The organism is Methylobacterium sp. SD274, assembly GCF_017355285.1.
GTDB lineage: Bacteria > Pseudomonadota > Alphaproteobacteria > Rhizobiales > Beijerinckiaceae > Methylobacterium.
This window is the reverse complement of sequence record NZ_JADIJP010000006.1, coordinates 1-111,643: the sequence shown is the minus strand read 5'-3', so window position 1 is coordinate 111,643 and position 111,643 is coordinate 1. Positions and strand designations below refer to the sequence as shown.

At 65.8% G+C, this 111,643-nt stretch carries 105 protein-coding genes and 2 tRNA genes; 43 read left to right on the top strand and 64 right to left on the bottom strand.

Annotated features, from left to right (window positions below; all coding sequences use genetic code 11):
• Positions 1-94: 94 nt before the first annotated feature.
• From IPV08_RS24525 to atzF, 5 genes are all read left to right on the top strand, one after another.
• Positions 95-355, top strand: a complete 261-nt coding sequence (locus tag IPV08_RS24525; RefSeq protein ID WP_348646099.1) for a cupin domain-containing protein — start codon at positions 95-97, stop codon at positions 353-355.
• A 96-nt stretch (positions 356-451) separates the two neighbouring features.
• On the top strand, positions 452-1,261 hold the full coding sequence (locus tag IPV08_RS07750) for an urea amidolyase associated protein UAAP1 (protein ID WP_207411412.1): 810 nt from the start codon (positions 452-454) through the stop codon (positions 1,259-1,261).
• 15 nt (positions 1,262-1,276) lie between these two features.
• Positions 1,277-1,915 (top strand): urea amidolyase associated protein UAAP2, encoded by a 639-nt coding sequence (locus IPV08_RS07745; RefSeq protein ID WP_207411411.1) that lies wholly within the window; start codon positions 1,277-1,279, stop codon positions 1,913-1,915.
• On the top strand, positions 1,915-5,577 hold the full coding sequence (gene uca, locus IPV08_RS07740; protein ID WP_207411410.1) for an urea carboxylase: 3,663 nt from the start codon (positions 1,915-1,917) through the stop codon (positions 5,575-5,577). Before IPV08_RS07745 ends, uca begins: the two co-directional genes overlap by 1 nt.
• A 22-nt stretch (positions 5,578-5,599) precedes the next feature.
• Entirely contained in the window at positions 5,600-7,399 is a 1,800-nt protein-coding gene (gene atzF, locus IPV08_RS07735) for an allophanate hydrolase (protein WP_207411489.1), read from the top strand.
• Positions 7,400-7,635: 236 nt separating this feature from the next.
• On the opposite strand, the gene IPV08_RS07730 is transcribed toward atzF, so the two are convergent.
• Complete coding sequence (locus tag IPV08_RS07730) at positions 7,636-8,709, bottom strand: GNAT family N-acetyltransferase (RefSeq protein WP_207411409.1); 1,074 nt, start codon at positions 8,707-8,709, stop codon at positions 7,636-7,638.
• A 540-nt stretch (positions 8,710-9,249) separates the two neighbouring features.
• Between IPV08_RS07730 and IPV08_RS07725 the strand changes: the two genes are divergently transcribed.
• Positions 9,250-9,792 carry a sigma-70 family RNA polymerase sigma factor gene (locus tag IPV08_RS07725; protein WP_207411408.1) on the top strand — a complete coding sequence of 181 codons (543 nt, stop codon included), beginning with the start codon at positions 9,250-9,252 and terminating at the stop codon, positions 9,790-9,792.
• A 232-nt stretch (positions 9,793-10,024) separates the two neighbouring features.
• On the opposite strand, the gene IPV08_RS07720 is transcribed toward IPV08_RS07725, so the two are convergent.
• Positions 10,025-10,100, bottom strand: a tRNA-Ala gene (locus tag IPV08_RS07720).
• 111 nt (positions 10,101-10,211) lie between these two features.
• On the opposite strand from IPV08_RS07720, the gene IPV08_RS07715 reads away from it, so the two are divergent.
• Both IPV08_RS07715 and IPV08_RS07710 read left to right on the top strand, forming a co-directional pair.
• On the top strand, positions 10,212-10,514 hold the full coding sequence (locus IPV08_RS07715; protein WP_056433481.1) for a YggT family protein: 303 nt from the start codon (positions 10,212-10,214) through the stop codon (positions 10,512-10,514).
• Between the two features lie 51 nt (positions 10,515-10,565).
• Positions 10,566-11,612 (top strand): MaoC family dehydratase, encoded by a 1,047-nt coding sequence (locus IPV08_RS07710; protein WP_207411407.1) that lies wholly within the window; start codon positions 10,566-10,568, stop codon positions 11,610-11,612.
• A 7-nt stretch (positions 11,613-11,619) separates the two neighbouring features.
• Here the strand turns inward: IPV08_RS07710 and IPV08_RS07705 are convergent, their stop codons facing one another.
• Together IPV08_RS07705 and IPV08_RS07700 are read right to left on the bottom strand one after the other, a co-directional pair.
• Positions 11,620-12,423 (bottom strand): TSUP family transporter, encoded by an 804-nt coding sequence (locus tag IPV08_RS07705; RefSeq protein WP_056452796.1) that lies wholly within the window; start codon positions 12,421-12,423, stop codon positions 11,620-11,622.
• Between the two features lie 61 nt (positions 12,424-12,484).
• Entirely contained in the window at positions 12,485-13,015 is a 531-nt protein-coding gene (locus IPV08_RS07700; protein WP_156467931.1) for a L,D-transpeptidase, read from the bottom strand.
• 1,074 nt (positions 13,016-14,089) lie between these two features.
• Here IPV08_RS07700 and IPV08_RS07695 point away from each other — a divergent pair.
• Both IPV08_RS07695 and IPV08_RS07690 read left to right on the top strand, forming a co-directional pair.
• The gene (locus tag IPV08_RS07695) at positions 14,090-15,274 is read left to right on the top strand and encodes an efflux RND transporter periplasmic adaptor subunit (protein WP_156467932.1); all 1,185 of its coding nucleotides are present in this window, start codon (positions 14,090-14,092) and stop codon (positions 15,272-15,274) included.
• 3 nt (positions 15,275-15,277) lie between these two features.
• The gene (locus tag IPV08_RS07690) at positions 15,278-18,439 is read left to right on the top strand and encodes a multidrug efflux RND transporter permease subunit (RefSeq protein WP_056433500.1); all 3,162 of its coding nucleotides are present in this window, start codon (positions 15,278-15,280) and stop codon (positions 18,437-18,439) included.
• 149 nt (positions 18,440-18,588) lie between these two features.
• Here the strand turns inward: IPV08_RS07690 and IPV08_RS07685 are convergent, their stop codons facing one another.
• Both IPV08_RS07685 and IPV08_RS07680 read right to left on the bottom strand, forming a co-directional pair.
• A complete protein-coding gene (locus IPV08_RS07685) occupies positions 18,589-20,271 on the bottom strand; it encodes an acyl-CoA dehydrogenase family protein (protein ID WP_056433503.1) in 1,683 nt (560 codons plus the stop codon).
• A gap of 190 nt (positions 20,272-20,461) precedes the next feature.
• Positions 20,462-21,361 (bottom strand): DMT family transporter, encoded by a 900-nt coding sequence (locus IPV08_RS07680; protein ID WP_207411406.1) that lies wholly within the window; start codon positions 21,359-21,361, stop codon positions 20,462-20,464.
• 167 nt (positions 21,362-21,528) lie between these two features.
• Here IPV08_RS07680 and IPV08_RS07675 point away from each other — a divergent pair, with 167 nt between their 5' ends.
• Entirely contained in the window at positions 21,529-22,413 is an 885-nt protein-coding gene (locus tag IPV08_RS07675; protein ID WP_056433509.1) for a YihY/virulence factor BrkB family protein, read from the top strand.
• A gap of 123 nt (positions 22,414-22,536) precedes the next feature.
• Entirely contained in the window at positions 22,537-23,364 is an 828-nt protein-coding gene (locus IPV08_RS07670; RefSeq protein WP_056433514.1) for a transglutaminase family protein, read from the top strand.
• A 152-nt stretch (positions 23,365-23,516) separates the two neighbouring features.
• Here IPV08_RS07670 and IPV08_RS07665 read toward each other — a convergent pair whose 3' ends face one another.
• Positions 23,517-25,298: a glucan ABC transporter ATP-binding protein/ permease gene (locus IPV08_RS07665; protein ID WP_207411405.1), complete on the bottom strand. Its 1,782-nt coding sequence runs from the start codon at positions 25,296-25,298 to the stop codon at positions 23,517-23,519.
• A 278-nt stretch (positions 25,299-25,576) separates the two neighbouring features.
• Between IPV08_RS07665 and IPV08_RS07660 the strand changes: the two genes are divergently transcribed.
• On the top strand, positions 25,577-26,350 hold the full coding sequence (locus IPV08_RS07660) for a MotA/TolQ/ExbB proton channel family protein (protein WP_018043049.1): 774 nt from the start codon (positions 25,577-25,579) through the stop codon (positions 26,348-26,350).
• Positions 26,351-26,370: 20 nt separating this feature from the next.
• On the top strand, positions 26,371-27,201 hold the full coding sequence (locus IPV08_RS07655) for a flagellar motor protein MotB (protein ID WP_207411404.1): 831 nt from the start codon (positions 26,371-26,373) through the stop codon (positions 27,199-27,201).
• Positions 27,202-27,210: 9 nt separating this feature from the next.
• Here IPV08_RS07655 and IPV08_RS07650 read toward each other — a convergent pair whose 3' ends face one another.
• Entirely contained in the window at positions 27,211-27,708 is a 498-nt protein-coding gene (locus tag IPV08_RS07650; protein WP_207411403.1) for a CAP domain-containing protein, read from the bottom strand.
• Positions 27,709-27,744: 36 nt separating this feature from the next.
• Complete coding sequence (locus tag IPV08_RS07645; RefSeq protein WP_246747851.1) at positions 27,745-30,417, bottom strand: DUF3772 domain-containing protein; 2,673 nt, start codon at positions 30,415-30,417, stop codon at positions 27,745-27,747.
• A gap of 644 nt (positions 30,418-31,061) precedes the next feature.
• Between IPV08_RS07645 and IPV08_RS07640 the strand changes: the two genes are divergently transcribed.
• Positions 31,062-31,610: an HNH endonuclease gene (locus tag IPV08_RS07640; RefSeq protein ID WP_018043045.1), complete on the top strand. Its 549-nt coding sequence runs from the start codon at positions 31,062-31,064 to the stop codon at positions 31,608-31,610.
• A gap of 6 nt (positions 31,611-31,616) precedes the next feature.
• On the opposite strand, the gene IPV08_RS07635 is transcribed toward IPV08_RS07640, so the two are convergent.
• The 4 genes from IPV08_RS07635 to IPV08_RS07620 form a co-directional block, all read right to left on the bottom strand.
• Positions 31,617-31,910: a hypothetical protein gene (locus IPV08_RS07635; RefSeq protein ID WP_207411402.1), complete on the bottom strand. Its 294-nt coding sequence runs from the start codon at positions 31,908-31,910 to the stop codon at positions 31,617-31,619.
• An 85-nt stretch (positions 31,911-31,995) separates the two neighbouring features.
• Complete coding sequence (locus IPV08_RS07630) at positions 31,996-32,907, bottom strand: outer membrane beta-barrel protein (RefSeq protein ID WP_207411401.1); 912 nt, start codon at positions 32,905-32,907, stop codon at positions 31,996-31,998.
• Between the two features lie 215 nt (positions 32,908-33,122).
• Positions 33,123-33,974 carry an outer membrane beta-barrel protein gene (locus tag IPV08_RS07625; protein WP_246747850.1) on the bottom strand — a complete coding sequence of 284 codons (852 nt, stop codon included), beginning with the start codon at positions 33,972-33,974 and terminating at the stop codon, positions 33,123-33,125.
• Between the two features lie 230 nt (positions 33,975-34,204).
• Positions 34,205-35,056, bottom strand: a complete 852-nt coding sequence (locus IPV08_RS07620; protein WP_207411487.1) for an outer membrane beta-barrel protein — start codon at positions 35,054-35,056, stop codon at positions 34,205-34,207.
• Positions 35,057-35,285: 229 nt separating this feature from the next.
• On the opposite strand from IPV08_RS07620, the gene IPV08_RS07615 reads away from it, so the two are divergent.
• Positions 35,286-35,609: an MmcQ/YjbR family DNA-binding protein gene (locus tag IPV08_RS07615; RefSeq protein ID WP_207411399.1), complete on the top strand. Its 324-nt coding sequence runs from the start codon at positions 35,286-35,288 to the stop codon at positions 35,607-35,609.
• Here the strand turns inward: IPV08_RS07615 and glmM are convergent.
• The 7 genes from glmM to IPV08_RS07580 all read right to left on the bottom strand — a co-directional run bounded on the left by glmM (position 35,606) and on the right by IPV08_RS07580 (position 42,773).
• Complete coding sequence (gene glmM / locus IPV08_RS07610; protein ID WP_056433774.1) at positions 35,606-36,946, bottom strand: phosphoglucosamine mutase; 1,341 nt, start codon at positions 36,944-36,946, stop codon at positions 35,606-35,608. The genes IPV08_RS07615 and glmM overlap by 4 nt on opposite strands.
• A 117-nt stretch (positions 36,947-37,063) precedes the next feature.
• Complete coding sequence (locus IPV08_RS07605; protein WP_207411398.1) at positions 37,064-37,297, bottom strand: hypothetical protein; 234 nt, start codon at positions 37,295-37,297, stop codon at positions 37,064-37,066.
• A 129-nt stretch (positions 37,298-37,426) separates the two neighbouring features.
• Complete coding sequence (gene ftsH, locus IPV08_RS07600) at positions 37,427-39,346, bottom strand: ATP-dependent zinc metalloprotease FtsH (protein WP_027174054.1); 1,920 nt, start codon at positions 39,344-39,346, stop codon at positions 37,427-37,429.
• Between the two features lie 145 nt (positions 39,347-39,491).
• Complete coding sequence (gene tilS, locus IPV08_RS07595) at positions 39,492-40,499, bottom strand: tRNA lysidine(34) synthetase TilS (RefSeq protein ID WP_246747849.1); 1,008 nt, start codon at positions 40,497-40,499, stop codon at positions 39,492-39,494.
• On the bottom strand, positions 40,496-41,464 hold the full coding sequence (gene ybgF / locus IPV08_RS07590; RefSeq protein ID WP_207411397.1) for a tol-pal system protein YbgF: 969 nt from the start codon (positions 41,462-41,464) through the stop codon (positions 40,496-40,498). Before ybgF ends, tilS begins: the two co-directional genes overlap by 4 nt.
• 117 nt (positions 41,465-41,581) lie before the next feature.
• Entirely contained in the window at positions 41,582-42,082 is a 501-nt protein-coding gene (gene pal / locus IPV08_RS07585) for a peptidoglycan-associated lipoprotein Pal (RefSeq protein WP_018043035.1), read from the bottom strand.
• A gap of 325 nt (positions 42,083-42,407) precedes the next feature.
• Positions 42,408-42,773 carry an Hpt domain-containing protein gene (locus tag IPV08_RS07580; RefSeq protein WP_210348272.1) on the bottom strand — a complete coding sequence of 122 codons (366 nt, stop codon included), beginning with the start codon at positions 42,771-42,773 and terminating at the stop codon, positions 42,408-42,410.
• Positions 42,774-42,899: 126 nt separating this feature from the next.
• Between IPV08_RS07580 and IPV08_RS07575 the strand changes: the two genes are divergently transcribed.
• Positions 42,900-43,307: a response regulator gene (locus IPV08_RS07575; RefSeq protein ID WP_207411485.1), complete on the top strand. Its 408-nt coding sequence runs from the start codon at positions 42,900-42,902 to the stop codon at positions 43,305-43,307.
• A 5-nt stretch (positions 43,308-43,312) separates the two neighbouring features.
• Here IPV08_RS07575 and IPV08_RS07570 read toward each other — a convergent pair whose 3' ends face one another.
• The 4 genes from IPV08_RS07570 to IPV08_RS07555 form a co-directional block, all read right to left on the bottom strand.
• Positions 43,313-44,359, bottom strand: coding sequence for a diguanylate cyclase (locus tag IPV08_RS07570; RefSeq protein WP_207411395.1), 1,047 nt, complete (start codon positions 44,357-44,359; stop codon positions 43,313-43,315).
• Between the two features lie 143 nt (positions 44,360-44,502).
• Positions 44,503-45,426, bottom strand: coding sequence for a hydroxymethylbilane synthase (gene hemC / locus IPV08_RS07565; RefSeq protein ID WP_207411394.1), 924 nt, complete (start codon positions 45,424-45,426; stop codon positions 44,503-44,505).
• A 349-nt stretch (positions 45,427-45,775) separates the two neighbouring features.
• On the bottom strand, positions 45,776-46,075 hold the full coding sequence (locus IPV08_RS07560; protein ID WP_207411393.1) for an antibiotic biosynthesis monooxygenase family protein: 300 nt from the start codon (positions 46,073-46,075) through the stop codon (positions 45,776-45,778).
• Positions 46,076-46,113: 38 nt separating this feature from the next.
• Positions 46,114-46,980 carry a Kdo hydroxylase family protein gene (locus IPV08_RS07555; RefSeq protein ID WP_207411392.1) on the bottom strand — a complete coding sequence of 289 codons (867 nt, stop codon included), beginning with the start codon at positions 46,978-46,980 and terminating at the stop codon, positions 46,114-46,116.
• Positions 46,981-47,331: 351 nt separating this feature from the next.
• Here IPV08_RS07555 and IPV08_RS07550 point away from each other — a divergent pair, with 351 nt between their 5' ends.
• Together IPV08_RS07550 and IPV08_RS07545 are read left to right on the top strand one after the other, a co-directional pair.
• A complete protein-coding gene (locus IPV08_RS07550; protein ID WP_207411391.1) occupies positions 47,332-47,775 on the top strand; it encodes an RNA polymerase subunit sigma-70 in 444 nt (147 codons plus the stop codon).
• A gap of 115 nt (positions 47,776-47,890) precedes the next feature.
• The gene (locus IPV08_RS07545; protein ID WP_056433780.1) at positions 47,891-48,169 is read left to right on the top strand and encodes a hypothetical protein; all 279 of its coding nucleotides are present in this window, start codon (positions 47,891-47,893) and stop codon (positions 48,167-48,169) included.
• A gap of 56 nt (positions 48,170-48,225) precedes the next feature.
• Here IPV08_RS07545 and IPV08_RS07540 read toward each other — a convergent pair whose 3' ends face one another.
• Entirely contained in the window at positions 48,226-48,699 is a 474-nt protein-coding gene (locus IPV08_RS07540; protein WP_207411390.1) for an Hsp20 family protein, read from the bottom strand.
• 179 nt (positions 48,700-48,878) lie between these two features.
• Here IPV08_RS07540 and IPV08_RS07535 point away from each other — a divergent pair, with 179 nt between their 5' ends.
• Entirely contained in the window at positions 48,879-49,886 is a 1,008-nt protein-coding gene (locus IPV08_RS07535; protein WP_207411389.1) for an alpha/beta hydrolase, read from the top strand.
• Between the two features lie 20 nt (positions 49,887-49,906).
• Here IPV08_RS07535 and hisN read toward each other — a convergent pair whose 3' ends face one another.
• The 4 genes from hisN to IPV08_RS07515 all read right to left on the bottom strand — a co-directional run bounded on the left by hisN (position 49,907) and on the right by IPV08_RS07515 (position 54,024).
• A complete protein-coding gene (hisN, locus tag IPV08_RS07530; protein ID WP_207411388.1) occupies positions 49,907-50,695 on the bottom strand; it encodes a histidinol-phosphatase in 789 nt (262 codons plus the stop codon).
• Positions 50,696-50,843: 148 nt separating this feature from the next.
• On the bottom strand, positions 50,844-52,766 hold the full coding sequence (locus IPV08_RS07525; protein WP_207411484.1) for an AI-2E family transporter: 1,923 nt from the start codon (positions 52,764-52,766) through the stop codon (positions 50,844-50,846).
• A 248-nt stretch (positions 52,767-53,014) separates the two neighbouring features.
• Positions 53,015-53,782 carry a 5-oxoprolinase subunit PxpA gene (locus tag IPV08_RS07520; RefSeq protein ID WP_207411387.1) on the bottom strand — a complete coding sequence of 256 codons (768 nt, stop codon included), beginning with the start codon at positions 53,780-53,782 and terminating at the stop codon, positions 53,015-53,017.
• Entirely contained in the window at positions 53,779-54,024 is a 246-nt protein-coding gene (locus IPV08_RS07515; RefSeq protein ID WP_207411386.1) for a helix-turn-helix domain-containing protein, read from the bottom strand. The genes IPV08_RS07520 and IPV08_RS07515 overlap by 4 nt, the downstream gene beginning before the upstream one ends.
• A 972-nt stretch (positions 54,025-54,996) precedes the next feature.
• Between IPV08_RS07515 and IPV08_RS07510 the strand changes: the two genes are divergently transcribed.
• A complete protein-coding gene (locus IPV08_RS07510; protein ID WP_207411385.1) occupies positions 54,997-56,610 on the top strand; it encodes a TROVE domain-containing protein in 1,614 nt (537 codons plus the stop codon).
• Positions 56,611-56,676: 66 nt separating this feature from the next.
• Here IPV08_RS07510 and pncB read toward each other — a convergent pair whose 3' ends face one another.
• Positions 56,677-57,969: a nicotinate phosphoribosyltransferase gene (gene pncB, locus IPV08_RS07505; RefSeq protein ID WP_207411384.1), complete on the bottom strand. Its 1,293-nt coding sequence runs from the start codon at positions 57,967-57,969 to the stop codon at positions 56,677-56,679.
• A gap of 415 nt (positions 57,970-58,384) precedes the next feature.
• Entirely contained in the window at positions 58,385-58,888 is a 504-nt protein-coding gene (locus IPV08_RS07500; protein WP_056433585.1) for a pyridoxamine 5'-phosphate oxidase family protein, read from the bottom strand.
• Between the two features lie 130 nt (positions 58,889-59,018).
• On the opposite strand from IPV08_RS07500, the gene IPV08_RS07495 reads away from it, so the two are divergent.
• The 3 genes from IPV08_RS07495 (at position 59,019) to mobA (ending at position 61,206) form a co-directional block, all read left to right on the top strand.
• Positions 59,019-59,324, top strand: a complete 306-nt coding sequence (locus IPV08_RS07495) for a hypothetical protein (protein WP_207411383.1) — start codon at positions 59,019-59,021, stop codon at positions 59,322-59,324.
• Positions 59,325-59,448: 124 nt separating this feature from the next.
• Positions 59,449-60,585 (top strand): Mrp/NBP35 family ATP-binding protein, encoded by a 1,137-nt coding sequence (locus IPV08_RS07490; RefSeq protein WP_207411382.1) that lies wholly within the window; start codon positions 59,449-59,451, stop codon positions 60,583-60,585.
• 6 nt (positions 60,586-60,591) lie between these two features.
• A complete protein-coding gene (gene mobA / locus IPV08_RS07485; RefSeq protein WP_207411381.1) occupies positions 60,592-61,206 on the top strand; it encodes a molybdenum cofactor guanylyltransferase MobA in 615 nt (204 codons plus the stop codon).
• Positions 61,207-61,209: 3 nt separating this feature from the next.
• On the opposite strand, the gene IPV08_RS07480 is transcribed toward mobA, so the two are convergent.
• From IPV08_RS07480 to IPV08_RS07450, 7 genes are all read right to left on the bottom strand, one after another.
• On the bottom strand, positions 61,210-62,298 hold the full coding sequence (locus IPV08_RS07480; protein ID WP_207411380.1) for a GSU2403 family nucleotidyltransferase fold protein: 1,089 nt from the start codon (positions 62,296-62,298) through the stop codon (positions 61,210-61,212).
• 126 nt (positions 62,299-62,424) lie between these two features.
• Positions 62,425-62,883 carry a peptidylprolyl isomerase gene (locus IPV08_RS07475; RefSeq protein ID WP_018043013.1) on the bottom strand — a complete coding sequence of 153 codons (459 nt, stop codon included), beginning with the start codon at positions 62,881-62,883 and terminating at the stop codon, positions 62,425-62,427.
• Positions 62,884-62,887: 4 nt separating this feature from the next.
• A complete protein-coding gene (locus tag IPV08_RS07470) occupies positions 62,888-63,388 on the bottom strand; it encodes a hypothetical protein (RefSeq protein ID WP_207411379.1) in 501 nt (166 codons plus the stop codon).
• On the bottom strand, positions 63,385-63,951 hold the full coding sequence (locus IPV08_RS07465) for a peptidylprolyl isomerase (RefSeq protein WP_018043011.1): 567 nt from the start codon (positions 63,949-63,951) through the stop codon (positions 63,385-63,387). Before IPV08_RS07465 ends, IPV08_RS07470 begins: the two co-directional genes overlap by 4 nt.
• Positions 63,952-63,995: 44 nt before the next feature.
• Positions 63,996-64,496 carry a pantetheine-phosphate adenylyltransferase gene (gene coaD, locus IPV08_RS07460; RefSeq protein WP_056433597.1) on the bottom strand — a complete coding sequence of 167 codons (501 nt, stop codon included), beginning with the start codon at positions 64,494-64,496 and terminating at the stop codon, positions 63,996-63,998.
• 446 nt (positions 64,497-64,942) lie between these two features.
• Entirely contained in the window at positions 64,943-67,699 is a 2,757-nt protein-coding gene (gyrA, locus tag IPV08_RS07455; protein WP_056433600.1) for a DNA gyrase subunit A, read from the bottom strand.
• A 359-nt stretch (positions 67,700-68,058) separates the two neighbouring features.
• Positions 68,059-68,433, bottom strand: coding sequence for a YciI family protein (locus tag IPV08_RS07450; protein ID WP_207411378.1), 375 nt, complete (start codon positions 68,431-68,433; stop codon positions 68,059-68,061).
• Between the two features lie 127 nt (positions 68,434-68,560).
• Here IPV08_RS07450 and IPV08_RS07445 point away from each other — a divergent pair, with 127 nt between their 5' ends.
• The gene (locus tag IPV08_RS07445) at positions 68,561-69,253 is read left to right on the top strand and encodes an HAD-IA family hydrolase (RefSeq protein WP_207411377.1); all 693 of its coding nucleotides are present in this window, start codon (positions 68,561-68,563) and stop codon (positions 69,251-69,253) included.
• Positions 69,254-69,576: 323 nt separating this feature from the next.
• On the opposite strand, the gene ssb is transcribed toward IPV08_RS07445, so the two are convergent.
• Positions 69,577-70,143, bottom strand: coding sequence for a single-stranded DNA-binding protein (ssb, locus tag IPV08_RS07440; RefSeq protein WP_207411376.1), 567 nt, complete (start codon positions 70,141-70,143; stop codon positions 69,577-69,579).
• A 180-nt stretch (positions 70,144-70,323) separates the two neighbouring features.
• Positions 70,324-71,340, bottom strand: coding sequence for an NADP-dependent oxidoreductase (locus tag IPV08_RS07435; RefSeq protein WP_207411375.1), 1,017 nt, complete (start codon positions 71,338-71,340; stop codon positions 70,324-70,326).
• A gap of 177 nt (positions 71,341-71,517) precedes the next feature.
• On the opposite strand from IPV08_RS07435, the gene IPV08_RS07430 reads away from it, so the two are divergent.
• On the top strand, positions 71,518-71,922 hold the full coding sequence (locus IPV08_RS07430) for a DUF4174 domain-containing protein (protein WP_056433613.1): 405 nt from the start codon (positions 71,518-71,520) through the stop codon (positions 71,920-71,922).
• Positions 71,923-72,006: 84 nt separating this feature from the next.
• On the opposite strand, the gene IPV08_RS07425 is transcribed toward IPV08_RS07430, so the two are convergent.
• Positions 72,007-72,528: a hypothetical protein gene (locus IPV08_RS07425; protein WP_056433616.1), complete on the bottom strand. Its 522-nt coding sequence runs from the start codon at positions 72,526-72,528 to the stop codon at positions 72,007-72,009.
• Positions 72,529-72,809: 281 nt separating this feature from the next.
• On the opposite strand from IPV08_RS07425, the gene IPV08_RS07420 reads away from it, so the two are divergent.
• Positions 72,810-73,538 carry a phosphodiester glycosidase family protein gene (locus tag IPV08_RS07420; RefSeq protein WP_207411483.1) on the top strand — a complete coding sequence of 243 codons (729 nt, stop codon included), beginning with the start codon at positions 72,810-72,812 and terminating at the stop codon, positions 73,536-73,538.
• 10 nt (positions 73,539-73,548) lie between these two features.
• Here the strand turns inward: IPV08_RS07420 and IPV08_RS07415 are convergent, their stop codons facing one another.
• The 4 genes from IPV08_RS07415 to IPV08_RS07400 form a co-directional block, all read right to left on the bottom strand.
• The gene (locus IPV08_RS07415) at positions 73,549-73,905 is read right to left on the bottom strand and encodes a hypothetical protein (protein ID WP_018043001.1); all 357 of its coding nucleotides are present in this window, start codon (positions 73,903-73,905) and stop codon (positions 73,549-73,551) included.
• 20 nt (positions 73,906-73,925) lie between these two features.
• Positions 73,926-75,044 carry an NADH:flavin oxidoreductase/NADH oxidase gene (locus IPV08_RS07410; protein ID WP_207411374.1) on the bottom strand — a complete coding sequence of 373 codons (1,119 nt, stop codon included), beginning with the start codon at positions 75,042-75,044 and terminating at the stop codon, positions 73,926-73,928.
• Between the two features lie 590 nt (positions 75,045-75,634).
• Positions 75,635-77,578: a propionyl-CoA synthetase gene (locus IPV08_RS07405; RefSeq protein ID WP_207411373.1), complete on the bottom strand. Its 1,944-nt coding sequence runs from the start codon at positions 77,576-77,578 to the stop codon at positions 75,635-75,637.
• A gap of 166 nt (positions 77,579-77,744) precedes the next feature.
• A complete protein-coding gene (locus tag IPV08_RS07400) occupies positions 77,745-77,927 on the bottom strand; it encodes a DUF465 domain-containing protein (protein ID WP_056433631.1) in 183 nt (60 codons plus the stop codon).
• 221 nt (positions 77,928-78,148) lie between these two features.
• Here IPV08_RS07400 and IPV08_RS07395 point away from each other — a divergent pair, with 221 nt between their 5' ends.
• The 3 genes from IPV08_RS07395 to IPV08_RS07385 all read left to right on the top strand — a co-directional run bounded on the left by IPV08_RS07395 (position 78,149) and on the right by IPV08_RS07385 (position 80,251).
• Positions 78,149-78,367, top strand: a complete 219-nt coding sequence (locus IPV08_RS07395; RefSeq protein ID WP_056433634.1) for a DUF465 domain-containing protein — start codon at positions 78,149-78,151, stop codon at positions 78,365-78,367.
• A gap of 286 nt (positions 78,368-78,653) precedes the next feature.
• Entirely contained in the window at positions 78,654-79,151 is a 498-nt protein-coding gene (gene purE / locus IPV08_RS07390; RefSeq protein WP_207411372.1) for a 5-(carboxyamino)imidazole ribonucleotide mutase, read from the top strand.
• Positions 79,148-80,251: a 5-(carboxyamino)imidazole ribonucleotide synthase gene (locus IPV08_RS07385; protein WP_348646098.1), complete on the top strand. Its 1,104-nt coding sequence runs from the start codon at positions 79,148-79,150 to the stop codon at positions 80,249-80,251. The genes purE and IPV08_RS07385 overlap by 4 nt, the downstream gene beginning before the upstream one ends.
• 104 nt (positions 80,252-80,355) lie before the next feature.
• Here IPV08_RS07385 and IPV08_RS25050 read toward each other — a convergent pair whose 3' ends face one another.
• On the bottom strand, positions 80,356-81,342 hold the full coding sequence (locus IPV08_RS25050; RefSeq protein ID WP_207411371.1) for a helix-turn-helix domain-containing protein: 987 nt from the start codon (positions 81,340-81,342) through the stop codon (positions 80,356-80,358).
• A gap of 1,394 nt (positions 81,343-82,736) precedes the next feature.
• Here IPV08_RS25050 and IPV08_RS07375 point away from each other — a divergent pair.
• The 4 genes from IPV08_RS07375 to IPV08_RS07360 all read left to right on the top strand — a co-directional run bounded on the left by IPV08_RS07375 (position 82,737) and on the right by IPV08_RS07360 (position 86,033).
• Complete coding sequence (locus IPV08_RS07375; RefSeq protein ID WP_210348270.1) at positions 82,737-82,928, top strand: hypothetical protein; 192 nt, start codon at positions 82,737-82,739, stop codon at positions 82,926-82,928.
• A 690-nt stretch (positions 82,929-83,618) separates the two neighbouring features.
• Positions 83,619-84,491 carry a tetratricopeptide repeat protein gene (locus IPV08_RS07370; protein ID WP_056433639.1) on the top strand — a complete coding sequence of 291 codons (873 nt, stop codon included), beginning with the start codon at positions 83,619-83,621 and terminating at the stop codon, positions 84,489-84,491.
• A 10-nt stretch (positions 84,492-84,501) separates the two neighbouring features.
• On the top strand, positions 84,502-85,011 hold the full coding sequence (locus tag IPV08_RS07365; RefSeq protein WP_207411370.1) for a lysozyme inhibitor LprI family protein: 510 nt from the start codon (positions 84,502-84,504) through the stop codon (positions 85,009-85,011).
• A gap of 254 nt (positions 85,012-85,265) precedes the next feature.
• Complete coding sequence (locus IPV08_RS07360) at positions 85,266-86,033, top strand: glyoxalase superfamily protein (RefSeq protein WP_207411369.1); 768 nt, start codon at positions 85,266-85,268, stop codon at positions 86,031-86,033.
• Between the two features lie 136 nt (positions 86,034-86,169).
• Here IPV08_RS07360 and IPV08_RS07355 read toward each other — a convergent pair whose 3' ends face one another.
• The 4 genes from IPV08_RS07355 to IPV08_RS07340 form a co-directional block, all read right to left on the bottom strand.
• Complete coding sequence (locus tag IPV08_RS07355) at positions 86,170-86,625, bottom strand: GNAT family N-acetyltransferase (RefSeq protein WP_207411481.1); 456 nt, start codon at positions 86,623-86,625, stop codon at positions 86,170-86,172.
• Between the two features lie 5 nt (positions 86,626-86,630).
• Positions 86,631-87,626, bottom strand: a complete 996-nt coding sequence (gene glpX, locus IPV08_RS07350) for a class II fructose-bisphosphatase (protein WP_056433649.1) — start codon at positions 87,624-87,626, stop codon at positions 86,631-86,633.
• 46 nt (positions 87,627-87,672) lie between these two features.
• The gene (locus IPV08_RS07345) at positions 87,673-88,995 is read right to left on the bottom strand and encodes a homoserine dehydrogenase (RefSeq protein WP_207411368.1); all 1,323 of its coding nucleotides are present in this window, start codon (positions 88,993-88,995) and stop codon (positions 87,673-87,675) included.
• 187 nt (positions 88,996-89,182) lie between these two features.
• Positions 89,183-89,905: a ceramidase domain-containing protein gene (locus IPV08_RS07340; RefSeq protein WP_207411367.1), complete on the bottom strand. Its 723-nt coding sequence runs from the start codon at positions 89,903-89,905 to the stop codon at positions 89,183-89,185.
• A gap of 86 nt (positions 89,906-89,991) precedes the next feature.
• On the opposite strand from IPV08_RS07340, the gene xth reads away from it, so the two are divergent.
• The 4 genes from xth (at position 89,992) to IPV08_RS07320 (ending at position 93,552) form a co-directional block, all read left to right on the top strand.
• Positions 89,992-90,786 carry an exodeoxyribonuclease III gene (xth, locus tag IPV08_RS07335; protein ID WP_207411366.1) on the top strand — a complete coding sequence of 265 codons (795 nt, stop codon included), beginning with the start codon at positions 89,992-89,994 and terminating at the stop codon, positions 90,784-90,786.
• Between the two features lie 174 nt (positions 90,787-90,960).
• A complete protein-coding gene (locus IPV08_RS07330) occupies positions 90,961-92,208 on the top strand; it encodes a DUF3419 family protein (RefSeq protein WP_207411365.1) in 1,248 nt (415 codons plus the stop codon).
• The gene (locus IPV08_RS07325; protein ID WP_246747848.1) at positions 92,205-92,861 is read left to right on the top strand and encodes a class I SAM-dependent methyltransferase; all 657 of its coding nucleotides are present in this window, start codon (positions 92,205-92,207) and stop codon (positions 92,859-92,861) included. The genes IPV08_RS07330 and IPV08_RS07325 overlap by 4 nt, the downstream gene beginning before the upstream one ends.
• Positions 92,862-92,928: 67 nt before the next feature.
• Entirely contained in the window at positions 92,929-93,552 is a 624-nt protein-coding gene (locus IPV08_RS07320) for a glutathione S-transferase family protein (RefSeq protein WP_207411364.1), read from the top strand.
• 141 nt (positions 93,553-93,693) lie between these two features.
• Here the strand turns inward: IPV08_RS07320 and IPV08_RS07315 are convergent, their stop codons facing one another.
• From IPV08_RS07315 to IPV08_RS07280, 8 genes are all read right to left on the bottom strand, one after another.
• The gene (locus IPV08_RS07315) at positions 93,694-94,593 is read right to left on the bottom strand and encodes a tetratricopeptide repeat protein (RefSeq protein ID WP_056433677.1); all 900 of its coding nucleotides are present in this window, start codon (positions 94,591-94,593) and stop codon (positions 93,694-93,696) included.
• Positions 94,580-96,310: a dihydroxy-acid dehydratase gene (ilvD, locus tag IPV08_RS07310; protein ID WP_207411363.1), complete on the bottom strand. Its 1,731-nt coding sequence runs from the start codon at positions 96,308-96,310 to the stop codon at positions 94,580-94,582. Before ilvD ends, IPV08_RS07315 begins: the two co-directional genes overlap by 14 nt.
• 589 nt (positions 96,311-96,899) lie before the next feature.
• Entirely contained in the window at positions 96,900-97,709 is an 810-nt protein-coding gene (eutC, locus tag IPV08_RS07305) for an ethanolamine ammonia-lyase subunit EutC (RefSeq protein WP_207411362.1), read from the bottom strand.
• A complete protein-coding gene (locus IPV08_RS07300) occupies positions 97,706-99,106 on the bottom strand; it encodes an ethanolamine ammonia-lyase subunit EutB (RefSeq protein WP_207411361.1) in 1,401 nt (466 codons plus the stop codon). The genes eutC and IPV08_RS07300 overlap by 4 nt, the downstream gene beginning before the upstream one ends.
• Positions 99,107-99,159: 53 nt before the next feature.
• Positions 99,160-99,918: a hypothetical protein gene (locus IPV08_RS07295; protein WP_207411360.1), complete on the bottom strand. Its 759-nt coding sequence runs from the start codon at positions 99,916-99,918 to the stop codon at positions 99,160-99,162.
• Positions 99,919-100,169: 251 nt separating this feature from the next.
• A complete protein-coding gene (locus IPV08_RS07290; protein WP_056433694.1) occupies positions 100,170-101,030 on the bottom strand; it encodes a transglutaminase family protein in 861 nt (286 codons plus the stop codon).
• Positions 101,031-101,223: 193 nt separating this feature from the next.
• Positions 101,224-102,984 carry a ubiquinone-dependent pyruvate dehydrogenase gene (gene poxB, locus IPV08_RS07285; RefSeq protein ID WP_207411359.1) on the bottom strand — a complete coding sequence of 587 codons (1,761 nt, stop codon included), beginning with the start codon at positions 102,982-102,984 and terminating at the stop codon, positions 101,224-101,226.
• An 80-nt stretch (positions 102,985-103,064) separates the two neighbouring features.
• On the bottom strand, positions 103,065-103,664 hold the full coding sequence (locus IPV08_RS07280; RefSeq protein WP_207411358.1) for a cysteine hydrolase family protein: 600 nt from the start codon (positions 103,662-103,664) through the stop codon (positions 103,065-103,067).
• 283 nt (positions 103,665-103,947) lie between these two features.
• Here IPV08_RS07280 and IPV08_RS07275 point away from each other — a divergent pair, with 283 nt between their 5' ends.
• Positions 103,948-104,244, top strand: a complete 297-nt coding sequence (locus IPV08_RS07275; protein ID WP_207411357.1) for a hypothetical protein — start codon at positions 103,948-103,950, stop codon at positions 104,242-104,244.
• A gap of 117 nt (positions 104,245-104,361) precedes the next feature.
• Here IPV08_RS07275 and IPV08_RS07270 read toward each other — a convergent pair whose 3' ends face one another.
• A complete protein-coding gene (locus IPV08_RS07270) occupies positions 104,362-104,637 on the bottom strand; it encodes a hypothetical protein (RefSeq protein WP_082470521.1) in 276 nt (91 codons plus the stop codon).
• Between the two features lie 381 nt (positions 104,638-105,018).
• Between IPV08_RS07270 and IPV08_RS24925 the strand changes: the two genes are divergently transcribed.
• Positions 105,019-105,144 carry a hypothetical protein gene (locus IPV08_RS24925; RefSeq protein WP_281435330.1) on the top strand — a complete coding sequence of 42 codons (126 nt, stop codon included), beginning with the start codon at positions 105,019-105,021 and terminating at the stop codon, positions 105,142-105,144.
• A gap of 349 nt (positions 105,145-105,493) precedes the next feature.
• Here the strand turns inward: IPV08_RS24925 and IPV08_RS07260 are convergent.
• Positions 105,494-105,570 (bottom strand) — tRNA-Arg (locus tag IPV08_RS07260).
• 219 nt (positions 105,571-105,789) lie between these two features.
• Between IPV08_RS07260 and IPV08_RS07255 the strand changes: the two genes are divergently transcribed.
• On the top strand, positions 105,790-107,391 hold the full coding sequence (locus IPV08_RS07255) for an integrase family protein (protein ID WP_207411355.1): 1,602 nt from the start codon (positions 105,790-105,792) through the stop codon (positions 107,389-107,391).
• Here IPV08_RS07255 and IPV08_RS07250 read toward each other — a convergent pair.
• Complete coding sequence (locus IPV08_RS07250) at positions 107,373-107,573, bottom strand: hypothetical protein (protein WP_246747860.1); 201 nt, start codon at positions 107,571-107,573, stop codon at positions 107,373-107,375. The genes IPV08_RS07255 and IPV08_RS07250 overlap by 19 nt on opposite strands.
• Positions 107,574-107,830: 257 nt before the next feature.
• Here IPV08_RS07250 and IPV08_RS07245 point away from each other — a divergent pair, with 257 nt between their 5' ends.
• A complete protein-coding gene (locus tag IPV08_RS07245) occupies positions 107,831-108,379 on the top strand; it encodes a metallophosphoesterase family protein (RefSeq protein WP_207411479.1) in 549 nt (182 codons plus the stop codon).
• Between the two features lie 50 nt (positions 108,380-108,429).
• Here the strand turns inward: IPV08_RS07245 and IPV08_RS07240 are convergent, their stop codons facing one another.
• From IPV08_RS07240 to IPV08_RS24515, 3 genes are all read right to left on the bottom strand, one after another.
• Positions 108,430-108,933, bottom strand: a complete 504-nt coding sequence (locus IPV08_RS07240; RefSeq protein ID WP_207411353.1) for a hypothetical protein — start codon at positions 108,931-108,933, stop codon at positions 108,430-108,432.
• Between the two features lie 78 nt (positions 108,934-109,011).
• Positions 109,012-109,425 (bottom strand): hypothetical protein, encoded by a 414-nt coding sequence (locus IPV08_RS07235; protein WP_207411352.1) that lies wholly within the window; start codon positions 109,423-109,425, stop codon positions 109,012-109,014.
• Positions 109,425-109,580 (bottom strand): hypothetical protein, encoded by a 156-nt coding sequence (locus tag IPV08_RS24515; RefSeq protein ID WP_246747847.1) that lies wholly within the window; start codon positions 109,578-109,580, stop codon positions 109,425-109,427. The genes IPV08_RS07235 and IPV08_RS24515 overlap by 1 nt, the downstream gene beginning before the upstream one ends.
• A gap of 865 nt (positions 109,581-110,445) precedes the next feature.
• Here IPV08_RS24515 and IPV08_RS07225 point away from each other — a divergent pair.
• Positions 110,446-111,216, top strand: coding sequence for a hypothetical protein (locus IPV08_RS07225; protein WP_246747846.1), 771 nt, complete (start codon positions 110,446-110,448; stop codon positions 111,214-111,216).
• The last annotated feature ends 427 nt before the right edge of the window (positions 111,217-111,643 follow it).

The window sequence follows — 111,643 nt, the reverse complement described above, 5'->3', positions numbered from 1 at the left end:
CAGAAAGACCATCGATTTCGCCCCCGCTCAGTAGCAATCGAAGCTCTGCCGGCCGGAGCGGGAGCGTATCGTCTCGGGCGACCCCGCCCAGACGGTGAGATTCGTCTACCACAGCGAGGACAGTCTCTTCTCGGCCGGAACCTGGACCTGCCAGCCGGGCAAGTGGCACATCGAATTCGCGCAGGACGGGTTCGTCCACATCCTGGAAGGGGTGGCGTCGGTCACCGACGGGGACGGGCCCGCCAAGACCTACCGCGCGGGGGACACCTTCGTCTCCCCCTCCGGTTTTGCCGGCACCTGGGACGTACGGGAGCCGGTCCGCAAATCTTTCACACTCGGCGGTCCCCCGGGTTAAGCAGCACCGCGATCGACGCATGCCCGCCGGGACGACCCGGCCGCGACAGGGCTGTTTTTCCGGGACGACCCGGAGAACAGACTTGAGGAGACGGGCATGACCGACACAGCCAGCATCATCGCCGAGAATCGGCGTCGCTACGAGGAACTGAAGGCCCAGGGCCAGGGGCATGCCCCTCGCGCCCTGCCGCCGCCCTCGTCGCGGGGATTGCCCCTCGACGAAGCGGCGATCCTCCACACCGAGACCATCCCGGGCGGCTGGTACTGCACCTTCGAGCTGAATGCCGGCGAGGCCCTGCGGATCAGCCTCGACCATGGTCCCTCCAGCGTCGCCCTCGTCGCCTGGAACGCCGCCGAGACCTCCGAGCGTCTCAACTACGCCGACACCGTGAAGGTGCAGTGGACCACCGCCCTCCAGCGCGGCCGGGTGCTGTTCTCCGACATGGGCCGGGTAATGCTCTCGCTCATCGAGGATTCCTGCGGCGCGCACGATGCGCTGGTGGGCGGCTCCAACGCCGCCTCCAACGCCGCGCGCTACGCGGGCGGCCCCCATCGCAACACCCGCGACAACCTCGTCCTCGCCGCCCTCAAGGCCGGGCTCGACCGGCGCGACATCCCCGCCTGCGTCACGCTGTTCGCCCCCGTCTCCGTGGGTGCGGAGGGGCGCTTCGCCTGGAACGAGGCGGGTCGCCGCGCGGGCGACTTCGTCGATCTCCGCGCCGAGCTCGACCTTCTCGTCACCCTCTCGAACTGTCCCCACCCCCTCGACCCGAACCCGGATTACGCGCCGAACCCCGTGGTGGTGACCCGTTTCCGGGCGCCCGTCCCCGCGGCCGACGATCTCTGCCGCACGGCCACGATCGAGGCCGTCCGCGGCTTCGAGAACAACGCCGCCATCGGCTTCTGACGGGAGGGACGCATCATGACCAACGACACCCAGCTTCTCCTCGAAGAGGTCGTGCCGGCTCAGGCGCCCTGGTCCGGCCTCGTGCGCAAGGGCCAGATTCTTCGCATCACCGACACCGACGGCTGCCAGGCGGTGGACACCCTGTTCTACCGCGCCGGCGACATGGGCGAGCGCTATTCCTCGCAGGACACCCTGCGCGTCCAGGGCTCGGCCTACGTGACGACGGGCACGCGGCTCGTCTCCAACGAGGGCCGGGTGATGGCGACCGTCACCGCCGATTCCTGCGGTCGTCACGATACCTCGGCTGGCGCCTGCTCCTGCGAGGCGAACACCGTGCGCTTCGGTCAGGCCACCAAGTATCTCCATGCTTGCCGCGAGAACTTCGCCCTTGAGGTCGCGAAATACGGGCTCTCGAAGCGCGACATCCCACCCAACATCAACTTCTTCATGAACGTGCCCATCGAGCAGAACGGCGAGCTCGCCATCGTCGACGGCGTCTCCTCGCCGGGCGACTACGTCGAGGTCACGGCGGAGATGGACGTGATCTGCGTGATCTCGAACTGCCCGCAAATCAACAACCCCTGCAACGGCTTCAACCCCACGCCGATTCACGTCTCTATCCGGGACCAAGCCTCGACCGGGGATCTGCGCTGATGTTCGGCAAGATCGTCATCGCCAATCGCGGCGAGATCGCCCGGCGGATCGCCCGCACCTGCCGGCGCATGGGTGTCGCGTCCGTGGCCGTCTACTCGGATGCCGACCGGTTCACCCGCGGCGTGCTGGAGGCGGACGAGGCTGTCCGGCTCGGACCCGCACCGGCGGCGGAAAGCTACCTGAACGTCGAGGCCGTGATCGCCGCCTGCAAGGCGACGGGAGCGCAAGCCGTCCATCCCGGCTACGGCTTCCTGTCGGAGAACGTGGCCTTCGCCGAGCGTCTGGCGGCGGAGGGCATCGTCTTCATCGGCCCGAAACCCGAGCACCTGCGCGCCTTCGGCCTCAAGCACACCGCGCGCGACCTCGCCCGCGCCAGCGGCGTGCCCCTCCTGCCCGGCACCGGCCTGCTGCCGGATCTGGACGCAGCCCTCGCGGCGGCCGAGACCATCGGCTATCCGGTGATGCTCAAGAGCACCGCCGGTGGCGGCGGCATCGGCATGCGCCTCTGCGCCTCTGCCGAGGAGTTGCGCGAGCACTACGCAACCGTCGAGCGCACGGCCCGCGCCAGCTTCGGCGATGCCCGCGTCTATCTCGAACGCTTCGTCGGCGAGGCGCGCCACGTGGAGGTGCAGATCTTCGGCGATGGTGCCGGCCGCGTGGTGGCGCTCGGCGAGCGCGACTGCTCGCTTCAGCGCCGCAACCAGAAGGTCATCGAGGAGACCCCCGCGCCGGGCCTGTCGGATGCGGTGCGTGCACGCCTCCACGCGGCCTCGGTGGCTTTGGGGACGAGCGTTTCCTACGCCTCGGCGGGAACGGTGGAGTACATCTACGATCCCGTCCGCGAGGATTTCTCCTTCCTCGAAGTGAACACCCGGCTTCAGGTCGAGCACCCGGTCACCGAGGCGGTGCTCGGCATCGATCTTGTCGAATGGATGATCCGTCAGGCGGCCGGCGAGGACGTGATCGGTGCCGCCGGCCCCCTGGTCCCGCAGGGTGCCGCCATGGAAGCGCGGCTCTATGCCGAGATCCCGCACGCCAATTTCGCCCCGAGCGCCGGCCTCCTCACCGAAGTGCGGTTCCCTGCCGAGGCCCGCATCGACGGTTGGATCGAGACCGGCACCGAGGTCACCACGAACTACGACCCGATGCTCGCCAAGATCATCGTGACCGGCGAGGACCGCCCTGCGGCGCTCGCCGCTTTGCGCCAGGCCCTCGACGACAGCGCGGTCTCGGGGATCAAGACCAATCTCGATTATCTGCGCGCCATCGCCGGTTCCGAGCTCTTCGCCTCGGGCCGGGTCGCCACTACGGCGTTGCGCGACTTTCCCTATGCGCCGCGCAGCATCGAGGTGCTGGTTCCCGGCGCGCAATCGAGCCTGCAGGAACTACCCGGCCGCATTGGCCTCTGGCATGTGGGCGTGCCACCGAGCGGGCCGATGGATGCGCGCTCGTTCCGCGACGCCAACGCCCTCGTCGGCAACCCGCCCGATACCTGCGCCCTCGAACTCACCGTGTCGGGGCCGACCCTGCGGTTCCACGCCGCCGCCACCGTGGCGCTCGCCGGAGCCGCGATGACCGCGCGCCTCGACGGGGTCGAGCAGCACCATGGCCGCGCCTTCACCGTCGAACCCGGACAGACCGTGAGCATCGGCGCGATCTCCGGCCCCGGCCAGCGCAGCTACCTCGCCCTGCGCGGTGGTTTCGCCGCGCCCGTTATCCTCGGCTCGCGGGCGACCTTCGCGCTCGGCGCTTTCGGCGGCCATGCCACCGGTGTCCTGAAGGCCGGGGACGTGCTGCATCTCGGCGATGCGCCCGAGGTCGAGGCCTTGATGCCCGAGCCTGCGCCCCTCACCCATGCCTGGGAGATCGGCGTGGTCTACGGGCCGCACGGTGCGCCGGACTTCTTCCGGGACGAGGACATTTCAGATTTGTTCTCAGCTTCTTACGAGGTTCACTTCAACTCGGCCCGCACCGGCGTGCGCCTCGTCGGCCCGACCCCGCTCTGGGCACGGAGCGACGGCGGCGAGGCCGGACTGCACCCTTCGAACCTCCACGACAACGCCTACGCCATCGGCTCCATCGACTTCACCGGCGACATGCCGATCCTCCTGGGGCCGGACGGCCCGAGTCTCGGCGGCTTCGTCTGCCCGGCGGTGATCGCCCGCGACGAGCAGTGGAAGATGGGCCAGCTGCGGCCGGGGGATACGGTGCGGTTCATGGCGGTGGAGCGGGCGGGGGACGATGCCTTCGTCCTGTCCCAACCACATCCTCATCCTGAGGCGCCGGAGCGTAGCGGAGGCCTCGAAGGAGGGCTCCAGAGAACGCCGCGCCCCCTGGAGGCCTCCTTCGAGGCCGCTTGCGCGGCACCTCAGGATGAGGTCGTTGGATTGGGGGGAGGGAAAGATCGCGCCGGCTCGCCCATCCTCGCCACCGACTCCTCCGGCCCCGTGACCGTGGTCTACCGCCGCCAGGGCGACGACAACCTGCTGGTCGAATACGGCCCGATGGCCCTCGATATCGGCATCCGCCTGCGGGTCCACCTCCTGGCAGAGGCCGTGGCCGAGGCGCGGTTGCCGGGGCTCATCGACCTGACGCCGGGCATCCGCTCACTCCAGATCCATTACGACGGCACGACGCTGCCGCGCTCACGCCTCCTCGGGCAGTTGCGCGAGATCGAGGCCGCCCTGCCCGCCGTCGAGGACGTGACGGTGCCGAGCCGCGTGGTCCATCTGCCCCTGTCCTGGAACGACCCGCAGGCCGAACTCGCCATGCGCAAGTACCAGGAACTGGTCCGCCCCAACGCGCCCTGGTGCCCGTCGAACATCGAGTTCATCCGCCGCATCAACGGCTTGGAGTCGGAAGCTGACGTAAAACGCATCATCTTCGATGCGAGCTATCTCGTGATGGGGCTGGGCGACGTCTATCTCGGCGCGCCGGTGGCGACACCGGTGGACCCGCGCCACCGCTTGGTCACCACCAAGTACAACCCCGCCCGCACCTGGACGCCGGAGAACGCGGTGGGCATCGGCGGCGCCTATATGTGCATCTACGGCATGGAGGGGCCGGGCGGGTACCAGCTCTTCGGCCGCACCATCCAGATCTGGAACACCTGGCGGATGACGAAGGAATTCGTCCCCGGCCATCCCTGGCTGCTGCGCCCGTTCGACCGCATCCGCTTCTTCCCCGTGAGCCATGACGAGCTGATGGAGGCGCGCGCCGCGTTCCCGCACGGGGCCTACCCGCTGAGGATCGAGGAGGGCACGTTCTCCTATGCCGAGCATCGGGACGAGCTCGCCCGCAACGCCGTCGAGATCACGGCCGCGAAACTGCGCCAGCAGACCGCCTTCGAGGCCGAGCGGCAGCGCTGGCAGGACGAGGGGCTCGACAGTTTCGTCGCCGACGAGGGCGCGCCTCTGGGCGAAGAGGATGCGGTGCCCGACGGCCATGTGGGCGTGCCGACCACGGTGCCGGGCAATGTCTGGAAGGTGCTGGTCGAGGAAGGCCAGAGCGTCGCGTCCGGCGAGACGGTGGCGATCCTCGAATCGATGAAGATGGAGATCGCCGTTTCCGCCCCGGTGGCGGGAATCGTGCGTGAGGTCCGGGTGAAGCCGGGCCGCACCCTGCGCGGCGGCGATCTCGTCGCCATCCTGGAAGAGATCTGAGCAGGTGAGAGAGCCGACCGACATGCTGCCGACCATCCTCGACCTGTCGACCCTGCGCGCCCTCTACGCGGCGGGGCGTGTCACCCCCGTCACCGTCGCCGAAGCCGTCGCCGAAAGGATGGAGGCGTCCACGGACCCCGCCATCTTCATCACCGCCCTCGACCGGGAGGCCTTGGTGAGTGCGGCGCGGGACCTGATGGCGCGCCACCCCGAGCCGAACTCCCTGCCGCTCTGGGGCGTGCCCTTCGCGGTGAAGGACAATATCGACGTCGCCGGCCTGCCGACGACGGCGGCCTGCCCGGCCTTCGCCTACACGGCGGAGGCGGATGCCGAGGTGGTGACGCGCCTCAAGGCGGCGGGTGCGTTCTGCACGGGCAAGACCAATCTCGACCAGTTCGCCACCGGCCTCAACGGCACCCGCTCGCCCTACGGCGCGCCGCGCAGCGTGTTCAGCGCCGCCCATGTCTCGGGCGGGTCGAGTTCCGGTTCGGCCGTCGCCGTGGCGGCGGGGCTCGCGAGCTTTTCGCTGGGCACCGACACGGCCGGTTCCGGCCGCGTGCCGGCGATGTTTAACAACCTCGTGGGGATCAAGCCGACGCCGGGCCTGTTCAGCACGACGGGCCTCGTCCCCGCCTGCCGCAGCCTCGACTGCATCAGCATCTTCACGGCCACCGTGGGCGACGGTCTCGCGATCCGCCGCATCGCGGAGGGGTTCGACGCCGCCGATCCGTTCTCGCGGCGGGCGGTACCACATTCGCTCCCCGCTCAGGGCCTGCGCTTCGGCGTCCTGACCCCGGCCGAGCGCGAGTTCTACGGAGATGCCGAGCGCGAGGCGCTCTACGATGCGGCCATCGCCCGCCTCGAAGCGCTGGGCACCGTGGCGGTGCCCTTCGATTACGCGCCGTTCCGCGAGATCGCGACGTTGCTCTATAACGGGCCGTGGGTGGCTGAGCGCCTGGCCGCCATCGCCGGGTTCTTCGCCGGGAATGCCGACGCCCTCGACCCGAGCGTGAGGAGCATCGTCGACTCCGCCAAGGGCTACAGCGCCGTCGATGCGTTCGAGGGCCACTACGCGTTCGAGGCCCTGCGGCGGCGCACCGAGGCGACCTGGGTGGAGGTCGACATCCTGCTCCTGCCGACCTCCCCCACCACCTACACGGTTGAGGAGATGCAGGCCGACCCGATTCGCCTCAACAGCCATTTCGGCCATTACACCAACTTCGCCAATCTCCTCGGCCTCGCCGCGATCGCGGTGCCGGGAGGCTTCGGTGCCGATGGATTGCCCGGCGGCGTGACGCTCGTCGGCCCCGGCTTCAGCGACGAGGCTTTGGGCCCCTGGGCCGACGCGCTCCACCGCGCGGCGGCGAGCGGAATGGGGATCGCGCGCGACGCGGTTCTGCCCGAGGCGAGCCGGGTCTCGGCCACCGAGACGGACGAGATCGCCATCGCGGTGGTGGGCGCCCATCTCACGGGGCTCCCGCTCAACCACCAGCTCACCGATCTCGGCGGCAGGAAGGTGCGGGCGGCGCGGACCTCGGGCGCGTACCGCCTCTACGCCCTGCCCGGCACTCACCCGGCCAAGCCCGGTCTGGTCCACGAGCCGGGCTTTGCCGGCGGCGGGTTGGAGGTGGAGATCTGGGCACTGCCCCCGGCCGGTTTCGGCCGCTTCACCGCCGCGATCCCCGCCCCCCTCGGCATCGGCAAGCTCACCCTGGAGGACGGTTCAAACGTCTCCGGGTTCCTGTGCGAGGCCCATGCGGTGGCAGGCGCCGAGGACATCACAATCCATGGCGGCTGGCGCGCCTACCTCGCCTCCCGCTGAGGCAGGGCAATCGCAGATGCCGATTCACGCGTCCAAAATCCAATCGTAGCACCCCGTCATCCCGGGGCCGCGCAGCGGAGCCCGGGATCCAGAAACACAGGTGCTGCAGGACTTTGCACCGTTGGCGGCTCTGGATTGCACGCCTCTGGCGCGGCCCTCCGGGTCCGGGCTCGCCTCTGGCGACCCGGAATGACGGCGTGGTGCCATGTTCAGTCGCCCTGCGCTGACGCGTCCCGTCAGGACGCCGGCGGCGAGACGGTCTCCGGCGAGGCGGGGATGCCCCCCGCCGGCGACCACAGCCTTTCGCAAAAGAAGCGCTCGCGCAGGAGCATCACCAGGGCCGCGCGCTTGTGCGGAAAATCGAAGGTCTTGATCCGCGCGAAGCCCGACCGCTCCAGGTTGCGCAATTGCTGGACATGGTCCGCCTTGGGCTCGCCGACGACTCGCTCCGTGCGCGGGTCGTCGAGGAAGAGCGCGTGCATCAGCGAGGGCAGCCAGGCCGAGATGTAGGCCTTGCCGCGAAACCGGCTCTCGCCGATCAGGACATGCCAGCCGCGATCGTAATCCTGCACGTCGTAGAACGGGGCGAGGCGGTTCTCCTTGGCCCAGTAGATCTCGAAATAGCCGAACGGTTCGCCGCCGATCGTCCCGATCAGCGGGATCATGTGCGGATCGGCGATGATACCGGCGAGATAGGCCGCGTGCTTGTCGCGTTCGCCGGCCTCGCCCCAGGCGGCATCGACCACCGGATCGTTGAACCAGCGATGCAGGGTATCGACGTCGTCGATTGTGGCGGCGCGGAACGCCACGGCCTGTCCGAGCCAGGGGATGAAGCGGGAATAGATCACGCCCTTGGGCTTCGGCGGCCGCTGCGGATGGCGCTTGCCGCCGCTCATCACCGGCCGCGCCGGAAAATCGCGCGCGGCGAGGTTGGCGAGCCAGGGTTCGGGGCGCTGCCACAGCATCGTCGGATCGACGGAAAGCGCGTCGCCTTCCCGGACGACGAGGCCACGTTCCGCCAGGGAGGCGACGAGACCCGCGAAGCTGGCACCGTCGAGGCCGATCCGTTCGGCATCTGGATGTGTCGCCGAGACCATCTCGAATGCCGCCGTGATGTTCGTCAGGACCTCGCTCGGGTCGGGTCTCACGGGCTCCTCCAGGGACAGATGCGGCCTGCTCCCCTGCTGAAGGCGCAGGCGTAGACCGACCCGGCCCTCCGCCACGACGCTGAGCCGGTCGCCGTCCAGGTAGACCTCGACGGTACGGCCCGTCGCCTCGCCGCATCGAAAAGGAACTGTTGTCGAAAGCATCGCGTCTCGTCGTTGGCTGGTACCGGCATCCGCGACCGGGATGCCCTCTGGGACAGGACGCTCCGGCACTCCGGAAATTTAGGGGCAACCGGGAAACTCGTGGCGCCCACAGCGGCATGACGAGGCGAGCACTCCGCTGCCGTCACGCCTTTCGATCCTGGGCAGCCGGGTCCTACTCGCGCAATAACTGTATCTTTTCTTAACGCAACCGTTCACAATCCGAAGATGTGGTCGTTCATGCAGCAGATGGCCTGTGGCCATGCGACAGAACATTTTGGCCAAATTTCATGTAGCTTCATAGCATAAACCCTTCGAGGAAAGCCTGAATATCGTCTGACCCATTCGATGTAACCGGCGATTCTACATTTAGAATATTTCTAATTCAAACATCTCCCTATAAAATCACTCTTGTATGTCTGTGGAATTTATCTCTTTAGCCTCCATATCCGAGTTGGATCGTGGAAATGACCCGGCGACGTGGCGCGGCTGGGCAGTTTCGCGCGTTTTCGTACTGACCTACGCATCCGAAGAAGGTCGTCCATGTCACAGTCTCATTCGCCTGGAAGGCGGAGCGACATCGCAGCTCCGCTGCTCGCTGCTCTCATCGCCGAACAGTCGGGCCTCGTGGCCTACGCGACGCAGATCCTGCGTGATCGCTCGGCGGCGGAGGACGTGGTGCAGGAGGTGGTGCTCAAGCTCTGCGAGGAGCCGGCCGCCGATCTGCGTCCTGGTCGCCGCGTCGAGGCGCCGCTGCATTACCTGCGGCGGATGGTTCGGAACGCCGCCATCGATTGGGCGCGGCGCACGATCCGCGAGCGCTGCCGCTTCGTGCCGGATGAGCAGGCCGAGGCCATTCCCGCTCCCTGTACCTGTCCTCAGGACCGCCTCGAGCAATGCCAGGCGCTGAAGGCAGCACTGGCCGCGCTGGAAACGACCTCGGAGCGAACCCGCCGGGTGTTTCTCGCCCATCGGATCGACGGCATTCCGCAGACCGTCCTGGCACGCGAGAACGGCGTCTCGCCGACGCTGGTGAATTTCATGATCCGTGACGGCACGGCCCTGTGCCGGTCGGCCGCGGCCTAGGCATTTCGCGCTCAGGACGCGTCGCGCTCATGTGCGGGTCATGGACGCCGCGCGGCCTTCCTGCGCAGGAGGCCGTTAGCGGGTAACATGTTGCGCTGTCACATTGGTCACCAGCGACGAAACACCGTCGCAGCCCGGCACGCTACCAAGCTGGCTGATCCTGTCTCCCGGCGCCGGAAAAGCTACGCGTTCACGACAAGATCGTTGATTCACCAGGGACTTGAAAGAAACCTGGTGGAGCTGAGCGGGATCGAACCGCTGACCTCCGCAGTGCGATTGCGGCGCTCTCCCATCTGAGCTACAGCCCCGTTCCGAGGTGGCCGCTTTGTAAGCGCGCGTGCCTCGGGCTGTCAATTCAGGAAATCCCGCCGTTGACCCGCGCCGGTGAGGCGGGGCGAACGAGGACATCAGAACCGCGCATGTACGCTCTTCTCTGGCTCTTCGACACCGTCGTCCAGCTCTTCATCTACGTGCTGATCGCCAGCGCCGTGCTGAGCTGGCTCGTGGCCTTCAACGTGGTCAACGTGCGCAACCCGATCGTGTCGCAGATCGGTGAGGTGCTCTACCGGCTGACCGAGCCGGTTCTTCGCCCGATCCGCAGCGTCCTGCCCAATCTCGGTGGGATCGACCTGTCGCCGATCGTCCTGGTGCTGCTGCTTCTCTTCATCAGCCGCCTCCTGCACGAGGTCATTCCGCCCCAGACCGTGGTCTATGGCGGCTGAGGCCGCACTGGACAAAGGGCCAAGAAAATCACGTCGAGGGACGACCAAGAGATGAAGACCAATCCCGGCCGCTTCTTCGAGGATTATCGCCTCGGTGAGACCATCCGCCATGCCACGCCGCGCACGGTGACGGGCGGCGACGTCGCGCTCTACACCTCCCTCTACGGCCCGCGCTTCGCCGTTCAGTCCTCCGATGCCTTCGCCAAGGCCATCGGCTACCCGCAGAGCCCGCTGGACGACCTGCTCACCTTCCACGTGGTCTTCGGCAAGACGGTCCCGGACATCTCCCTGAATGCGCTCGCCAATCTCGGCTATGCCGAGGGCGGTTTCCGCCGGCCGGTCTATCCGGGCGAGACCCTCTCCACGGTCTCCGAAGTGATCGGCCTCAAGGAGAGCTCGAACCGCCAGACCGGCGTGGTCTACGTCCGCTCCACCGGGTCCGACGCCAACGGCGAGACGGTTCTGAGCTATTGCCGCTGGGTGCTGGTGAAGAAGCGGGACCCGGAAGCGAAGATTGAGCAGGAACATGTCCCGACCTTCGCCAAGGTGGTCGACCCGGCCGACCTGGCCGGCGCCCTGCCGCCGCTTAACGTCGGCGCCTACGATCTCGACCTCGCCGGCAGCCCGCACCGGTTCGGCGACTACGTGGTCGGCGAGAAGATCGACCATGTCGACGGCATGACCGTCGAGGAGGCCGAGCACCAGATCGCCACGCGCCTCTACCAGAATACCGCCAAGGTGCATTTCGACGGCTTCGCCGCGAAGGACACACGGTTCGGCCGGCGCCTGATCTATGGCGGTGTCGTCATTTCTCTCGCCCGTGCGCTCAGCTTCAACGGTCTCGGCAACGCCTTCGCGCTCGCCGGCATCAATGCCGGGCGCCACGTGGCGCCGCTTTTCGCGGGTGACACGGTCTATGCCTGGAGCGAAGTGCTCGAAGCCGCCGAGCTTCCCGGCCGCACGGATATCGGCGCTCTTCGCCTGCGCACGGTCGCCACGAAGAACCAGCCCTGCGGCAACCATCCGGACAAGGTCGGTGACGGCTACGACCCGGCCGTGATCCTGGACCTGGATTACTGGGCCTTCATGCCGCGCTGACGCGCGCTTAGTTCCCGGCGAACAGGCCCATCACGGCCTGCCGCAGTGGGTTTTCGGGGTTCGAGAGCAACCGGATCGCCATCGCGCAGGCGATGGTGACGAGAAGCGGCCGGATCAGCTTCGCGCCGAGGCGGATCGCCAGGATCGAGCCGATCTGGGCCCCGATGAAAGCCCCGAAGGCCATGGCGATGCCGATGGTCCAGACCACGTGGCCCGAGGCTGCGAACAGGGCAAGGCTGCCGAGGTTGCTGGCGGCATTGGCGAGCTTGGTATGGGCGGTCGCACGCACCACGCCGAGCCCGAGCAGCGTCACGAACCCGATCATGTAGAAGGCCCCGGCGCCGGGGCCGAACACACCGTCGTAGAAGCCGACGGCGGGAGCCCAGGTGAGCGCGAACAGGCCGGGGCGCATCCGTGCCGCCGCGTCTTCGCTGCTCATCCGCCGCGCGAAAGCGAAATAGAACGCGATCCCGATCAGCAGGACGGGTACGGCCGCGTCGAGGACGGGGCGCGGCAATAGGCTGACGCAGAGCGCACCACCGATCGAGGCGAGACCGGCGCTGAGGGCGATCTTCCAGGCCGCCGGCCAATGGATGTGACCGCGGCGCGCGAAGGCGATGGTCGATGAGATCGCGCCGGCGCTGCCCTGGAGCTTGTTGGTGGCGATGGCGCTCACCGGATCGAGCCCGGACAGGAGCAGTGCCGGCACCGTGATGAGGCCGCCCCCGCCCGCGATGGCATCGACGCAGCCAGCCGCCACGGCCACGGCGAACAGGCCCGCGACGAGGCTGATGTCGACACCGAAGATCATTCCGCTCTCTCCTCCGTTCGGTCGCGACCGACCGGATGCCGGCGGGAGGCGGATGGGGTCTTCAGTTGCGCACGATCACCTTCGTGCCGACCTTCACCCGGTCGTAGAGGTCGACCACATCCTTGTTGGTCATGCGGATGCAGCCCGACGAGACGGCGGCACCCATGGTTTCCGGCTCGTTGGAGCCGTGGATACGGTAGAGCGAGGAGCCGAGATACATCGCCCGCGCGCCGAGGGGGTTGTCCTGGCCGCCGGCCATGTAGCGCGGCAGGTCGGGCCGCCGCGCCAGCATCTGCGCCGGCGGACGCCAAGCCGGCCATTCCTTCTTCATCGTCACCGACTTCTCGCCCGACCAGGAGAAGCCCTGACGCCCGACGCCGACGCCGTAGCGGACAGCCGCTCCGCCGCCGAGGACATAGTAGAGCCGGCGCTGGCTCGTGGAGACGACCACGGTTCCGGGTTTCTCTGAGCCCTTCCACGCGACTGTCTCGCGCGGGATCGCCTGTTCCTTGAAGATATTGAGGAAATCCGCGATCGGACCGCTGTCGAACGGGTTACCGGCGCTGGCACCGACGCTTGTGGCAAGGCCCATGCCCAACGCGAGAGCCGAGGCGGCGAGGAGAGAGCGAATGCCCATTTTAATCGTCTCCGGCCGGATCTGGACAAGCCGGTGCGCAGGCACCCCGTCTCCCATTCCGGCGAGGTCCAGGCTCTGCGAGCCGGACGTCAGATGATTGGATCGGCAGACTTGGCCGGATGGTTAAGGGCGGTCAACCCGCTGCGATGTGAACGGAATATACTGTGGGATTGGCGCAACGGCGGTGATCCCCGCTCTCGCCCGCCCGCTTGACAGAATGTCGCAGGTTATTGCGCTGCGGGAACTTTCGCACCACCCTCAGTTTCGTGACTTCAGAGACGACCAGATCTGCCGTTGCCTCCGTCGAGGCAGGATGCCTCGCTTCGAACGCCCCGCAAGCGCATGCGGTCGTTCGTCCTCGCTCGGCTCTGTCGACCCTGCTGGTGTTGCTTTCCCTCCTTGTGATGGTTCTGCCGAGTTTCCCGCAGGAGCTGTGGGGCGCCGGTATCGGTGCGCCCGTCAGCAGCCGGGGGCACGACGGTCTCGTGAGCCAGGGTGAGGTTCCGTCGACCGGTTCCGCCGCGCGTCTGGAGGTCGACGACGCGATGACCCCGCCCTCGCTTTCGGGATCTCGTGTGCTCGGTGCAGCCTCGGCACCGACGTTGCGTGGTCGTTCGGCCTTGTCTCTCGGGATCAGCGCGGACGCACCACTCCACCGCCCTCCCAGGATCGCCACCTGAGAGCTTGGCCGCGGCGTTTTAACCAAACCGCGTCGAAGGCTCTCCTTTTTCCGGCTTGCGTCGCGTGATCGCCAAGATTGTGAGCGATTGCTGAAGCCGTGATGTGTGTGGTTGGCCCCGGTCCGGCCGCCACACGCCCAATGACGCCATGGCCGCCCTGCGTGGCCCAGCGATTGCCAAGGTGCTGAAGTCGCTTCGCGGATCTTCGCCCAGGACTTGAGTGTCAGTGCCGCCAATCCCCTGCCGGATTGCGGTCGACCGCGTATCGCATAGGAGCTAAATCATCGTGACGACCACTTCTCACCGCGTCCGACGTGTCTGGCCGGCCTCTCTGGCTGCTGCCTCCGTCATGGTCGCCCTGTCTGCCTGCAACCAGAAGCAACAGGCCGCGGCGCCGGTGCCGACCCAGCCGCCGGAAGTCAGTGTCGTCACCGTCCGCGAACAGCCTATTCCCTATGTGCGCGATCTTCCGGGTCGCGTTGCGCCCCTGCGCATCGCCGAAGTGCGCTCCCGCGTGTCCGGCCTCGTGGTCAAGCGCACGTTCGAGCAGGGCAGCTTGGTCAAGGAAGGCGACATTCTCTACAAGATCGACCCGGCTCCGTTCGAGGCCGAGCTCGCCAGTGCCGAGGCGGCCCTCGCCCGCACCGAGGCCGCCCAGGTCCTGGCCGGCCAGCAAGCCGACCGTCTCGAGCAGCTGCTTTCGCGCCAGACCGCCAGCCAGGCGCAGTACGACAGCGCCTATGCCAGCCTGAAACAGGCCCAGGCGGAGGTGGCCGGCGCCAAGGCCACGCGCGATAGGGCCAAGCTGAACCTCAACTACACCGACGTGCGCGCCCCGATCTCCGGCCGCATCGGCCGTGCGCTTCTCACCGAGGGTACGCTGGTCGAACAGGGTGCGACTGCGATCCTCGCCACGATCCAGCAGCTCGATCCGATCTACGTGGACATCACCCAGTCGGTCGGTGAGTTGAACAAGCTGCGCCGCGATCTGGCCAGCGGCGAGCTATCGCGACTTTCCAAGGACACCGCCAACGCGCATCTCATCATGGATGACGGCTCACTCTACGGGTCGGCCGGCAAGGTCCTCTTCTCGGACGTCACCGCCGATCCGAGCACCGGACAGGTCACCCTGCGCGTGCTGTTCCCAAACCCGCATGATGAGCTGTTTCCGGGCATGTATGTCCGCGCCCGCATCAAGCAGGGCATCGACGCTGATGCCATTGCGGTGCCACAACAGGCGATCCAGCGCACCAATGACGGCAAGGCCGAGGTCTGGATCGTCGGCAAAGACGACAAGGTCATGCTCCAGCCGGTGGAGGTTGGCCCGGTCGTCGATTCGAACTGGATCATCCGCGACGGCCTGAAGACCGGGGATCGCGTCGTGGTCGAGGGAGTCCAGAAGATCTCTGTGGGGTCGGCCGTGAAGACCGTCGAGCTCAAGGTCGCCTCCGCTCACGCCGAACTGAAACCGATCGATACCGACCTCGATGACCGGGCACCCAGCCCGCAGCCCGCCTCGGCGCAGGTGCGCTGAGCCATGGCCCGTTTCTTTATCGATCGCCCGATCTTCGCTTGGGTCGTCGCGCTATTCATCTGCCTGGGCGGAATTCTGTCGATCCCCAGCCTGCCGGTCGCCCAGTATCCGGTCATCGCGCCACCTTCTATCGCGCTGTCGACGGCCTATCCCGGCGCGTCGGTGGAGAACCTCTATACCGGCACCACCCGCCTCATCGAGGATGAGCTCAACGGTGCGGCCAACATCCTGAGCTTCGAATCCGCCAGCGACGCGTTCGGTGTCGTCGAGATCACGGCCCAGTTCCAGCCCGGCACCGATTCGAGCCTCGCCGGCGTCGAAGTGCAGAACCGCCTCAAGCGCGTGGAAGCCCGTCTTCCGGCGGAAGTGCGCCAGCAGGGGACGCTGGTCGAGGAGGCCTCCGCCGCCACCCTCAACATCATCACGCTGATCTCGCCCGATAAATCGATGGACGAGATTGCGCTCGGCGACTTCCTCATTCGCAACGTCATCAACGAGATTCGTCGTATCCCCGGCGTGGGTCGCGCGACGCTCTATTCGACCGAGCGCAGCCTTCGCATCTGGATCGATTCCGACAAGCTGCGCGGCCTATCGCTGAACGCGTCCGACGTCTCGAAGGCGATCACCAACCAGAACGTCCAGATCGCATCGGGCGCCGTCGGCGCCATGCCGAGCCCGGCCTCGAACACCGTCAACTTCCCCATCATCGTGAAGGGACAGATGACGGCGCCGGAAGAGTTCGGAGCCATCGTGCTGCGTGCCAATCCGGACGGCTCGAACGTGCGCCTGCGCGACATCGCCCGGATCGAGCTCGGCGGCGAGGACTACAAGTTCACCACCCGCCTGAACGGCGGTGAGGCGGCGGGCATCTCGGTGACCCTGGCGCCCGACGGCAACGCCCTCGAGACCGCCTCCGCCATTCGCGCGAAGATGGAAGAGCTGTCGCAGTTCTTCCCCTCCAACGTGCAGTGGGACATCCCCTACGACATCACGCCCGCCGTCGAAGCCTCGATCAAGAAGGTGCTGATGACGCTGGTGGAGGCCGTCATCCTCGTCTTCGTGGTGATGTTCCTCTTCCTCCAGAACATCCGCTACACCCTGATCCCCACCATCGTCGTGCCGATCGCCCTCATGGGCACCTGCACGGTGATGCTGCTCGCCGGGTTCTCGGTGAACGTGCTCACCATGTTCGGCATGGTGCTGGCCATCGGCATCCTCGTCGACGACGCCATCGTGGTCGTGGAGAATGTCGAGCGCATCATGAACGAGGAAGGGCTGTCTCCGAAGGAGGCGACCCGCAAGGCGATGAGCCAGATCACTGGCGCCATCATCGGCATCACCCTGGTGCTCATCGCGGTCTTCATCCCGATGGCGTTCTTCCCGGGCTCGGTGGGCATCATCTACCGTCAGTTCTCCATCGCGATGGTGACGTCCATCGGCTTCTCGGCGCTGCTCGCGCTGACGCTGACGCCCGCTCTCTGCGCCACCCTCCTCAAGCCTATCGAGAAGGGACACGGCCATTCCAAGGGCGGCGTGTTTGGCTGGTTCAACCGGGTCGTCGACCGGGAGACCGCGCGCTACGGGCGCGGCGTCGCGGGGATGATCAAGCGGTCCGGCCGGGTGATGATGGTCTATCTCGCCCTCGTCATCGGCCTCGGCTTCGCCTTCGTGCGGATGCCGGAAGGCTTCCTGCCGGTGGAGGACCAGGGCTTCTTCACCGTGGATATCCAGACACCGCCCGGCTCGTCGTTCAACCGCACGCTGAAAGCGGTGAAGGCGGTGGAAGAGCATCTCCTTGCGCAGCCCGGCGTCGCCACGGTGACGATCGTCAACGGCTTCTCGTTCTCCGGCCAGGGCCAGGTGACCAGCCAGGCCTTCGTGACCTTGAAGCCATGGGGTGAGCGCGACGCCGCGAACTCGGCGGCTGCCCTCGTGGAGGGCACCAACAAGGCGCTGTCCAGCTACAAGGACGCGGTGATTCAGGCTCTGGAGCCGCCGCCCATCGACAATCTCGGCAACGCCTCGGGCTTCAGCTTCCGCCTGCAGGACCGTGCCCAGAAAGGCTATTCGGCCCTGATGGCGGCCCAGGAGCAGTTGCTCTCCCTCGCCAAGAAAAGCCCGATCCTGCAGAAGGTCTATGTCGAGGGTCTGCCGCCCGCGCCTCAGGCGGAACTCGTCATCGACCGTGAGAAGGCGGCGGCACTGGGTGTCGATTTCGAGGAGATCAACAACACGATCCAGGTCAATCTCGGTTCGGTCTACACCAACGACTTCCCGAACCGGGGCAAGATGCAGCGCGTCATCGTGCAGGCGGAGGACAGCCAGCGCCTGAAGGCAGCCGATTTGCTGAATTACGGCGTCAAGAACAGCCAGGGCACCATGGTGCCGATGTCGTCCTTCGCAGACCTCAAATGGAGCGTCGGCCCAGCCCAGATCATCGGCTTCAACGGCTATCAGTCGGTGCGCATCACCGGTGAACCGGCACCTGGCTATACGTCCGGCGACACCATCGCCGAGATGGAGCGCCTGATGCAGCAATTGCCGAAGGGCTTCGGCTATGTCTGGACCGGTCAGTCGCTGCAGGAGAAACAGGCGGGAAGCCAGGCGACCCTGCTCCTCGCCCTGTCGATCCTGATCGTGTTCCTATGCCTCGCGGCGCTTTACGAAAGCTGGTCGATCCCGTTCTCGGTGCTGCTGGTCATCCCGCTCGGCGTCATCGGCTCGGTGGCGGCCGTCTACCTCCGCGGGCTGCCCAACGACGTGTATTTCAAGATCGGCCTCATCACGATCATCGGTCTCTCGGCCAAGAACGCGATCCTGATCGTGGAATTCGCCAAGGATCTCTGGAAGCCGGGTAAATCGCTCGTCGATGCGACCATCGAGGCATCGACGCTCCGCTTCCGACCGATCGTCATGACCTCGCTGGCCTTCATCTTCGGCGTGGTGCCCCTGGCCATCGCCTCGGGCGCAGCGTCGAAGAGCCAGCAGGCCATCGGTACCGGCGTGCTCGGCGGCATGATCTCTGCCACGATCCTGGCGGTTCTGTTCGTGCCGGTCTTCTTCGTCTTCATCATGCGCCTGTTCAAGACGAAGCCGGTGGAGCACGAGCCGAAGGCGGCCGAGGCGGGATCCATGCCATCGAGCCATCACGCACCGGCGGAATAGAAGCGGTTCCTCTTCCTCACCTCTGGGGAAGAGGAACCTTCAAACGAAAAAGGCCTGGAACCGGGGAGAACCCGGTTCCAGGCCTTTTTCGTTTGGATGCCCCGCCGCGACCGGGCTGAACGCCCGGCCGCCGTTTATGGCGAGGAGGCTCAGGCGGTTTCGAGAAGCCGGCGGGCGATGACCTGGGCCTGGATCTCGGCGGCGCCCTCGAAGATCGAGAGGATGCGCGCGTCGCAGAGGACGCGGCTGACTGCGTATTCCAGCGCGAAGCCGTTGCCGCCATGGATCTGCAGGGCGTTGTCGGCCGCCGCCCAGGCGACGCGGGCGCCGAGCAGCTTCGCCATGCCGGCCTCGAGATCGCAGCGCTTGCCCTCGTCCTTCTCACGGGCGGAGAAGTAGGTGAGCTGGCGGGCGATGTTGATCTCCACCGCCATCATGGCGATCTTGTCGGCGACGCGGGGGAAGTTGATCAGCGCTTTGCCGAACTGCACCCGGTCCTCGGCGTAGCGGAGACCGAGGTCGAGGGCGTTCTGCGCCACGCCGATGGCGCGAGCCGCCGTCTGGATGCGGGCGGATTCGAAGGTCTGCATGAGCTGCGTGAAGCCCTTGCCCTCGACTTCGCCGAGAAGGTTGGCCGCCGGCACTTCGAAATTGTCGAAGGCGAGCTCGTATTCCTTCATGCCGCGATAGCCGAGGACGTGGATCTCGCCGCCGGACAGGCCGGCCACCGGGAAGGGATCCTCATCGGTGCCGCGGGGCTTCTCGGCGACGAGGAGCGACAGACCCCTGTGACCCTTCTCTTCGGGCTTGGTGCGCACGAGACAGGTCATGATGTCGGCGCGGACCGGGTGCGTGATCCAGGTCTTGTTGCCCGAGATCTTCCAGACGTCGCCGTCCTTCACCGCCTTGGTGCGGAGGGACGCGAGGTCGGAGCCGGTATTCGGCTCGGTGAACACGGCGGTGGGGAGGGTATCGCCGGACGCGATGCCGGGCAGGAAGCGGTGCTTCTGCTCCTCGGTGCCGCCGCACAGGATGAGCTCGGCGGCGATCTCCGAGCGGGTGCCGAGCGAGCCGACGCCGATATAGGCGCGGGACAGTTCCTCGGATACGACGCACATCGAGATCTTGGGCAGGCCCATGCCGCCGTATTCCTCTGGGATCGTCAGGCCGAAGACGCCGAGCTCGGCCATCTTGGTGACGATCTCCATCGGGATGTAGGCGTTCTGGCTGTGCCACTCATGGGCGTGCGGCACGACCTCGGCGAGGCCGAAGCGGCGCATCTCGGAGCGGATCGCCTCCATGTCCTCGTCGAGGCCGGACTTGCCGATGGTGGCCGAGCCACCGTTGTCGCGGATGCGAGCGACCAATGCGGCGCGATTGGCCGCCGTATTGCCCTCCGCGATCATGGCCTCGACGGCGTCCGTCCGGAACTTCGCGATCTCGCGGGCGGAAAGACCGAGCGAGCCGGTGACGCGCACGATCTCGCCCTGGCTCATGGGAATGCCCGAGAACATCTGGTCGAGATATTCGCCGATGCCGATCTTCACGAGGAGCGCCTCGGTCTCCCCGAATTCTCCGGCTTCGGTCAGGCGCGCTGCGTAGGCGCCGAGTTCGCGAACACCTTCGGCATAGGTGGCGAGCCAGGCGAGGCCGTGGGCGGCATGCTGCTCGGCCTCAAGCTTCTCAGGCGAGATCTTCCCATCGGCGGAGAGAACCTTCGCGCGAACGCGGCGGGTCGCCTCGGCGACGAGGGCCTTGGCAGCTTCGCCGGCGCCCTGGGCGAGGGTCAGGAGATCCTGCGGTTCGGTGGAGACGGCCGGGGAAGCGGACATGGTTCGAATCTCTCAAATCAGAATGAGGGTTGGCGCTCATTATAGGCAGGTTTGCCAAGTCTGTAGAGGCGTCTCGCCGCAGCGCGGCACTATCCCGCCTGAATTCATTATTTCTTGCCGCGGAAAGCCTGGTTTTGCTCGACAAAACCAGGAGAGCTGAATTTTATTGAGAGATGAATCAAAGAAAAACTCATCTTCGGCTGGCGACCGCGACCCCAATCGTGGCCACGGCCATGCCGGCCATCTGGATCGGGGCCAGTGTCTCGCCGAACAGGAGATAGGCCATCGCCGCCGAGACCGGGGGGACCAGAAAGAGCAGGGAGGCGACGCCGGCCACCTCGCCGCGCCGGATCAGGGCCAGAAGAAGCAGGATGCCCGCCACCGAATTCACGAGGATCGACCAGGCCAGTCCGCCCCAGAGCGGCAGGGACGCGTCGAAACGGCCGGTGCCGAACAGAAGCGCCGCCGGCACGGCGAGGAGCGTCGCCCCGACGAACTGGATCGCCGCATTCGGCAGCAATTCGGCCTGTCCCGCACGACTCTTCTGCCACAGGGTGCCGATCGTCATTGCCACCATGGCACCGAGGCAGGCGAGAAGCGGAAGTGCCGGGATACCGGACGCGTCTGCAGCACCGATTTTCGGGGCGAGGACGAGAAGTGCGCCGGCAAAGCCCGTGGCGATCCCGATCCAGCGACGCGGGCTGACGATTTCACCGAGGAATGGACGCGCCATCGCGGCCGTCAGCAGGGGCTGGAGACTGCCGACCAGGGCAGCGATGCCCGATGGCAGGCCGCGCTCCACCGACCAGAATACGCCGATGACGTAGATGCCCTGCATCAGCACGCCGGCAACCAGGGCATCGCGCCATCCTGCCCGGCTGCGCGGCCATCTCGCGCCGAGGCCGATGGTGATGGCGGTCAGGACGATGGCGACGCCGACGAGTCGGATGGCGACGAAGGTGAAGGCCTCCGCATGGGGCGCCACGAAACGCGCGGCGACGAAGCCCGATGCCCAGATCAGGACGAAGACCGACGAGACCACCGAAGCGGGCACGGTACGGGTTGAGGAAGCCGGTGCATCGACTGACATGACGGTGGCGCAGGCAACACACCGAACCGCCGAACACAAGTCGCATTGGTGGCGGGCGGCATTGCATCGATCGGACCATCGCCCTGGACGTTGCGCCATCGCCCGGCCTCGCGTTTAGACAGACGGGTCGATGAGTCCCCCCAGTCACGAGAAGCGCCCCACCCGCCGTGAGCCGTCTCCGCAACAGTGCCAACATCGCCAGCCTCGCCGCCCAGCGCTTCGTTGCCCATGACGGCTGGGCGATCGCGAGCCATATCGCTCTCTCGATCCTGACGTCGCTGTTTCCCTTCCTGATCCTGCTCGCCGCCTTGGCCGGTCTGCTTGGGACCAAGTCGCTGGCCGACGAGGCGGGCGACCTGATTTTCGAGGCTTGGCCGCGCGAGGTGGCGAAACCCATCGCGAGTGAGGTTCACCGTGTGCTCACCGAGCAACGTGGCGGCGTGCTCACCATCGGCGCGCTGCTCGCCCTCTACTTCTCGTCCTCCGGAGTGGAGAGCCTCAGGGTGGGGCTCAACCGAGCCTACGGCCTGCGCGAGATCCGGCCCTGGTGGCTCACCCGACTCGAATCCATCGGTTACGTCGTCTGCGGCGCCTTCGCCATGCTCGCCTTCGCGCTGCTCGTCGTCCTGGGACCGCTGATCTGGCGTCGTATCATCAACGTGGCGCCTGGGCTCGAACCACTGAGCCTCACCGTGGCTATCGGGCGGATCGCGATCACGGCCTTCCTGCTCGCCACGGTTCTGGTCATCGCCCATAAATTCGTGGCTGCGGGCCGTCGCGCCATCCTGTCGGTCTTGCCCGGCGTTGCCGTGACGCTGGTCCTCTGGTTTCTCGCCGGACTCGGGTTCGGCTTCTACCTCGATCGGTTCTCGGCCGCCTACGCCTCGACCTATGGCGGATTGGCCACCGCGATGGTGTTCCTGGTCTTCCTCTACTGGCTAGCCGCGATGTTCCTCTTCGGCGGTGAAATCAATGGCACCGTCATTGCAGCACGGCGGCAGCGGCTGCAGGCCCGGATGTTGGCCAAGCAGGCCGAGGCGCGCCGGCAATGAAGCGGAGTGTCGCGACCTGCATGCTGACATCCACCTGTGACCTTCGCGGCCTATGCCGAACGGTCTCGCGCGGGCATGAGGGCGGCAGGGCTGGCGCGACGGTCGGTCGGAGGTTCAACGGTAATGCGCATCAGGTTCGGCTGCGAGATGGGCTACGATTTCGCCTATCCTACTCCGATGATCGCTCGATTGACGGCGCATCCGAGCCGGTTCGCTGGAGCGATGGAGCCGGACAGCCTGGCCATCGGCCCGGAGACGCCGCACGAAGTGTTCATCGACGATTTCGGTAACCGCTGCTGCCGCCTCGTGGCACCGGCGGGGGCGGTGACCCTTTCGGTGGAGGGATGGCTCGATGATGATGGCGATCTCGATCCGGTCGTGCCGCAAGCGATCCAGCATCCCATCGAGGACTTGCCCCTGGAGGCCCTGCCCTTCCTGGTGGCGAGCCGCTACTGCGAATCCGATCTGCTCTCGAACGAAGCGTGGCGCCTGTTCGGCGACGTCACGCCCGGCTGGGCACGCGCTCAAGCCGTCTGTGATTGGGTCCACGGCCATATCAGCTTCGGCTACGGCTATTCGAATGTGGACCGCACCGCTGCAGATGCCCTCGCCGTAGGGCGCGGAGTGTGTCGCGACTACGCTCACCTGTTCGTGGCGTTCTGCCGTGGCCTGAACATGCCGACGCGTTATTGCACCGGTTATCTCAGTTTCATCGGCGAACCCGAGCCGCATGCGCCCGGGGATTTCGCCGCCTGGACCGAAGTCTATCTCGGCGGTGCCTGGCATGTCTTCGACCCGCGCAACAACGCCCCGCGCCGTGGTCGTATCCTGGTTGCCCGCGGACGAGATGCGGCGGACGTCCCGCTGACCCATACGTTCGGAACGAACGTCCTGACGAAGTTCAAAGTGTGGGCCGAGGAGGACATGGGCGACGCCCATCCCCGCAGATAGGAGGGTGTCGATGAACCTTCCTCCCGTCCGCGGAAGAAGGGCATACACGCAGTTGGCTCGATGAGGGTCGCGCAACCGCCTGAGAGATTACCCCCGTCTCCGCCTGATCGGCAGTGACCCTCCCCCGACGCGGGGGGGGAGGGTTTTCTCCGTCAGGCTGCCAGGGCGAGTGTGGGCTCGGAGGCGTCGGCACCGGCCATGAACTGCGCCCGGGCGAGGTCGGCGAAGCGGCCGTTCTCCGCGACGAGTTCCTCGAAGGTTCCCGATTCGACGATCCGGCCCTCGTGGAAGACGAGGATGCGGTCGGCGTTGCGGATCGTCGCCAGACGGTGGGCGATGACGAAGGTGGTCCGGCCCTCCATCACGGCTTCGAGCGCACCCTGCAGCTTCCGCTCGGTGGTCGCGTCCAAGGCGGACGTGGCCTCGTCGAGGATCAGCACGGGCGGATTCTTGAGCAGCGCCCTGGCGATGGACAGACGCTGGCGCTCGCCGCCTGAGAGCGAGCGGCCGCGCTCGCCGATGATCGTGTCGAGACCGTCGAACTGGCGATCCATAAACTCCGTCGCCTGGGCACGGTCGAGGGCGTCGAGCATCTCCGCATCGGTGGCGTCGGGACGGCCGACCTGGAGATTCTCACGGATCGAGCGGGCGAACAGCATCGGCTCCTGGAACACCACGCCGATGTTGTGACGCAGGGAGGCGAGGCCGATATCACGGATGTCGGTACCGTCGATGCGGATAGCGCCAGTATCGGGGTCGAATGCACGGTGCAGCAGGCCCAGTGTGGTCGACTTGCCTGAGCCTGTGGTGCCGACGAGGGCGATGGTCTGCCCGGCCTGCGCCGTGAAGGAGACGCTCTCCACGGCCTTGCGGCGCGGGGTGTAGGAGAAGCCGACCTGATCGAAGGAGACTTCGCCCTCGAACCGGGCCACCTGCATGGCACCGGGACGATCGTGGACGGCCGGGGTCGTGTCCAGAATCTCGAAATACTCGGCGATCTTGGGCATCTGTTGGAACAGACCGTTGATGCAGGTGGCGACCTGATCGAGGCGGGCGACGAGCATGGTGGCAAGGCTCATGAAGGCCACCACTTCGCCGATCGAGGCCATGCCGTGCTGATGCAGGGCGATACCCGTGATGAAGATGGCCGTCATGGTCAGGGTGGCGGCAGCGCGGGTCGCGACATTGGCGAGCGCCCACCACGACAGGACCGGGATCTGGGCCGCGAGCAGGTTGCGAATGATGCCGTGCATGGCCTCCTTCTCCGCCTTGGCGCGGGTGAAGGACTGGATCACGGCGACGTTGCCGAGGGCGTCGGAGGCATGGGCGGCAAGGCCCGACTGGTAGGCCTCGACCCGGCCCTGCAACATCTCGGTGCGGCGCATGACGAAGGTGGTGAGCACGGTGAACATCGTCACCAGCACGACCAGGATCGAGCCGAGCTGCCAGTTCACGAACAGGGTCATCGGCAGGAGCACGGCGAGGGACACGACGGCGACGAAATGATCGCGGAAGAAGCCGAGCCAGAGCCAGAACATGCCGTTCGATCCTTCCAGCATCGCCTTCAGGACGCGGCCGGAATGGTTCGAGGAATGAAAGGCCAGTGGCAGTTCGAGCACATGCTCGAAGTAATTCGCCATGGACGCGAGCCGATTGCGATGCGCCAGCCGGTCCGCATGCAGTGCGATGGTGACGCCGGCCGCGATGGTGAACAGGCCGAAGGCGACCCATGCGCCGATGAGAGGCGCCAGTGTCGAGAAGGCGTTACCGTCGCTCTTCAGATGCGTCAGCTGATCGATGATGCGCCCCATGAGCAGCGGCTCGGCGAAAGCCGCGACCGCGAGGGCCACATTGGCGACAGCGAGGAGGACTGCCAGGCGCCGATCGGCGCCCAGTAGGCCCATGACGCGCGCATAGAGACGAACCAACGGCATGACGACGTGTGCTCCGATGCCAATCACGGCGCGGTCCCTTTTGCCGGAACCTTCGCCCTCAACCCTTCACCTTCGGCCCGGCCCCCATTCATCGGAGGTCACAAGCCATTCGGCGTGCTCGGCTTATCGCAATGCCACCCTGAACGGCGAATGACAGGAATGCGCCGGGAGGACCGTTATCCTTTACGGTTCGTTTAGCGCGTCTGCCTAAGGCTGAAGACGTCGCTTTCCGCTCGGATCCTGTTCCGTGCTGCTGGGCAAGCCGACCAGGGTTCACCATGGATCTCGCAACCGGTATCGGGCTTCTCGGCGGCTTCGGTGTCGTCTTCACCCTGATCATGATCGATGGCGGGAACTTCGCCGCCTTTTTTGACAAGCACGCGGTCATCGTCATCTTCGGCGGTTCCACCGCGGCGACGATGATCCGCTTCCCGTTCGCGACCATGATGCACGGCCTGCCGATGGGCATGCGCTACGCCTTCACCATGCGGGCGATCAGACCGCGCGAACTCATCGAGGAAATCACCAAGATCGCCGACGTCGTGCGCAAATCCGGCCCGATGGCGCTGGAGAACATGGAGATCTCCGATCCCTTCCTGGCTCAGGGCGCCCGCTACATCGCCGACGGCTACGACCGCGAGTTCATCCGCGACACGATGGAGCGCGACCGCGACAACTTCCTCATGCATCTCGATGAGGGCTCGAAGATCTACCGCGCCTTCGGGGATTGTGCCCCCGCCTGGGGCATGATCGGCACCATTCTCGGCATGGTGACGATGTTCGCCAACATGTCGGACCCCTCGAAGCTGGGCCCTGCCATGGCGACCGCGCTGCTCGCCACCCTCTATGGCGCGCTGATCTCCAACATGATCGCGCTTCCGCTCGCCGACAAGCTACACGTGAAGCTGGAGGAGGAGGACGTCTCCCGCTCCCTCATCATCGATGGCATCCTGCTTATCCGCGACTCGAAGAGTTCGTCCCTCGTGCGCGAGATGCTGGTCGCCTACCTGCCGCACAACCACCGCGACGACCTCGCGGCGGAAGCGGCCTGACGGGAAGAGGGTAACCGGCCGTGGCCAGGAAGAAGCGCGGAGGCCATGGCGGTCACGGTTGGTTCGTGACTTTCGCCGATCTCATGGCGCTGCTCATGAGCTTCTTCGTGATGATCGCGGCCTATTCCACTCAAGATCAGAAGAAGATGCAGGCTGTGGCCGGCTCCATGCGCGATGCCTTCGGTGTCAACAGGGAATCGCGTTTCTCCGGAATCATCGAAGTGAACGGCCTTCCGACGCCGGGGCATATCAAGAACCGCAGCGAAATCGCGCCCGAACAGGCCACCGATCGGCCAAAGCCGCCGGATATCGAATCGACTGCCCCGGAAGGGATCCAGGATAGCGGCTATCCGGAAGCGTTCGGCCTTGCCGCCGCCAGTCTGCGCCAGGCGATGCAGGACATGCCCGAGATCTCGGAGCTTTCGAAGAATATCATCGTCAATCCGACGCAGAAGGGCGTCGATCTCTCGCTGGTGGATCAGGACGGCAGCACGATGTTTCCGCACGGGTCGAGCCGGCCGAACGATCGGACGAGGCGCCTTCTGGAGAAACTCGCCCCCGTCATTCGGAAGCTGCCCAACCGCATCACCGTCACAGGCTATACCGCCACGGACAGGCCCGGTACACGCCCCCCTGCCCCGCCCTGGGAGCTCTCGGCAGGTCGCGCCATCAGCGTGCGCGAAATCCTCGCCAGCGCCGGCGTGCCCGACGATCGCTTCGCTTCGGTCTCCGGCAAGGCGGATACCGAGCCGCTGTTCCCGGACAATCCGTATCTGTCATCGAACCGGCGCGTGACGGTGACGCTCATGGGCGAGCAGGCACCGACGCCGCGTTCGATGAAGCTGCCCTGAGGGCGCGACTCACTCGGCGACCAGCAGCGCCCAATAGACCTTGTACTTTGAATTCGGAGCATAGGCCGTAGCGATGCCCATGCGTGTCGCCCGAGGGGCCAGCATGACGGCGTTATGGGCCGGGCTATCGCGCCATCCCGAGAAGGCCTCCGCCAGGGTGTGATAGCCGGCCGAGAGATTCGCCTGCGCGCCCGCATAGCCGAGGCGCTGAACCGCGACCTTCACCGTCTGGGCCTGGCTCGGCTTGTCGGCGGCCGCCATCGCGGCTGCCTCGGCTTCGGCCAGACGCTGCAGGTCCGGGTCGATCCGTAAGGGTGCACCGCCGCTCCGCGCACGATACGCCGAGATCATATCGCGCGCGGTCGCCGTATCGACCGATGCGCCGGAGGTGGTCATTGGCCAGTACAGGCTCGGGAGCGCGCCGGTGGTCGGTGCTTCCCTGGCGCAGCCGGACAGCGAGAAGCTGCCCACAAGCGCGAGGCCGAACACCCGGAATCCCATCGTCATCGTTTCCGCCTCGCGTTCGTCGTCGATCGTGTCGGTCTACGACACCTCCGCAGGGCTCCTACGCCGGATCGGTTCACGGGGCGTTGCCGAGCGCATCGGCTCGGCTTCCTCGTTCGCGGAAGGGCTGACCTGCCGGTCATCGACCTCTTCCGCCTGAGCCGGCCGATCCTGGCTCCGGTTCTGTGCGAACACGCCGGCGATCTGCCCGAGTGCGGTCTGGACCGGCTCCAGGCCCTGGACGGTGACGACGCTCGATCCGGGGCCGAGAGCCGGGATGAACCCTGCGCCGGACAAGGCTTGAAACACGGAAAAGTTCAGGTCGCTCGTGACCTTCAGGCCCATGCTGACATCGACGATCATCGCGATCAGTTCGAATTCGAGGAAAGGATCGCCGATCTTGCGGAACACCACCCGTGGTGCCGGCTCCTTCAGCACATCCGGATGAGCGGCGGCGCAGGCCACCAGCATTTCGGCGGCACGGACCGGATCCTGGTTGCGCAGGACGTTGACCGTGATGGTGACGCGGCCGGTGCGATCGCCGCGAACCCGGTTCTTCACGATACCCGAGATGAGGTTCGAATTCGGCACGATCACCGCCGAACGGTCGAAGGTCTGGATCTCGGTGGAGCGCACCGAGATGCGCTTCACGATGCCCTCGCTGTCGCCGATGAGCACCTGATCGCCGACGCGGATCGGTCGCTCCCACAGCAGCAGCAGGCCCGAGACGAAGTTGTTGACGATGGATTGGAGGCCGAAACCGATACCGACGGAGAGCGCACCGGCGACGATAGTCAGCTTCTCGAGGCTGAGTCCGAGATAGGAGAAGGCGAGCGCGAGGGCGATCAGGAACCCGCAATAACCGGTGATGGTGGAGATGGAGTTGCGCAGGCCCGCATCGAGATCGGTGGCCGGGAGGTAGGTCTGTTCCAGCCAGCGCTGGACTGCGCGCGTGATGACCACGCCGATGACGAGAAGTCCCACCGCATACGCGATGGTGGAGAGCGAGATCGTCACGTCTCCGACCTTGAAGCCGAAGAAGGCGCTGCGCACGGAGGTGAAGACGTCGGTGGAATCGAGGCCCCAGGGCGCGAGCGCCAGCAAGGCGGCCACCAGGATCAGAACGACTCGGGCGAGACCGGTCGACAGAACGGCGATCTGGTTGATCGAGCGCTTGCGTAGCCCGGTATTGGCCTGAAGCGCTGTGGCGAAGCGGGTCTCGTCCTTCAGCGTACCGCCGATGAACGTGTCGGCACTCGTGATGAGCAGGTAAAGCAGCGCGATCAGGCACGCCGTCCAGACCAGCTGGTCGATGAGGAAGGCGGCGAAGGCGACATAGCCGACGAGGGGCGCGATGCCGATGACGATGACGGCAGCCCATCCGAGCAGGCGCGCCGGACCGCCGATCGTCGTGGTGGATTCCGGCGCGACGTAGGGACCGAAGCAGGCCTCCTCTTTATCCGCCGTGTCGGCGAAGCGGTGCAACCCGATGGCGAGGATCAGGATGGTGGCGAGAGCGCCGATGCCGCGCGTGGCGATGGAGATCGATAGTGCGGCGTAGATGCCGGAATTGAGCGCCTCAATGGATTTGACCACCGTGATTACCGTGGCGATGCCGACGGCGAGCCGCGTCAACCGCGACGCGGTCGAATCGCTGAGCGGAGCAGGACGCCAGGACGGTTTTTCCGGCGACAGCAGTGCGTCGCAAAGGGCCTCTACGAAGGCGATGAAAGCGAGACCGCCGAGGATGGCGCCGGCCACCGGCATGAGCCGCTGCGGCAGCAGGTCCGTGGAATCCAGGGCGTAATAGACGGCGTAGCTTCCCACCACCGCCGGTACGGTGCCGAGGAGGAAGACGCGCCAGGCCGCCATCAGCTTCATGCGCTGCGTCGGGTCGACGACGCTCTGGCTGCGCCGCCCGAGACGCGGGGCGATGTTTCGGCGTCCGAAATACAGCGCCACGGAGATGCCCAGGGCGACCCCGAGCAGAAGAAGATTCCAGATCGATCCGTTGCGGCCGAACAGGCCAGCGATATCACTGACGGCGGCCTGCAGAGCCCGGATGTCGCGCGGGACATCGTCGGCGATACGCATCCAGAGGTCGGGATTCACCAGTGCCGACGAGCGTTCGAACAGGCCGCGGGTGAAGGCTGCCCTGCGCTTGTTCGTGATCTGGTCGATGATCTGGTCGCTCTGCACAAGAAGCGATTTCGCCAGCCGCTGCGTCTCGTCGATCTCGGCGACCGCATGCTCGCGCTCGCCCCGCTCCTTGGCGACGTCCTCGCCCTCCTCGCCTTCCTTCGGCTTCGGGCCGAGCTGCGTCAGGCGCTCGCGGGCCGCTTCGAGACGCGGCGTGGTGGCATCGATGATCTGACGGATCCGGTCGGCGATGGCGTCGAGGCCTTCGCGTGCCTTGAGCAGGTTCGCGGAATCGACGTTGCGGCCGGCGAGCAGCTTCTCACGCTCATCGAGATTGGCCTTCGCCTCGTCGAGCCGGTCGCGGACATTCTGGATCGCCTCAGAGACTGCCTGTTTCGGCACGGGCGGCTTCGCGGCCGGCGCGGGGGCCGCCGCAGCGGGTGGGACGGTAGCGGGCGCCGGCTTTGCCGGCTCCGTCTGCGCGGGGGCGACGGGCGCCGCCTGCGCCAGAACCGGAATGGGAGTCAGGAAGGAAGCACCCATCCACGCGGCAAGGAGAGCTGCATGTCGCATTCTGCCCTTCATGAATCCCAGTTCCATGTCGTTCCTTTCGTCGGCTTGGGCCGACCGCCCCTCTGGCGTCGGCACGCAGACCCCGGTGCGCGGGCCAATCGCTTCCAGGCCCATCTCCGGCAAGAGCCGTGGCCATGACGGGAGCATCAGCGCAGGCACAACACGCGCCGTAGGTGGCAGCGGGTCAAAAATCAGATTGTCGGATGGCCGATCAATGGGGCGAAAGGGTGCCGCAGACACATCATTCGCCGAGGCAGCCCGAAAGATTGTGGGCCGCGACGTCGCGGATCGACCGGGCAACCTTCACAAGCGTGTCATGCTGATATTAGACTAACGCGCAATGGACAGAGCCTTTTCGTATCGACGCGAGGAGGTGGCGTTGGCCGTCCATGTCGATGTGCCTCGCCACAAACCGGGCGTTCCCGCCCGATGCGACCGCTTTTGGCTAAGCCCAGGCCGGTCCGCCCTCCCCGATCATCTGTTCTCTTCGCATCCTGTGCCGGTCCGGCGACCGAGATTTGTTCGCCGGATGCCGAAGTCGAAGACCGAACTGCCGGGACCACCGATCTTTCATCATCCGGGGACGATGCCGCGCCGTAACGTGCTGCGTCGTCCCTTCGTCGATCCGTCAAGAGAGTAGCGCCATGCTGGATCTCCAAACGCTCGTCCTCAATGCGGATTACCGGCCGCTTTCGTATAATCCGCTGTCCTTATGGTCCTGGAAGGACGCTTTCACCGCCCTCTTCCTCGACAGGGTCACATTGGTGGCCAGCTACGATGTCGAGGCCCGGTCACCGAGCCGCGCCTTGAGGGTCCCCAGCGTCGTTGCCCTCAAGAACTACGTGACCCTGGCGCGCAGTCCGGCATTCACCCGCTACAACATCTACCTGCGCGACACCTTCTCCTGTCAGTATTGCGGACTTCGGATGCCCTCGGGCGGGCTGACCTTCGACCACGTCATTCCGCGCTCACGCGGCGGATTGTCGAGCTGGGAGAACGTCGTCGCCGCCTGCTCACCCTGCAATCTGCGCAAGGCGAACCGTACTCCGGCGGAAGCGGAGATGCCGCTCCTGCATGAACCCCACCGGCCGACGCGGCACGAGCTCCATCGCCGCCAACCGGAATTCGACCACCGCGAGTACCATCACACCTGGCTGGATTACCTGTACTGGGACAGCGAACTCGAAAGCTGACGTTGGTCAGTCCTGCGAGAAGCGCGGCGGCGGTTCGTTATAGACCGGTGCGTTGGGGTTGTGCGGGGGAACAAGACCCAGGACGACTGGCGGGCCGTAAATGGTTCTCACCAAGCGCGGCGCCGGCAAATAGCGAGGATCACGATAGGAAATCTGCGGCGGCAACATCGCGCCGTGCCGCTGAACATACGGACCTTGGTACACAGCATCGACGGCAATGTGGCGGCCTCCTGCCTCGGCTCCTGAAATGGATACGAGGCTGAGTATCGCGGCACCGACGGAGAGGTTGGTTCGGTTCATCGTGCGGAGTCCGTTTCAAAATGCTGGCGGACTTTGCAGCAGATGATGCGATGAAGCCCTTAACGCACCAGATTTTGTATGAGTCTCAGAACTTCACGGCCGCGCCGCCGCGGACGGTGTTCAGATTAACTTTGTGGCCATCAAAGTCGTTAAAGAGGACATATTGATATTCCCCGCGCAGAATAATGTTCTGCGTCAACGCGTATTCCAAGCCTGCGCCCAGTGCGATGCCGCCAACGACCTTTGTTTTACTGCTTCCGTAGGTGACGGGCGCTGCCAGAGTTGATCGACCGGGGTTTTGGGCATTGAAGCTGCTATAACCACTGTGGCTGACGACGGCGGCTTGCCTAGGATCGCTGAGGCCGAGATTGGCACGATACGTGGTTTGGTCGTATTCTGCGGCCTGAATCTTTACTTGATCTGCGATTTGTGCGCGGCCGATGGCCAGTCCGCCCGTTACGAACGGGAGAAAGGCGCCCATTGTATAACCGGCACGGGCCCGGATCGTGCCGAAATCTTCAATTCGCGTCGAGGACGTGCCTTCGAGGCCGACGGAGCGAAAAAAGCCATCTGTTCCAACCATGAAACGAGAAATGTAATTGTTGCTCGCGCCGGTTCTGCCGAAGCTTGTATAATCCACCTCAATGCCGATGACGGTCTCGTCGAACTGGTAATTCCATCCCGCAAAAGCTCCATAGCTGGCGCCTTCCGTCCGGGTTGAATGCGTCTGGAGCAATCCAGAGGCATGCATCTCGTTCTCGAAGTAAGTCTGGCTGAGCGCGCTTGCGACAATGGGTTGAAACGCATTGTTGAAGCCCAGCGCGGCCGAGCTGTATCCCGCATGCCCGCCGAAATATCCGCCGTTCCAATCGATCTCGGTTGAGGCAGGCTCGTAATCGGAACCACGCAGCACGCCATAGTCCAGATCGGCGGCCCGGGCGGTCGGCAGCCATCCGAGTGTGATGCCGGTCAGGAGAGCAAGGGTGACGGTACGCATCGAGGTCGTCCTCAGGGCTGCAGCCCGACTGTTCTTTCCGAACATAGTATCATTATTGATTGCGTAACCTTAATACTCCGTTGCGTTCGCGCCACATGAGTTACGGCGAGGCCTATGGTCATGGTCGCAGGACGAAAAAGCCCGCGCGGCACGGGCCGGGCGGGCTTTGAGCATATGAAGGCGGGCGAAGGTCCTGCCGTGTATCGGGCTATGCCTTATTCGTAGGGATTGCCGCCGCCGTAACCGCCGGTCCCAAAAGCAGCAGCGCCGCTGGCGAAGCTGTAGCGCAGGCCGACGCGAACCTCGTTGGCCGAGATGTCCTTGAGGCGGGTCCCGAAGCCGAAATCGTCGAGGCCGGTCTTGGCGCGGCCGAGATTGACGTAACGGTAGTTCGCATCGATCGCGAAGCCCGCACCGATCTCGTAGGACACGCCGCCTGTCAGTGCCCAGGCCAATGACGTGACCGAACCGTTGCGACGCGCGGCAGCGGGGCGTGGCCCGACCACCGGGCTTCCGTCACAGAGCACGGGAACGGTACAGGTGGTTTGGGTATAGGCGTTGCGGAAGTCTTTCTGCGCGATACCGATGCCTCCGCCGATATAGGGGGTGAGCCCCCACCAGGTGCCGAGATCCGCATAGACGTTCACGAGGGCCGTCAGCACGTCGAGCTTGCCGGCCTCGACGTTGTATCCGTTCGCGAAGTTCGAGCCGGACGAGTAGGTCGTGAAACGGCTGGGAAGGCGCTGGTCGATGGTGGCGTCCATGCGCAGCCAGTTGTTGAAGCGGTAGCCGATGCCGCCACCATAGCCTGGCTGATGACTGAGGCGCAGTCGTACGAGCGGCGGCGTGCCCGGTTCGACCAGCGTCGCATCCTTGGGATGATCGTAATAGCTCTCGGTGAAATCGGCACGGAGGTACCATCCGCTGCCGATCTGGACCGGGGCGGGTGCCGGCGGAGGCGGTGGCGGCGGAAGAAGGTCCGCTGCAACGGCTGGCACGGCGCCGATTGCCAGTCCGGCGAGGATCGCAGCGAGGGCTGCGGAGCGGTATGGACGAGGCGGAATCATCAGGATCCTCACGGACGCATCGGCCGGAAAGCGCATGTTACGGATGCATGCCGGCGAGGGGGGTGACTGACCAAGATGATGAATTTAAAAGGTTATGATCGCCTTAACCCTAACGGGTCCTGAGCTGGAAAAGACAACGCGCTCCGGCGTTAACCCAGCTGTCGTGCTCGCACAAAAGAGGACGGCGCGGATACCGATCCGCGCCGTCTTTGTAGTGTCCTTGGAAAAAATCAGTATTTACGGACGATCGGTTCTGGCAGCGGCTGATATTCGACCGCTGGTGCAACGGCGCCCCCAAGAATCCAGCGCATGCCGACCTTCACGTCATGCGAGGCAATGTCCTTGAGGTGATAATCCGTCTTGCAGAAGGGCGGTGCGTCGCAGGTGATCGTGCCGGTTTGCGCCGAACCCATGTTGAGATAGCGATAGGCGAGTTCGAGCTTGAGGTTCGGCGTAATGGAATAGCCGAGACCGGCATGGGCTGCCCAAGCGAAACTGAGCTTCTGCTTTTCCGGGCCCGAGCCAAAACCGCCCTGATAGAGGCCTTGGCCGTTGTCGGTCACGCCGCCGAACATGTGGTGTGCAAAGCCGACACCTGCGCCGACGAAGGGAGTGACGCCGTAATATGTGCCGAGATCGACGTAGCCGTTGGCCATGCCGACGACCGAGGAGAACTTGCCGGACGTGCGATTGATCCCGCCGCTCGGCTTCTCGGCCGCGTAGAAGATCCATTTCGCTTCCGACCGGTACTCGCCGGTGAAATCGAAGCGGAGCCAGGAATTGGCTTGGTATCCGATACCCGCGCCCACGAAGGCCTGGTTGCCCAGATAATCCTTCAACACGTTGTAGTTGTATTGGATCGGGGGGGTCGTCACGTCCTTGGCGACGGTGTGACCTTCTCCGAGAATTCCAGCACCGGCGTCGCCGCGAAGGTACCATGCGCCGCCGATTTCGATCGGCGGGGGGAGCGGCTCGGGAGGCAGGCTCGGAAGCAGGTCGGCGGCCTGCGCGAGGCATGGCGCTCCCACGCTCGCAAGGAGCGTGATCGAGCGCGCCAAGGCAGAAAGCTTGGAGCGGCGCATAATGGATCCTTCAACTCGATCGTTCGGCGGAGGTGTGGGAGCACCAGCCTGGATGACGAGCCCATCATCTGCCGGATGAGTTAAATCGCGCTTAACGTTAAACGTTAGCCTTTCTGAGTTCTTAGAGGGCCGCAAATTTACTGTCGCTCGTAGAAGCTGTCGAGATATCGCGGCACTTGCATTCGCGTGCCGCCTCGGTGGTTTTCGCGAGTAACGAGGCGGAGAGATCATGCGGCCTGAAGATGTACGCGCACTCGCCCTGATGCTGCCGGGGGTGGAGGAAGGCGCCCATATGGGCCAACCCGATTTCCGCATCGGCGGGCGGATCTTCGCAACCCTCTGGGTCGACGAAGAACGCGTTGTGCTGAAGTTCCCGGCCGAGCATCAGGCTTTTGTGGTCGAGGCCGAGCCGGACCTGTTCGATCCTGTCCCCGGCGCTTGGGGACGGCGTGGCTGGACCAGCCTGTCCCTGGATGGGGCCGATGAGGAGACGCTCAGAAGCGCTCTCCTCACGGCATGGCGCTGCCTCGCGCCGGGGGCGTTGCGCGATTAGGCCGCGGCTTTCGCCACGGCATCGACGATGTCGTCCACGACTTCCGTGACGAGGCTTCGATCGTCGCCCTCAGCCATGACGCGAATGACCGGCTCGGTGCCCGACGGACGTATGACGACGCGGCCGGTCTCGCCGAGACGCTCGCGGCCATGGGCGATGGCTGTCACGACCGCGTCCTGCTGCAGCGGCGTACCAGAGCGGTAGCGCACGTTTTTGAGGATCTGCGGCAGCGGGTCGAAGCAATGGCAGACCTCGCTCACCGGCCGCTCCTGACGCTTGACCACGCTGAGAAGCTGAAGTGCCGCCACCAGACCGTCTCCGGTAGTGGCGTAATCCGACATGATGATGTGACCCGACTGCTCGCCGCCGAGATTGTAGCCATGCTCCCGCATGTGCTCGAGGACGTAGCGATCGCCGACCGCCGTGCGGGCGAGACCAAGGCCGATCCCCCCGAGGAACCGCTCGAGACCGAGATTGGACATGATCGTCGCGACGATGCCGGGCTGTGTCAGACGGTCGTCGTCCTTCCAGGACCGTGCCACGACAGCCATCAGTTGGTCTCCATCCACCGACTGGCCCTTCTCATCGACGATGAGAACACGGTCTGCGTCGCCGTCGAGGGCGATGCCGATATCCGCCCGCAATTCCCGAACCTTGGCGGCAAGAGCGGCGGGAGCCGTGGATCCCACATCGTGGTTGATGTTGAAGCCATCGGGATCGACGCCGATGGCGATCACTTCCGCTCCGAGTTCCCAAAGGGTCTCCGGCGCAACGCGGTAGGCCGCGCCATTGGCGCAATCGACCACGACCCGTAGGCCGTCGAGGGTGACGTTGCGCGGCAGCGTACGCTTGGCAAATTCGATGTAGCGAGCATGCACGCTTTCGATCCGCTTGGCGCGGCCGAGGTCGCGTGAGCCGGCGAGCTTCTTGTGCAACTCCCCGTCGATCAAGGCTTCGATGGCGCGCTCGACATCGTCGTTCAGCTTGAATCCATCGGGACCGAAGAGCTTGATGCCGTTATCCTCGAACGGATTGTGCGACGCCGAGATCATAACCCCTAGATCGGCGCGCATCGAGGGGGTGAGCATGGCCACGGCCGGCGTCGGCATGGGGCCGAGCAGCATCACGTCCATGCCCACCGAAGTGAACCCGGCAACGAGAGCTGTCTCGATCATGTAGCCCGACAGGCGGGTGTCCTTGCCGATCACGACCCTGTGGCGGTGATCGCCCCGCTGGAAGACCAATCCTGCCGCTTGCCCCACCTTGAGGGCCAGTTCAGGGGTGATCACCCCGTTGGCACGGCCTCTGATGCCGTCTGTGCCGAAATACTTACGCACGTTCTTCAATCCCGATCGTCACAGCCCATCATAGCGGGCCTTACCTCGCTGAATGGTATCGAAGCATGGCAAACGAATGGTGGCCGGACTGGAGCCTAGCTCATGCCTCCTCGCGCGTCAGAAGGCCTGTGAAACAGCAATGATCAGCGAAACGAGGACAGCACCCTCGATCTGCTTGCCAATGCTGAAATAGTAAAGCTCCACCCACTGCCAGGTCGCTATGTTCGCCTGCCAGAACCGGTCCGAAACCGCGTCGAAGAGCGGGCCGCACGTCTCGAACGAATAAGCCAGTGGATCGAAAGCCGGGTCGAGATTGAGAAGCTTGTCCCTCACCTGCTCGCTGCTCGTCACGCCGGCAAGCGCCTCGCCGTACGGTCGATCTATCCGCGGTGCCGCCCGATTCGGCCTTTGGCAATTAAAAGAAAAGCGGCGAGGTCTCCCTCGCCGCTTTGATATTTCTGAAGAACGAACACCCTGACGTCACGCCTGGGGCTGAGGCTCCAGCCCGCCCTCGTTGTCCCGCGGCCGGCCGCGACCGGCGGACGGGACGGACGAACCACGGATCGGAGTCGGTCCATCACCCGCATCACGGATGGGCGGCTTGCCGGCGATCAGGTTCTTAATCTCGTCACCCGAAAGGGTTTCGTATTCGAGAAGCCCCTGGGCCAGTGCCTCGAGATCGTCCTTATGCTCGCCGAGGATGCGGCGGGCCTCCTCAAGGCCGGTCTCTACAAGGCGGCGAACCTCGGCGTCGATCTTCTGGGCAGTGGCCTCGGAAACCGTCTGCTGACGGCCCATGGACATGCCGAGGAAGACCTCGTCGTTGTTCTCGCCATAGGCCACGGTGCCGAGCTCAGGCGAGAAGCCCCAGCGCGTCACCATCATGCGAGCGAGACGTGTCGCCTGCTCGATGTCTGACTGTGCTCCAGAAGTAACCTTGTCGGCGCCGAACGTCATCTCTTCGGCGATGCGACCGCCCATCATGATGGCGAGACGCGAGGTCATCTGCTCGAAGCTCATAGACAGCTTGTCGCGCTCTGGAAGCTGCATGACCATGCCCAGGGCCCGGCCGCGCGGAATGATCGTCGCCTTATGGACGGGATCAGTGGCAGGCACGTTGAAGGCGACAATGGCGTGGCCACCTTCGTGATAGGCCGTGAGCCTCTTCTCGTCCTCAGTCATCACCAAGGTGCGCCGCTCCGCACCCATCATCACCTTGTCCTTGGCGTCCTCGAACTCGTGCATCGTGACGATGCGCTTGCCACGACGTGCGGCGAGCAGGGCCGATTCGTTGACGAGGTTCATCAGGTCGGCGCCGGAGAAGCCAGGGGTCCCACGCGCGATGACCTTGAGATCGACATCCGGTGCCAAAGGCACCTTGCGAACGTGAACGCGAAGGATGCGCTCGCGGCCGACGACGTCGGGGTTCGGCACCATAATCTGGCGGTCGAAGCGGCCCGGACGCAGCAAGGCGGGGTCGAGCACGTCGGGACGGTTCGTGGCCGCAATGATGATCACGCCCTCGTTGGCCTCGAACCCGTCCATCTCCACGAGGAGCTGGTTCAATGTCTGCTCGCGCTCATCGTTGCCGCCGCCGAGACCCGCGCCGCGGTGGCGACCGACAGCGTCGATCTCATCGATGAAAATGATGCAGGGCGCATTCTTCTTGGCCTGCTCGAACATGTCACGGACGCGGCTGGCACCGACGCCGACGAACATCTCGACGAAGTCCGAACCCGAGATCGTGAAGAACGGCACATTGGCTTCGCCCGCCACCGCACGGGCAATGAGGGTCTTACCCGTGCCGGGAGGGCCGACGAGGAGCACCCCGCGTGGAATGCGACCGCCGAGACGCTGGAACTTCTGCGGATCACGCAGGAACTCGACGATCTCCTGCAGGTCTTCCTTGGCTTCCTCCACGCCGGCGACGTCGTCGAAGCTCACGCGGCCAGAGGCCTCGGTGAGAAGCTTGGCCTTCGACTTTCCGAAGCCCATGGCGCGCCCGGCACCCGACTGCATCTGGCGGCTCAGGAAAATCCAGGCACCGATGAAGACCAGGATGGGCAGCCAGCTCACGAGAAGCTGGATGAACCAGGGCGTGTTGTCCGAGGGGGGACGTGCGGTGATCTGCACACCCTTGCTCTGCAACTTCGACACCAGGTTCGGGTCGTTGGGTGCATAGGAGGTGAAGTTGCCACCGCCGACATAGGTACCACTCACATCCTGCCCGGAGATCACCACCGTCTGGATCTTGCCGGAATCGGCATCGTTCAGAAGCTGGCTATAGGCGATCTCACTGCCGCCGCCGCGATGTCCCGGATTCTGGAACAGAGTGACGAGGGCAAGCACGAGCAGGAAGATGACGACCCACAAGGCAAAATTGCGGAAGTTCGGGTTCATCGATCAATCCCTGGGGGCGTCCGGTCCCGCGCTTGGTGGGCGGATCACGCGGATGCATGTCGGCAATGTAGGCAGTGCCGCCTCCCTTGCCAAGTAAATCGGGCCTGCCTGCGGCAAGCCGGTCGGCGGAAAGGTGAGCGCGTCCCTAAGATGGGGACCGTCGCGCCGGTGCCGGAGAGAAGGAGAGGACGCCCTCGGCCCCAAGTTCGACGAGGATGCCCCGAAGCGTGCGTCGCATGGCGGTGCCTGCGGTGAGGGCCGGCCGAAGCTCTTCGAAGACGAGCCGCTCCATGCGTTCCAGGCGCCCTACCCCTCCCCCTCCGGCCTCGTTCAATGCGAGGTCGACGACGCGGATAAGGATCGCATCCGGCAGAGCGGCCAGTAGGCGGCCATCCAGGACAACGGCATCGGCGGTAAGGCGGAGCCTGATAAAGGTGGACTGCGCTGCATCGCGTAACGCGTCCTCGTCGCGAGACATGCGGGCCGCCAGACGGCAGAGCCGTTCGGCGTTGAGACCTTCCGCTGCGAGGTCGGGCATCAGTCGGCGTAAACGTGCACGTGCGAAGCGCTCATCCACATTCGAAGGATCGCTCGCGTATGCCAGCCCATGAGCCGAGCAGTAGGCGATGAGATCCGCCTTTGGAATATGGAGGAAGGGTCTTGCTAGGCGCAGGCCCGGTGCAAGCTCCCGGTCGCGCCGCATACCCGCGAGACCAGCCGGACCGCTTCCGGCGAGGAGCCGCATCAGCACGGTCTCTGCCTGATCGTCAGCTGTATGGCCCGTCAGTATTGTGTCCGCGCCGATCCCCGTCGCGCATTCCGCCAGGAGGGCGTAGCGCGCCTGGCGTGCGGCGGCTTGAATACCCCGGCTCGGCTTGTTGCCGTCCCAGCTCAGGATGTGGTGTCTCAAACCAAGCGCCCGCGCAGTGATCCCGACGTTCCGGGCCTCGACGCCTCCCTCCGCACGAAGACGATGATCCACCGTCGCGACTTGGATCGGATGCGCCGCCCCGGACCGGGCGGCCGCATGCATCAATGCAGTAGAGTCCGGTCCGCCGGAAACTGCGATGAGCAGGTTGCGAGTTTCGAGATAGGGCTTCAGCGCCGCGACAAGCGTCGCGTCGATCCCGTCACCCGCTGGGGTGCCATTCAAGCGGCGCAGCGGGCGCGTTTCTGTTCGCGAACCACGCTCTGGCGGACACCCTGCGCTGCGGACGGGAACTTCCGCTCCAGTTCGGCGAGAGTGGCGCAGGCTTGTTCCCGTGCGCCGAGTGCATTCAGAGATATTCCAAGCTTCAGCATCGCATCCGGCGCCTGGGGCGAGCGCGCGTAATCCGTGGAGACCTTCAGAAACTGCTCGGCCGCCTCGCGGTTGCGGTTGCGCTGGAGGTAGCTCTCACCGAGCCAGTACGTCGCCGACGGCACCTGCGCGTCGCGCGGATGCGATTGAATGAACTGGCGTAGGCTCATCTCCGCCTGTTCGTAATGGCGTCCGGTGATGTAGCCGTAAGCCGTCTCGTAATCCGCCCGTGCATCGCCTGTCGTGGTGGCGGCCACGCTGGTCATCGGGCGCGACGGGCTCGCGAGAGCGCCCGTCGTAGGAACGCGCGACGGGGGCGTGAGGTCGACGGGGCCACCTAGGCCGGGAGGCGACAGGCCAGGCTCTTCGTCATCGGCATCGACCACGGTGGGCGGCACACTCGGTCCCCGAGACGGTGGTGCGGTCGCGATGGCAGCCGACGGCATAGTTGTGCCGAGCGGCATCGGCCCGCCGGGACGACCGGGATTCTGCTCCGGGTTGAAGGCATCGCTGCGCTTCTGTGGCTTGGCTTGACCGGGATTGGTACCTGACGGGGATGCGGCGGGCTTTCCAGCGCCACCCTTGCCTTCTTGCAGGCGATATTCGACGTCCTCTTGGAACTTGCGAAGCTGTTCCTTGAGCTGGCGATTCTCATATTGCAGCGTCTCGATCTGACCAGCCATCTGACGTGACTGGTTCTCGATGCGATTCAGACGGACGACAAATTCCGACGCATCCTGGGCCGTCGCCGAACCGCCGACGGTCAAGGGAGACAGGAACATGAGAAACGTGGACGCGATGAGCAGGCGGCGGAGCATGGGAATCGGCACCTGTGGTCGGATCGGACGAGGATGCATCGGCAGCGCCCCGCCGATAGCAGATGTGCCTGGGCGCAGCAAAAGTGGGCTGCGTCCGTAATGGCTAACCTTACGTTCTCAGGAGCCGGCGCCCCGGTCGAGGACGGTCACGGCGCGGCGGTTCTGTGACCAGCAGGAGATGTCGTTGCACACGGCGACCGGGCGCTCTTTTCCATAGGAAACCGTCCGCATCCGTCCGGCGGCGAGGCCGCGCGAGGACAAGTAGTCCTTGACGGATTGGGCGCGGCGCTCGCCGAGCGAGAAGTTGTACTCGCGGGTGCCGCGTTCGTCGGCATGGCCTTCGACCAGGAAGGTGTAGCGGGGATAGCGCTGCAGCCACTGGGCCTGTTTGTCGAGGGTGGCGGTGGCGGTCGGCGTCAGATCGGTCGAATCCGATTCGAAGAAGACGCGGTCGCCGATATTGACGACGAAGTCCTGCGCGCTGCCCGGCGTATTGGCGCCTCCTGCGAAGCCCGAAGCGTCGGCAAGATCCTTGTCGTTTGTGCAGGCAGCGACACTGAGCGCGGCGCAAAGGGCCGCCGCGAGCGGAAACACGCGAAAGCGCGCGGTCATCGACATGGTCGTGGTCTCCTCGGGCGGGGTGTCCGGTTCCGGAGCGTCCCAGCGGGGTCGTTTGGTGGTAGGACCTATGTAGGTCGAGCGGGTTAAGCGAAGGTTCCGTCAACCTTGACGGGGTGTTTCAAAGGCTGAAATCCAGTCGCGGCGTGTGACGCTGAGCACCTCAATTCAACGAAACGACTTCGTGACCGGCGCGATACCCTGTGTCGCACCTGAAATGCGGCAGCTGCGCGACGAAAAAACTCCGTGCTCCTCTCCTCCGACGGGTGTGTCTTCGGCGCAACGGATCATTGCGGTGAGGTGTTCGGAAGACGCGAAAGTGCTGTCACCCGTATGCGCCCAAGACGGCGAGCGCGTCGAGCGCGCGCTTGGCGGCGACCCGGCCTTCCTGCAGCGGGACGTCGATATCACCGCCATTGAGGCAAGCTTGAGCGATCGCCGAACAGCACCGCGAGAGGTCGACGAAGCCGAGAGCCCCACTCGATGCCAGCAGTGCATGGGCGTCCTGCCCGATGGCGTTCCGATCGTCGTTCCCGGCTCGAAACCGGATTCGGATCTCGACGATGAGCAGGGACAGAAGCTGCATCAAGTGGTCGCGTCCAAGCAGGTCTTCGAGTTCGGCGAGCGTAGCTTCATTGCAGACCGCCCACCTCCCCTTCTCCGCCGTTGGCTCCAACGCTGCCTCGCGCATCGTCACACGGTCTCCAAACGACCCTCCGTCCACGTTGCGAGCGACACCCGAGTCGACGCGACCGTTGATGGAAGCTTAACCATTAATGCAGCCATTTGTTGGTGTAGGATAGGGTCGATGGCCGGAATGAGTGGCACACCGAAAGTTCTGATCGTCGAGGATAACTTCCTTCTGCTGGATATGTTGACGATCCAGTGCGAGCGCGCTGGTCTCGCAGTCGTCGCCGCGTCAAGCGGAGAAGACGCCTTGACGCTTCTCAGGATTCATGGCGTCGATATCGACTGGTTGCTGACCGATATCAATCTCGCGGGGATGATAGACGGATGGACGGTGGCTCTTGCCTTCCGCGAGGTTCGCCCCGACCGCCCGGTGATCTATGCATCGACGAATGCTTATTTTGACCGCAGGCCCCTTCGGGGAAGCCTTTCGGTCCGCAAGCCGTTCCAGATCCGCGAAATCGTTGCGCTTGCACGAATGATGGCAGCTGAGCGAGGCTTGCCGCCAAGATCCGTTTCTCACCACGTATCAGCGTGAAGCGGTCACAAGTGTTCTGCCGGAGGGGCTAGCCGGAACGTCCCCCGTCCTTCCGCCTTGGCCGCATACAGCGCCATGTCGGCCTCGGCGAAGATGTCTTCCGATTTGTGGCGTGCCATCATGGCGATGCCGATCGACACTCCGATCGTGAAGGTCCCCTGCCCCCAAGCGATGGGCGGCGCCATGGCAGCGATGATACGCTCCGCCAAGACGGCGAGGTCGGGAGGATTGATGGTGGCGTCCACCACGATGCCGAACTCGTCCCCCCCGATACGAGCCACGAACTCGGTGTGACGGCACGTCTCCATAAGACGTCGCCCGACCTCCGTAAGACAAGCATCACCGGCCATATGGCCATATGTGTCGTTGACTTGTTTGAAGCCGTCGAGGTCGAGGAGCAACAAAGCTCCCATTCTGCCCATAGCTGTGAGCCGAGTGTAGAAAACGGTGCGGTTCGGCAGGCCCGTCAGCGTGTCGAACTCTGCGAGATAACGGGTCCGGTCTGCGAGGATCTTCTCCTCGGTGATGTCCTGCTTCATGCCGAAGATACGGACCGGGATTCCGCTGTCGCATTCCACCGTTGCGGTCAGGCGGATCCAGCGGCGGTTGCCTGCGACGGTCATAATTTCGGCGTCGAGGGTAAAGCCGCCGCGTTCGGAGATGGCCTGGCTGCGGAGCGCGTCGAGGCGGATGCGCGACGCCGGGCTGTAGCATGCCAGGGTCGTCTCGCGGTCCACCGGCGAGCTCACCGGCAGATCGAACATCCTGTAGACGGCATCGGTCCAGGTCAGTGCCTCGTCTTCGAGGCGGCATTCCCAGACTCCGATTTTGGCTACGGCGGAGGCGCGTTCGAAGATTTTCCGGCTATGGGCGAGGGACACTGCCTGTGCGTCGATGAAACGAGCTTGTTCCTCGACACGCGCCTGCAGGCTGGCGATCAGCGCTGCATCGCCATTTTGCTCGATCGTGAACTCTCCGAGACCGGCGGGATCCCCGTCGAGACGGATCAGTACGGTTGAGCAGGGCGATAGGGCGGTGCGGACCTCATGCATCGGTATTCTCGGGCCGCGAAGTGTATGAGATTGTACGCAGACAGTACCGGACGAGCGATTAACCGTTCCTCTTCCGACCGCAAGGCGCGGAGATGCCGCGCCCGACCGGATACCAAGCTCCCGCGATCGATGCGTGCGCCAAGCTATTGCAGATGCTTGGCGTAGGTGTCGCCAGCGGCACGTTTCAGCTCGGCGCCGGCGTCCTGTCCGATTCCGGCCGCATCGGATACCGCGCCAGAGCGGTGGACCGCCCAATGAGCACTGCCGTCGGGCAGGAACAACAGGCCGTTCAGGGTCAGCACCCCGCCGTCGATCCGTGCCAGGGCCGCGATGGGTGTGCGGCACGACCCGTCAAGCTCCGCAAGAAGACCTCGCTCGGCATCGAGTTCAGCCATGGCCGTCGGGGACCGGAGGGGGGCAAGCAGGGCTCGAACATCGGAATCCGCCTCCCGGCATTCGATGCCGAGGGCGCCCTGCGCCACGGCGGGGAGCATCTCGTCCACGGACAGGACGCTCCGTGCCATGTCGGCCATGCCGAGGCGTTCGAGACCGCAAAGGGCCAGAAGCGTCGCCTCGCATGTGCCCTCTTGGAGCTTGCGCATTCTTGTGTTGGCGTTGCCGCGCATGGGGACGATGCGCAGGTCCGGCCTGCGCATGAGAACCTGGGCGGCCCGGCGCAGGGAGGAAGTACCCACGCGCGCTCCTGGTGCGAGGCCGGCAAAGCCCTCGGCTTGCGCCGAGAGGAATGCATCGCGTGGATCGTCCCGTTCCAGGATGCAAGCGATGACCAGCCCCTCGGGTAGCCAGGTTTCGACATCCTTCATGGAATGCACGGCCACATCGACCACGTCGGCGAAGAGGGCCTGTTCAAGCTCCTTCGTGAAAAGTCCCTTGCCGCCGATTTCGGACAGGGGGCGGTCGAGGATGCGGTCGGCGACCGTGTTCACCACCACCAGCTCCGTTTCCAGCCCCGGATTTGCGGCCACGATCTTGTCGCGGACCATTCCCGTCTGCGCGAGAGCCATGGGGCTGCCGCGGGTGCCAATGCGGAGGGGGCGCTGAATCATGGGCGATGGACGCCTGTGCAAGGACGCTTCGGATAAGACCGCCTCTGTCGAGGACGGTATCCTTCAGTAAGCAGTCGGCGATCCGCTGTCACGGTGGCGGAGGCTTTGCGCGACCCGCGCCAGGGAGTGAAGGAAATCTATTAACCCACCCCGATCATCGAATCCTGATGATAGGAAGCCGATCGTATTTCGACCTCCAACGAAATGAGAGATGGCTTCGAGCAAGCTCGAACATTCGCGCGATACGCATTTTCCTTAGGATGATGCGGGACTGCTGCCGGACAGCAGCTTGCTCCTCCTGCCCGTTCCCCTTGGGGCATGATGCCGCCGGTCATGACGGGTCTGGACGTCAGAACGCCTGCAGGGTCAGTTCCGTATGCTCGACGCTCGGCGGTCCCTCGAAGAAAGGGGATACCATGGCGCGGTAATCCTTCCAGGCCTGCGAGCCCGTGAAGAGTTCTGTATGGTCCGCGAGGGTCTCCCACTCGATCAGCAGTCGATAGCGTTGCGGCTTCTCAACGGAACGACGAACAGCGAAGCTCCTGCATCCCTTGGCGACCTTGAAGATTTCGGATGCCTTGGCGATGTTCGCCTCGAAATCAGCTTCCATGCCGGATTTGATTTCGATCTGTGCAATTTCGAGGATCATGGCGTGGCCCTAAACTCGGTTTCTGTATCGGTGAAATCTCAACGCAGTTTGCGGCCGAGTTTCTTGGAAAGGATCCGCTGTGGGCTGCGTTCCGGATCTGCTTGGCTCGTGACGGGCAGGTAGGCCGTCTGTTCCAGCATGTAGCGGCCGCCCATGGCGCCGTGCATGACGAGGTCCGAGAACGTCACCCAGGTCTGGCCCGGTGCAAATTGCACATCGGCCTGGGGACCTTTCTGCTGGTACTCCATGTCCTGCTTGAGCGCGTCATGGAGATGAAGCATCAGGTGGTCGTATTCGGAGCGGCGCGCCTTGGTGATACGCAGCGTGGCCAACAGCCGCGCGGATAGCGGCGAGTAGCCCGGCAAGCGCGGCAAAAATTTTTCAGCCATCGAGCCGAAATCTTCGCCTACCCGCCACAGGCGCGGTTGGCCGTTGGGGTTGATGTTGCGGAAAATACGCAGGATGCGCTTCTCGCCGATCGGATTCGACGGAAAGGCATCCACATGCAGACGGGTGTCGTCGCGGCGCCAACTGAGCTTGCGTTGATCCACCTCGAACGGACGGTAGGAGGTGCCAGCCAGCGTGACTTTGCCGGTATAGGCCGGCAGATGGCGGTCGATGAGCCCTTGGGCGAAGGCCTTGTAGCGGATGAGAAGCTGACGCAGCGCTTCCTGTTCCTCCGGCGTCCCGGCGGCACCTCTCAGGGCGGCCTCCTTGCCGCGGATGTTCACATTCTTGGCCTTGCCGTCAGCGAAGGGTCGTTCGACGAAGCGCTTCTCGAAATCGCTGAACGGGAAGTCCTCGTCGTGGAAGACCAGGACCGACCCGTTCTCCAAGGCTTCGACGAGGGAGGGAGCGCCGGGCGCTGACCCGTCGCGGGCGACGGAAAGGATCGGGCTGATCATTGGGAAGCGTCCTCGAAAGCCGCGTGTGCCGCGCGGTTTAGCCGAAGCCCGGGCTTTCCGCCAAGGGTTGGCCGTCAAAGGTAAGACGGTAAGGGCCAGTCACTACGGAATGAGCCCGAGTCGGTACCGTCACGGACGATGACGCGCGCTGGAACAGCGACGCTACCGAGAGTGACGTGCGGCGGATTAGTAGTGGATGAAGTCTTCACCCGGTTGTCATCGGCCCTGTACCGGCTCAACCATGCTCGATCGACCGATGGCGTCCGTCGCAACCTTGGCGCATGCCCGATCGTTCTCTCGGTGGCGGGCAGGTCCAAAGGTCCGGCCGCGACGGCAACGAGGAAGCCGACGATGGCGACGTTGAAGGAATTCGAGGAGGCCCTGCGAGAGCAGGGTATGAACATGGCGCTGGCCCTGCTCCAGCGCCTGCGCGAGCGCGATCGCGCGACCCGGACGATCAAGCCGGCGAGACGCCTCACGGGGCAGAAGATGACACCGGAACTGGCTCGGGCCATCCTCGACCTCCACGCTTCCACGGGAATGACCCAGCAGGAGATCGCCTTCAAGGTCGGCGTGAACCAGGGACGGGTCAACGAGGTCATCAAGCGCGGCAAGTGGCTGAACGAGGATCCGCAGGCTCCCGAAGCCGTAGCCCGCGACAAGGCGAAGGCTCGGATGCGCGGCGAGCCGAAAACGCAGCGAACCGCGACGAAGCCTACGGTCCGTAAGGACCGGCCGATAGCTGCTCGTCCTAGGCAGAGCCCACAGGGACAACTCGCCTTCGGAGACCTGTGAAGCCCCTGTGAAACTTGGCTGATCGGCTTCGAGTTACCCTGGTCGGACGGCGCTTTTGCGTCGTCGAACGCGGGGGCATTGGATTGTGGCGAGGGTCTTCAATTTCATTTGCGGCATGTGTGCCGCGATCGGCGTCGCTTCGCCGGCTATCGCGCAACGGGCATCCACACTCGATATGACGTGCCCAGAGGCCCGATCCGTCGTGTCGCGCAACCGCGGCATCGTTCTTGGGACGGGTGGGGCGACCTATGACCGTTTCGTGCGTGACCGGGGTGCTTGCGAAGTGACCGAGATCACGATCCCCGCCTATGCGCCCACGCGCGACACGCCGGATTGCTTCATTGGCTATCGCTGCAGGGAGCCCGGCCGAGGAGACCGGTTCGACGGGTTCTGACACGCAAGAGCGCCCCAACCTGGGGATCGGGGCGCTCTCCATCAAAAGACGATCGATTAGGCCGCTTCTTGCACCTGACCCTCGATCACGGGTGCCTTGGCGGCAGCCGACGTGGCGATCTGGATCTGGCGAGGCTTCTTGGCCTCCGGAATCTCGCGGACGAGATCGATATGGAGCAACCCGTTCTCCAGGGCCGCGCCCGTCACCTGCACGTAATCGGCAAGCTGGAACCGACGCTCGAAGCCACGGGCGGCGATGCCCTGATGCAGAACCTCGACCTTTCGGCTGGCATCCGGCTTACGCTCACCTTTGAGCGAGAGAGCGTTTTCCTTCACCTCAATGGTAAGGTCTGCTTCGGTGAAGCCTGCTACCGCGACCGTGATGCGGTAAGCGCTCTCGCCTGTGCGCTCGATGTTGTAGGGTGGGTAGGTCGGGACCGCGTCGGCGCTCACGAACTGATCGAGGGCCGAGAACAAACGGTCGAAGCCGACAGTAGAACGATAGAGGGGAGCAAGATCGAACTGGCGCATGACATATTCTCCGTAGGAAGCAACATGTAACGTTATCGTCCGCCCAAAGGGCCGGACTATTGCGCCGCCGTATCGGCCGGCGCTCCTCCAATATCGGAGGCGTGGCGATAGGCTTCAAGAGTTTGGATACCCCGTTGCATGGAAATTTTGATGCTGCTCCTCTTGTTCGGGCTCTGCCCATGCTGAGCCTTGCTTCCACCCCCGGAAATCCAGTTCCCCCGGGGGGAACGCTGGTTTCTGTTCAGACGGATGACGGAGTACGGCTGAGGGCGGCTCACTGGCGCCCCACAACGCGCCTTGCCAAAGGAACGGTGTGCCTGCTTCAGGGCCGTGCTGAGTTCATCGAGAAGTACTACGAAACTATCACGGATCTGCGCAGGCGCGGCTTCGCGGTCGTAGCGTTCGATTGGCGTGGTCAGGGCGAATCGCAGCGGCAAGTCACCGATGCGCATCGTGGCCACGTCGCACGGTTCGACGATTATCGCCACGATCTCAAAGCGATAGAGGAAGCGATCCTACGGCCGTTGATGCCGCATCCGCATATGGGCCTCGCCCATTCCATGGGGGGCGCCGTGGCTTTGACCGGTGCGATGGACGGATGGCTTCCCTTCGCCCGACTAGTCACCGTGGCACCGATGTTGTCGATCCGGATGATCCGTTTCCCGGCGGCGTCCTTCTTTCTCGCCCGTGTGCTGCATGCGCTGGGGCTCGGGCGCAGCTATATCCCGTTCGGCAAGCCGACCTCGATGGCGACGAAACCGTTTGCGGGAAACCGACTCTCGGGTGATCCCGCCCGCTATGAACGCAATGCCCAGGCGGCCCGGGCGGTGGGCACTGGCGCCGTGGGCGACCCGAGCGTGGCCTGGATCGTCGGTGCGTTCAGGGCGATGGAGAAGCTCGCCGATCCGCGAAAGGCCGCCTCGATCCGCATCCCGATCCTCGTGATCGGCGCTGGCGCCGACCCTGTTTGCGATACCGCCATCACGGAGCGTTTCGTCGGCCGCCTTTCCTCCGGGTTTCTCCTCGTCCTGCCCGATGCCCGGCATGAGATCCTCTCGGAGCGTGACGCGATCCGGGATGATTTCTGGGCGGCTTTCGATGCCTTCGTGCCGGGGTCGGTGGTCACGCCGTCGCGAGTGGAGCACGCCGATACGGTGCGGTCTGCTGCTGCCGCGATGCTGCCCTAGAACCCCCGCGGTTCAGGACCTCACGGGTTGAGGTGTCGCAGGGCCGCGGCGTGCAGCCGGACATCGCCGGCGGCGACGATGCGGCCGCCCTTCGCGGCCGAACTGCCATCCCAGGCGGTGATGACGCCGCCGGCACCCTCGATGATCGGGATCAGCGCGACGATGTCGTGCGGCTTTAGGCCGGCCTCCACCACGAGGTCGATCTGCCCCGCCGCGAGCATGCAATAGGCGTAGCAATCGGTGCCGTAGCGCGACATCCGCACCGCGCCCTCGATGCTTCGGAAGCGATCCTGCTCGTCGCCCGGCGCGAACAGGCGCGGGTCCGTGGTGGCGAGCAGCGCATCGGCGAGGCGCTCGCAGCGGCGGGTCATGAGCTTGCGCGGACCGCGAATGCCATGAAACGTGGCACTGGCTCCATCGCCCACGAAGCGCTCGCCAAGATAGGGCTGGTTCATCAGCCCGCGCACCGGCACGCCGTCATGGAGCAGGCCGATCAGCGTTCCCCAGGTGGGGAGCCCCGTGATGAAGGCGCGGGTGCCGTCGATCGGGTCGAGGACCCAGACGCATTCGGCATCCGCATGGTCGGAGCCGAACTCCTCGCCGACGATGCCGTGGGTGGGGAAGGTGCTCCTGATCCGGCCGCGCAGGATGGTCTCCGCCGCCCGATCGGCTTCGGTGACCGGATCGAAGGCGCCGGTGCCCCTGCCCTTGTCGTCCATGCCGAACGAGGCGCGGAAGAAGGGCAGGATGGCCTGACCCGACTCGGTGGCGAGATCTTCCATGAACCGTGCGAGATCGACGACGCTCATCGACGGGCCTCCTGTCCGAACCGTGTCCGCCACGGAAGCGACGATGGGCCGGCCGCGTCAAGCCCGACACGCCCCGAACGACCGCCATGACCCCGGTGGTTCGACCGCCATCGCCCGGCCTTTCGACCGCAACAGAGCGCCTCTTCCGTCAGGTCGCCAGGGCGGCCGTGACGGGGGCCGATGGCGGTGGCTCGGGCGCGGACGAGCCCGCCTTGTCGGCTCCCACAATCGTGCCGGCCTGGGCGAGGACGGCCTGCAATGTGGAATCGAGGGACGAGACGTGCACGTCGCCGCCGATCGCCGCGCGCTGACCTTCGTCGTTGAGGATCTCGTGATCCGCCTGCCACAGGCCGACGACGATGGGCAGGTCCGGCATGCGCCGCTTCAGCCGCCCGACGAGGCGGCGCAGATGCGTCGGCTCCCCGCTGATGGCGAGCGACACGATGCAGATCATCCGGGCCGGGCCGGGGTCGAAACTGTCGATCTGGGCTCGCGCCACATCGGAGAAGGGCACGATTCGCGTGCCGATGCCGCGCTTGCTCAGGAGTTGGGCCAGGATCGAGCAGGCCGATTCGTCGACGAAGCTGCGCCCCGTCACGCATAGGACCGCACCGTCCTGCTTCCAGGCCTCGGGGATGTCGTCGGGAATGGCAAAGTCGTCGTCGGGCACCTCGGTCTCCCGTCGGTCGAGCCCGGCGATGAGAACCGCGACCGTGTCGCGGATATCGTTCTTCTGCTCCGGCGTGAGCACACCGCGGGCCGCGTCGCGGGCAGCGAGCTCGAGGCCTTTCAGCACCACGTCGTCGTAATAGGAGGAGAGTGAGCACTCCTTGAGGATCAGCTCGGCATGCTCCTCGGCCTCTTCCGGGTCGTCGGCGAGGATGCGCTGGTAGAAGTTCTCCACCGGGGTCAGGGCAGGCCGGTCGCCGAACAGCACGTCGAGGAATTCGAGCTTGTCCACATGGCGGCCGAGAACGACGAGGCAGACGGTGAGCGGCGTCGACAGCAGCAGGCCGACCGGCCCCCACAGCCATGTCCAGAACAGCGCCGAGACCAGCACGGCGAAGGGCGACATGCCGGTGGACTGGCCATAGAGCATCGGCTCGATGACATGACCCGTCAGCGGTTCGAGGATGAGGAACACCGCCAGGGTGGCGATGACCATCGACCAGCCGGGATCGACCGCCGCCGCCAGCGCCAGGGGGAACAGGGCCGCCAGGGCCGCGCCGATATAGGGCACGAACCGCATCAGCGCCGAGAAGATGCCCCATAAGGCCGGGTTGGGCACGCCGATGATATAGAGACAGATCCCAATCACCACGCCGAAGGCGGCGTTGAGCGCGAGCTGCACCAGGAAGTAGCGGCTGAGACGCCGCGCGGCATCGTCCATCGCCACGGTGGTCCGGTGGAGATCGCTCGACCCGACGAGGCGGATCATGCGGTCGCGCAGGTCTTCGCGCTGCATCAGCAGGAACAGCAGCACGATGAAGACGATGCCGATTGTGGCCAGCGGATGCAGGATCGGCGACAGAATGGTGTTGGCCAGCGCCAGCGGGTCCGGCGCCCGCTCCTTCATTTCGACGAGGACCGGTTTCTCGGGCGGCGGAGCGTTGGGCTTCCCAGCCTCGGGCTTCGGAGTCTCGGGCTTCGTGCTCTCCTCCCCGCCCTGATGCATGGTCCGGCCGATATTGGCGACGTAATCGGCCATCCGCCCGGCCGGGCTGTCACGCAGGCCCTCGACCTTCTGCTCTATGGTCGCGCGGTAGCGGGGCACATCCTTGGCCAGATCCGCCAGCTGGACGCCGATGAGGGTGGCCAAAGCCGCCGCCACCCCGAGAGCCATGACGACCGAGGTCGCCACCGACAGGAATCGCCCGAAGCGCAGGCGCCGCAGCAGGTAGACGATGGGGCCCAGCACGAAGGAGAGCAGGACCGCGATGGCGATGGGAATGAGGACGTCGCGACCGATATAGAGGCCGGAGACGATCAGCGCGGTGACGATGAGGGGCGAAACCAGCGAGGGCGGGAGCGATTCGGCCGCTGCGATGCGCGTCGCCCGGGGCGGCAGCATCGGATCCCGCAAAGGCGTCGCACGGGAGATGCCGGTTTTGCCAGTCGCGGAACTCTTGGTACCCGCGGACCCCGCCTTCGGCGCCTGCGGCGATGCGGCTTCAGCCGGGGTGGGTGTCGCCATGTCGGTTCCGTCTCAACGCTACGCACACGATGTCGCGGCAATTTCGCCAGCGTAATCGCCATGAGGAACGGAGTATCGACGGGAAACGATCCCTGCTTCCTGCAAGCTTTGCATTCATTCTGGAATCAGGCGGCGTTGAACGCGGCCAGTGCGAAGCCCGCTTCTCCGAGGGCGAGCCGGACCGCGCGCGCCGTCTCGACCGCTCGTGGCGTGTCGCCATGGACGCAGATCGTGTCGATGGACACCGCGATCCGCCGGCCGGACAGGGTGATCACCGCCCCCTCCTCCACCATGCGGCGGACCCGCGCCGCCGCCTCGGCCGCATCGTGGATCACGGCCCCGGCAAGTGAGCGCGCGCAGAGTTGCCCATCGTCGGCATAGGCCCGGTCGGCATAGATCTCCCGCACCACGGCGAGACCGGCATCGAGAGCCGCGCGCTCGACCGCGAGGCCCGGCATCACCACCAGAGGCAGAGTCCGGTCGACGGCGAGGACCGCCCGCGCCAGAGCCTTCGCCACATCCGCATCGGCGTTCGACAGGTTGGCGAGGGCTCCGTGCGCCTTCACATGGGTGACGCGATGATGGCCGAGGGCCGCACAGGCCTGGAGCGCGCCGATCTGGTAGGCCACCCCGGCCTCGATCTCCCCCGCGCTTTCGGCGATGACACGACGACCGAAACCGCGCAGATCCTGAAATCCCGGATGGGCGCCGATGGACACGCCGCGCGCCTTGGCCGCCGAAGCGGTGGCGACCATGATCGCGGGATCGCCGCCATGGAAGCCGCAGGCGACGTTGGCCGAGGTGACGAGATCGAGGAGCGCCGCGTCGTCGCCGAGCGTGTAGGGGCCGTAGCCCTCGCCGAGATCGGCATTGAGATCGATGCGGCGGCTCATGCGGCCCGTGCCGGCCGCGCCCGCAACATCACCCCGAACCCTTCGTCCTCGTCGCCGATGAAACGGACGCCCTCCCCTTCGAGGGCGTTGCGGATGGCGTCGAGCGTCCGGTTGCGCGGGGCGACCTGGTCGCTCTCGATCATGTTGAGAGTGACGATGGAGAGGGAGGCCCGCGCCGCGAGCGTCCCTTGCGTCCATTTCAGCAGCCCGCGCCCGGCGCGGATCTGAGCGGATGTGATCATGCTCAGGAGATGGACCGAACTGTAAGATTTTTCAAGTTTCGGCTTGACTGGACCGGAGCGCGACTCTAATCACCCCGCCATCGGCCTGCCGGGCCGGTGATCGAGGGTTATCGCACCATTTCCGACGTCCGCGGTCGCGAGCCGTGGGGGCCTCGAGGCCCAGTCGTCCTCGATCGTTCATGACCGGCAGACCAGATTGCCTCACCGGCGCGGGCCGGCGGGGGCTCGGTTATCACCTCTCATGTGAAACCGCCCGAGCCCCATTCGACATGTCCGCGTCCCTCGCCATTCGGTCCCTGCCACGGACGGAGCAACGCATGAAGAAAGTCGACCTAAGCGTCGCCGCGTTCGCCTGTCTCGGGGGCGAAAGCCGGCGACCGACCCGTCTTTGATCCGGCGCTCCGCGCGGGCCGCTGACGAACGGTTATCTTTGGGATGAAGGGCTTTCGAGCCCTGGGGTTCGACCCCCCGACGGCCTCGCGGCCGATCCGTTCGCCTCGACCATGTCCGCGCGGCCATAGGCCGGGTTCACCGACAATCCCCCATCGTCGACGTTTCCGTCGCCTTCGCGCGGTGCGGGCCTCCTGGCTCGCGTCCGAGCGTCCGCGCCGGAACCCGAGCGGTCCGTGCGGGCCGACAGGGGACGGTTATCGGTAGAGCGCCGCGGGGCTCGCCTCGCGGAGGTTGCGGATTCGAATTCCGCCGGGGCCGTCGCGGTCCCGAAGCTCATAACGCCGTCCCTCGAACACATGCCCGCATGGCCGACCCGGATCGGCGAGCGGATCACCCCCATCGGCCGCGCGGGCCGACGCGGCAGGATTATCGACGTCTTGTGTCGCGGGTTCGACTCCCGCCGGGCAGCGATGCCCGTAGCTCAGACGGTAGAGCAAAGAACCCTCCTGCCACCGACCCATGCCCGCGCGGCCCCTACGAACCACCGGGCACGAGGCCCCGTGGAGGAAGGAGCGAGCGATGATGTCCTATGCCAAGCTGTTCTCGCTCCGGCGCAATCCGCAGTCGGAGCCCATTCCCCGTACCGTGCCGAACTCGGCCGGCGGACACGCCTTCCCGGTGAGCGACTGGACGCGGCTCGACCGTTTCCTGGTGCTCGGCTCCGAGGGCGGCTCGTACTATGCCGGCCCCGTGGCTTTGACGCGCGACAATGCCCGGGCCGTGCTGCGGTGCCTCGCGGAAGACGGCCCGCGCGTGGTCGCCGCCATCGTGGCGGTGAGCCAGGCCGGACGGGCTCCGAAGCAGGATCCGGCGATCTTCGCCCTGGCGCTCGCCGCCTCGGCGGAGGGCGAGCATGCCCTCGCCACCCGCCGGGCCGCCCTGGCCGCCCTTCCTCGCGTCTGCCGCACGGGTACGCACCTGTTCCAGTTCGCGTCCGCCGTCGAGGCGATGCGCGGCTGGGGCCGCGGCCTGCGCCGCGCGGTGGCCGATTGGTACGTCGCCCGCCCCGTGGAGGCCCTTGCCTACCAGGCGGTGAAGTATCGTTCGCGCAACGGCTGGTCGCACCGCGATCTGCTGCGGCTGGCTCATCCGGAGACGGGCGAGCCGGATCGCGCCGCCCTGTTCGACTGGATCTGCCGCGGCACCCTGGCCGAGGCCGCGCCGGCGCTCGTTCACGCCTTCGCCTCGGTGCAGGCGCCGGGCGTCAACGGGGCTTCGGCCGCGGCGATGATCCGCACGCACGGCCTGCCGTGGGAGGCGCTGCCGACCGAGCTGATGACGAGCCGGGCGGTGAACGAGGCGCTGATCGAGCGCATGCCGGTGGGAGCCCTCGTGCGTCAGCTCGGGCGGCTCACGGCCTTGGGCGTGCTCGCCCCCTTCTCGGAGGGGACCGAGCATGTCCGGGCGGTGCTGTCGGACCGGACGCGCATCCTCGATGCGCGCCTCCATCCGATGGCGCTGCTCATGGCGCTCAAGACCTACGCGTCGGGGCGGGGTGAGCGCGGCCGGCTCTCCTGGGAGCCGGTGGCCGCCATCGTCGAGGCGCTGAACGCCGCGTTCTACACGGCGTTCGCGTCGGTGACGCCCACCGGCAAGCGTCTCGTCCTGGCCCTCGATGTGTCAGGGTCCATGGCGATGGGAGGCGTGGCCGGGTCTTCGCTCACCCCGCGTGAGGCGGCCGCCGCGATGGCGCTCGTCACCGCGGCGACCGAGGAGCACTGGCAGGTCGTCGGCTTCACGGCCGGTGCCGGCCGGCGCCGGAACGAGGGCACGGCGCTGACCGCGCTGCCGATCGGGCCGTCGTTGCGGCTCGACGCGGCGGTGGCGGCCACGGCCGACCTGCCCTTCGGTGGGACGGATTGCTCGCTGCCCATGCGCTGGACCGTCGAGCGGAACGTCCAGGCCGACGCCTTCGTGGTCTACACCGACTCGGAGACGTGGGCGGGTCCGGTCCACCCGGTGGAGGCCCTGCGCGCGTACCGGCGGAAGACCGGGATCGACGCCAAGCTCGTGGTCGTGGGGCTCGTCTCCAACGGCTTCAGCATCGCCGACCCGGAGGATGCCGGCATGCTCGACGTGGTCGGCTTCGACGCCGCCGCGCCGGCACTGATCGCGGACTTCCTCCGCGCCTGACAGGGGAGACGGACGGCACGCCGCCCGTCTCCCGCATGCCTGGATGAGGGCCGCTCTCGGCAAACCTCACACGATGACCGGCATCTCCGCCATCTCGCCGATGCCGAAGACGCGCTTGTAGCGGGCGACCTCGTCGGCGGGGCCGATGGCCTTGGACGGGTTGTCGGAGATCTTCACGGTCGGCCGGCCGTTGGCGGCGATGACCTTGCAGACGATGGAGATCGGATCGAGCCCGTGATCGGGCACCAGCCCGCGGAAATCGTTGGTGAGCAGGGTGCCCCAGCCGTAGCCGATGCGCATCCGCCCGTGGAAATGCGCGTGGATCGCCTCGATCGTCTCGATATCCAGCCCATCCGAAAAGATCGCGAGCTTGGAGGCCGGATCGCAGCCGCGCGACGCCCACCAGGCGATGGCTTCCTCGCCGCCCTCGATCGGGTCCTTCGAATCGATGCGGATCCCGGTCCAGGCCGTCATCCATTCGGGCGCATGGGCCAGGAAACCGGTGGTGCCGTAGGTGTCCGGCAACATCACCAGAAGGTTGCCGGCGTAATCCTGCTGCCAGTCGCGCAGCACGTCGTAGGGCGCCTGGGCCAGGGCCTCGTCGTCCTCGGCGAGGGCCGAGTAGACCATCGGCAGTTCATGGGCGTTGGTGCCCACCGCCTCGACCTCGCGGCGCATGGCGATGAGACAGTTCGACGTGCCGAGGAAGGCCTCGCCCAGGCCCTCGCGCATCGCCTCGACGCACCAATCCTGCCACAGGAATCCGTGGCGGCGTCGGGTGCCGAAATCGGCGATGGAGAGGCCCGGCAGGCGCTTCAGCCGCTCGATCTTCTCCCAGACCCTCGTCATCGCCCGCGCGTAGAGGATCTGCAGCTCGAACTTGCCGAGCCCGCGCAGAACCCCGCGCGAGCGTAGCTCGTTGAGGATGGCGAGCGCCGGCACCTCCCACATCGTGGTCTCGATCCAGGGACCGTGGAAGGTGAGAACGTATTGTCCGTCGCGCGCCTCGAGTTCGTATTCCGGCAGGCGGAAGCCTTCGAGCCAATCCATGTAATCGGCCGAGAACATCTGGCGGTTGCCGTAGAAGGTGTTGCCGCGCAGCCAAGTGGATTCCCCCCGGCTCAGGCGAACGGTGCGGGCGTGATCGAGCTGCTCGCGCAATTCCCCCACATCGACGAAATCGGCGATGCGGACCGAGCGGCTGCGGTTCTGGATGCCGAAGGTCACGTCGGCGTCGCGATGGCGGCGAAAGATCGTCTGCGCCATCAGGAGCTTGTAGAAATCGGTATCGAGCAGCGACCGGATGATCGGGTCGATCTTGAAATTGTGGTTGTAAACCCGCGTCGCGAGATCGAGCATGGTCGGGAGGGATCCAGCGCGGGACCCGGGCGCCCGCTCGCCGGCGAAGAGCGCACGGGCCTCGGGCGCGAGTCAATCGTACAGGCCGTGAATGGCGGGGGCTGACGTCGACTGAACGGTTCGGCCTCTCGCGTTTATTCGTAGACGGGTGAGGTGAATCGCGGGTCTCTCTCCCCCTTGTGGGAAGGGTCAGGAGTGGGGGTGGCTCCGCCAGCCTCCGTAAGCTGAGGGTCGCCCAACCACCCCCACCTCCAACTCCTCCCTACAAGCTCGACGGATCTCGGGCAGGCCCGAGATCCGCTGGGGAGGAGGGTCCCGCGTGCGGTCTCGCGGCAGAGGGAGGCGTACGGTGGAAAACGCAGAAGGGCGGCCACCCGTTTCGGATGACCGCCCCACTGTCCGTCCCATCAAAAAATCAGGCGAGATCGACCTTCTTGGTCTCGGTCTTGGGCGATTCGCCGGTGAGGGCGGCCTTTACGTAGCCATAGATGTGCAGGGCCGTGGCGTTGGGGCTGTCCCAATACTCGCCCTTCTCCGGGTGAATGCGGATGAGCGCGACTTCCGGGTCGTCCTTGCCGTTGGGGAACCAGGTCTTCATGCTCTCGCTCCACTTCTCGTCGACGAGGGCCTGATCGGTGACGATCTCGGCCTTGCCGGCGATGGAGACGTAGGTCTGGCTCGACGGGTCGGAATAGGCGAGGTTGACCTGGTTGTCCTTGCTGATCTCAGCGGTCTTCGGCGAGTGCAGCTTGGTGAAGAACCAGATGTCGCCGTTCTCGTCGGTATCCTGGCTCCACATCGGGCGGCTGTAGAGCTTCCCGTCCTGATCCGCCGTGGTCATCATCGCGACCTTGATGTCCTTGACGAGTTCGAACAGCTTCTTCGCGCCCTCGTGGTCGCGGTGGTTGCCTTGATGCATGAAACGGGTCTCCTGAAGATCTGTCGTCCGTCTCAGGGCACGGCTGTCCCGGTCGCGGGCCGGCCCTGAAGGCTGCACTCACAACGGGCCAGGGCTCGCTTGGTTCAGCACCGTTCGGAGAAGAGGAAGAATGTCTTTGCCCGTCCCGATCCGGGGAATCCTCAACCTGCTCCTGGGTGCGGCCTGCTCCCTTCCCCTCCTCACCGCGCCCGTCGCGGCGCAAGTCCGCTTCGGTCCCGGCGTGCGGATCGGCGGCCACGATTTCTCGAACCGGCGCTACGGCAGCGTCCATATCCAGCGGGTGAAGCGGCTCCCCGGCCCGGCCGGATGCCGCCATCTCCGCAACGGGATGTATCGGCGCGGCGACGGGTCGGTGGTCAGGGGCCCGATGGAGCGGTGCAACCTCATCGCCATCCCGCCCGAGCGCCGCCGCTGAAGCCGCCCGCTCCGTGCATATCGGCGGGGTGAGACCGCAACGGGTCTGGCGTTCTGATTGCCGTCGGTTACATGCAAGGTAACGTTCGGGCCGCCCGCCCATTAGTCTTGCCTGGAGAAACATCTTGGCCATCACTCGCGACGACGTGCTCAAGGCGCTGTCCGCCGTCACCGTCGATGCCGGCGGGACCACGCTGCCCGCATCGGGCCGCCTGTCCCAGGTCGTGGTCGACCCCACCAACCGGGTCATGTTCTCGATCCTGATCGACCCGAGCGAGGCGGAGCGTTTCGAGCCGGTGCGGCGCAAGGCCGAGGGCACCGTCCTGGCCATGGCGGGCGTCTCCGGCGTCTTCGCGAGCCTGACCTCGGAGCGCGGCCCGAACCAGCCCGCACCGCCGACCCAGGCCGCGGCACCGCAACCGCCTCAGCCGGGACGACCCGCCCCTCCCCGCACCGGCCCTGCGCTGCCGGGCGTGCGCCACATCGTGGCGGTCGCCTCCGGCAAGGGCGGCGTCGGTAAGTCCACCACCGCCTGCAACCTCGCCCTCGCTCTTTCAGCGCAGGGGCTGAAGGTCGGGCTGCTCGATGCCGATATCTACGGCCCCTCGGTGCCCAAGCTGTTCGGCCTGTCCGGCAAGCCGAAAGTGATCGAGGAGCGTCTGCTCGCGCCGATGGACGGCTACGGCATCAAGGTGATGTCCATCGGCTTCCTGATCGAGCCCGAGACGGCGATGATCTGGCGCGGCCCGATGGTGCAGTCGGCCATCACCCAGATGCTGCGCGAGGTCGCCTGGGGCGAGCTCGACATCCTCGTGGTCGACATGCCGCCCGGTACCGGCGACGCCCAGCTCACCATGGCCCAGGCGACGCCGCTCTCCGGGGCCGTCATCGTCTCGACGCCGCAGGATCTCGCGCTGATCGACGCGCGGCGCGGGGTGACGATGTTCCGCAAGGTCTCGGTGCCGATCCTCGGCGTCATCGAGAACATGGCGACCTTCATCTGCCCGAATTGCGGCCATGCCTCGCACATCTTCGGCCATGGCGGCGCCCGCGACGAGGCCGCGCGGCTCGACGTGCCGTTCCTCGGCGAGGTCCCCCTCGACATGACCATCCGTGAGACCTCCGATTCCGGCCGTCCCGTGGTGGCGGTGGACCCGGACGGGCCGCATGCGAAGGTCTATCGCGGTATCGCCGCGCAGCTCTGGGCCAACCTCACCGGCGGGCCCGCCCCTCGCGCCGCGCCGCGCATCGTCATCGAGTAGCCCGGCGTGGAGCCCGTGCTCGGCGTGATCCTGGCCGGCGGCCTGTCCCGCCGGATGGGCGGCGGCGACAAGCCGCTGAGACTCCTGGCGGGCCGCACCCTCGTCGACCGGGTGGTGGAGCGGTTCGCGCCGCAATGCGGTCTCGGCATCGTCCTCAACGCCAATGGCGACCCGGCCCGGTTCGCGGAATTCCCCGGCCCGGTCGTGCCGGACGGGGTGCCAGGCCATCCGGGGCCGCTCGCGGGAATCCTCGCCGCCCTCGACCACGCCGCTTCGCATCACCCGTCCGCGACGCATGTGGCCAGCGTCACGGGCGACGCGCCGTTCCTGCCCCTCGATTTGGTGGAGCGGCTCCATACCGGCCTGTCCGGCTCCCCCATCGCCATGGCCTCCTCGGCCGAGCGGGAGCATTTCACCGTGGCCCTCTGGGCCGTGTCCCTGCGTGAGGATCTGCGTGCTTCCCTCGTGGAGCGCGGCGAGCGGCGCGTCGGCGCGTTCCTCCGCCACCACGGGGCCGTGGCGGTGGACTGGCCGGCGGAACCGCTCGACCCATTCCTGAACATCAACACGCCGGAGGATCTGGCGCTGGCGGAAACGCTGCTTCGTCAGGCCGATCGGTGATCGCTACGCAGGAGATGCGGGAAACCCGACCTGCGTCGGCTCGTAGCCCAGCATTCCGCCATGCGCGCAGACGGCTTGCGTGATGGCGATGCGCCCGGTCTCGTCGAGGCGTGCGACGCCTGTTTCTAGGTGACGGCGCCAGGAGGGACCTCGGCTCCACGCCTCGACCCAGGAGGCTGCCAGAGCAACGGGCTGGTTCCTGGCCAGGGCCGCGATCAGGAAGCCTGCCTGAGTTAGGTCCTTCGCCTGTTTCTCACGCTCGGTCCGCTCGTTCGCCACGATGAGTTTGTGAACGGCGTAGCGCTCTGGAGCAGGCACCGTGACGGAGATCCCGCCGGCATGGAGCAGCGTCGAGCGAACAGGGTCTCTGATGAGGAAATCGAGACAGCGAAGCGGCTGGGCGCTGACACCGTCGAGGGCCGGCATCGGGACGAGCGCGCCGGTCAGATCGTCCGAGCCACGGTTCGACACGAGAAACTCCACCCGAAACCCATTGGCGTTCGCGAAAGCGCTCGTGCGGTCCGGCCGCGACAGGTTCGGCACCGGACGGAAGCTCGCATCTACGGCCTGAAGTTCCTCGTGAACGGGAGGCATGCTCTCTCCGATCGCGACCGAGATGCCGTAATCCTGTGCGAGATCGATGTCGCCGGTCCTGAGCGCTCTCATCGGGCGCTCCCCGACGAGGCCCGGATAGGTCTGGAACGCCACCGTGCCGACCAGGACCCCACGCAGGCGAAAGAAGCCTGCCTGCGCCAGACGTTCGACGACCCGGCCCGTCAGGGCGTCCGCTGTCGGAAACCCGGCGCTTCGCAACATCCGAACCGCGTCGATACGGGTGCGGTAATCGACCCGCTGGCGGTCATGGGCCTCGACCCGGCGCGTGGTCTCGGAATCCGCCACCGTGCCGACATAGCGGTTGGACTTCGTGCCGGTGGCGGCATCGTAGCCCTGATAGTACCAGTATTCGCGCGCCTTGATGGTGCGCCTGATGAACTTGCCGTTCTCGGGAAAGTCGCGGTCGAACTCCGCATCGGCGCAGCGCTGATTGAGATCGGCGAAGACCGTCTGCGCGGCGGCATCGATGGACGGCATGGCTCGTACCCGCGTTACAGGAAAATCGCCGTTTTCATGTAACGCGCGGAGCTGAGCCCCACAAACGAGAAAGGGCGTCCGCGCGGGTCACGCGCGGACGCCCTTTTCATCGACAGGCCGGTCAGTTCAGGCGGTGCCGACCGTGGCCTTGACGATCTTGTCCGGCGAGCGGGGCGGCTCGCCCTTGTTGAGGCTGTCCACCACGTCCATGCCTTCGGTCACCTTGCCCCAGACGGTGTATTGCTTGTCGAGGAAGCGGGCATCGCCGAAGCAGAGGAAGAACTGCGAATTGGCCGAATGCGGGAAGTTGGTGCGGGCCATGGAGCAGGTGCCGCGCACATGCGGCTCGTCGTTGAACTCGGCCTTGAGGTCCGGCAGGTCGGAACCGCCCGAGCCGGTGCCCGTCGGGTCGCCGGTCTGGGCCATGAACCCGTCGATGACGCGGTGGAACGGCACGCCGTCGTAGAATCCCTGTCCCGCCAGCGTCTTGAGACGCTCGACATGGTTGGGGGCGAGATCCGGGCGCAGCCCGATGACGACGCGGCCCTTGGTGGTTTCGAGGATGAGGGTTTCGGTATCGGCCATGGGGTCAGACTCCTTGTCCCTGGGGACCTTGGTAGATGAACCGCAGGGCGATCGGGCGCCCCGCGATGGCGGCGCCGAGCGCCGGCGTGATCGCGACCGGCGTGCAGCGCCGGATCGCGTCGAGGGTCGAGCGGGTCAGGATGTCCCTGCCGCGCTGATCGGCATTCTGCATCGAGAAGGTGATGCGAGGCTCGCCGATGACGGACCCGTCGCGGCGGAGCGCGAAACGGGCGGTGATCTCGGTACGCGGGAAGCCGGCGAGGCCCTGCGGTATCTCCCAGCAGGCCGCGAGCCTCGGATACAGATCCTTCAGCGTGTCGGCCGGATTCGCGGCGATGCCACCCTCCGGCACCTGCACGGTGGACCGCAATGTCTCGGGCAGCGCCAGGGGCAGGCCGGACGCTGCCAGGGCGGCTCCTGCAATAGCCGCCGCGAACGGGATGGCGACCGCCGACGCGACGACGGCGAGGCGCGTCGGGCGCCTCACTGTCGCGCCTCCGGTCATTTCGCGCCTTGGGCCATCTGCATCTTCACGATCTTGTCGGGGTTCTGGACCGCGCCGCCCGGAGCGCCCGCGGCGGCCTTCTTGATCTTGTCGACGACCTCCATGCCCGAGGAGACCAGCCCGATCACGGTGTACTGGCCGTTCAGGAACGGCGCATCGCCGAGGCAGATGAAGAACTGCGAGTTCGCCGAGTTCGGATCCGACGAGCGGGCCATGCCGAGCGTGCCGCGCCGGAACGGCGATTGCGAGAATTCGGCCGGGATGTTCGGCAGGGACGAACCGCCCGTGCCATTGCCCTTCGGGTCGCCGGTCTGAGCCATGAACCCGTCCATGACGCGATGGAACTTGAGCCCGTCATAGAAGCCCTTCTTGATGAGGGTCTTCAGCTGGGCCACGTGCTGCGGCGCGAGATCGGGGCGCAGCTCGATGGTGACACGGCCGTCCTTGGTGTCGAGATAGACCGTGTTGTCGTCGGCGGCCCGTGCCACGGGCGCGAACCCGATCATGGCGGCGAGGGCCAGGGACAGGAAGGCGGTCCGCCGATGGAGGGTCCGATGAGTCATGAGGGGGCGGTCTCCGGTCCGTTGAAAGAGGTGGATGGAAGGGATCAGGCTTGCGTGAAGCGCGCGGCGAGCCGTTCCGCCACGAGGGGAGGAACGAAGGGCGAGACATCGCCGCCCATGGCCGCGATCTGGCGCACCAGGGTGGCGGTGATCGGCCGGACGCCGGTGGAGGCGGGCAGGAACACGGTCTGCACCTCCGGCGCCATGGCGCCGTTCATGCCGGCGAGCTGCATCTCGTAGTCGAGATCCGTGCCGTCGCGCAGGCCGCGGATGAAGATGCTGGCGCCCGAGCGCCGTGCGGCCGACACCGCCAGATCGTCGAAAGTCACGATGTCGAGGCTGGCGCCTTCGGCCTCCGCCAGGGGGGCGCAGGTCGCTCGCAGCAGATCCGCCCGTTCCTCGGGCGAGAACATGGGGGCCTTGCCCGGATGCACGCCGATGGCGATCACCAGGTGCTGCACGAGCCGGCATGCCTGACGGATGACGTCGAGGTGTCCGTTCGTGACCGGATCGAAAGAGCCAGCGTAGAGCGCGGTGCGGATCATCACCGGTGGGCGTAGAGCATTTCGCCTCGAAACGGAACCGCCCGCGACCATCCCGGCCCGATAGCGAATCCTCCCCGTAATGGACCGGCGCACGAAAAAGGGCGGATGCCCCGATGGAGCGCCCGCCCGAAGTTTCGGTCTTCGAAGTCTGGTCGACGACGTCCGGCTTATGGATTCGCCAAGCGAAGTGCCGGAACGTCAGAGCCTTTTCGCAACTCCACGCTGCGCCGAACGTCTCGTTCGGTCCGGCGCGGATCGTGGAGCGATATCTCTCTGAGGCCGAACTTATCGGTGCATCGCGGCGCCGGATATGACTTGGCTGCAACACCGAAGATCAGTGACCGAAACGAGAATGCCGGCCAAGTCTTGCGACTCGACCGGCATTCCCCGCGACAATGTTCAGACTGGTCTCGAACGATTCCAGACCGGCCTGAACAGGGCCGTCTTCAGGTGGCGTCGCCTGCGGGATCGATTGCCGTCACCTCTCCGGCATCGTCCTCACCTTCGCCTTCACCTTCGATATGCTCGACGGAGACCACGCGCTCGGTCTTCTCGGTGTTGAACACCGTGACACCCTGCGAGGCGCGGCCGACGATGCGGATATCGTCCACCGGCACACGGATGAGTTGTCCGGCATTGGTCACCAGCATGATCTGGTCCGAGGGCTGGACCGGGAAGGAGGCGACGAGGTTGCCGTTGCGCGGGTTGACCCGCATGGCGGTGATGCCTTTGCCGCCGCGACCCGAGATTCGATACTCGAAGGACGAGCTGCGCTTGCCGAAGCCGCGCTCGGAGAGGGTGAGCACGAATTGCTGGGCCGCGCCCATTTCGGCGTAGCGCTCCTGGGAGAGAAGCGGCGCATCGGTGGCGATGTCCTCGGAATCGGCATCGCCGCCCTCGGTGTCGCCGATCACGGCCCGCTGCATCTTCAGGAAGGCGCCCCGCTCCTCGGGCGTCGCATCGAAGCTGTTGAGGATCGTCATCGAGATGACGCGGTCGTCCTGCGCCAGGCTGATGCCGCGCACACCGGTGGAATCGCGGCCCTTGAACACGCGGACATCCTCCACGGGGAAGCGGATGCATTGGCCGGCCTGCGTGGTGAGCAGGACGTTCTGGTCGGCGCGGCAGATCTCCACGTGGACGATGTGGTCGCCCTCGTCGAGCTTCATGGCGATCTTGCCGGCGCGGTTCACCTGCACGAAGTCCGAGAGCTTGTTGCGCCTCACGCCGCCGCTGGCGGTGGCGAACATGACGTCGAGCGTCTCCCAGGAGGCCTCGTCCTCGGGCAGCGGCATGATCGTGGTGATGCGCTCCGTGCCCGCATCCATGGCGAGGATGTTGACCAGCGCCTTGCCGCGCGCGTTGGGGGCGGCCATCGGCAGGCGCCAGACCTTCTCCTTGTAGACCTGCCCCTGGTTCGAGAAGAACAGGACCGGCGTATGGGTGCTGGCCACGAACAGGCGGGTGACGAAATCCTCGTCGCGGGTGGACATGCCGGAGCGGCCCTTGCCGCCCCTGCGCTGGGCCCGGTAGGTCGAGAGCGGCACGCGCTTGACGTAGCCGGCATGGGACACGGTGACGACCATGTCCTCGCGCTGGATCAGGTCCTCGTCCTCGACGTTCGAATCCCAGTCGAGGATCATGGTCTTGCGCGGTGTCGCGTAGGCTTCGCGGACTTCGCGCAGCTCGTCCTTGACGATGGTCATGATGCGCAGGCGCGAGCGCAGGATGTCGAGGTAGTCGGCGATCTCGTCGGCGAGCTTCTGGAGCTCGTCGCCGATCTCGTCGCGGCCGAGGGCCGTGAGGCGCTGCAGGCGCAGGTCGAGGATGGCGCGGGCCTGGATCTCCGAGAGACGGTAATTGCCGTTCTCGTCCACGCGGTGGCGCGGGTCGTCCACCAGGGCGATGAGCGGCGCGATGTCGAGGGCCGGCCAATGGCGGCCCATCAGCGCCTCGCGGGCGGTGTTCGGATCGGGCGAGGTGCGGATGAGGCGGATGACCTCGTCGATATTGGCCACCGCGATGGCGAGGCCGCACAACACGTGGGCGCGCTCGCGGGCTTTGCCGAGCAGGAACTTGGTCCTACGGGAGACGACCTCCTCGCGGAAGTCGACGAAGGCCGTGAGCAGGTCCTTCAGGTTCATCAGTTCGGGGCGGCCGCCATTCAGCGCCACCATGTTGCAGCCGAACGAGGATTGCAGCGGCGTGAAGCGGTAGAGCTGGTTCAGCACCACGTCGGCCATCGAATCGCGCTTGATCTCGATGACGATGCGCATGCCGTCGCGGTCGGATTCGTCGCGCAGGTCGGAGATGCCCTCGACGCGCTTCTCCTTCACCAGCTCGGCGATCTTCTCCATGAGAGTCGCCTTGTTCACCTGATACGGGATCTCGGTGAAGATCAGCGCCTCGCGCTCCTTGCGAAGCTCTTCCACATGGGACTTCGCCCGCATGATGACCGAGCCGCGGCCCGTGGCGTAGGCCTGCCGCACGCCGGCGCGGCCGAGGATCGAGCCGCCGGTGGGGAAGTCGGGGCCGGGGACGTATTCGGTCAGCTGCTCGATCGTCAGGCCCGGCTCGTCGATGAGGGCGATACAGGCGTCGATGAGCTCGCCGAGATTATGCGGCGGGATGTTGGTGGCCATGCCCACCGCGATGCCGCCCGCTCCGTTGACGAGGAGGTTGGGGAAGCGCGCCGGCAGAACCTTCGGCTCCTCGCGCGACTCGTCGTAGTTCGGCTGGAAGTCGACGGTGTTCTTGTCGATATCGGCGAGAAGCGCGTTGGCGGGCTTGGCCAGACGCGACTCGGTGTAGCGCATGGCCGCCGGCGGATCGCCGTCCACGGAGCCGAAATTGCCCTGCCCGTCGATGAGCATGAGCCGCATCGAGAAGTCCTGGGCCATGCGGACCAAGGCGTCGTAGATCGATTGGTCGCCATGCGGATGGTAGAGACCGATCACGTCGCCGACGATGCGGGCCGACTTGACGTATTTCCGCTCGGGCAGGTGCCCGCTCTCATAGGCCGAGTAGAGGATGCGCCGGTGCACCGGCTTCAGGCCGTCCCGCGCATCGGGCAGCGCCCGGCTCACGATCACGCTCATCGCGTAATCGAGATAGGAGCGGCGCATCTCGTCGGTGATGGAAACGGGCTTGATGTCCGAGGCGGGCGGCGTCGCGCCGGCGCCGGTATCGTCTTTCTCTGCCAAGGTCTTCGATCTCTGCCTGTGACGGTCCCGGCGGGCCGGATCCGCGTGGAGCGACGGGCGCTACGGAAAGTGGGGGCGGGGCGTTCCGCGTGGCCTCGAAAAGGCCGGCCGCGTCACGTCCTGGCTCGGACGTCCTTCATACGCCATCCGGTGCCGCTGCGCCACCGCCGGACATGTCGCGACGACATCGACAAACCCCATGCGTCGCAAGCGCTTGCGACGCCGATTTCAGCGCATGAGCACCGGTTGTTTCCCGGCCTCTTCCCCGAATGGGTGGAGGCGCGGTGGAACCCGATCCGGGGCCCATGTGGGAGTATCGCGAGGCGGCCTGCAATGGTGGGGTCGGAGCCTCGTGCCCCTCACCCCGCCGCAGCGCCGGTGAAATCGGACATCTCGTAGAGCGGCCGGATCTCGATCTCGCTCGGGCCGGGCATCGGGTTGGGACAGCGCTTCACCCAGTCCAGCGCTTCCTCCATGTCCTTCACCTGCCAGAGCCAGAAGCCGGCGACCAGTTCCCCGGTCGCGGCGAAGGGGCCGTCGCTGACGGTGCGGGAGGCACCGTCGAAGGCGACACGCTTGCCCTTGGCGGAGGGGTGCAGGCCCTCGCCGGCGAGGAGGATGCCCGCCTTGGCGAGTTCCATGTTGAACTCGCCCATGGCGGTGAGCAGGTCGAGGGACGGCATGATCCCCGCCTCGCTGTCTGTGGTCGCCTTGACCAGAACCATGACGCGCATCGATTCGCCTCCCCTGCTCGATCGAGCCCATGGAAGCACGAAGGCACGGTTCGTGTGAACTCACAGACCGCTGGGCCGGTTACCCGACGCCATCGATCCCGCCGCATCCATCGACAGGGGCAAAGTCATGCTCGTTCGCCCGAAAGCCGTCGCTTTCGACATCATCGGCACCGTGTTCAGCATGGAGCCGATGCGGCCTGCCCTGGTGGCGATGGGCTTGCCGCCCCTCGCCCTGGACTTCCTCTACACCGCCGGCCTGCGGGACATGTTCGCCCTGGCGGCGACAGGCACCTTTGCGCCGTTCCAGTCCGTGCTGTCGGGGTGCCTCGACGAGGTGCTCGCCATGCATGGCCTCTCCGCCTCGCCGGAGGACAAGACGGCTTTGCTCGGCATGATGAAGGCCCTTCCGCCGCACGAGGACGCCAAGGCGGCATTCGCGGTTCTGGCCGATGCCGGCGTCCGGGTCTTCGCACTGAGCAACGGCGCAGCCGCGACCACGAGGGGATTGCTCGCCGCGGCAGGTATGGAGGGGCTCGTCGAGCGGGTTTTCTCCATCGAAGAGGTGAAGCTGTCGAAGCCGCGCGCCGAGGTCTACCGCCACGCCGCGCGGGCCGCCGCCCTCGCCCCGGGCGAGATGGCAATGATCGCGACCCACCCCTGGGACCTCCACGGCGCCAGGATCGCCGGCCTCATGACAGGCTATGTCGCTCGTGGCGTGCCGTACTCACCGGCCCTCGAGGCACCGGATCTGACCGGGGAAACCCTGCTGGAGGTCGCATCGGCGATGGCGCGGCTGGGGCCGTCGCAACCCGACGCCTGATGCCTGTTCGCTATCGGGGCGCCCGTCCGTCCGCTCCAGTGAGCGTCTTTTGAATTTATCGAGCTGCTCGACGTCTGTTCCCCGGTTCATGACCGGTCGATATGAGGCGCGACAGCACTCCCTCTCCTGGAAGGAGAGGGCTGGGGTGAGGTGTGGTCCATCTCCGGAAAGATCACACACCTCACCCTGTCGCTCTCCTTCCAAGAGCGGGGACCCGCTCTGCCCGCGAGATATGTGACTATCGTCGCCGTGAGCGGGCCGGGTGGAGGCCGATACGCCTAGCTTCCCGTCCGTCGGATGCCGATGACGGGAACGGCAGATCCCTAGAACGGGATATCGTCGTCGAGGTCGTAATTGGGCTTCGACGAAGCCGCCGCCGGCCGACGCTCGCCGCCCGAGGAACGGCCGCCGCCGTATTCCCCGCCGCGATCGCCACCCCGGTCTCCCCCGCGATCCCCGCCACGGCCGCCGCCGTAATCGCCGCCGCGGCTGATCTGGCCGCCGCCCTCGTCGTCGGCGCCCATCTCTCCACCGCCGCTGCGACCGTCGAGGAGCGTGAGTTCACCGCGGAAGCGCTGGAGCACCACCTCGGTGGTGTATTTCTCGACGCCGGACTGGTCCGCCCATTTCCGGGTCTGGAGTTGGCCCTCGATATAGACCTTCGAGCCCTTGCGCAGGTACTGCTCGGCCACGCGGGCGAGGTTCTCGTTGTAGATCACCACCGAGTGCCACTCGGTCTTCTCCTTGCGCTCGCCCGAGGCCTTGTCCTTCCAGGATTCGGACGTGGCGATGCGCAGGTTGACCACGGGATCGCCGGAGGCGAGGCGCCGGGTCTCGGGGTCGCGCCCGAGATTGCCCACCAAAATCACCTTGTTGACGCTGCCGGCCATGCCGCTCTCCTCTCGATCGATCTCACTGACGGAAGGGCCTCACACGCCGTCCGTCCCGTTCGCCCTTCATGAACTTCGGACAGGCGGCCCGCAATCGGGAGGGCGAATTTGTCCCCACCGATCACAGGTCGATGTTCTATCTTTGTTCGTTTTGGCGCGCAAGGATCGCTCACCTGCTAGTCACGCGATCCGCACCAGCATCTTGCCGAAATTCCGGCCCTTCAGCAGCCCGATGAAGGCCTCCGGCGCCGCCTCCAGTCCGTCGACGATGTCTTCCCGATGCTGGATGCGCCCTTCTCTCAGCCAAGTTCCGACCTCACTCAGGAACTCCTCCTCCTGGTCGGCGAAATCCCACACGATGAAGCCGCGCAGGGTCAGGCGCTTGGTCAGGATGGCGCGCATGATGACGGGGCTGCGGTCCGGCCCCGAAGGCAATTCGGTGAGGTTGTAGCCCGAGACGAGGCCGCAGACCGGGATGCGGGCGAAGTCGTTGAGCAGCGGCAGTACGGCGTCGAACACCGCGCCGCCGACATTCTCGAAATACACGTCGATCCCGTCGGGACAAGCGGCGGCAAGCGCGCCGGGCAGGTCGTCGGTGCGGTGGTCGACCGCCGCGTCGAAGCCGAGCACGTCGGTGAGGTAGGCGCATTTCTCAGGACCGCCCGCGATGCCGACGGCGCGCGCGCCCTTCAGCTTGGCGATCTGGCCGACGAGGGAGCCTACCGGCCCGGCAGCGGCGGCGACCACGACGGTCTCGCCCGCCTTCGGCTGCCCGATGGTGAGGAGGCCGGTATAGGCGGTCATGCCCGGCATCCCGAGGACGCCGAGCGCCGTGCTGACCGGCGCCGCCTCGGGATCGAGCTTGCGCAGCCCCTGTCCCTTGGTGACCGCGAAATCCTGCCAGCCCCCGAAGGCGGTCACTACGTCGCCCTCGTGGAAATCCGGATGCCGCGAGGCCACCACCTCCGACACGGTGGCCCCGACCATGGGCGCGCCGATGGCGACAGGCTCGGCATAAGATTTCGCCGCGCTCATCCGTCCGCGCATGTAGGGATCGAGGGAAAGGAGGCGGTTGCACAGCAGCACCTCGCCCTCCCCCGGCGTCGGTGTGCGGCTCTCTTCGAGCCGGAAATGCGCGGCGGTCGGCTCTCCGTGCGGACGGGAGGCGAGGACGATGCTGCGGTTCACGGCGACCATGATCTGACGCTCCGGTTGTGATGACGAATCCGCTGAACGGGCGTGCGGGAATCGAGGGACATTTCGACAAGGCCGATCTGGCTCGGGGTGTTCCCGTCGCAGGGCCGGGGCACCGCCCGCGCCGAGCGGCGTTGACGCCCATGGGCACATGCCCGTCACCCCGATCGGTATACCCGGATGGCCCGCCCGCTTCTCCTCGCCAGTATCGCTGCCATGTCCGGCCTTGCGTCGCAGGCACTCGCCGAAGATCCCCTCGCCGCCCATCGCTGGACATCACGCGTTCTGGTCATCGTCGCTCCGGACGGTGAAGATCCGCGAATCGAGGCGCAGAGACGCGAGGCGCGGGCGCGACGGGCGGATTACGCGGAGCGCGACCTCGTCGTAGTGGAGGCGATCGGGACAGGCGCCGAGGCCAAAAGCATCCGCAACCGCTTCGGGATCGGGGAGCGGGACTTCCGTGTCGTGCTGGTGGGCAAGGACGGCGATGCGAAGCTCGTCGAAGCCGCCCCGATCCCGGCTCCCCGCCTGTTTTCCACTATCGATGCCATGCCGATGCGCAAGGACGAGCGAGGCCGGCGATAGCGTATGGGTTGGCCGAGGGGGCAACGAAAAAGGGACCGCCAAGGCGGTCCCTTTCCCATTGAAGTCTTCTCGAACGAGACCGGCTCAGTAGCAGCGCTCGACCAGGACCCGGCGAGGTCCGTAGGGAGTCCAGCGGGTGCGCGGGACGGTGTAGCATTCGCCACCGTAACCGCCGTATCCGCCATAAGCGGCTGGGGCGTAACCATACCCGTAGGCCGGGTATCCGCCATAGCCACCGTAGCCGCCATAGAGTCCGCCAGCGGCGAGGCCGAGGCCCACACCGAGGCCGAGACCGCCGAGGCCGTAGCCGTAGCCACGGCCGTAACCGCCGCGCCAGCCGTAGCCGCGATGCCCACCCCAGCCGCCGCGATAGCCGAAGCCCGCGCTCCGGAAGCCGCCGCGATAGCCGCCGAAGCCGCCGTGACCGAAGCCCCCGCGGCCAAAGCCGCCATGGGCGAACCCACCGCGGCCGAAGCCGCCATGGCCAAACCCGCCACCATGGCCGAATCCGCCGCCATGGCCGCCCCAACCGCGGGCTTCCGCCGTCGCCGGGATCATCGCCAGAGCGCCGACCATCGCGGTCGCTGCCAGAACAATGCGTTTCATCGTCTTGTCTCCAAAGACAGGTTCTTGTCCCCAGTGGTTGCAGAACGCCCCGGCTCCGCAAAGGGTTCATGGCGCATTTTGTCCCGCACCGGCCGCGCCGATCACAGCTCGGTGAGACGGGCGAGCGTCACGCCTTGAAAACGCCTCCGGTTTCGGGCGAGGACACCCCGCGCCACGCCGTCCGCATGGGACGGCGGACGGTTCGTTCGCCCCGGGATTCACCGATGACGTCAACGCGACCCAATCTTGCCCGTGCTGTTGCCCGAGCCTTTGCCGGGGCCATGCTTCTTGGGGACGTGGCCGGACTCGCTCCCCTACCTGCGCGGGCCGCGCCCGCCACAGCCTCTCCGTGCAAGGCGGTGCAGTCCGAGGGCGAGACCTTCACGATCTGTACGGTGGATCTGCGCCGCGAGCGGGTCCGGGTGTTCTGGCTCGGCACCGACGGCCTGCCCTATTCGTCGCTGTCGACCCTGGGCGAGAAGATCGGGCCGAAGCTCAGCTTCGCCATGAATGGCGGCATGTACGACAAGGGTCAGGCGCCGGTCGGCCTCTATGTGGAGGAGGGCCGCGAGATGAAGGGCGTCTCCACCGCCAACGGGCCGGGCAACTTTCACCTCAAGCCCAATGGCATCTTCTACGTGAAGGGCGAGCGCGCCGGCGTCGCCGACACGGCCCGCTACCTGCGCCAGAAGATCAAGCCGGATTTCGCCACCCAATCGGGGCCGATGCTGGTGATCGACGGCAAGATCCACCCGAAGATCTCCACCGACGGGCCGAGCCAGAAGATCCGCAACGGCGTCGGCGTCCGCGACGACGGCCGCACGGCGATCTTCGCCATTTCCGAGCGCCCCGTGACCTTCGGTTCCTTCGCCCGGCTGTTCAAGGACACGCTCGGCTGCGCCAACGCCCTCTTCCTCGACGGCAGCGTGTCCAGCCTCTACGCGCCGGGCATCAACCGCTCCGACATCAGCCCGCCGCTGGGGCCGCTGGTGGGGGCGGTGGCGAAATAGGGCGGCCGGATCAGGCCAGCCGAGCCCGCTTGCCGAAGGCGACCCTGAGCCGCGCCTTGGCGAGTTCGGCGATCTCCGTCATCGATTCGATCCGCACCATCGGCATCTCCGCCCCGATGAGGCTCGTCGGCTCGAAGCTGAAGAGCAGGTGGCGTACGCCGATCTCCAAGGCCGTCACCCCGTCGGACTGGGTGAGGTCTTCGCCGAAAATTTCGATGAGCGGCCCGTCCGGGTCGCCCTTCTCGATCTGGATGATGAAGTAGCCGGCCGGCTCCTCCTCGTCATCCGCGCCGGAGATCAGGCTGATGCCGTTCTCCTCGTCGTAGCGGACGCGCTGCACCGTGATCGTCGTGATGTCGTCGTCCATGGTCTTTGCCTGAAATCGGGTCAGCGTTGCCCGAACTGGGTATCGCGGAACAGGGTCTTGAACTGGCGCGGCTGGCAGCGCCAGTACTGCTTGGGCGCACTCACCTGGGCGCCGAGCTCGGCCGCCGCATGCCACGGCCAGCGCGGATCGTACAGCATGGCGCGGGCGAGCGAGACCGCATCGGCCTTGCCCTCGGCCAGGATCGATTCCGCATGGGCCGCCTCGGTGATGAGGCCGACCGCGATCGTGGTGAGCCCGGTCTCGGCCTTCACCCGCTCGGCGAAGGGAACCTGATAGCCGGGCGAGAGCGGGATCTCCTGGCGCGTGGAGAGGCCGCCGGTGGAGACGTGGATCGCCGCCGAACCGCGCCGCTTCAGCGCATGGGCCAGTTCCACGGTCTCGTCGAGCGTCCAGCCGCCCTCGACCCAATCAGTGGCCGAGACCCGCATCCAGACCGGCTTGCCCGCCGGCACGACCTCACGCACCGCCTCGAAACATTCCAGCGGAAAGCGCATCCGGTTCGCGAGGCTGCCGCCATAGGCATCCGTACGGCTGTTGGAGAGCGGCGAGAGGAACTGGTGCAGCAGGTAGCCATGGGCGCCGTGGAGTTCGAACCCGTCGATCCCGATGCGTAACGCGCGCTTGGCCGTCTCCACGAACCCGTCGCGGATGCGCTTCAGCCCCTCCGCGTCGAGGGCATGGGGCGGCACCTCGCCCTCACCATGGGGAACAGCCGAGGGCGCCTCGGTGCGCCAGCCGTCCGGCATCTCCGGCTCGATCTGCGAGCCGCCGTCCCAGGGGGCGCGGCTCGATGCCTTGCGTCCGGCATGGTTGATCTGGATCGCGATGGGGATCGGCGCACGGAGCCGCACCGCATCGAGCACCCGGCCCAGCGCCAGTTCGGTCTCGTCCGAGTAGAGGCCGAGATCGGTGGGCGAGATGCGCGCCTCCGGTGAGACCGCGGTGGCCTCTAGGGTCAGCAGGCCCGCGCCCGACATGGCGAGCTGCCCCAGATGCATCAGGTGCCAGTCGCCCGCTTGGCCCGCATGGGCCGAATACTGGCACATGGGGGCGACGATGATGCGGTTGGGCAGCGTCAGGCCATCGAGGGACAGAGGCTCGAACAGGCGTGCGGTCATGTGCGGGATCCGGTTTTGGCTGACAGCCTAGATGGAGCACCTGTCTCCCCCGCGCCAGAGATGGACGGGCCACATCTGCGTTTCCCGAACGCCCAAAGCGTCTCCGTCTGCGATACTCCCACATCTCGCGGGCCGCTCGGGTCCCCTCTCCTTCCAGGCAGGGCGATCGCATATGACACCACACCGTCATTCCGCGTCGCCACAGGCGAGCCCGGACCCGGAGGGCCGCGCCAGAGGCGTGCAATCTAGAGCCGCTGACAGTGTAAAGTCCTGCACCACTCGTGTTTCTGGATCCCGGGCTCCGCTACGCGGACCCGGGATGACGGGGTGGTGCCAGCGGGTTTCTGACAAGCAAATTGGCATATGCGATCGCCCTGCCTTCTAGGAGAGTGAGCCCGTCGCGCCTCACGTCGCCATCTCTTGGAGAGAGGAACAGCCATCGAGCAGATGGGTGAATCCAACAGCTGTCAGCGCAGGGCGTGCAGCGTCAGCGGCTCCCCTCGTCGCCGGGAGCCTGACGCTGCGCTCCTTCTTCGACTGGCCCCGCATCGGGTTCCGCTGGAGCTCCACCAGTCCAGGGAAGGGAGCGCTCACCCCCCGATCCCCCTCCCCTTCAAACTCTCGCCAATCTCGTCCAGCACGGCGGCGTCGTCGATGGTGGGCGGGGTGGTCCAGGCTTCGCCGTCGGCGATCTTCTTCATGGTGCCGCGCAGGATCTTGCCCGAGCGGGTCTTGGGTAGCCGGGCCACGGTAAGGGCCAGCTTGAACGCCGCCACGGGGCCAATGCGCTCGCGGATGGAGGCGACGAGTTCGCGCTCGATCTCGGCGGTGTCGCGGGAGACGCCGGATTTCAGCACCACGAAGCCGCAGGGCTGTTCACCCTTCAGCGCGTCGCGGATGCCGATGACGGCACATTCGGCGACATCGGGATGGGCGGCCAGAACCGCCTCCATCCCGCCGGTGGAGAGCCGGTGCCCGGCGACGTTGATGATGTCGTCGGTGCGCCCGAGCACGGTGACGTAACCGTCCCCGTCGACGATCCCGGCATCCGACGTGTCGTACCAGCCGGGATAGGTGGTGAGGTAGCTCTGGCGGAAGCGCTCGTCCGAGCCCCACAGGGTCGGCAGGCAGCCGGGCGGCAGGGGAAGCCGCAGGGCGATCGTGCCCATCGTGTCGGGCGGCAGCGGCTTGCCGGCTTCGTCGAGGACGGCGAGATCGTAGCCCGGCATCGGCACGCAGGCACTGCCATGCTTCACCGGCAGCATGCCGATCCCCACCGGATTGCCGGCGATGGCCCAGCCGGTCTCGGTCTGCCACCAATGGTCGATCACCGGCCGGTCGAGGGCCCGCTCGGCCCAGGCGACCGAATCCGGGTCGGCCCGCTCGCCGGCGAGGAACAGGGAGCGGAAGCCGGACAGGTCGTAGGAGGCGACGAGTTCGGCGCGCGGGTCGTCCTTCTTGATCGCTCGTAGGGCCGTCGGTGCCGTGAACAGGCAGGCGACGCCGTATTCCGCAGCCACCCGCCAAAGCGCCCCGGCATCGGGTGTCCCCACCGGCTTGCCTTCGTAGAGGACGGTGGTGCAGCCATGCAGCAGCGGGGCGTAGACGATGTAGGAATGGCCCACCACCCAGCCGATATCGGAGGCGCAGAAATACACCTCGCCGGGCTTCACGTCGTAGAGGTTGGGCATCGACCAGGAGAGTGCCACGCAATACCCGCCGGTATCCCGCACCACGCCCTTGGGTTTGCCCGTCGTGCCCGAGGTATAGAGGATGTAGAGCGGGTCGGTCGCCGCGACGGGGACGCAATCGGCGTTGATCCCGGCGGCCTTCGCGCGGGAGACCGTCTCGGCCCAGTCGCGGTCGCGTCCCTCCACCAATCCCGCTTCGGCTTGGGGGCGCTGCAGGATGAGGCAGGCCGCGGGCTTGTGCGGCGAGGCCGCGATGGCCGCGTCCAGAAGCGGCTTGTAGGGCACGACCCGGCTCGGCTCGATGCCGCAGGAGGCGGCCAGCACCACCTTCGGGGCGGCGTCGGCGATGCGGATCGCGAGTTCGTTGGCGGCGAAACCGCCGAACACCACGGAATGGACCGCGCCGAGACGTGCGCAGGCCAGCATCCCGAACAGGGCTTCGGGAATCATCGGCATGTAGATGACGACCCGGTCGCCCTTCTCCACGCCGAGCAGCGAGAGGATGCCGGCGAGCGTCGCCACTTCGTCGCGCAGGGCCGCGTAGCTGATCGTCCGCTTCGTTCCGGTGACGGGGGAATCGTACAGGATCGCCGCCTGCTCGCCCCGTCCCTTAGCCACATGGCGGTCGACGGCGTTGTGGCAGGCGTTCAGCGTCGCGTCGGGAAACCAGCGTCCATAGGCACCGGCCTCCGGGTCGAAGGCGCGGGAGGGGGCGGTCTCCCAGTCGAGCGCATCGGCGGCCTTGAGCCAGAAACCTTCGGGGTCGGCGAGGGAGGCGGCATGGACCGGGCCGTATGCGTCCGGTGCGTCGCCTGATTCGGGAGGTGTCGCGGCAGCGTCCATGGCGGTTCGTCCCCGGATGGCCGGTCGAAGGATGCCGGCTTGATCGGAGATTGTAGCTCAAGCCGCGCCCAAGGCGACACGGCCGACACCACCACAAACGAAAGCCGCCGCGCTGTGGAGCGCGGCGGCGTCGTTCTGGAAATTACGAAACGGCTTGGAACGGGCTCTAATGCACCGAGTCGGTCGCGGCACGAAGCCGATTGATCTCGTCCTTGAGGTGAAGTTTGCGTCGCTTCAATTCTGCGATCCGTAGATCGTTCTCAGACGGGCTTTGAATCGCGGAATGAAGTTCCCGCTCGAGGGCTTCGTGCTTGAGGGCGAGTTGGCTCAAATGCGTCTGCAGCGACATGAGTCGTTTCTCCTGTCTCGTTCCGACTCAGGTAGATTGGCATAGTATGAGCCGGCTGTCGAAACCGGATTCGGGTGTTGGGCAACATTAGTTAATCGTGCCCGGCGAAGCCCGCTGCGATGGAAGAAGCATCTTCCAGAGCGAATTGCGGCCACCGCCTTGCCGCAGGGGCGTGTGTGCCGCATGGTTTCAACGAGGGGCGTGTCGGGGCTGCAGGTGCGATGGCGGGTGAGTTCGAGGATGACGGGACGGCTGAGTTCGTCGAAGAGCTGGCGCGGCTCCGCCAGGAGCACCGCGACCTCGACGGGGCCATCGACGCCTTGGAACTGAGCGTCGCCGGCGACCAGTTGCAGATCCAGCGCCTGAAGCGCCGCAAACTCGGCCTGCGCGACCGGATCTCCTATCTGGAAGACCAGATCACGCCCGACATCATCGCCTAGAGCTGCGCCCGACCACGTCGGGTCGGGGCACATCTTCAGGCCTTCGTTCTGCCGCGCTCTTTTTCGCCGAGCCTGCATCCACGTCGGCGGAGAGCGCTGTGGAACCGGTTTGCCTTGAGCACAGGATTGGCTCGGGCACCGTCTTGCGGGCGGTCGCCCGCCCGCGTATGCGGCACGGTCCGGGTGCAGGATCGCTTCCCGGGATCGCGCCGCCACGAAGACATGGCCTGAACCAGGCCAAGCACGACCAGGCGGCCGCGATCGTCTCGGGAAGGAAGTGACGACGATGGCGGGAGCGCCCCCGGTCGCGATCATCATGGGAAGCCAGTCCGACTGGGCGACCATGCAGCACGCCGCCGATACCCTCGATGCCCTTCGCGTGCCGCACGAGGCGTTCATCGTCTCCGCCCATCGCACGCCGGACCGGCTCGTCGCCTTCGCCAAGGGTGCGAAGCAGGCGGGCTACAAGGTCGTGATCGCCGGCGCCGGCGGGGCCGCGCATCTCCCCGGCATGACCGCCGCCATGACCTCGCTGCCGGTCTTCGGCGTGCCGGTGGAATCGAAGGCCCTGTCCGGCCAGGACAGCCTGCTCTCGATCGTGCAGATGCCGGCCGGCATTCCCGTGGGCACCCTCGCCATCGGCCGGGCCGGTGCCGTCAACGCGGCCCTCCTCGCCGCCGCCGTCCTGGCCCTGACCGATACCGCCCTCGCCGAGCGCCTCGATGCGTGGCGAGCCGCGCAGACCGCATCCGTGGCCGAGAGGCCGGAGACACAGATTCCGTGACCGACATGTCCCTCACGCCCGGTTCCACCCTCGGCATCATCGGCGGCGGCCAGCTCGGCCGCATGATCGCGCTGGCCGCGGCCAATTACGGCCTGAAGGTCCATGTCTACGCCCCCGATGCGACGAGCCCGGCCTTCGATGTCGCGGCCGAGACGACCTGCGCGGCCTATGACGATTCCGACGCCCTCGCCCGCTTCGCGGCGAGCGTCGACGTCGTGACCTACGAGTTCGAGAACATCCCGCGGGAGACCGCCGACCTGCTGGCGCGCCACGCGCCCCTCCGCCCCAGCGCCGACGCCCTCTCCACGACTCAGGACAGGTTGTCCGAGAAGAGCTTCATCAACGGCCTCGGCATCGCCACCGCGCCGTTCCGGCAGATCGACGCGCCGGACGACCTCGCCCGCGCCTTGGAGGCGATCGGCTTGCCGGCGGTGCTGAAGACCCGCCGCTTCGGCTATGACGGCAAAGGCCAGCGCATCATCCGCACCGCCGAAGAGGGCGACCGGAACGCGATTTTCGCCGAGTTCGGCGGCGCGCCGCTCATCCTCGAAGGGTTCGTGCCGTTCGAGCGCGAGGTCTCGGTGGTGGCGGCCCGTTCCCCCGATGGAAGCTTCGCCGCCTTCGACCTGTGCGAGAACGAGCACCGCGACCACATCCTGGCGCTCACACGCGTGCCCGCACCGAACCTGTCGGAGGAGACCGCCCGGAAAGCGGTGGAGATCGCCCGTAGGATCGCCGAGGCTTTGGACTATGTCGGGATCCTCGCCGTCGAGATGTTCCTGGTGCGAGACGAGGCGGGCGAGCACCTGATCGTCAACGAGATCGCGCCGCGGGTGCACAATTCCGGACATTGGACCATCGAGGGCGCGGTGACATCGCAATTCGCCCAGCATGTGCGCGCCGTCTGCGGCTGGCCCCTGGGCGATGCCTCGCGCGTAGCCGGGGCCTCCGTCGAGATGCAGAACCTGATCGGCGACGATATCGACGCCTGGCACTCTCTCCTCGCCGAACCCGGCGCGCATCTGCACCTCTACGGCAAGGGTGACGCCCGGCCGGGCCGCAAGATGGGCCATGTCACGCGGGTGATCCCGGTTGTGTAGGAGCGGCGATCATACCCGGTCGTCCGCCCTCTTGAAGCCGGTCCCGATTTTGCGACCGTGATGCAAGGCCGCCGAGCGGCCGCATCCGGTCATGGCAGACGTCCTTACGGCAATCGCGCCGATGCGGAACATCGATCGCTTCGAAGGGCACGCACATCCTTCGCCGACATGTCGAACCGCCGCCTGAACGCCTTGCTGAAAGTGGGCGCATCGGTGAAGCCACAGGCATGCATGAGGGTTTTTATGGATGAGCAATCGTTGGCCGGTGATTCGAGCCAGCGACGGACGCGATCCAGGCGGGCATCGCGGATCTCGGCGGCGATACCCTCGACCTCCGCAAACGCGCGGTAGAGTTTGGACCGGGAGACGTTGAGCGCCGCGGCCATGGCCTCGGGCCCATACGATGGGTCATGCGAATAACGTTCGATATGCACGCGCGCGAGCGATCTCAGCACGTCGGAAGACGCTTGTCCCTCACTGTCCTCGTCGCGATCTCTCACGAGCGCACGGACGATGTGGAGAGCACCCTTGACCGCAAGTCCCGCCTCGGCGTCCGACATGCCCGTCGCGGATTGCGCGACACTGTGCATGTACGTCATCAGTAATTCCGTCGACGGGCTCGCCCGGATACGGCGGCCGACCAAGCCATCGGCGCTTCCGACCTGTGCTTCGAACTCCAACCGGGGGACGCTGAAGCGTAACTCCCGATACGGCGTCAGAGCGCCAACGGCGAAAGGGCGGTCGAGCCTGATGAAACCGATATCACCGACACCCACGATGTGACCGCAGCTTCCCTGTTCGAGATAACCGTGTCCCGAGAGGAAGAAGCTGACGACGATGTCGTCACGGCCGGCTTGCCGAATATGGCGAAGATCGCCCTCGACGCTCACTGGACTGCTTTCCGTCAGAAGCAAGGTCGTGTGCGAGGACACAACGGCCAGACGGCTCGCCGAGAACGTTCCGTGGGGATCTAACCGGCCGACTCTGCCGAGATTTTTCAGCGCGGTATTCCGCCAGAAATCGAAAGTGCGCGAAGGCTCGATGTTTTCGGTCGTTTCAACCAGCGTCAGTACTTTCGAGGGGGTAGGCACCGGGGAACTCCTGGGAACGTCCGATTCGATCCGCGACCTACGACACACGTAGAATCGGTCGGGCGGATGCCGGTTCTCGAATGCTGCGCGCGCAGTCGATTGCGTGACAACGATGCGGTCGCACAACCCTTGATGGCGCAATTGGTTTCCGTCTGGCGCATCGGCATATGACGACGCAAGCAGTAATTCGCAGGCCGTTCGAACCATGCTGGCAGGAATCGTGAGCGATACGCCAGGGGTATTCTGAATTACCGTATTTTGGGACGGAGAGACAATTTCCGTGGATTGACCCGTGGCGTTGGAGGCTTGTATTGCGGAGGAAGCGATTTGCTAACTTGTCTGAAAAGACGAGGCTATAGCACGTGTTGATTTATATAATTTAGTATTCATGCTCTCAATTGAGAATTTATATGATACAAAATATGATGTGAAATATCATATTTATGTATTCAAGTGGCGTTTTTATGTGCGGGTATCTTTCTGTTGCCTTCTATCAATTGAGAATTTGGAGGCTAATATGTGAAGATTGATATAATATATGATAAATGCGAACAAATTTATTGTGATGAGCATATAATAGCTGACATGCGGTGGGTGGTATATTGTAATCTCACCGCCTGTTGTGTCAAATCGCATTTCATTGCTAATTTATTCGTTGGTGCGGCTTGGGCTGGAAAGTCTATTCGTTCGCCAATCTGAATTGCGGTCAAGCGAACTGGTGCGATAGCAATCGCGTTTTCGCTATAGTCGAAGGTGAATTCATGCCTAGTTTTAGGTAAATTAGTAAAAAGCTGAAGCAAATAAGGCCGCTGAATGGTTCCGTTAAAGAACCTGCGCGCGTGCAATTTTATTACTTTCAATCTTTTGGTGCAACAATAACGTAGAATCCACGTAGTTATATCCTAACTAAAGTAAAATATGGAATCTCTTGGTTATTCGGAATGGTTTTACATCACAACTAAGTCTTGAAGAATATTTACTCGCATTATTGCTATTCGAAATCGTGACACTAGCGACCGCGCATGGTTGACTCGCACATGATGTCGTGAATCTATTTATATTTATTCTTTGCGTTCAGTTCGAGGCAGGCGGATTGGTATGTTTGCACCGGTATGCCGGGGCAATGTTCCGGGAACTTGCTTTTGTTAATCCGGTTGTTCGCATGGGAATACATTGAATTTTACAGACATTTAACAAAAAATGTCGTAACGGCTTGGTGTGGCCGCTGAAAGCTGAGTTTCAGGGCTCATTCCGATGAGCGCGCCAACCAGTACCAGTTGTTCAAGGGGCTGAATCGTGGAACGGACAATCGTCGCATTCGTCAAACCGCTTGCTTTAGCGTTAATTTGTTTCGTATCGATATTATATATATATCGAAGAATGTTGGGGCTGCATTGGTCATCAGCCTCGTGCCATTGCTATTGGGCTGGCTCGGTATCATGGAGACTTTTGCCTACGCGATTGCGGCGGTTGTATTCCTGGCCGCGGTCACGTGGGCGGCAACACCGGTATCGGTCAAAGGTATCCTGGCCGAGCATTCGGAGCGGGCGATCACGGATATCCAGCAGGAAATAAAGGTGCGCTAGGGCCTAAAGGCTTTAACGGGCGATCAGGCACAAACTGATCCAGGTCGAGCAGAGCAAGGGCCGTCAGTGCCACTTCACCCCGCTCGACCTTTGTCCGTCCATGCTTCGTTTGTCGTTGTTCTGTATAACCAACTGTAATGCTGAAAAATGCCGGTCGGTGCAGCGCCGTCTCGCTTCGAGGGCGGCCCGCGCGATCTCGTCCGCTATGACGTCCCGAGCGCGGCATCCAGCCGGAGCCCGAGGGGCGCAAGGGGGCAATGTTCATTCGTCCTTGCCTGGCCACCCAATCGAGGCCTGGCGGACGATACGGTAACCCGTCGCGAATCCTCGTTCTCCGGCATCGGGTGCCTGTCTCAGGTCTACCGCTCGATTGCTCCCCTACGACGCTGGAGACCACCTGTCAGAGCATCGAAACTGCGTCTTACCGGACACACTCTCAGCCTGCCGCGACACGCCGGACCGCCTTCACCGCGCCGTAGGGAAACGGGCCATACCTTCGCCACATCGCGCGGCTTCAGCGGGTGAGCCGGCAGAATTTAAGCGCGTGTTCACCGCGACGCGGGATTGTGCAGGCACGCGTCGTCTTTCCCGCATCCGAAGCGCTTCGAGGCGCGACGGCGGGTGGGACGATCAATAGCAGCGGACGGGAGCGTGCCTTGGGGGCATGGCGATCCCGAGGGGAGAGGGGCAATGACGTTTGTAGTGCCGCGCGCGAAGGCGGGTCTGATCGGGGCCGTGGCGATGGCGGCGGCTTTGGCCGGGTGCGAGACCTATGGCGGTGGCGGGGCAGCGGCGACGCGCCAGTTCGCCGTGGTCGAAACCGATTCCACCGGTGCCACCAACGTCAATATCGCCTCCCTCACCGAGGTGATCCAGCGCAATCCCAACGATGCCGGTGCCTATGTCACCCGCGGCGCGGCCTATGCCCGTTCGGGCCAGTTCAACGACGCCATCGGTGACTTCTCGAAAGCCGTCCAGATCGATCCGAATTCGGCCTCGGCCTATAACAACCGTGCCCTCGCCTACCGCCAGACCGGACGCAACGACGCGGCATTGGCCGATTTCTCGAAGGCGATTTCCGCCGATCCGAGCTACGGCCCGGCCTATATCGGCCGCGCCAACGTTCTGCGCGCCCAGGGCGATCTCGACGGCGCCACCTCCGACCTCAACCAGGCGATCCGCCTGACGCCGGAATCGGCCGAGGCCTACCATGCGCGCGGCCTCGTCCGTCAGCGCCAGGGCCAGAACACCCAGGCCATCGGCGATTTCGACGCCGCCATCGACCGCAATCCCTTCGTCGCCGCGCCCTACGCCGCGCGCGGCCAGAGCCTCATCGCCACGAACCAGTTCGACAAGGCGATCGAGGATTACAACGCGGCCCTCAACGTCAACAACAAGGACGCCACCTCCTGGGCCTATCGTGGTCTCGCTTACGAGAAGTCGAACCGCAAGAAGGAGGCGATGGAGAGCTACCAGCGGGCCGCTCAGCTCGAGCCCGGCAATCCCGTGGCCAAGCAGGGTCTCGGACGTGTGCAGGGCGGCGTAGGCACCCTCTTCAACTGAAGCCCGCACGATGCGCGGAGGATTCTCGAACGGCATCGCCGCCTTGGCGATGCTCACCCTGTCGTCGGGCGGAGTCGCCCTCGCCCAGACGGATACGGGCCGTCAGGCCTCGTCCGACCTGGCGACGATCGAGCGTTGCGTCGGGTCCGCCAAGGACGACGGCGCGCGCCTGTCCTGTATCGGGCGTGTCTCCCAACCCTGCATCGATGCGCCGGACGGTTCGGGCTCGTCCACCATGGGCATGAACGGGTGCTACGCCCGCGAGATCGCGGCCTGGGATACGCTCCTCAACCGCACCTACAAGGATTTGGGCGCGGCGATGAGCGAGAGCGCCAACCTCTCCCTGCGCGACGCTCAGCGGGCCTGGATCGCGTTCCGCGACAAGGCCTGCGAATGGCCGTCCCTCGTCTATCCGGGCGGCTCCATCATCGGCCCTCTCAGCGGCGAATGCCTGCAGATCCAGACCGGTCGGCGCGCCCTCGACCTCGACCGCATCAAGGCAGCGCTCACCGAGCGATAGGCGTCGGGTGGGGGCCTGAGGGGATGGATGGGGCCAGCGTGTCGAGGCCGCATCCGGCCCTTCATCGACCACGAGGAAGCTTGACGACTCGACGGTCAGGGTGTTTTCCTCGGAGCGGCTGATGCAGCCGGCCGCTCGCGCCCTCTTGGGTTTGGTGAATGCATCCTCCAAGAGGTCTGCCATCCCTTTTGCAGGGTCGGCCAGTCGGCAATGCGAGCACTGACGTTGCGGCCGATCCGGTAGGGATCAGCAAGATGACTTCCGTTGGCAGTGCAAAATCCATGGCAAAAGCCCTGGAAACGGCTATGCGAGCCAAGAACGTCGATATCTCACATGGCGAGTGTCTCGACATCGTCGCCCGTCAGCTCGGATGCAAGGACTGGAACGTTCTCACAGCCCGAGCCAAAAGCATGACTGCATCGGCGACACGTAAGGTGAAGGATCTCAAGGTCTGGGAGTTCAGGGCAGCGTACCCTGATGCTTACGACCATGGTGCGGATGCGGAAGCCGGAGCGCCGGGTGGATCGGCTGCTCTGATTCGGCTGATCCCAGAGATTTCCGCGGATCGCTACATAGATCTCACGAAGGCTATGGGCGGATACATGCAGACTGCTTCCGCACGGCCGTATCGTGGAAAGAGGGTCGCTGTCAGCGCTCAGCTTCGCAGCGAAGGTGTGAGCCATGGGGCAACGATTTTGGCGAGTGTTGGCGGCGCACCCGGTGAGACGTTCGCCTATGACAACCTGAAGAACCACCGTGACGGCTGGTTGTTCGGCGATAACCCTTGGACGTCCCGAAAGGTTGTGCTTGACGTCGATGATGATGCGGAGAGCCTATTCTTCGGCTTCTTCCTCAAGGGGGCGGGCGCAGTCTGGGCTGCCGATTTCTCCGTCGACATGGTCGATACGTCGATCCCGTTGACCGGTGAACGCATTGAGCGACGCGCTGTCGAGGCTGCCTGGCGGACGCCGACAAACCTCCGGTTTGCCGAGGCAACGGAACCCCTGGGAAGCACTGCATAGACGAACGAGACGGAGCCGGATCGAGGGCTGGCCCCCACAGGGCGCCCGCTTTCTCGAAGCGGACTTCCGCTCTCCTTCCGCTTCGGGTGGTCGTGGCGCAAACCCGATGCCGACTTTCGACCATCACGTCGTCCGTTCAGCCCGGCGGCAAGATCCGCCGGTACTGGATGAAGCCCGACCGGTCGGCGAGCGTCTCGTAGAGGGCGCGGGCCGGTGCGTTGTCTTCCATCGTCAGCCAGTGGACGCGGTCGGCCCTGGCGTGACGGGCCTCGACCATCACCGCCTCGATCAGGGCGCGGGCGATCCCCCTGCCCCGGGAGGACGGCGCCGTGAACAGGTCCTGCAGGTAGCAGTACGGTCCACGGGTCCAGGCCGAGGCGTGGAAGATGTAATGGACGAGCCCCACCAGGACGCCCTCATCCTCGGCCACGAGGGCATGGATGGGCACGAGGGGATCGTGGATCCGCGACCAGGTCAGGTCGCGGGTCTCCGGCGGGATCGAGGCGCGGTAGAAGTCGAGATAGCCCGACCACAACCCCTCCCAGGCCTCGCGCTCGTCGGGCCGGACGGCGCGGATCGCGAGGTCCGGCACGGCGGTCACGCTTCGAACCGCTCGGGGCGGCGATGCTCGCCGACGATGCGGCGGACGGTGCCGGTGGACGAACGGTAGACCACCGTCTCCGTCACGATCATGCCGGTCTTGAACCGCACGCCCTGCAGGAGCGCCCCGTCGGTGACGCCGGTCGCGGCCACGATCACGTCGCCGCGCGCCATGTCGGCGAGCTCGTATTTGCGGTTCGGATCGCTGATGCCCATCCGGGCCGCGCGCTCGCGCTTGTCGTGGCTGTCGAGGATCAGACGGCCCTGCATATGCCCGCCGATGCAGCGCAGGACACCGGCGGCGATGACGCCCTCGGGTGCCGCGCCGATGCCGAGATAGATGTCGGCGCCGGTCTCGTCCGGGCTCGTCGTGTGGATGATGCCCGCGATGTCGCCGTCCGAGATCAGGCGGATGCCGGCACCGGTCTCGCGCACGGCGGCGACCAGGCCCATATGGCGCGGCCTGTCGAGGATGATGGCGGTGATTTCGGAGGGGGCGCAGCCCTTGTGGCGGGCGAGCGCCGCGATGTTGTCGGCCGGGCTGGCATCGAGATCGACGAGGCCCTGGGGATAGCCGGGGCCGATGGCGATCTTCTGCATGTAAACGTCGGGCGCGGCGAGCAACGACCCGTGTTCTGCCAGGGCCATCACCGCGATGGCGCCGGGCATGTCCTTGGCGCAGAGGGTCGTCCCCTCCAGCGGATCGACGGCGATGTCGACCTTCGGCCCGGCCCCGGTGCCGAGTTGCTCTCCGATGTAGAGCATCGGCGCTTCGTCGCGCTCACCTTCGCCGATGACCACCGTGCCGTTGATCGGCAGGAGGTTGAGCTCGCGCCGCATGGCGTCGACGGCGGCCTGGTCGGCCTCCTTCTCGCGTCCCTGGCCGCGAAGCCGGGCGGCGGCGATGGCGGCGCGCTCGGTCACGCGCGCCAGTTCGAGGCTCAGGGTGCGGGTGACCGGATGTCCCGTCTGCCCAATCGTTTCGTCCGCCATCCTGGTCCCGTCCCTTGTCGTGTCTGGGCCGCGATGGGCGGCCTTCTTATTCGCGTTCGATCCTGATCAATTGCGGCGCTTCGGCAAGGAGTCCATCCGCCGCGATGGCGTCGAGCGCCGCGCGGATGGTGCCTTCCGTGGCCGCGTAGGTGATCAACACCAGGGGCACCGGCTGGCCGGAGCGGCCATGCGGGTCCTTGGTGGCGGCGCTCTCCGAGCGTCGCTGCAGGATGCTTTCGATGGAGATGTCGCGCTCGGCCATCCGCGTGGCGACACCCGCCGCGACGCCGGGCCGGTCATGCACGGTGAGACGGATGTAATAGCCGCCCTCGTGCCGCTGCATCGCTACCCGCTCGGACGGCGCGAGGCTCATGGCGGGGCGTCCGAAGGTCGGCCGCGCGACGCCGGCCGCGATGTCGGCGATGTCCGCCACCACCGCGGAAGCGGTCGCCTCGCCGCCCGCTCCGGGGCCGATCAGCGTCAGCTCGCCCACCGCATCCGCATCGATAGTCACGGCGTTGGTGACACCCATCACCTGGGCGATGGCGGAGGATTTCGGCACCATGGTCGGGTGGACGCGCTGCTCGATGCCGCCCTCGGCCACCTGCGCGACGCCGAGCAGCTTGATCCGGTAGCCGAGCTCCTCGGCCATGGTGAGATCGAGGGGCTGGATCGCCGAGATGCCCTCCACCGAGACGCCCTCGGCGTCGATCTCCACGCCGAAGGCGAGGCTGACGAGAATGGCGAGCTTATGGGCGGTGTCGAACCCCTCGACGTCGAAGGTCGGATCGGCCTCGGCATAGCCGAGAGCCTGCGCATCCTTGAGGCAGGCCTCGAAGGTCAGGCCCTCCCGCTCCATCCGGGTGAGGATGTAGTTGCAGGTGCCGTTCATGATTCCGTAGACACGCGACACGGCATTGCCGGTGAGCCCCTCGCGCAGGGCCTTGATGACGGGGATGCCGCCGGCGACGGAAGCCTCGTAGGCGAGGGTCACGCCCTTCGCCTCGGCGGCTTTCGACAGGGCCGCGCCGTGATGGGCCAGCAGCGCTTTGTTGGCCGTGACCACGTGCTTGCCGGCCGCGATGGCGGCCTCCACCGTCGCCTTGGCCGGGCCTTCCGAGCCGCCGATGAGCTCCACCACGCAATCGACCTCGCCCGAGGAGGCCAAGGCGACGGGATCGTCGAACCAGGTCACGCCGGAGAGATCGAGGCCGCGGTCGCGGGTCTTGTCGCGCGAGGAGACGGCGGTGACGCGCACCTCGCGCCCCGTGGCTGCAGCGATGGCTTCGGCACGGCGAGCCACCATCCGGACGACGGAAGCGCCGACGGTGCCGAGACCGGCGACGCCGAGGCGGAGGCTCTGTGACATGGACGCGATCCGTATTTGACTTCGCTCGGCCGAGCGCGGGCAACCCGTCGTTCGAGCCTGTGCGTGACACCGCTCCTTCGAACGGCCGGCTCTTCTGCAACGAATCCCTGTGGGGTGCAAGAAAACCTGTGGCTCCTCGCGACGCGGCGTCGAGCGGGCCGATCGGAGAACGACGGAGCCCTCCTCCTCAGGGCGTGGAACGCCGATCGTTCACCTTCGCCTCGAAGCGCCACGCCGTGGCGACGAGGCCGTACAGGACGGCGGCGTTGAGGCAATGCCAGAGGAAATGGGTGCCGATCGGCAGGCTCGGGCAGAGGGCGGCGTCCAGGGTGCGGAAGGTCAGGGAGAGGGCGAACAGCGCGGCGATGGCGAGGAGCGAGAGGCCGGCGCGGCTCCGTGCCGGGCCGAGGGAGCATGTCTGGGGCATCAGCAAGCCGACGGCGACGCCGACGAGGGTCAGGATGGCGGGGGCGTAGGCGATGGAGCCGTTGCTCAAGCGGTCGACGGATTGGCCCGTGAGCGCGTCGAGGGCCGGTTCCAGCCCGGCAGCCAAGCCGGCAAAGCCGAGGGTCGCCAGGATCGCCGGAACGAGGGTGAGCCCGAGGAGCCGTCGAACGGCGAGAAAGAAATAGGCGTAGATGAAGAGGGCAATGGGGATGACGTCGGCGAGCATCGCCCAGCGGACGGCGACGGTGTGGAACAGGAACGACCCGATGCCGACGAGGGCGACGAGCCCGGCCAGCGCCGTCGCCGCCCGGTCTCGTCTCGGGCCGGAGCCGGCGAGGCGAAAAGCCAGGAACGCTGCAACGAGGAAGGCGGCGTTGGAGGCGGCGTTCAGCGGCTCGGCCCAGAAGCCCGCATCCCCGCGCTCGCAATAGGCCCGGATCGGTGCGAACCAGCCGTCGGACATCCTATCTTCCTCGTGTGCGCATACCTTGCCAGCCCGACGCGAAGGCCCGATGACGGGCGGCCCTCTCCGACCGGATCTCAGAGCCCATGCGGATCGCCACCTGGAACGTCAATTCGATCAAGCAGCGGGTCGGCCATCTCGTCGGCTTCCTCGACGAGGCCAAGCCCGACGTGGTCTGCCTGCAGGAGCTGAAATGCCAGGACGAGGGCTTTCCCCGCGCCGAGATCGAGGCGGCGGGCTACGCCGTCGAGACGCTGGGGCAGAAGGCGTATAACGGCGTGGCGCTGCTGGTGCGGGCGCCGCACACCATGAGCGAGATCCGCCGTGGCCTGCCCGGCGACGAGACCGACGAACAATCCCGCTACATCGAGGCGCTGATCTCGGGGGAGGATGTGGCCCCCGTCCGGGTGGCCTCGATCTATCTGCCCAACGGCAATCCGACGCCGGGACCGAAATACACCTACAAGCTCGGCTTCATGGAGCGGCTGCGGCTGCATGCGCGCGCGCTCCTGGCCGACGAGCAGGCCCTGGTGCTGGCGGGCGATTACAACGTGATCCCCGAGCCCGAGGATGCGGCGGACGCGAGCGCCTGGGTGAACGACGCGCTGTTCCTGCCCGAGACCCGTTCCGCCTTCCGCGCCCTCCTCGCCGAGGGATTCACCGAGGCCCTGCGCGCCTGCGACCCTCGGCCGGTCCTCTACACGTTCTGGGATTACCAGGCCGGCTGCTGGCAGCGGAACCAGGGTATCCGCATCGACCACCTTCTCCTCTCGCCCCAGGCCGCCGACCGTCTGGTCTCGGCTTCCGTGCAGAAGCATCTGCGCGGCCTGGAAAAGCCCTCCGACCACGTGCCGGTGACGATCGAGCTGCGACCGCGCTGATCCGAGGCCCGAGTTCGAGGGCTGAGCTAGCGACGTTCCGGGCGCGACTGCCCCGGGTAAAGGAATGTTCTCTCATCGGACCCGTTCGGAGACGATCCTCCGTCACCGGGCGGTCATGCACATGCCGTAACGGCCCTGGAATCGATCACGCCAACCAGCGACGTGAGACCGTTCATGACGCGCGCAGCACGGGCCATCCGCCGCGAGACGAATCTGGGTCTCACTCAGGCCGTCCATCGCAACAGGGCCTTCTCGAAGGCGGGAGTGTCGGAACGCCTGTTCACGGCGGCCTTCAGCGGGCTGGTCTATCCGCAGATCTGGGAAGACCCGGTGGTGGACATGGCGGCGCTCCGGCTGCGGCCGGAGGACCACGTCGTCACCATCGCCTCGGGGGGCTGCAACGCGCTCTCCTACCTCACGGCCAACCCGGCACGGATCAGCGCCGTCGACCTCAACGGCGCGCATGTGGCCCTGGGGAGGCTGAAACTCGCCGCCCTCCGGCACCTGCCCGACCATGCCGCGTTCTTCGGCTTCTTCGGCCGCCCCGCCCGGCCCGAGAACGTGGCCGCCTATGACGAGAACATCCGGCCCCATCTCGATGCCACATCCCGGGCCTATTGGGAGACGCGGCGCCTCGATGGCGGGCGTCGCATCTCGGCCTTCGAGCGAGGCTTCTACCGCTACGGCCTGCTCGGGCGTTTCATCGGCGCGGGCCATTGGCTGGCCCGCCGCTACGGCTGCGATCTCGGTGCCGTTCTGAAGGCGCGGGACCTCGCCGAACAGCGGACGATCTTCGAGAAGGAACTGGCCCCGCTCTTCGAGAAGGCCTTCATCCGCTGGCTCATCCGCCAGCCGGCCTCGCTCTACGGCCTCGGCATCCCGCCCGCGCAATACGTGGCTCTGGCGGGCGATGGCCCCGGCGGGATGGCGGCCGTCTTGCGCCATCGCCTGGAGCGGCTCGCCTGCGGCTTCCCGATCCAGTCCAACTACTTCGCCTGGCAAGCCTTCGGCCGCGCCTACGACACCGCGCCCGACGCATCGCTGCCGCCCTATCTCCAGGCCGGGAACCACGCGGCTCTACGCGAGCGCGCCGGCCGCCTCGACTTCCGCCAGCAATCGATGACCGAATTCCTGCGGGAGAGCCCGGCCGCCAGCGTCGATGCCGTCATCCTTCTCGACGCGCAGGATTGGATGACGGATGCCGACCTCACCGACCTGTGGACCCAGATCACCCGCGCGGCTCGGCCTGGCGCCCGCGTGATCTTCCGGACGGCGGCGGACGAGCGACGGCTGCCCGGCCGGGTGCCGGATTCCATCCTCGGCGCCTGGGACTATGCCGAGGAGGAGAGCCGTCGACTCGGCGAGCAGGACCGGTCGTCGATCTATGGGGCGTTCCACCTCTACCGTCTGGCCTCTTCATGAGCGAGGCGGCGCGGCTGATGGACCGGATGTACCGCTACCAGCGGCACATCTACGATGCGAGCCGGAAGTTCTACCTCCTCGGCCGAGACGGCATGGTCGCGGATCTCCGGCTTCCCGCCGGGGGGAGCGTGCTGGAGATCGGGTGCGGCACCGGGCGCAACCTCGTGCGCATCGCGCGAACCTATCCGGACGCCCGATGCTTCGGCCTGGATGTCTCGACCGAGATGCTCGCGACAGCGGGGCGCGCCACCGCCCGCGCGGGCCTCGCCCACCGCATTCGCCTCGCCCGGGGCGATGCCACGGCCTTCGATCCGGCTGCCCTGTTCGGGGAGGCGGTCTTCGACCGGATCGTGATCTCCTACGCCCTGTCGATGATTCCGCCCTGGCGGGCCGTCCTCGCCGAGGCGGCCGGCCACCTCGCTCCGGACGGCTCCTTGCACATCGTCGATTTCGGAGATCAGGTCGGTCTGCCGCGGCCGGCGAGGTGGCTGCTCAACCGATGGCTCGCCGGGTTCCACGTGACCCCGAGACAGGGGCTCGCCGACGCCCTCGCCGATGTGGCGCGCCTTTCCCGGCGGCGGGCACGCGTGGCGCAGCGTTTCGGCGGCTATGCCGTGCATGGGGTGATCGAACGGGATCCGGGCCCTATCTGAGGTCACCCGAGGCACGGGCCATCGCGGCCCGCCTCACCCTCCCCGATCCAACAGGCCTTCCCTTCGCATGATTCTCTACGGCACGAGCTATTCGCCTTTCGTCCGCAAGATTCTCGTCACCCTCGCCGAGAAGAACATCACGCTCGAGCACGTTCCGGTGTTCTTCCACGCGCCGGACGAGGCGTTCCAGGCCTGCAGCCCTGTCGGTAAGATCCCGGCATTCGAGGATGACGGCTTTCGGCTGGCCGATTCTTCGGCGATCTCGGCCTATATCGAGGCCAAGTATCCGAGTCCTGTCCTGTGGCCACAGGCGCCGAAGGACCGCGCGCGCGCCGTCTGGTTCGACAAGTTCGGCGATACAGAGTTGTTCGCGGTGTTGATCAAGCCCTTCGCCGAGCGTGTCGTGAAGCCTGTCCTGATGGGTAAGCCCGGCGACGAGGCCGCGGCGGTGAAGGCGGTAACGGACGAGTTCCCGAAGCTCTACGATTACCTGGAGAGCCAGATCGACGGCCCGTATCTCGTGGGCGACGCGTTCAGCATCGCCGACATCTCGGTGGCGACGACCTTCCACAATCTGCGTCTCGCCAAGGAGCCGGTCGATGCCGGCCGCTGGCCGAAGCTCGCCGCCTATATCGACGCGATGCTGTCGCGTCCGTCCTTCGTCACGGCGATCGCGGCGCGGACGAAATGAGCCTGCCGGGAGCCGGCCATTGCGCCCTTCCCGGATCGCCTAGAGCGCTCTCCGCCGAAGTAGGTGCCGGTTCGGCGAAAAAGAGCGCGGCAAAACAAAGGCCTGGTGATGTGCCCCGACCCAACGTGGTCGGGTGCAGATCTAGCGACGGCGCCGGGACGATCCGGTGACCTGCGACTGAGCCTGGAGGGCCTGGGCCTGAGCCTGGGCCTTCTCTTCTTCCGAGGCGGTGGCCCATGCCTTGTCGGATAGGGTGACGATCCAGTCGTCCTTGCGCCCTTGGGCCGATTCCCGCGCCAGCGACAGCCACATCAAGCCACGGGCCCGCTGTGCCGGAACGCCCTGCCCGTTCATCAGAAGGTTGCCCAGCAGGGCCTGGGCCGGAGCATGGCCCTTCTCGGCCGCGAGATTGAACCAGCGCGCGGCCTGACGCGGGTCGGCATCCACACCGGTCCCCTCGAGGTAGAGGCGCGCGAGATTGTATTGGGCGTTCGGGTCGCCGAAATACGACGCCGCGTAGTTGAACATGTCGTAGGCCCGCTCCGGGTTCGGGCGCACGTAGGTGCCCTTGATCCCGTCGAGGAAATACGTGCCGAGCGCCGTGAAGGCGCTGGCGACGACGCCTGAATTCTGGGTGTCCGGCCCGTCATCGGTGTTGTCGTCGGCGATGCGCGAGAAGAACTCGAAAGCCTTCAGGTCGTCATGGGGCACGCCGTCGCCCTCGGCATACATCCGGCCGAGCTTCCACAAGGCAAGGGCGTGGCCCTGGCCGGCGGCGTATTCGAGGGCGCGGGCGGCCCCTTCCTTGTCGCCTGCATTGTAGTCACGGACGCCCGAGCGCAGGGCTTCGCGCGCCGTGCGGTAACCGCCCGTGGCAGGCACGGGTGTACGCGCGGCGGGATCCAGCGCCAGCGCCGAGGTGGCGCCGGCGAGGAGCAGCGCGAGGGCCGCTCCCATCCGCCTCACCCGACGTGCGGCGCGACCGGGATCGGCCCCTGCCGGCCGCACGGGCCGGCGAAGGTCAGTCCTAGACATCCGCATAGGTTTGAATCTCCTCGGCGCCCCCGGGATGGGTGACGGCGCCGTCCACTGCGGGACCGACGGTCTGCATGTATTTCCAGAGATAGCCGGAGGTCGCGGTGTTGGTCCGCGGCGTCCATTCCGCCCGCCGCGTGGCGAATTCCTCGTCGGTCACGGCCACGTCGAGCGTGCCCTTGATCGCATCGAGGGTGATCATGTCGCCATCGCGGATCAGGCCGATCGGCCCGCCCACGGCGGCTTCCGGGCCGACATGGCCGACGCAGAAACCGCGCGTCGCGCCGGAGAAGCGTCCGTCGGTGATAAGGGCGACCTTGTCGCCCATGCCCTGGCCGTAGAGCGCGGCGGTGGTCGAGAGCATCTCGCGCATGCCGGGGCCGCCCTTCGGGCCTTCGTAGCGGATGACGAGAACCTCGCCCTCCTTGTAGGTGCGCTTCTGGACCGCCTCGAAACAGGCCTCTTCGCCGTCGAACACGCGGGCCGGGCCGGTGAAGACCTGCTTGTCCTCCGACATGCCGGCGACCTTCACGATGGCGCCCTGCGGCGCGAGGTTGCCGCGCAGGCCGACGACGCCGCCGGTGACGGTGATGGGCGCGTTGGCGGGCCGGACGACGTCCTGATCCGGGTTCCAAGCGACCTTCTCCATGTTCTCGGCGATGGTGCGGCCGGTCACGGTCATGCAGTCGCCGTGGATGAAGCCGTGGTCGAGGAGCGTCTTGATCAGCAGCGGGATGCCGCCGACCTCGAACATGTCCTTGGCGACATAGCGCCCGCCCGGCTTCAGGTCGGCGATGTAGGGCGTGCGCTTGAAGATTTCGGCGACGTCGAACAGGTCGAACTTGATGCCGCATTCATGCGCGATCGCCGGCAGGTGCAGGGCCGCGTTGGTGGAGCCGCCGGAAGCCGCGACCGCGGCGGCAGCGTTCTCCAGGCTCTTGCGGGTGACGATGTCGCGCGGGCGGATGTTCTTGGCGATGAGCTCCATCACCTTCTCGCCTGCGGTCATGCAGAATCTGTCGCGGATTTCGTAAGGGGCCGGGGCGCCGGCCGAATACGGCAGCGCGAGGCCGATGGCCTCGGAGACCGTTGCCATGGTGTTGGCGGTGAACTGCGCGCCGCAAGCCCCGGCCGAGGGACAGGCGACCTGCTCCAGCTCGTCGAGATCGTCGAGGCTCATGTCGCCGACGGCGTGCTTGCCCACCGCCTCGAACAGGTCCTGCACCGTCACGGGCTTGCCGCGGAACGAGCCCGGCAGGATCGAGCCGCCATAGATGAAGATCGACGGCACGTTGAGGCGCACCATGGCCATCATCATGCCCGGCAGGGACTTGTCGCAGCCGGCAAGGCCCACGAGGGCGTCATAGGCATGGCCGCGCATGGTCAACTCGACCGAGTCGGCGATGACCTCGCGCGAAGGCAGAGAGGCGCGCATGCCGGCATGGCCCATGGCGATGCCGTCGGTGACCGTGATGGTGCAGAATTCGCGCGGCGTGCCGTTGGCGGCGGAGACGCCCTTCTTCACGGCCTGCGCCTGGCGCATCAGCGAGATGTTGCAAGGCGCCGCTTCGTTCCAGCACGAGGCTACGCCGACCAGCGGCTGGTGAATCTGTTCCTTGGTGAGACCCATCGCGTAGAGATACGACCGGTGCGGAGCCCGCTCGGGACCTTCCGTGACGTGACGGCTCGGAAGCTTCGACTTGTCTGTGGTACGCACGTCCATCGTCTCTCTCGGCCCCGTCTCAGCCGCTACAGGTGAAGCCCGGCTGTCGTTTCTCAACGCGATGACAGGCGACGCCGGCGAAGCGTCGTTCGACACCGTGAAGCGCAGTCTCGGAATTCAGCGGTAAAGCGTTGGGGAAACTGTCGTTTACCGCGGATGTTGAGGTGGTCCCGGTTTATGGCGGGATCGCGGCGAATGAGGGCGTCTCCCAAGGCGAAGTCGGGATGCTTTCGCGGTGTTGCGACCCCGCCACAGCCACGCTTCTTCCCGGGACCGGGTGCAGGCAGCAATGTCCGGTGAGAGCACGCTGATCCGATCGACCCTCGCGAATAGCTATCGCAGCCGGCACAGCGTCGAGGTTCGGCCATGCGCGAAGTAAGAGAGGGAGGACAACTACTCTTTGCCTCACCCCGGCAGGTATAAGCCAATCGCCATCGGCCGCGCCCACGAGATGTGCTCAGAATGGTGCTTTAGCGAAAGGTTTTTCCATTCGGTCGACTGAAAGCGCGTCCGACTGAGGTGTGCCCATTCCAGTCACAGGGCTCCACACTTCTCGGCCCGACTACCGTCGACCTCGAACAATGCTCCGTCAGGCGACGGATGCGGTGTCGCTTCCGTCCCCGATCGCCTGCTGACGCGGCGGCGGCTCCAGGTCCGGCCCGCTGCCATCCTTGAGGTTCACGCCGGTGATTCCGCGCACGAACGCCTCGCGCAGAAGCCAGTCGAGTTTGAACGCCGCGAGCTCATGGGAGAGCCCGGCGGGGCGGACGTTCGAGATGCAGTTGCGCTCGGCATCCGAACGACCGACGCGCGGGTCCAGGGTCAGGTAGATCCCGAGACTGTCGGGCGAGGACAGGCCCGGCCGCTCGCCGATGAGGACGGCGACGGCGCGAGCCTTCAGCGCCACGCCGATCCCGTCGCCGAGGGCGACGCGCCCCTGCGTCGCCACCACGATGGGAGCCAGCGTCCATCCGGCCTTGTCGATATGCGGCTTGAAGGCTGCGAGGAAGCCGGCCGCACCCTCGTGCACTGCCCTGGCTGACAGGCCGTCCGCCACGACGATGGCGAGGTCCGCTGGCTCGGTGGGCCGCTCAGCGAGGGTCTTCGCGCTCTCCTCGCCCAGGGTGCGGCCGAGATCGGGGCGACGCAGATAGGTGGCGCGATCCGGCGCCGCCGAGGCGAGGGTCAGGGTGGGATAGCCGAGTGCCTCGATCCCGGAGGCGACCTCAGCGGCATCCATCGGCGTGTGGACGGCATCCCGCGCCTGTGCATGGGCGAGCCCGAAGCGCAGCACCTCGATAGTGGGCATACCGGTTCCGGCGCGCCCGAGGCCGATCCGCGCCGGCGTCAGGCGGCTCAATCTGGCCCAGGGATCTTCGGAGGTGTCCTCGGCGCTCATGCGGCAATCCCCTTCTGGGCGGACAGGCCGGGAGCCGCCGCGATGAGGCGGGCGCTCGGTCCCTCGGGCAGGAGTGCGCCCTCCGCATCGGTCAGGCCGATCTGTTCGAGCCAAGCCTCGAATTCCGGCGCGCGTTTCAGGCCGAGCACCTCGCGCACGTAGAGTGAATCGTGGAACGAGGTGGATTGGTAGTTGAGCATCACGTCGTCGGCACCGGGAATGCCCATGACGAAGGTGCAGCCGGCCGCTCCCAGCAAGGTCAGGAGCGTGTCCATGTCGTTCTGGTCGGCTTCGGCATGGTTGGTGTAGCAAACGTCGCAGCCGAGCGGCAGGCCCATGAGCTTGCCGCAGAAATGGTCCTCCAGTCCGGCCCGGATGATCTCCCGGCCGTCATAGAGATATTCAGGCCCGATGAAGCCGACCACCGTGTTGACGAGGAGCGGCCGGAACGGACGCGCGACGGCGTAGGCCCGTGCCTCCAGGGTCTGCTGGTCGATGCCGTGATGGGCATTGGCCGAGAGTGCCGAGCCCTGCCCGGTCTCGAAATACATGCAATTGTCGCCCACCGTGCCGCGCTTCAGGGCAAGGGCCGCCTCGTGCGCCTCCTTCAGGATCGGCAGGGTGACGCCGAAACTGGCATTGGCCTTCTGCGTGCCCGCGATCGACTGGAACACGAGATCCACCGGCAGGCCCCGGTTCATCGCCTCCAGCGTGGTGGTGACATGGGTGAGGATGCAGCCCTGCGTGGGGATCGCGAGGCGGTGGATCAGGTCGTCGAAGAGGTGGAGCAAGCCGCTCAGGGTGGAGACGGAATCGGAGGCCGGATTGAGGCCGATCACCGCATCGCCGCAGCCATAGGACAGGCCGTCGACGATGGCGGCGGTGATGCCGGCGGCATCGTCGGTGGGGTGATTGGGCTGGAGACGGACGGAGAGCCGGCCGGGCAATCCGATTGTGTTGCGGAACTTCGTCACCACCCGGCATTTGCGCGCCACCAGGATCAGGTCCTGATGACGCATGATCTTCGAGACGGCGGCGGCGATCTCCGGCGTGATGCCGGGCGAGATCCGGGTCAGGGTCTCGGAGGACGCCTTGATCAGGAACTCGCGGAAATCGCCGACGGTGAGATGGGCGATCTCCCTGAAGGCCACCGCATCGTGCGTATCAAGGATGAGGCGGGTGACGTCGTCCTCCTCGTAGGGAATGAGGGGTTTGGCCAGGATCTCCGACAGCGGCACCTCGGACAGGCACCAGCGGGCGGCCATCCCCTCCTCCGCCGATTCCGCCGCGATGCCGGCGAGCCGGTCGCCCGAGCGCAGCGGCGTCGCCTTGGCCATCAGCGTCGCGAGATCGGCGAAGACATGGGTCTTGGGGCCGACGATGTGGCGATAGGTCATTTTTTAACGCTCCTGCATCGTCGTCGCGAAAATCGAGCCATACGACCGGGCGTTCATTCTACCTCATGTTGGCGGCTGGGAAGTCCGAGCCGTTGGAAAATCTGCACTTCCACGACCGTGCGCAGAACCAAGCCGATGAACCCTATAGGCAAGAAAACAATCTGAAAAAGGACGATCTGTAGAGATCGATTTTCATCCGAGAGCGGGCCGATTGCGATGGAAACCGAAAGGATGACCGCAACCATGATCACGACGAGGGGCAAGCTTGCTCGAAAAGCGATAAAGAAGATGTCCCACGCCCGACCTTCCGTTGCCCGAAATGCGTCTTTGGCGGTGACGTTCAGGTTTGGCACTGCAAGGATCAGTCCCAAGACGACCAAGCGTATCCTAAGCCATAACAAGAGGCCGCCCGCGCCGATAAATATCGATAGCATAAGCAGCAGCGAGTCGGTTTTCTGAGCTTCTCCCCATAGGGATGTGATCAGCTGCCATCCTATCTCATAGACGATAAAATATCTTGCCCGGATCGACTGAGCGAGCAAGTTTCTAATGCTTAAGCGTTCAAGGTCCAAGCAATGGCGATAGATTGCTAATAAATAAGGAATGTATATGATTGAGAAAGCTATGTAAAATAGTCCACCCAGCGATATGAAGGGACTGTCAAATGATCTGCCTGCAAAACTGATCAACACAAATTGCGTGATAGCAATCGCGATCATAGTGCCGGTTTCGCGCCAAAGCGAGCGCATTGCCCGAAAAGACATTCGATATGCATCGAATGTCATTCCCTTTGTCTGGAGGATGGCTGGCATCGTGCCTCATTCGATAGTCTATCTTATCCCGAAAGAGGCATATCATAGATCGTAAAGTCTTGCTTAGACTGAAATCTCATACATCGGCCGTCTGGTAGACGGTCTTATCCAAGACGGAGGTGTGGACGAACCACCCCGACATGAGGTCAGGGCACCGAATCGATCGCCTTTGTCGGCCCGACCCATGTGCCGACGACGCGCGTAGGTGCCGAAATCGGGCGACGGGACACGGCATCCCGTCACCCGGACGTTCAGGCCGCTCCCGCATGCGGCGCGGGCAATTCCGTCGAGATCGCGTCGACCGTGCGCTGGGGCGGGCTGCCGAGGCCGTCGGAGCGCGCGATACGGATCTGCTGGTTGACCGGCTGCATGTTGCCGTAGGGCGTCGAGAAGGCGATCTCGGCCGCATCCCGGCCGACGCCGATGCGGACGAGACCGTCAAGATCGGCTTGGCGCGTGGCGTCGAACAGCCACCAGCGGCCGTCGAGATAGGCCTCGAACACAGCGTGGAAATCGCTCGGCACGAGCCCGTGGGCGTAGCAGCTCACAAAACGGGCGGGGATGCCCAATGCCCGGCAGAAGGCCGTCCCGATATGCGCGAAATCGCGGCACACGCCGGCGCGCTTGAGCAGGCTCTCATCGGCGGTCGTCTCGCCGTCGCTGGTCCCGGGCTGGTAAGTGAGATGATCGTGAATCCAGTTGCAGATCGCATTGACGCGCTGGTGCCCCTTGGGCATCGCCCCGAACTCCGCCTGCGCGAAGGGCGTCAGCCGGTCGGACGAGACGAAGCGGCTGGGCAGCAGGAACGGCAGGATGTCGAGGGGAAGCTGCGAGATCGGCGTTTCGTTGATCGTGGCCGGATCGGCCCGATGGACGGTGAGCTCGACCTCGGCGTTGTATTCCAGCGAGAACTGGCCGGCGGGGACGTTCACCCCGAGATAGCGGTTTTGCAGATCGGGCGAGATGTAGATTTCCCGCTTCAGGTCGGGCTTGAGAATCAGCGTCTCGCTGAGAATCTCAAGGCTCTTCAGTCGAGCGACCTCGATATTGAAGATAAACGTCGTGTCCGACAGTATGTTATAAGACAGACTGCAGCCGAGCATGTAGCGCATGGAAGCTCCTTCCTCCGTTTCGGAAGACCGTGCAAGGATTACGCCCGCCGCAGCTGCAAAGATCCTGTTGCTAAGGCCGGCTTGCGCTTCCCGGCCCGCTGCCAAACCGATCTTTTGTCCGAGGATGCGGCCACCGTTGAGCCTGGAGGCCGCATCACGGCTCGGTCTGGATACCTTCGAAGCAGTGCTTCAGCTACCGGATGATGTTCGTCTTGGCGAGATCGAGAACCGAATCCCCGCGGCCGCTCATCACCGCACGCAGCACGTAAAGGCTGAAGCCCTTCACCTGCTGTCCGTCGATCTTCGGTGGGATCGAGAGTTCCTGACGGTTGACCACCACGTCGAGTACGGCCGGCCCGTCATGGGCGAGCACGTTCCGGATCGCGCCCTCCAGTTCGGCCGGATCTTCTACCCGCACCGCATGGAGACCCACCGCCCGGGCCATCGCGGCGAAATCGGGGTTCTCGAGCGCGACGCCGGTTTCGAGATAGCCTGCGGCCTTCATCTCCATTTCGACGAAGCCGAGGGAGCCGTTGTTGTAGATCACGATCTTCAACGGCAGCTTCTCCTGCCGCAGTGTCAGGAGATCGCCCATCAGCATCGAGAAACCGCCATCGCCCGACAAGGAAACGACCTGCCGGCCGGGAGAGGCCGCCTGTGCGCCGATGCCCTGCGCCATGGCGTTGGCCATGGAGCCATGCACCCACGATCCGAGAAGCCGGCGCTTGCCGTTCATCTTCAGGTAGCGCGCCGCCCAGATCGTCGGCGTACCGACATCGGCCGTGAAGATCGTGTCATCCGCCGCCGCTTCGCTCACGAGCTTGGTCAGATATTGCGGATGGATCGGGGCCTTGGCCGATTTCAGGCCGAACCAGCCCTTGGTCGGCGCGCCGGTGGCGAGATCGTCGAGGTCCTCGCGCGCCTTGGCGTAGTGTTTCAGACTGGCATCGAGCCAGGTGCGGTCGGACTTGACGCCGAGCTTCGGCAGGAGCGCCGTGATCGTATCCCGTACGTCGCCGACGAGACCGAGATCGAGCTTCGTCCGCCGGCCGAGCTGGTTCGACCGTCGATCGACCTGCGCCACCTTGGCATTCGCGGGATAGAATTGCTTGTAGGGAAAGTCGGTGCCCAACATCAGCAGCGTGTCGCAGCCTCGCATCGCCGCATAGCCGGACGAGAACCCGATGAGGCCGGTCATTCCGACATCGTAGGGATTGTCGTATTCCACGAATTCCTTGCCACCGAGGGCATGGACGATGGGGCTCTTGAGAGCTTCGGCGAGCTGCAGCAATTCGGCATGGGCGCCGGCGCATCCCCGGCCGCAGAGCAGTGTGATCTTTGACGAGCCGTCGAGGAGTTCGGCCAGCGCGTTGAGCTCGGCTTCGGCGGGACGGATCGTCGGCTTCGCCGGCAGGAGGCCGGCATTGGGAGCAATGGCGCGGGCCGGCGCATCCTTCAACGCGACGTCGCCGGGAATGATCACCACGGCGACACCGCGCTGTCCCACCGCGGCACGGATGGCATTCTCCAGGACGAACGGGAGCTGGGACGGATCGGAGACGAGCTCGCAATAGTGGCTGCACTGGGCGAACAAGGCCTTCGGGTCTGTCTCCTGGAAGTAGCCGGATCCGATCTCTGCCGAGGGGATATGTGCGGCGATGGCCAGGACGGGAGTCCGGGTTCGATGGCAATCGAACAGGCCGTTGATGAGATGGACATGGCCTGGCCCGCAGGAGCCCGCACAGACCGCCAACTCCCCGGTGATCTGACTTTCCGCGCCGGCCGCGAAGGCGCCGACCTCTTCGTGGCGCATATGCACCCAGTCGATGACGCCCCTCGCCCGGATCGACTCGGTCATGGCGTTGAGGCTGTCGCCGACGACACCGTAGATCCGTCGTACCCCCACCTGCTGGAGGGTTTCGACGACGAGATCCGCGACGGTATCGATTTTCATGGTTCGCGCTCCTGCTTCAGAACCCGAACGATGCTGCGCCGCACACGTTCCCGAGGTCCATTGAGTGTCACTCACCCGTGTCATTCCGCGATATCGCTGACCCGAGGCGCGATCACGGCGAAGAGATCCCCGAGCGTCGCGAGGCTCGCGGCCTGAAGCGAATTCGCGGGCACCACCTGACCGTCGGGACCGGGCAAGGCGCGGGTCGCGGTGGTGGAGGCCACGACCGTCGGGCTGAATCCCAGGTTGAAAGCGCCGCGCGCCGTGGAGTTGATGCACATATGCGTCATGAAACCGGCGAGCAGAACCGATTTCTTACCCGTCGCTTCGAGGTGCTTCTGCAGATCCGTACCGACGAAGGAATTAGGATAGTTCTTGACGATGACCCTCTCGCCGTCTCGTGGCGCGACCTCGTCACTGATCCTGCCGATCGGGGCGGCGATATCGTAGGGCGAGCCGGGTCCGGCATCGTGCTGGATGTGAAAGATCGGGATGCCGGCCTCCCGTGCGCGGTCGAGGAGTTCGCGTGCCGCGCGGATGGCGGGCTCCACCTCTTCCAGGCGCATGATGCCTTCGCGATAGGTGTTCTGCAGATCGATCATCACCAGGGCGGAGGATCGAAGCCGGGCCGGCACCGGGCTCAGGCCGGAAACGTCGCGCAGGGTCTTGAGGTCTGTCATGGCTGGCTTCCGGTCTGCAATCGCAACGGAGAGGTTTGGGGTGAGGAGACCTCATTCGGGGACCGCGTCAATCCCGTCCTTGGCTAGCAGGAACGGTACGCCCTCGCGAAAGCTCCCCGGTCACCCTTTCTCAATCACGAAATCGCGCGCTCAAGGTCCCTCGTACGGTAGGGAGGTGCAGGCGGCGAAAATGTCAGAATTTGTTCAGCGATCGGGTGTCTTGATGCAGCACGCCCCGCGGTGAAGCTTTAATCCCGAGGGGACGCGATCCGGAGTTTGTGTCATGAAGCACGTCAAGACTTATGGCCTCCTTGCCGCCGTCATTGGTGGCCTGACGATGTCTGCCGCCACAACCACCACGGCCGAGGCTGCCGGCGGGTGCGGTTACGGCTATTACCCCTCCGCGTTCGGGTGCAAGGCCACATCCCGCGCGTTCGGCTACCACGCGCCCCGCCCCGTGCCGGTTTATGGCTATGGTTACGGATATCGCCCGTATTACCGGCCCTATTACCGTCCTTACGCCTATGCTCCTCGGCCCTACGCTTACGCACCCCGCCCCTACGTGCGATTCGGCTTCTAAGAATGACGAAGGGTGCTCCCGGCCGACCCGGAAGCACCCCCTCGTTCGATGGTAGCGAGGCGGGCGACGATAGGCCTGGATCGCACGAGACCCAGGCCTGATCCGCCCTCAGTGACGTCAGCGGGTCGGCGCGCTGGTACCTTTGCCCGATGCTCCCGGAGACGACCCCGAACCGGCATCATTGGCGCCCGTGCTGTTCGACGTGCCTGAGCGGCTCTTGTCTCCCGTGGAGGGGCCGCTCCCGGCGGCTCCCGGCGATGAACCGGCTCCCGCATCGTTCGGCCCGGTGTTGTTCATCGTGCCGGACTTCGTGGTTCCGGAGCCACCTTCCGCAGCGAGGGCGGGCGATCCGAGGAGCAATGCCCCGGCGAGGGCAAGCGTCAAAGCTTTCATGCGTTTCTCCCTGAGTCTGGCGCGGTGCACGCTGAAGGAAACGCAAAATTCAGCTGTGACGTTCCGGCACAGGCGGCAATGACGATCCGGCAGGCCGAGCCCAGCGTGGAAGGCATCGGGTGAGACGATCTGGATCGATGTCCGTGCCGAGAGTCCTTCGAGGTCTGCTTAGCTTGTCGACTGGCGGAGTTCAGGCCGACCCTGACGCCTTCCATCTTGCAACGCAGGCGATTGCCTCATCTCTTTACTCCGCTCTACTATCGCTGTGCCGGCCATGCGGTGATGCGATTTGAGTCGGCGATGAGGTCGCCGATGTTCGTGGACGAGGGTTGGAGGCCGCCGCGAGAACCGGCTTGGGAGCCGCCTTCACGCAAGCCCCCGATGACCAAGGCACAAGAGCGGGCGGTCGTCTGGATCGTCGGACTGAATGTGGTGCTGCTCTTCGTTGCACCAGTGGGCGGGGCGAGCGTGATCCACGCCCTGATCGCGCTGTTCGGGCAATCATAGCGTCCACGATGAGACGACCAGGATCCCGATCGTTGCTGCCCTGGCGTCACTGTCTACCGTGATCTTCTGAGGGTCTCGCGGATGTGATCCGAACTCCTGCCCCGACTGTTTGTGGCGACCTGTCATGCTAAGTCGCTGATGTTCTTCGGCTCGCAGACAGACAGCCCGGCACACTTTATTACTCGCCCACCTCGAACTCGGTCATTCAGTCCTGATCGATGCAACAGAACGCCAACGTTGCGGTCACCCTCACACCAGACTGGCTGCACCGCACGGCATGTTTCACGGAATGGCGTTCAAGGCCTGATCTGGCGGAGCTTACACTGGCCCTCGCGTGATGGCGGAGAGATGGCGACCCCGGTTGGGCTCGAACCAACGACCTGCCGCTTAGAAGGCGGCTGCTCTATCCAGCTGAGCTACGGAGTCATGCGCCAAATCCCGTGTAGCAGGCCCCTCCCCACCCGTCCATAACAGACTCATTCGCAAGGCGTTTCTCCTACGGAATGGCCCGGTTTTTCGGGTGTCCAACCAGGCCTTTCGTAACCCTGGCGTTGGATCCCGAAACACCATCCACAGCCGGGGGGCGGGAAATCCATTGCTACTGGTGTGCTACGCGGTAGAGCAGACGCTCACCCCGGAGGGCACATGGCAGCTAAGGCCGCTCTAGTATTCGACGCATCCATTGTTGCCACCCTGATCAGGGAGGCAACCGGTCCGGCGCGCGACGTGGCGGACGGCGGGTGCCCCGGCCTGACGCTGCGCCTCTCCCCCACGGCCGCGTCGTGGCATGTCCGCGCCAGGTACGAGGGCAAGCAGCATCGCGTCCTCCTCGGCGATGCGAAGACATGGTCCCTCTCCCAGGCCCGGGCGGTGGCCGTCGAGGTTCGTCGGCACATCGATGCCGGTAAGGGCGAGCCCGCGAGAGAGTGGATCGAGCTCAAGCGCGCGGCGGTGGCCCGGGAGGCCAAGCGCCGCCGCGGTCAGGCCGCAGGCGAGGAGATCGCCGTCCCCGACTTCATGCCCCGCACCGCACCGCCGGCGACGTGGACGTACGGTGAGGCCCGCACCGCATGGAAGGATTGGATGAGGCGCGAGGCCGAGGCCGGGAGCCTGAGGTCCGCGACGGTCCGGAATTACGCGGGCGTCGTCGGGGGCCCGGCCATGCGGACGCTGGACAGGCGATTCGTTTCAAGGATCGAGGCACCGGACGTCGCCGCCATCGTCGAGGCCCTGGTCTCCGAGGACAAGCGCAGCACCGCAAAGGATGTTGTCAGGGTGACGAGGCGCTTCTGGGAATGGATGGCCGAGCCCGGTCAGATCCGGAGGTCCGGCGCGAAGGCCGGGGCGATGCTCGGGCTCAAGGCTCCCCGCCTGGGCAGCGTGAAGGCCCGCCGACATTTCCCGCTCCTGCCAGAGGTCGCGCATATGCTCGCCGTGGCGCAGCATGGGGTCCTATCCGATAGCGTGGGCATGGCTATCGAGCTCCTCATCTACACCGCGCAGAGACGGCTCTCCGTCGTCAAGGCGCGCGTCGACGAGTTCGAGCCGTGGGCTTCCCGTGAGGGCTGGGGACTCTGGTGGCAAGGCCATCGCAAGATCTCGCGCGGGTCCCCGACGGCGGAGGATCCGAGACGCGGGTCGCATGCCCTGCCGCTCCCCCCGCATGTCTGGTGGCGCATCCAGGCGTACCTCCGACGGACCACATCGGACGCCAGCCCCCGTTCGGACGCCAGCCCCCGTTCGGAATGGCTGTTCCCGGGGATGCGGCCGCGTCGCGCCGGGGGCACCGTCGAGCACATGTCGGAGGACACGCTCACGCACGCAGTCGCGGCCATGCCCGGGCGTCGCGCCTCTCCCCATGACGTCCGCCGGGCATTCGCGACCGTCAGCCAGAAGGACCACTCCATACCCGCGGCCCAGGTCGGGATGGTCCTCGATCACGCCAACTCGGACCTGCTTCAGGTCGTAGACGGGAACGGGGTGACCCGTAGATACACAGGCGACCAGATGCTTGAATTGAAGGCTCCTGCCCTGCTGGCCTGGTCCGACGCACTAGTGGTCGCGCGCCGCGCCGTGGAGCTTCCGGACAGCGAGACGCTCAAAGCCATGCTCGTCGCGGAGAACCTCCGCCAGCGTGGGGTCAAAGACCCGGAGGCCGAGAAGGCCAGGCGCGCGGCTGCCTCGGAGAAAGCTTGGGCGGAGGGGCGGACGTCACGCCAGCGCGCGCGTCAGACGGCGGTCACCTGATTCTGCCGGTCACGCCGGTCCCGTCCCAGCTTGCGGGCGAGATCGGCCGGCTTGCCCGCCCGCCCGAAACCCCGGCTGACCTGTCGGTCGACCGTGGCGATCTCCTGCAGGGCATCGCCAAGGGCCCGGCGCAGGGCGTCCCGCGCATCTCCGCCGGAGGCCTCCAAGTAGGCGCGTTCCATTTCGTCCACGGCGTGCTCCATCGATTCGATCATGAGAACGAATGAAGAACAAACTGGCGGCCGAGTCGATCTCGAAATGCGCCCAGTGATTTCTTTACTCTGCCCAAACGTCGCGCTTGCCCACCCTCCGGCGAGCTGCGATCGTCCATATTCACCCCGCCTCCGAGGCCTCCCCATGTCGCGAAAATCCATGGCGCACGCCCCCGCCTTTCCCGTCATCTGAGGAGGACCTGAGCGTGCGCGCCAGCCTCCATTTTTTGGAGGCCGACATGGCCACGTTCTTCACCGCAGACACGCATTTTGGGCATGCCGGCATACTGCACGGCTTACGCCCTGGGTTCGCCAGCATAGAGGAGCACGACGAGCTCCTGATCGAGGCCTGGAACACCATCGTGCGCCCCGGGGACACGGTCTACCACCTGGGCGATTTCTCATTATCCAAGGACCTGGCGTACCTGGAACGCACGTTCCGTCGCCTTAACGGCCGTCGCAAGATCCTCATCGTTGGGAACCACGACAAGCGTAACCGCCGACTCGGGTGGGACGAGCAGCACGAGGGGATCCATGAGATCTCCATCGAGCACCGGCACCTAATACTATGCCATTACCCGATGCGTTCGTGGCCACGCGCTTTCCGGGGCAGCCTCCACCTCTTTGGGCACACGCACGGGCTCCTGCCGGGCACCACGCAGTCTCAAGACGTTGGGGTCGACGTGTGGTCTTACCGGCCGGTGAGCCTCGACGAAATATTGGAACGCATGGCTTCATCTGACACGCAGCCCGAGGAACGCGTTCTTACGCGGTGACCCCTACGGCCCCTGGGCGCTCGCATTTGAGCGCCCAGGGGCCTGTATGGCTAACCCTGGGCGGGGACCGGCCGCTGCAGGTCCTTGTCGATCTCGTCGGGCTCCTCGAACACGACTACGTTCACGGTCATCGACTTCAAGGAGTTGCCGCCAGCCGCGTCCGCTGGCTTGGCCTTCGGGACGATCTCGACGACAGCCTGGAGGATGCGCTTCTCGTTGAGCGTCATGACTGAGGACCGGCGGCCGCCTGGCAGGGTGTGGACGTCCCTGGGGGCAAGGGTTGGCCCCCTGGCATCGTCCTCATCTGCTTGGGTCTCCTCCCCGCGGATGCCTGCAAATTTTCGGATGGCATCCTCGCCTTCCGCATCGAGGATGATGACGTTTCCTAGGACCGGGTCAGCGGATGCCAGGGAGATCACGTAGCCGGCCCGCATCAGGTCGTGGATGACGCCCTGGGCCCGCATCGACGGCGAGATGTCGAAGGGTGCAGCCTCCGTGAGAGTGGCGGTGATGACGGCCTGCACGGGCCGGTAGTCGACTGTCTTGATACGCATGTTGCGAGGTCTTGTGTCCGTGGGGGCTGCGGGAAACTGTGCCCCTAGCCGGGCGCCCAGGCTTCGAAATGTGGCGGTCTAGATTCTGGTGAGTGCGCCCCGGGCACCTGGCGGGAGCGGCGGCGGCAGCGGGCGAGGCATTTCGGACGCGACCGGATCGGGGGGCTCGGGGGGCTCGCCTGCGAGGAGCTCGTCGAGGATCCCCACGACCGCGGCGCGCTCCTCGGGTGACCTGTTTGCGTCCAGGTCCACGCGTTCCTCGACGGGCTCCTGGGCGGCCTCAATTTCACCGGCAAGGTGGAAGAGGCCGTTGCGGGCCACGTCGAGGAGGCGGGCGTCCATCTCGTCCAGTGCGAACGCGAGACGATCGCGACGGATCTCCGGCAACGCCTCATCGTCAATCAGGGCCTGCGCGGCGGCCCGTGCCTGGGTCAGGCGGGCCCGGACCTGGGCGATCCCGAGACGCTGCAAATCAGAGGTCAGGTCACACATCAGACGCCCCCCTCGCGACGGCGGAGCAGCGTGCGGCCGCGGCGGTCACCAGGCAGACCAAGTTGCCCGGCGCGCCGGTAGAGCGTCTCGGGAGTGACGCCCAATTCCAGGGCGGCTTGCGAGAGCGGGGCGTGCGCGAGGACTACCCTTCTCATTGTCTCGTAGTCGAGACGTGAGGGACGCCGCGGGATCCTGGTGCCGTTCCGGTACGCGCAGATGTGCACGGCCTGGATCGTGACGCCCAGGCGGTCCGCGACTTCTCGGACAGTCTCCCGTCCCTCACGCGCGCTCTCGACGTCTAAGAGCGTGACAACTGGCTGGCGTGGCTGGGATGTGAGCCCGAGCCCCCTGCAGTGCACCGCAATCGTCTTCTCGTCCCACCCCTCGACGCGGGCGATCTCGCGATAGGTCAGACCGTCGTTGAGGTACTCCTCGCACCGGGCTCGGGGGATCCTGCAGTAGCGCTTGGGTCCCCGGCGGCCGTCTCGACGTACCGGACCCTGCGCGAGAGCCCCAGAGCTCTCAGGACCTGCCCGGCCGGCTCCCTCCGTCCGAGCAGGACGTCGGACACGTGCTGCGGGGACAGCCCCGTCTGGCGTGCCCAGGCGTCCTGCGACCCCGCACGGCGGCATGCCCCGCGAAGCAACGTTCGGACGTCCCCCTCCGTCAACTCGACCATCCATCAAACCCCTCCGCGAATCTGCCGAGACCATTATATCGCAACCAGCGATCGAATTTACAGGTCCTCCCAAATTATGCCTTTGATGTTATACAACCAATGCGATATCTTCAGGCTTTTTGCCATTTGAACAACAGTTTCAACAACACCGTGTTGTTCAAATCGTTGTCGAAATCGTCGTGCGGTGTTGTCGAAAGAGCCTGATGGTCCCCGGTTGCGGTTTGTACGACTAGGTCTACATTACTCAGATCCGCCGATCCGAGGATTCGCAAATGCCCCGTTACACGCCCCCACTCCCCCCTTACGTCCAGCCGCCAGCGTGGCTTGGGCTCCAGTGGCAGATGGGAGAGCTGCTCCAAACACGGCATGGTGAGCGGTACCTGAGCTGCGCCGTCCGGACGCCGGCGTTCGATCAGGCTATCGACGCGGAGGTCGTCTGTTTTTGGGACCTGGGTCTCACGCGCGAAAGCGAGAACGTCCTTTTTTGGCAGCAGCCCGACCACGACATCGCCGCCGTCCAGACAGCTATCGACACCATCCCGGCCCTGGTCGCGGAGCGCGATGCGAGGTGGGCAGCGGCGGACGCGGCAGATCGTGTTCGCGAGGAAGCGGCGCGGGTAGCGGAGGCGCAGCGGATCGCCGATCTCGTTGCACGGGCCCGGTCCGAGGCCGAACACTCTCTCACCACGCGCAGGTGGTCCTGGGCACGCAGGGTCGACGTCGATGAGGCTCAAGGTCTCCTCCAGCGCCCGGACCTCGACGTCGCGGATGCAATGCGACTGCTGTCCCTCGTCGAACGCGCGGGCAAGAACGTCGTGCGGTCCGAGGGCAAGCTGGCCCTCGTACACGACAAGGAGCGGGCATTGGCCGAGCGTCCCGAGATCAGGACCCTGGCTCTCGAAGGGGTCCGCCTGATTACGCGCGAGGACGCGGACTGGGCGACGCTCGAAAACGGCCGTGGCTGGAGTAAGAGCGCGACCATCGACGGGCATGTCCTCGACGCGCTGCCGGAGCTCGACGTCGCCCAGGCGAGTCACGCGCTCAGGCTGCTCCGCGTGCACCACAAGCAACTGCCCCGGGCGGTCGTCGAGCGCATCTTCTCCGCGGCCTGATTTGTCGATTGCGAGGCGCCCCGGACAATCGAGATCGTCACCCCCAGCACAGGACCACCGCCATGAATTTTCTCGCCCGCGTTTTCGCCATCGCCGCAGCCGCCGTCGCCACCGTCCTTGCGTTCGTGTGGGAGAGCGGCCGCTGGGTTCTCCGTGCGGTCCAGTCCGCGACGGGTGTCACGACCCCAGTCCTGCCAGCTACGGAGGCGGCATCTCAGTACCTCGATGCCCCGGCACCGGCGGTTGCCCCGGCGCCCTACCGGGAGCCCGCACCCCGCCACCAAGTCGGAGTGCCACTGGTGTCGTACGCCCGGCACCTCGTCGCCGGGGGACCGGCTGCGGACACGTCCACCCTCCCCGCGCCCGTCAGAGCCTGGGTTGAGGGCCTGACGCATGCTGAGCTCGTAACGCTCGCAGCATCGCTCCC

What these genes read in the sequence shown, in the direction of transcription:
- IPV08_RS07750 (WP_207411412.1), top strand. Translation starts at nt 452, where the DNA reads ATGACCGACACAGCCAGCATCATCGCCGAGAATCGGCGTCGCTACGAG.
- IPV08_RS07745 (WP_207411411.1), top strand. Translation starts at nt 1,277, where the DNA reads ATGACCAACGACACCCAGCTTCTCCTCGAAGAGGTCGTGCCGGCTCAG.
- uca (WP_207411410.1), top strand. Translation starts at nt 1,915, where the DNA reads ATGTTCGGCAAGATCGTCATCGCCAATCGCGGCGAGATCGCCCGGCGG.
- atzF (WP_207411489.1), top strand. Translation starts at nt 5,600, where the DNA reads ATGCTGCCGACCATCCTCGACCTGTCGACCCTGCGCGCCCTCTACGCG.
- IPV08_RS07730 (WP_207411409.1), bottom strand. Translation starts at nt 8,709, where the DNA reads ATGCTTTCGACAACAGTTCCTTTTCGATGCGGCGAGGCGACGGGCCGT.
- IPV08_RS07725 (WP_207411408.1), top strand. Translation starts at nt 9,250, where the DNA reads ATGTCACAGTCTCATTCGCCTGGAAGGCGGAGCGACATCGCAGCTCCG.
- IPV08_RS07715 (WP_056433481.1), top strand. Translation starts at nt 10,212, where the DNA reads ATGTACGCTCTTCTCTGGCTCTTCGACACCGTCGTCCAGCTCTTCATC.
- IPV08_RS07710 (WP_207411407.1), top strand. Translation starts at nt 10,566, where the DNA reads ATGAAGACCAATCCCGGCCGCTTCTTCGAGGATTATCGCCTCGGTGAG.
- IPV08_RS07705 (WP_056452796.1), bottom strand. Translation starts at nt 12,423, where the DNA reads ATGATCTTCGGTGTCGACATCAGCCTCGTCGCGGGCCTGTTCGCCGTG.
- IPV08_RS07700 (WP_156467931.1), bottom strand. Translation starts at nt 13,015, where the DNA reads ATGGGCCTTGCCACAAGCGTCGGTGCCAGCGCCGGTAACCCGTTCGAC.
- IPV08_RS07695 (WP_156467932.1), top strand. Translation starts at nt 14,090, where the DNA reads ATGGTCGCCCTGTCTGCCTGCAACCAGAAGCAACAGGCCGCGGCGCCG.
- IPV08_RS07690 (WP_056433500.1), top strand. Translation starts at nt 15,278, where the DNA reads ATGGCCCGTTTCTTTATCGATCGCCCGATCTTCGCTTGGGTCGTCGCG.
- IPV08_RS07685 (WP_056433503.1), bottom strand. Translation starts at nt 20,271, where the DNA reads ATGTCCGCTTCCCCGGCCGTCTCCACCGAACCGCAGGATCTCCTGACC.
- IPV08_RS07680 (WP_207411406.1), bottom strand. Translation starts at nt 21,361, where the DNA reads ATGTCAGTCGATGCACCGGCTTCCTCAACCCGTACCGTGCCCGCTTCG.
- IPV08_RS07670 (WP_056433514.1), top strand. Translation starts at nt 22,537, where the DNA reads ATGCGCATCAGGTTCGGCTGCGAGATGGGCTACGATTTCGCCTATCCT.
- IPV08_RS07665 (WP_207411405.1), bottom strand. Translation starts at nt 25,298, where the DNA reads ATGCCGTTGGTTCGTCTCTATGCGCGCGTCATGGGCCTACTGGGCGCC.
- IPV08_RS07660 (WP_018043049.1), top strand. Translation starts at nt 25,577, where the DNA reads ATGGATCTCGCAACCGGTATCGGGCTTCTCGGCGGCTTCGGTGTCGTC.
- IPV08_RS07650 (WP_207411403.1), bottom strand. Translation starts at nt 27,708, where the DNA reads ATGACGATGGGATTCCGGGTGTTCGGCCTCGCGCTTGTGGGCAGCTTC.
- IPV08_RS07645 (WP_246747851.1), bottom strand. Translation starts at nt 30,417, where the DNA reads ATGCGACATGCAGCTCTCCTTGCCGCGTGGATGGGTGCTTCCTTCCTG.
- IPV08_RS07640 (WP_018043045.1), top strand. Translation starts at nt 31,062, where the DNA reads ATGCTGGATCTCCAAACGCTCGTCCTCAATGCGGATTACCGGCCGCTT.
- IPV08_RS07635 (WP_207411402.1), bottom strand. Translation starts at nt 31,910, where the DNA reads ATGAACCGAACCAACCTCTCCGTCGGTGCCGCGATACTCAGCCTCGTA.
- IPV08_RS07630 (WP_207411401.1), bottom strand. Translation starts at nt 32,907, where the DNA reads ATGCGTACCGTCACCCTTGCTCTCCTGACCGGCATCACACTCGGATGG.
- IPV08_RS07625 (WP_246747850.1), bottom strand. Translation starts at nt 33,974, where the DNA reads ATGATTCCGCCTCGTCCATACCGCTCCGCAGCCCTCGCTGCGATCCTC.
- IPV08_RS07620 (WP_207411487.1), bottom strand. Translation starts at nt 35,056, where the DNA reads ATGCGCCGCTCCAAGCTTTCTGCCTTGGCGCGCTCGATCACGCTCCTT.
- IPV08_RS07615 (WP_207411399.1), top strand. Translation starts at nt 35,286, where the DNA reads ATGCGGCCTGAAGATGTACGCGCACTCGCCCTGATGCTGCCGGGGGTG.
- ftsH (WP_027174054.1), bottom strand. Translation starts at nt 39,346, where the DNA reads ATGAACCCGAACTTCCGCAATTTTGCCTTGTGGGTCGTCATCTTCCTG.
- ybgF (WP_207411397.1), bottom strand. Translation starts at nt 41,464, where the DNA reads ATGCTCCGCCGCCTGCTCATCGCGTCCACGTTTCTCATGTTCCTGTCT.
- pal (WP_018043035.1), bottom strand. Translation starts at nt 42,082, where the DNA reads ATGTCGATGACCGCGCGCTTTCGCGTGTTTCCGCTCGCGGCGGCCCTT.
- IPV08_RS07580 (WP_210348272.1), bottom strand. Translation starts at nt 42,773, where the DNA reads ATGCGCGAGGCAGCGTTGGAGCCAACGGCGGAGAAGGGGAGGTGGGCG.
- IPV08_RS07575 (WP_207411485.1), top strand. Translation starts at nt 42,900, where the DNA reads ATGAGTGGCACACCGAAAGTTCTGATCGTCGAGGATAACTTCCTTCTG.
- IPV08_RS07570 (WP_207411395.1), bottom strand. Translation starts at nt 44,359, where the DNA reads ATGCATGAGGTCCGCACCGCCCTATCGCCCTGCTCAACCGTACTGATC.
- hemC (WP_207411394.1), bottom strand. Translation starts at nt 45,426, where the DNA reads ATGATTCAGCGCCCCCTCCGCATTGGCACCCGCGGCAGCCCCATGGCT.
- IPV08_RS07560 (WP_207411393.1), bottom strand. Translation starts at nt 46,075, where the DNA reads ATGATCCTCGAAATTGCACAGATCGAAATCAAATCCGGCATGGAAGCT.
- IPV08_RS07555 (WP_207411392.1), bottom strand. Translation starts at nt 46,980, where the DNA reads ATGATCAGCCCGATCCTTTCCGTCGCCCGCGACGGGTCAGCGCCCGGC.
- IPV08_RS07550 (WP_207411391.1), top strand. Translation starts at nt 47,332, where the DNA reads ATGGCGACGTTGAAGGAATTCGAGGAGGCCCTGCGAGAGCAGGGTATG.
- IPV08_RS07545 (WP_056433780.1), top strand. Translation starts at nt 47,891, where the DNA reads ATGTGTGCCGCGATCGGCGTCGCTTCGCCGGCTATCGCGCAACGGGCA.
- IPV08_RS07540 (WP_207411390.1), bottom strand. Translation starts at nt 48,699, where the DNA reads ATGCGCCAGTTCGATCTTGCTCCCCTCTATCGTTCTACTGTCGGCTTC.
- IPV08_RS07535 (WP_207411389.1), top strand. Translation starts at nt 48,879, where the DNA reads ATGCTGAGCCTTGCTTCCACCCCCGGAAATCCAGTTCCCCCGGGGGGA.
- hisN (WP_207411388.1), bottom strand. Translation starts at nt 50,695, where the DNA reads ATGAGCGTCGTCGATCTCGCACGGTTCATGGAAGATCTCGCCACCGAG.
- IPV08_RS07525 (WP_207411484.1), bottom strand. Translation starts at nt 52,766, where the DNA reads ATGCTGCCGCCCCGGGCGACGCGCATCGCAGCGGCCGAATCGCTCCCG.
- IPV08_RS07520 (WP_207411387.1), bottom strand. Translation starts at nt 53,782, where the DNA reads ATGAGCCGCCGCATCGATCTCAATGCCGATCTCGGCGAGGGCTACGGC.
- IPV08_RS07515 (WP_207411386.1), bottom strand. Translation starts at nt 54,024, where the DNA reads ATGATCACATCCGCTCAGATCCGCGCCGGGCGCGGGCTGCTGAAATGG.
- IPV08_RS07510 (WP_207411385.1), top strand. Translation starts at nt 54,997, where the DNA reads ATGATGTCCTATGCCAAGCTGTTCTCGCTCCGGCGCAATCCGCAGTCG.
- pncB (WP_207411384.1), bottom strand. Translation starts at nt 57,969, where the DNA reads ATGCTCGATCTCGCGACGCGGGTTTACAACCACAATTTCAAGATCGAC.
- IPV08_RS07500 (WP_056433585.1), bottom strand. Translation starts at nt 58,888, where the DNA reads ATGCATCAAGGCAACCACCGCGACCACGAGGGCGCGAAGAAGCTGTTC.
- IPV08_RS07495 (WP_207411383.1), top strand. Translation starts at nt 59,019, where the DNA reads ATGTCTTTGCCCGTCCCGATCCGGGGAATCCTCAACCTGCTCCTGGGT.
- IPV08_RS07480 (WP_207411380.1), bottom strand. Translation starts at nt 62,298, where the DNA reads ATGCCGTCCATCGATGCCGCCGCGCAGACGGTCTTCGCCGATCTCAAT.
- IPV08_RS07475 (WP_018043013.1), bottom strand. Translation starts at nt 62,883, where the DNA reads ATGGCCGATACCGAAACCCTCATCCTCGAAACCACCAAGGGCCGCGTC.
- IPV08_RS07470 (WP_207411379.1), bottom strand. Translation starts at nt 63,388, where the DNA reads ATGACCGGAGGCGCGACAGTGAGGCGCCCGACGCGCCTCGCCGTCGTC.
- IPV08_RS07465 (WP_018043011.1), bottom strand. Translation starts at nt 63,951, where the DNA reads ATGACTCATCGGACCCTCCATCGGCGGACCGCCTTCCTGTCCCTGGCC.
- coaD (WP_056433597.1), bottom strand. Translation starts at nt 64,496, where the DNA reads ATGATCCGCACCGCGCTCTACGCTGGCTCTTTCGATCCGGTCACGAAC.
- IPV08_RS07450 (WP_207411378.1), bottom strand. Translation starts at nt 68,433, where the DNA reads ATGCGCGTCATGGTTCTGGTCAAGGCGACCACAGACAGCGAGGCGGGG.
- IPV08_RS07445 (WP_207411377.1), top strand. Translation starts at nt 68,561, where the DNA reads ATGCTCGTTCGCCCGAAAGCCGTCGCTTTCGACATCATCGGCACCGTG.
- ssb (WP_207411376.1), bottom strand. Translation starts at nt 70,143, where the DNA reads ATGGCCGGCAGCGTCAACAAGGTGATTTTGGTGGGCAATCTCGGGCGC.
- IPV08_RS07435 (WP_207411375.1), bottom strand. Translation starts at nt 71,340, where the DNA reads ATGGTCGCCGTGAACCGCAGCATCGTCCTCGCCTCCCGTCCGCACGGA.
- IPV08_RS07430 (WP_056433613.1), top strand. Translation starts at nt 71,518, where the DNA reads ATGGCCCGCCCGCTTCTCCTCGCCAGTATCGCTGCCATGTCCGGCCTT.
- IPV08_RS07425 (WP_056433616.1), bottom strand. Translation starts at nt 72,528, where the DNA reads ATGAAACGCATTGTTCTGGCAGCGACCGCGATGGTCGGCGCTCTGGCG.
- IPV08_RS07420 (WP_207411483.1), top strand. Translation starts at nt 72,810, where the DNA reads ATGCTTCTTGGGGACGTGGCCGGACTCGCTCCCCTACCTGCGCGGGCC.
- IPV08_RS07415 (WP_018043001.1), bottom strand. Translation starts at nt 73,905, where the DNA reads ATGGACGACGACATCACGACGATCACGGTGCAGCGCGTCCGCTACGAC.
- IPV08_RS07410 (WP_207411374.1), bottom strand. Translation starts at nt 75,044, where the DNA reads ATGACCGCACGCCTGTTCGAGCCTCTGTCCCTCGATGGCCTGACGCTG.
- IPV08_RS07405 (WP_207411373.1), bottom strand. Translation starts at nt 77,578, where the DNA reads ATGGACGCTGCCGCGACACCTCCCGAATCAGGCGACGCACCGGACGCA.
- IPV08_RS07400 (WP_056433631.1), bottom strand. Translation starts at nt 77,927, where the DNA reads ATGTCGCTGCAGACGCATTTGAGCCAACTCGCCCTCAAGCACGAAGCC.
- IPV08_RS07395 (WP_056433634.1), top strand. Translation starts at nt 78,149, where the DNA reads ATGGCGGGTGAGTTCGAGGATGACGGGACGGCTGAGTTCGTCGAAGAG.
- purE (WP_207411372.1), top strand. Translation starts at nt 78,654, where the DNA reads ATGGCGGGAGCGCCCCCGGTCGCGATCATCATGGGAAGCCAGTCCGAC.
- IPV08_RS07370 (WP_056433639.1), top strand. Translation starts at nt 83,619, where the DNA reads ATGACGTTTGTAGTGCCGCGCGCGAAGGCGGGTCTGATCGGGGCCGTG.
- IPV08_RS07365 (WP_207411370.1), top strand. Translation starts at nt 84,502, where the DNA reads ATGCGCGGAGGATTCTCGAACGGCATCGCCGCCTTGGCGATGCTCACC.
- IPV08_RS07360 (WP_207411369.1), top strand. Translation starts at nt 85,266, where the DNA reads ATGACTTCCGTTGGCAGTGCAAAATCCATGGCAAAAGCCCTGGAAACG.
- glpX (WP_056433649.1), bottom strand. Translation starts at nt 87,626, where the DNA reads ATGGCGGACGAAACGATTGGGCAGACGGGACATCCGGTCACCCGCACC.
- IPV08_RS07345 (WP_207411368.1), bottom strand. Translation starts at nt 88,995, where the DNA reads ATGTCACAGAGCCTCCGCCTCGGCGTCGCCGGTCTCGGCACCGTCGGC.
- IPV08_RS07340 (WP_207411367.1), bottom strand. Translation starts at nt 89,905, where the DNA reads ATGTCCGACGGCTGGTTCGCACCGATCCGGGCCTATTGCGAGCGCGGG.
- xth (WP_207411366.1), top strand. Translation starts at nt 89,992, where the DNA reads ATGCGGATCGCCACCTGGAACGTCAATTCGATCAAGCAGCGGGTCGGC.
- IPV08_RS07330 (WP_207411365.1), top strand. Translation starts at nt 90,961, where the DNA reads ATGACGCGCGCAGCACGGGCCATCCGCCGCGAGACGAATCTGGGTCTC.
- IPV08_RS07325 (WP_246747848.1), top strand. Translation starts at nt 92,205, where the DNA reads ATGAGCGAGGCGGCGCGGCTGATGGACCGGATGTACCGCTACCAGCGG.
- IPV08_RS07320 (WP_207411364.1), top strand. Translation starts at nt 92,929, where the DNA reads ATGATTCTCTACGGCACGAGCTATTCGCCTTTCGTCCGCAAGATTCTC.
- IPV08_RS07315 (WP_056433677.1), bottom strand. Translation starts at nt 94,593, where the DNA reads ATGCGGATGTCTAGGACTGACCTTCGCCGGCCCGTGCGGCCGGCAGGG.
- ilvD (WP_207411363.1), bottom strand. Translation starts at nt 96,310, where the DNA reads ATGGACGTGCGTACCACAGACAAGTCGAAGCTTCCGAGCCGTCACGTC.
- eutC (WP_207411362.1), bottom strand. Translation starts at nt 97,709, where the DNA reads ATGAGCGCCGAGGACACCTCCGAAGATCCCTGGGCCAGATTGAGCCGC.
- IPV08_RS07300 (WP_207411361.1), bottom strand. Translation starts at nt 99,106, where the DNA reads ATGACCTATCGCCACATCGTCGGCCCCAAGACCCATGTCTTCGCCGAT.
- IPV08_RS07295 (WP_207411360.1), bottom strand. Translation starts at nt 99,918, where the DNA reads ATGCCAGCCATCCTCCAGACAAAGGGAATGACATTCGATGCATATCGA.
- IPV08_RS07290 (WP_056433694.1), bottom strand. Translation starts at nt 101,030, where the DNA reads ATGCGCTACATGCTCGGCTGCAGTCTGTCTTATAACATACTGTCGGAC.
- poxB (WP_207411359.1), bottom strand. Translation starts at nt 102,984, where the DNA reads ATGAAAATCGATACCGTCGCGGATCTCGTCGTCGAAACCCTCCAGCAG.
- IPV08_RS07280 (WP_207411358.1), bottom strand. Translation starts at nt 103,664, where the DNA reads ATGACAGACCTCAAGACCCTGCGCGACGTTTCCGGCCTGAGCCCGGTG.
- IPV08_RS07275 (WP_207411357.1), top strand. Translation starts at nt 103,948, where the DNA reads ATGAAGCACGTCAAGACTTATGGCCTCCTTGCCGCCGTCATTGGTGGC.
- IPV08_RS07270 (WP_082470521.1), bottom strand. Translation starts at nt 104,637, where the DNA reads ATGAAAGCTTTGACGCTTGCCCTCGCCGGGGCATTGCTCCTCGGATCG.
- IPV08_RS24925 (WP_281435330.1), top strand. Translation starts at nt 105,019, where the DNA reads ATGACCAAGGCACAAGAGCGGGCGGTCGTCTGGATCGTCGGACTGAAT.
- IPV08_RS07255 (WP_207411355.1), top strand. Translation starts at nt 105,790, where the DNA reads ATGGCAGCTAAGGCCGCTCTAGTATTCGACGCATCCATTGTTGCCACC.
- IPV08_RS07250 (WP_246747860.1), bottom strand. Translation starts at nt 107,573, where the DNA reads ATGGAACGCGCCTACTTGGAGGCCTCCGGCGGAGATGCGCGGGACGCC.
- IPV08_RS07240 (WP_207411353.1), bottom strand. Translation starts at nt 108,933, where the DNA reads ATGCGTATCAAGACAGTCGACTACCGGCCCGTGCAGGCCGTCATCACC.
- IPV08_RS07235 (WP_207411352.1), bottom strand. Translation starts at nt 109,425, where the DNA reads ATGTGTGACCTGACCTCTGATTTGCAGCGTCTCGGGATCGCCCAGGTC.
- IPV08_RS24515 (WP_246747847.1), bottom strand. Translation starts at nt 109,580, where the DNA reads ATGAGAAGGGTAGTCCTCGCGCACGCCCCGCTCTCGCAAGCCGCCCTG.
- IPV08_RS07225 (WP_246747846.1), top strand. Translation starts at nt 110,446, where the DNA reads ATGGGAGAGCTGCTCCAAACACGGCATGGTGAGCGGTACCTGAGCTGC.